Raw genomic sequence first — 115343 nt, forward strand, 5'->3', positions numbered from 1 at the left:
GTCGCGGGTTCGAGTCCCGTCCGCTCCGCCAACATTTCGATAAGCCCTAACAGCAATGTTAGGGCTTTTTCGTATCTAGAATTTATCTATTTCAATCGTTGCGGCCGTCCCGTCTAACAGCATCCCTGCTTAACAGCCCAGCTCGGCATCCATGCCTCTCGTTCATGAGCTCATCGCTGCGCGATATTTCACCCGCCATCATAAAGATGAAAGCCTCTACAGCAATGTAGAGGCTTTTTTCGTTGTGGAAAAATTAACATTATTGGTGATATCTCAAGCTGTTATTCGTTCAATTGTCCAAATTTTGTCCCGTCTATTACTGTTTTTCTGATTGAATATTAACCTTCTTTCGCTTGATAAATACTCTGCCCCACAAGGTTTCACCTGTTTCTTGTTATTTTTAGCTGCTTAATAGGGCTTATTTTGATGTGTTTATTGTTAAGTAAATACTTAAATTCCAAGAATGATTGAAATTGAATTATTTGCCCCAAGATAGTCTTAAGTGCTGCAGTTTTGTAGCGTCCATCACTGAGGTCAATGCCATGCTTTATGATTTAACGGTTGTACAATTTAGCAAGATGCTGAAAAATTTAAGCGTTATTCTTGAAAAGGGCGAATGCTTCGCAAACCTCAAGAAAGTCGATATGGCGGTGCTATTAAACTCACGTTTAGCGCCGGATCAATTTAACCTTATTCGCCAAGTTCAGATTGCCTGCGATACTGCCAAAATTGGCGTGGCACGTTTGACCGATAACTTAGATACAGTGCCAAAGCACGACGATAGCGAAACGACTTTAACTGAATTACAAGCTCGTATTAGCTCTGTATTAGATTACTTAGCGACGTTCAAAGCGGATGATTTTGCTAATGCGGCCACGATCCATGTCTCACAACCGCGTTGGGAAGGAAAATATCTTACGGGTTATGAGTTTGCTATTGAGCATGCGATTCCGAACATTTACTTCCATGTAACAACAGCCTACGCGATTTTGCGCCACAACGGTGTTGAAATTGGCAAGAAAGATTACCTTGGCGCTATGCCATATAAGTCGTAAATCTAGGCTAGATGTAGTACTGTTGCGCAGCCTAATTGTTGCGCAGCAGCGCTTTGCCGCTTGAGCTTACCAACCTTTCTGCATTACCACCTGTTCTTTCTCAACCTATGTTATGCCGCTTTGTCGCTGGAAATTTAGGGCTCGTTAGGGTTCTGTTACGCCGATGAAGTCAATCAATACTCAGTTTTTCATTTCGACCTTACGTCTCGATTATTTTTATCCTTTTAGCATGTGATTTAATTTTGTTGGCTTAGGTAAATGATATGGGCCGTAAGTTTATGAGTCGCCAAATTATCTATTACTTAAATAGTGAATGGCGAATTGACTCATTATAAAGATGACCTGTTTGTTCGTTTTGAGCAGGGATTTACTGGAAGAGCCTATTTAAGGTTCTAATTAAAGGAGTTAGCTATGTCTATCGAATCTCAAGCCGTCGAGAGTCCAACGGATGCAACGACAACTAAGAGCAAGAAAGCAAAAAAAGCCGCCATTACTAGTGGTTTGCGCCTCAAAGACAAGTTGACCCAAGACACTCGCCGCCGAATTGAAATTCTGCACGAGCAACGCCAACTATCCAATCGTTTCGGCGTGGATATAGAAATTGACTAAAGCCATTGGCTTGTCGCTAAGTATTGGATATCACATCTAGATATTTAGCCAGCATGTACAGCTTCACGACGCCCGTCGTGGGGCTTGCTCACTCTCCTTAAACATTCACTTCTTAAATTCATATTCCATTATCGTGACCATCTCGCCCATATAATCTTCCCGTGAAATCTTTGACCAACCAAGCGTTTGATAAAATTCTGCTTTGTCTGCGGTAAACAAATAGATTTTTTGTAATCCGAGTGCTTTGGCATAATCAACGACGGCATTGACTAATAATTTCCCTAAGCCTTTATTTCGATAGTGTGCATTAACATACACATTGGCCAGCCAAGGGCTTAAGTCGGTTCGGGTATCCATATCTGCTGCGGTTAATGAGGAGGAGCCCATGACTTGGTTAGCTTCTTCACAGATAAACATCTTAGGAATAGCGGCGTCAGAGAGGTACTCGCTCATCTGCTCAATGAGTGTGGTGACTGTGGCGTCCGCGGAACTTAAATGTGCCCATTCTTGATGATGCCATTGTGCCAGCTGTGGAATGTGCTGCGGGGCCGATTTTAGGTCGATAACTTTCATATAAATCTCTGACGTGTGTTATGCAAAGGGCTTAATGGTGCGACATAGTGGCACGAATACTTAAGTCCGTTCGCTGGTCTGAATGATGTGGTGGCAGGTTTGATTGAGCATGGTTTGGCTGAGTATACCGCTTAACTCGGGATCGGCAGAAATACGCTGGCTTCGAGTCCACCTTGTTTCGCGTGGCTAAAGCTAAGTTCGCCCTGATAACTGTCGACGATATCTTTGCAGATAGATAATCCTAAGCCATGGCCTTGGATGCTTTCATCTAGTCGAATGCCGCGCTCGATGATAATCGACAATGCGGCATCAGAGACGCCTTCGCCATCATCGCTGACTATGATCCCATAACCTGCGGTGGGAGCCGTTTGATGCACTATACGGATCTCAATGTTCTTGCGGCTATGTTTGCAGGCGTTATCCAGTAAATTACCTAAGAGTTCGAGTAAGTCATCCCTGTCAAATGGCATCACTAAGCCACTCGCGTAATGGCTATGAATAATGCGGTCTGGGTAGATACGCTGCATCACTTGAATCAGCGGCGCGAGATCGTCATCGAGCACGGTATAACGCCCCGGAGTGGACATGCCGACTATCTTAGTGCGCTTAAGCTCTCTCTCAATGATGTGGTGCAGGTTTACGAGCACCTTGCTGCCCTCACTCCTCTGTTCTGGTGGAAGGCTTTCTAGGTAGGACTGCAGTCCTTGTAGCGGACGTTTCATTTCGTGGGCTAAGTTACCCAAGGCATTACGGGAGCGTTGTACTCGCTGGCCCAATTGATTGACTAAACGATCTATCTCCTCAATCAGCGGGATGATTTCGCTCGGCATTTGGTCTGGATTGATTTCTTGCCCTTGGGTGCGCATCTGCCGTATGGCTTCGGGCATCTGCTCTAAGGGTTTAAAGCCGCGTTTCAGTAGCTGATACTGCGCCATTAATAGAATAACAATCGTGAGCAACACCGCCGCGCTGGCAAAGGCTAAAAATTGCACTTGGGTCTGTTCGAGCTCGCTGATGTCTTCTGTCACCCACAGGGTAACTAATTGATCATCTTTGATTACGGCCTGACTGAACATCAGCCAATGTTCTTTGCCGACAAACTCAGTGGCTTGCTGGTGCTCACCGGCGGTCAGTTTTGGCATGTTCACGTTATGGTCGAATAGGGAGCGTGAGCGCAGGGTTTGCTCGCCGATTTGAATTGCAAAATAATGCCCAGAATTAACCCTGTGGTACACATTGGGCAAGCGGTCGGTGGTGAGCGCCCAGGTGCCATCGGGATTGTTATTCAGGGCGGAGATCAGGCTGTCGGCATCGTGTTGCAATCGCGAGGCAACAAAATCTTGGGTTAATATTTGGATACCTTGGTACAGAAAATACAGTAACAGCACCATGGCAAAGGTGAGCGTGATCAGCAGATTGCGCGTCAGATAACCCTTGAGTGAATACACGCCTTTTACTCCTTGAGTCGATAACCTTGGCCGCGACGGGTTTCGATATAATCCTTGCCTAAGCGTTGGCGCAGGCGGTTGACGTACACTTCGATGACATTGCTGTCTTTGATTTGATCTTCTTCGTAAATGCGTTCACTGAGCTCTGACTTAGAGACGATTTTGCTGGGATTGACCATTAAATAATGCAGTAGGCGATATTCAATCTTAGTCAGCTCTATCACTTCACCGTCGACATTGGTGACGGCTTGTTTGTCGACATCGAGGGAGACGCCCGCATGTTGCAACACATTGTCGGCGCGGCCAAAGTGGCGGCGGATCAACACTTCGAGCCTTGCGAGTAGTTCTTCGATGTGAAAAGGCTTGCCGAGGTAATCATCGGCACCCGCCTTGAGGCCATCGACCCGTTCGTGCCACGCATCGCGAGCGGTGAGGATCAGCACTGGCATGGCTAAGCCTTTTTGTCGCCATTGGCCGAGGACTTGTAAACCGGGTTTGCCGGGTAAACCCAGATCGAGGATCACGGCTTCGAAGTTTTCTTCTTCGCCTAAAAATGCGCCGTCGATACCGTTATCGGCGTGTTCGACGGTATAACCCGCCTTGTTAAGGGCGGGAATGAGGCGCGCGACCAGATCGGTATCATCTTCAATCAATAGCAAACGCATCAGTCGACCTTTTCCTTTAGCCACTCGCCGGTTTTGGCGTCAATCTTGATTTCATACACTATGCCATCGTCACGAAGGATTTCGAGCTCGTAGATGATCCTTCCATGTTTTTGCTCGACTTCGAGATCGAGTAACCGTCCCTTTAGCCGTGATTCATAGCGTTGCATTATGGTGTCGAAGGGCAAAACCTTGCCCTCCTTAACCCACTCGACCACCTTGTTTGAAAGATCATCGTCGTGGGCATTGCAGCTGGGGCTGCTAATCATCCCAACGGCCAAAGCCAGGAATATTAACGGTATCTTCATCGAATATGCCCTTCTCTGCGAGGTTGTGACAATTGCTGCATTGACTGAATGAGCCGACTTTGGGGTTATCTTGCACCATACGTCTTGGGATCTCATCGTGTTTGCGAATAAAAAATGCCTGTTCTGTGATCTTCTGCGGCCCAGCGCCTGCAAGTAGTGGCGTGCTGTTTTTCATCACCTTACCATTTTGCGCCGCATGTTGAACCAGATATTCCTCAATTCTAGCAGTGACTTGAGGATCTAGGCTGGCGTTGTCCCCAAAGTGATTCTCAAGATTTGCGGTAATGGCGCGCCACTTGTCGGCGGGGAGTAAGTTCGCGGGGTAAGCCATGTGGCAGCTGCCACATTCTGCCGTATATTCCGCATTTTGTGGAATGGTGCGGCTAAGCCCGCGGCCATCGTCCGCATAGCCTGTGCTGGTTAAGGTTAGGCTGATACCGATAACACCAATGGCTAATGCCGCAGCTGTGAGTGATGAACCTAAGAACCAGCTAATAGGGTGTGCTTGTTTAGTCATGACATCTTCCTTTTTGTGCCGTTACCTTCTGTGGAAGGTATTCAAATTAATTGATCTAATTGAATGAGTTATAAGGTCGAAATTTAGTGGTTATTGCAGGCTTAACCAGAGTAAGGCATCGCCTTTTTCCTGCGGCGTGCAGTCGCGTTTAAAGGTCCAGTTACAGTTACGGGTAAACCATTTCTCGATTTTGGCTGAGTCGGTTAACCGATCTGCGGTAATCGACGGCGCCATAGGGTCAATGGATTTACGAGTGTTTTGGTGCATCCCCATGTCGGTGACTTTGGCGGTATGGCAACTGGCGCAGCTACGACCGTCCATGTCCTGTAGCCAAAGCTTTTGTCCTGCGGCGGCGGTAAAGGGTCCTGCGCCTTGGGCTTGATAGCTTTGCAGCTGCGTGCCAATGCGCTCAGCGCTAAGTGGCAGGCTTTGCACTTTACTGTTGGCGGCGCTAACGCTGAGGCTAGTCAGCAGCAAGGTTGAAATTGCGACAATGGCGAGACGACTTTTATTCGTGTGTCTGGTTAATCTGTTCATAGGGCATTCCTTTTGGGCTGGATGTCTTGTTGCTAAGCAAAATGGCTAATGGATTAATCTTCTTGTTCCACAGGGCGTTGTTTCTTGCCCGTGACCATGGCTCTGACTAAGTTTTCTTTGTGTAGCAGGCTGCTGACGATGACGCCGCCAACATGGATGACCACAAGGAACACGGTGAAGTTGGCAAAGAATTCATGGACTTCTTTTATGGCGCCTTCGGGCCAAGTGGCGAAAAAGCTTGTGGCTAATGGGCCGTGTCCGTCGGTGGCGTACAGTGCCATGCCTGAGAATCCCGTGATGGCGATGCTGGCAATCAAGGCCACTATCATCATTGCTCCAGCGGGGTTATGGCCTATGTAGTCTTTGGCTTTGCCTGTGATGAGCCCTTTGAGGTACACCAGCACTTCTTTAGGGCGAGTGATAAAGTTGCTAAAGCGCGCATTGTGGGTACCAATCACGCCCCACAGTAGACGAAACACCAGTAAAATTAAGATGCTGTAACCTGCGTAACTGTGGATGGTCATCCACTCGTCTTCGCCTTCAGTGAGGTAGGCTAAGGTGAAAAAGCCGACGAGTGACCAATGGAATATGCGGATCAACAGGTCCCAGACTTTGATGGTTTGCAGTGTGTTTGATGACATGGTGTGACGCTCCTAAGTTGGTTTAGGTGTAGGCTACTTAACCCAAACTTAAACCTCGCTTAAATTTTGAGGCGCGAACATTCATTGAGTTGATGGGGTTAAGTGGCGCGCTTGCCTGGGTGACGAGTCTTAAATGTCAACGAAAACTCGCTTGTTAACCTCTTGGTATTACGGTAGATTCTGCCACCTCAACCGAGTGAAGTTAGGGACTAACGTATCTATGTCTACCGCCGTTATTCGCGCTTTCATCAGCCGCAATCCGAGTCGTAAATCCTTTTTTATTTATGCCGTTTTATTATTTTTGACTGAAGTCTTAATCGCTTTATATGCGCCTGCGGGTTTTATTCGTGGTTTTGTGGGCGATGTATTGGTGGTGATCTTGCTGTTTTGCATGGCGCGCGTTGTCGTTCCTGTCACCCATCCGGTAGAAAATACCGCAGCAAAAAACACCGGCGATGGCATTAAGCGCTTATTTCAAACTCCTTGGCTGGCGTTTGCGGTATTGCTGTTTGCCTTTGCTATCGAGTTTGGCCAGTATTGGGGTTTAGTCGACAAGCTAGGCTTGGGCGGAAATCGCTTGGCGCGGATAGTGATAGGTAGCCATTTTGATCCACTCGATCTCGTGGCATATTTTGTCGGTTACTTGATCTTATTGGGCTGTTATTGGAAAAGCCGCCAGTCCTAGTGATTTGAATCCGCAAGAGCCACGCGACATGTGTGTTCGCGGACAGGCGAGATAAGTGGGGTAAGGGATGCAACCGATAACGGCATTTTCACTGCTAACAGCACGTACTAATGGACTTGAGCTTAATCCACTGAAAATGCCTTTGTATTTCAATGGCCAACATACTCATACCTTTATTGCTGGCTTAGTGATTGAAGGCCAATATCGCTGCGTTTTAACCAATAAAACCTCGGGGTATTTGATCATCACTTCTTTCGACTGTCCCTTCGAAGAATCAACCGAGTTTAGCCTGCTTGATGAAGCGTTTAAGCTCATTGCGACGACATCTTTGGCGCAAATGTATGATTCGTTTTTACTGCACTCACATTGGCCCATAGCCGATAACCGCTTGCGACTGCACTATTACGGTCAGTTTGTGCTGGATTTAGTCATTAGTGCGGGCAGCTTTTGGTTAACGGCACGGCCGAAACTTAAGCTGATTGAAGTTGTTAATCCCCAAAGCGATCCGCAAACGGCCGCCGCTATGGCCGAATTGGCTCAGCGTTTAGCGGCCATCGAAAAGTCTCTAATGTGGGACTAAAAATGGCGTCATCTGCTGATTTAACCATGCCATAAAGACTTGCAGGCGTTTAGATAAATGCCGCCTGTGGGGATACAGCAAGCTTACAGGCATAGGTGGCGCAGGGTAATTTGGCAGGATCTCGACCAACTCTCCAGTGTGTAAATACTTAGCCACTCCTATGCTGGGAACTTGAATTATTCCCAGCCCTGCCAAGCAGGCTGAGCTATAGGCATCGGCATTATTTACCGTAATCAATTGAGGCAGTTGGATAGTAAGGTTCCCTTGATGAGTGTGGGGATCTTGATATTCAAAGCCTGAGTCAGTGCCACCTAATGGGCTTACGTAGTGGACGAGTTTGTGGTTGTGTTGGGTCAAATCTTCAAGGCTTTCGGGTTTACCGTATTTGGCAATATAGGCTGGGCTGACACAGTTCAGCATCTTAAAATGCCCCAGTTTTTTCGCTATTAATCCTTCTTGCTGCACACTGCCGACCCTAATCACACAATCGAACCCTTCGGCAATGACATCCACCTTACGATCTGTGCTGCTTAGTTCAAGCTCGATGTGTGGGTATTGCTCAATAAATTCAGCCAGTTTAGGGAGCACTAAGTTGCGGGCAATGCCTGTCGACATATCGACTCTGAGCCGCCCAGATACTTGCTCGGCTTGCAGTTGGAACAGGCTTTCTAATTCTTGAAATTCCGCCAGTAAACTTTTACAGCGCTCATAACAACTCTGGCCATCTTGGGTTAAGCGTACCGTCCGCGTGGTGCGTTGCAACAAGCGCGCACCCAGAAATGTTTCGAACTGCGCCACCACATTCGACACATGGGTTTTCGATAGGCCTAAGCTGACGCTCGCTTGGGTAAAGCTTTGTAATTCAGCGACCCGCATAAAAATTTGCATGGCTTGCAGTCTATCTTGCACGGCAATTGTCCTTTATTGGTTAACAGTCTTAGCATTTATAGTGTGTTTATCTCGTTAATTGCAAGTAATAAGCTGTGTGCAGTTAATTAGGCCTCAAGGCTTAGGTTTCACTTCCTGCGACGATTATAAGGACTGACCATGAACACGACTCCAATTGCACTTATCACTGGCGCTAGCCGCGGTTTAGGTAAAAACACTGCCCTGAAATTAGCGGTGCAGGGGATAGATATGATCCTGACCTATCAAACGAATGCTGCAGCGGCCGCTGAAGTGGTTGCCGAGATTGAATGGCTGGGACGCAAAGCGGTAGCACTGCCGCTGGATGTGAGCGATAGCGGCTCATTTGCCGAGTTTGCCACCCAAGTTAGCACTGTATTAGCCCAGACTTGGCAGCGGGAGTCGTTTAACTATTTGATTAACAATGCTGGTATCGGGATTCATGTGCCTATGGCGGAAACCAGTATTGAACAGTTCGATACCTTGATGAACATCCACGTCAAAGGACCGTTCTTTTTGACTCAAACCTTATTGCCGCAGCTGATGGATGGGGGAAGCATTGTCAATATTTCCACCGGCTTGACGCGCTTTGCGATTCCCGGATTTGGCGCCTATGCCACTATGAAGGGTGCGGTCGAAACTATGACTAAGTATTGGGCAAAGGAGTTAGGCCCACGGGGTATTCGGGTCAATGTGCTTGCCCCTGGGGCGATTGAAACAGATTTTGGCGGCGGTGCTGTACGGGACAATGAACAGATGAATCAGTTTTTAGCGCAGCAAACTGCGTTAGGACGTGTGGGTTTACCGGATGATATCGGCGGCGCGATTAGTGCCTTGCTATCGCCTGCGGCTGCTTGGATTAATGCCCAGCGTATCGAAGCTTCAGGCGGTATGTTTCTTTAGGTTTTTTATAAGCATGTGATTTATTTATATGTGAGATAGAAATAAAGAAAGGGCGAATCGCCCTTTCTTATTTATGTGATTGCTGTGCAGCAATCACTGCGAATGCACCATCTTCAACAACGCTTAGCTGCAACCGCTAAAAACAACTGCTGTAGCAGGTTAGAGACGTCCTTTATAGCAAGCCTCTTAGATAAAACCATTCTTCACAAAGCTTCTTAGAAGAAACCCAGTGGATTCACATCGTAACTTACCAAGAGATTCTTAGTATTTTGATAATGGTTGAGCATCATCTTATGGGTTTCGCGGCCAATACCGGATTTTTTGTAACCACCAAAAGCAGCATGGGCAGGATAGGCGTGGTAACAGTTAATCCACACGCGGCCCGCTTGAATGCCGCGTCCCATACGTTGAGCCGTGTTCATGTCTCGCGTCCACACACCAGCGCCTAAGCCGTACTCAGTATCGTTAGCGATCGCTAAGGCTTCGGCTTCATCTTTGAAAGTGGTGACCGAAATCACAGGGCCGAAGATCTCCTCTTGGAAGATACGCATCTTATTGTGGCCTTTCATAATGGTTGGGCTGATGTAGTAGCCTTCGCTTTGGCCGCCATCGAGTTGGCAAAGTGTGCCGCCCAGTAGCACTTCTGCACCTTCAGCCTTACCTATGGCTAAGTAACTTAAGATCTTATCGAACTGTTCTTTGGAGGCTTGAGCACCCACTTGAGTGTCGGTATCTAAGGGATCGCCTTGCTTAATGGTTTGGGCGCGGGCGAGCACTTTCTCGATAAAGCGATCGAAAATCGATTCTTGGACTAGCACCCGTGACGGGCAGGTACAGACTTCACCTTGGTTAAAGAAGGCCAGTAACATGCCTTCGACGGCCTTATTTAAATATTCGTCTTCATGGTCCATCACATCGGCAAAAAACACGTTAGGCGATTTGCCGCCAAGCTCAACGGTCGATGGAATTAAGGATTCGGCGGCGCATTTTAAAATGTGATAGCCAATTTCTGTAGAGCCCGTAAACGCAAGCTTAGCAATGCGTTTGCTGGTGGCCAGAGCTTGTCCTGCTTCGGCGCCAAAGCCGTTGACTACGTTAAGAATGCCCGCGGGTAATAGGTCTTCAATCAGCTCGAGTAATACCAGAATCGATACCGGCGTTTGCTCCGCAGGCTTGAGTACCACACAGTTACCCGCCGCCAGCGCAGGAGCGATTTTCCATGCCGCCATCAAGAGCGGGAAGTTCCAAGGAATGATCTGGCCGACCACGCCTAAAGGTTCTGGGAAATGATAGCTGACTGTGTTGCCGTCGATATCGGCGGCGCTGCCTTCCTGTGCGCGGATGCAACCGGCAAAGTAGCGGAAGTGATCGACAAATAAGGGCAAGTCGGCGTTTAAGGTTTCACGCACCGCTTTACCGTTTTCCCAGGTTTCGGCGACGGCTAAATATTCGAGATTTTGTTCGACCCGATCGGCAATGCGCAGCAACAGGTTTGAGCGTTCGGTGACTGAAGTTTTACCCCATGCTTCTTTGGCTGCGTGGGCTGCATCTAACGCTAATTCAATATCTTGTGCATCGGATCGCGGGATTTGGCAAAAGTTTTGGCCATTCACGGGTGAGCGATTGTCGAAGTATTTGCCATTGACTGGGGCGACCCATTTACCGCCGATGAAGTTGGCGTATTTTTCTTTGAAGTTAACGATTGCGCCTGCGGTTCCGGGTTGAGCATAAATCATAGAATCATTCCTTCTTGTGGATGGCATGCTGGGCGTTGGCGCTTTTTACGCTCTGAGCTTCAGCAAGGGAGTCTTGTTGATGCATCTCTAATGGATGCCTTTTTATATATTTTTCGTTTTGCTTTAAGCCAATCCTATTGATTGGCTTAGTGTTCTCTTATGCAACACCAAAGGCTTGCATACTAAGGGTGCATCGCAAGGAGAGTGCCAAACTGGCAATAGTTGTACACTTGTTGCGCTAACAGTATGATGAAAAACTAATTTTGCAGATTTGAAACAGTGTGGGCACTCAGGGAGAGAGGTGTGTCCTGTGGTCACTTTATCATCGAACGGCACACTGCAACTGTGCCGAAACGGAACACAGCTCGGGGGAGCACGGCTATGGCAGTTAAACCGCATTTACCATCGACACAGGCGTGGTTGGCCGATTCGTGGCAGCGCAGCATTGGCGCTGGCTTGTCAGAATTTCAGTTACCCCAAGAGCTTAGGCTCGACGCCAGCGAACTAAAGCAGAAACATGAGCAATATCAAATGCTCATTGCATTAGTGCAATCCCATGCTTTGCCCTTGTTCAATCAGTTGATGGCGCATTCTAATAGCCGACTCTTGCTCTCCGATGCCGAGGGTTATGTGCTTAGGCACTGGGGCGTGAGCCGCTACTCCACAAAATTGGCGGACGTGGCTTTGGATATCGGGGTGAATTGGCTCGAACAGCACAAAGGCACCAATGCGATAGGGACGGCACTCACCGCCAAGCAAGCAGTATCTGTAGTGGGTGAGCAGCATTTTATTCGTCAGAATCGTTTTATGAGTTGCACCGCCTGCCCGATATTTTCTCCCCAAGGTGAGATGCTCGGGGTGATAGATATCACCAGTGAGCAGCAAAGACACACTCAGCAGACGCTGATGTTAGTGTCGAGCTTGGCGCAGCAGGTCGAGACCGCGCTCTTGTGTCACTTGCCCGATAGCCATTATCGAATCGATTTAGCGGCGCAGCCAAATTTACTGAATTCGGGTTGGCAGGGCATAGTGATTGCCGACAGCGATGGTCGCATTGTGGGTTGCAATCCCATGGCGAAACAATTGCTTAACCATGCTAAGGTCGGCGATGCCGTCGAGCAGTACTTAGGCGATAATTGGAGCCGTGCGGGTGGCTTTAATCAGCATTTAGACTTACATCTACAGACTCAGCCCTTAAATATTCCCAGCATCAAGAGTCGGGTAGCGACTAGCAATAAATCGCTTAATCAACTGGGTGTGCGGTTTCGCGATCCTCAACTTGAGCGCGCATGGCAACATGCCAATAAGGTGATCACCAAGCAAATTCCGCTGTTAGTGCTCGGTGAAACCGGCGTCGGTAAAGAGCAGTTTGTTAAAAAACTCCACGCCCAGAGCGCGCGTCGCACCGAGCCTTTAGTGGCGGTGAACTGCGCGGCATTGCCTGCCGAGTTAGTCGAATCTGAACTCTTTGGTTATCAGGCGGGTGCTTTTACTGGGGCGAACCGCACTGGATTTATCGGCAAGATTCGCCAAGCCCACGGCGGTTTTTTGTTTTTAGATGAAATTGGCGAAATGCCGCTGGCGGCCCAGAGTCGTTTACTTAGGGTATTGCAAGAGCGCGAAGTGGTGCCCGTTGGCAGTAATCAAAGTTTTAAAGTTGATATTCAAATCATTGCCGCTACTCATATGGATTTAGAGCAACAAGTGGCGCAGGGGCTGTTTCGGCAGGATTTATTCTATCGATTGAATGGTCTACAAGTACGTTTACCTGCGCTACGTGAGCGGCAGGATATCGAGCGCATTATCCATAAATTGCATCGTAAACATCGCATTGCGCCGCAGGCGATCTGCCCTGAGTTGTTAGGGCTGCTGATGCAACACGACTGGCCCGGCAATTTGCGCGAGCTCGATAATCTTATGCAAGTGGCTTGCTTGATGGCTGAAGGTGATGACACCTTAACTGGGCAGCATTTACCCGATTATCTTGCACAAAAATTAGCGTGCGAGCCGTTAAAAGTGGATCCGTTAAATGCACAGCTGTTAAACACACAGCTGTTAAATGAAGAGCAGCCATTAGGTGAAGAGGTTAAAACCGGTCAAAACTCTGCATCACATCCGCTGGCTGGCAAAGTTGTGAGTGGCAAAGTTACGAGTGGCAACACTGCGACGCTGCCAACTGCCACTGTGGTTCAATCGGATTCTCTCCACGAGGCGATTTATAGCAATGTGCTACAGGCATATCAAGCCTCTGATGGCAATGTGAGCCAATGCGCCAAGCGTTTGGGGATCAGCCGTAATGCCTTGTATCGACGATTAAAACAGATGGGACTTAAGGGTTAATGTTAGCTCGCGACGCTTGTCGCGAAGCTCAATCAATCCCCCAACTCTCGCTTATCACATCAATAACTTTCATCTTACTGCAGGCTAGAACTAATAGGATTTAGCCTGCAGCTCTTGCATCGTGACAAGTTAACCAGAGTAACGCTTTGCAGCAGGCGAGTTTGAAGCCATAAAGACATCATTTTTTGCCATCTTTTGCGCTCGATCACTCTGGGTCATTCTCTTTAATCTGTTTAGATCTCAGCGTTTACTATTAGCCATAAGTCTGCTTGTTAATCGCGTCTATGCCTTTTATGGTAACTTTTTGAATATCGTTTAATACGATTTTCATGGCCTTCGGAGAGCAATTTATGTTTGATGCCTTACTACTGACGCAAGAAGATAAACGCACGTTTGCTCAAGTTTCACAGATCACAGAAGCTGATTTACCAGAAGGGGAAGTCTTAGTTGAGGTTGCCTATTCCTCGCTGAATTATAAAGATGGTTTAGCTGTGACGGGTACGGGCAAAATCATTCGCCAGTTTCCTATGGTGCCAGGCATTGATTTTGCGGGCGTAGTGCGCGAATCGACCGATGCAAGATACCAAGTCGGCGATCAGGTGATTTTGACCGGCTGGGGCGTAGGCGAAAATCACTGGGGTGGTATGACGCAAAAAGCGCGGGTTAAAGCCGACTGGCTGGTGCCCATGCCGCAAGGTTGTGATGCCGCTAAAGCCATGATGATAGGCACGGCTGGGCTTACGGCGATGTTGTGCGTGCAAGCGCTGCAGCAGGCTGGGATAACACCGCAAAGTGGGGATATTTTGGTCACAGGTGCTAGTGGTGGTGTGGGGTCGGTGGCGGTGACTTTGCTCGCCAATGCTGGCTATCGTGTGGTCGCTTGCAGTGGTCGGGTTGAACAGAATGCGCCTTTACTGCGGGAGCTTGGCGCCGCAGAAGTGATTGATCGCAGTGAGCTTGAACAAGATGCTAAGCCGCTTGAGGCGCAGCGCTGGGCGGGTGTGGTCGATACCGTTGGCAACAAGATCCTCGCTAAAGCATTGGCGCAAATGCAATACGGTGGCGCCGCCGCTATTTGTGGTTTAGCGGGCGGTTTTGCATTACCCACAACCGTTATGCCGTTTATTTTACGGGGTGTGAGTTTACTGGGAATCGACTCTGTGTCTTGTCCATTTGAGAAACGAAAAGCCGCGTGGGAAGCTGTGATTAAAGCACTACCTGCACATTTCTATCAGCAAGCTTGCCAGCAGATCTCATTGGCAGAGATTCCTGATTTCGCGAATAAAATTATCCAAGGCCAAGTCACAGGGCGTGTATTAGTCAAGCTGTAATCTAGCTTCTTATACTTTAAAACGATGGTAATACTGAGGTGTTGCCATCTACGACTATGCCATCCGTTTTACCAAGTTTACTTGTCTTCATATTGGCTATTTCGGCAGTGTGATCGTCACTTCGAGTCCAGTTGGTACACGGTTCTCGGCTTTAATCTTACCTTTGTGGGCGGTAATCGCCGCTTCAGTGATTGCCAGTCCAAGTCCCCAGCCGCCGCTCTCTCTCTGTCTTGCCGAGTCTGGGCGGTAGAAAGGTTTAAAGATGGCATCGAGTTCAGCGGCATCTATGCCTGGACCATCGTCTTTTATTGTAATTTGTACTTGATCAGCAGTCGCACTCGCCTGCAGGTGAATGTCGCTTGCGGCATAACGAATTGCATTACGCAGCAGATTTTCAATCGCGCGGGAAAGTGATTTAGGAAAGTGCGCTAGCTCAATTTCTTCATCGATATCGATAGTAATGCTTTTACCTTGCTGTTCGGCTTCAAATTCCGCATCGTCCAATACTTGGCTCAGGGATTCGGCCAAGCCTAAATGCACCTTGGTTTCGTTAGTGCTGAGCTTGACCCGCGAGAGTTCTAACAATTCACTGATAAGCTTTTCGAGTTGCTCTGCTTCATAACCTATGCGTTCCGTTTCGGCGGTTTGTTGACCTTTTTTACGGGCGAGGGCGAGGGATAATTGCAGTCGCGTCAATGGGGTACGTAGTTCATGGGAAATATCCCCCATGAGTCGCTGCTGATTATTCACCATAGCTTCGATGGAGTCGGCCATGCTGTTAAAAGCCGTGGCGAGCTGACCAATTTCGTCGTTGCGTTGAGTGGTGGACTTATCGACACGGTTACTTAAGTCGCCTTCAGCGAGGGCATTGGCACTCTTTTTAAGTGAATTTAATGCCTTACCTAGATGCCAAGCGAGCAGGCCACATAATAGTCCCGACAGGAAAATCGCTAGGCTTAAAGTTAATAACTTATTTTCGGCGAAGAAGAAAAACCAAGGCCGCGGATGGTTATCCGGCAGCCGGCCGTAGAGTGAATACGTCTCGGCGCCCAGATTGAATTGAAAGGGGCCAAACACCAACTCATCTTTAAACTGATGGCTAATAGGTTGTTTTTCTTCATCTGCCATCAACATAAAGCTGCGCACACCGCGACTCACTCTGTGGGTGTTGACGACTTGGCCTTGGCTGTTGACGAGATAAACCCGTAGCGGCTTGCCTTCCATGTCTCTGTGCCTTTCCCAGCGACGAAGAAAGTCGGATTCCAGTAAGGCAGGATTTTCTTGAATGCGCTGCGCTATGGTCGATAGGACTTTTTCAAGGTGAGGTGGCAGCGGCGCACGGTCGTGACTCTGCTGCAGCAATGGCAACAGACCGACCAAGGCAATGATCAGCGAGCTGCAGAGCCAGAATCCGAGCAATAACTTGATAAATAAACGATTAGGCACAGTCGATACCGCCGTTATGGAAGCCAAATATAACCTTTGCCACGGATGGTTTTCACCCTTGGCCGCCCATCGCTACGCTCGGGGAGTTTTTTACGTAGATTCGATAAATGCATGTCTAAGCTGCGATCGAAGGGCATGAGTTTTTTGCCGAGCACTTTCTCGTTTAACTCTTCCTTATTCATCAACTCTCCCGCGTGCAGCGCTAGGGTGTGCAGCAGAGTGAATTCTGTGCCTGTGAGTATGATCAACTGCTCGTTACAGTAAGCCTCTTGGCGCGATGGGTCTAAGCGTAAATCGCCAAATTCTTGGGCGGGTGCGGCATGGATTTCTTGGGTTGTTAAGTTCGAGCGACGAATAATGGCGCGGATACGGGCGATTAATTCTCTGTCATTAAAAGGCTTTGGCAGATAATCATCGGCGCCGATTTCAAGCCCAACTACGCGATCGATTTCATCGCCGCGAGCTGTCAGCATTAATACTGGCGTTTGCTTGTGTTGGCGCAGTGCACGCAGGACTTCGAAGCCATTCAATTTAGGCAGCATGACATCGAGTAAGATCAGATCGTAATCCGCACTCAGTGCCAGATCTAAACCCTGTTTACCGTCGTAGGCCAAGGTTAATTGAAACCCTTCTAACTCGAGCAGTTGCCCTAGTAGCTCCGATAAACCCAGATCGTCATCGATTAATAATATCCGACTCATACTGTTCCTTAATCTCTGTAATGTGGCCTTGCGTGCCCGTTTACACAGGCACTTTTAGCGCTTTGGCTGAGTATACCTGTTTTGATGTCAATTGCTGTGTAGCAATGTAAGCCAAAGTAAAGAATAGAGAATCAGCCGTTTGCTGTTGCAACTTTACAGTGATTTACTCAGGCAACGTCCTCACTTACATATAGGGGTTTAGACTGGAAGGGTCGAAAGTGATTCGGCTTAAAAGGGTCGTCACTGTGTCTTATTACTTGCAATATTAAAGTTGAACCACTGAGGTTAACACTATGAAAACATTATCACCTTTGAAAGCGAGCCTGTTTGCAATTCTAGCGAGTTCTGCGGTTTTCGCGACGACAGTCAATGCTGAACCTATGGACGGTGGCTGTGATTTCTCCCGTTCTGAATTCCATAAAGGCGACCGCATGATGGGCGATCGTATGGAACATGGCGGCCGACATATGGATCAGGGCGGTATGCATCGTATGTTTGAAGGGCTGGATTTAACTGATGCTCAAAGAGCTGACATCAAAAAGCTATTCGCCGATCAGAAAGCTGCGCGAGCCGATAGCCGCCCAACGAAAGAACAGCGTTTGGCCCATCACACTGAGATGCAGACTTTGATGACGGCACCTAATTTTGATGAAGTACAAGCCAAGGCACTGATGAGCGCGCAGCAAGAACAGCGTCAAGCTCAAGCTATTGAACGCATGAAGTTACATAATCAAATATACAATCTGTTGACGCCAGAACAGCAAGCTAAGTTTAAAGCGCGATTTGAAGCACAAGCTGGTAAAGAACCTCGCGGTTAAGTGTCTTAGCTGATATACAATAGGGTCATAGCTTCCCAAGATAGATCCCTTTATGACTCAGACTTCCCAATACGATTTTTGGGTCAAACTGGCTAGCCGCGCTTCCGTGGCTACCGCTTTGATCCTTATTCTTATCAAGATGTTCGCTTGGCTTTATTCCGGCTCTGCCAGTATGTTGGCATCTTTGACGGATTCCTTTGCCGACGCACTCGCTTCCATCATCAACTTTATTGCAATTCGTTACGCGCTTGTGCCGCCGGATCATGACCACAGATATGGCCATGGTAAGGCTGAGCCGTTAGCGTCTTTAGCGCAATCCGCTTTTATTATGGGCTCCGCCTTCTTATTGCTTTTTTATGGTGGCGAGCGGTTATTAACGCCCGTTCCCGTCGAAAATGCCACCATAGGAGTGGTGGTTTCTGTCATCGCGATTATTATGACTTTAGCTTTAGTGACGTTGCAAAAACGCGCATTAGCGGCGACAAAAAGCACTGTGGTCGAAGCTGATTCACTGCATTACAAGTCAGACTTATTTCTTAATGGTGCGGTACTGTTAGCGCTTGTCCTATCCCAATATGGTTGGTGGTGGGCTGACGGTTTGTTTGCAGTAATGATTGCATTCTATATTGGTCATCAAGCCTTTGGCTTGGGCTATCGCTCAATTCAAGCCTTGTTAGACCGAGAGTTAGACGAAGAAACTCGCCAGCAAATCACGCAAATCGCGATGGAAGATCCACGGGTACAAGGGCTGCATGACTTACGTACTCGTCAGGCTGGCAAAACCGTTTTTATCCAATTCCATTTAGAGCTTGATGGCAATCTGAGTTTGAATGAAGCCCACAGTATTGCCGATACGACAGGGATAAAGGTCAAGGCCGCCTTTGAAGATGCCGAGGTGATTATTCACCAAGACCCAGTCAAATCTGAAGTCAACGAAACATAAAGTAAGGGCAAGCGATGGCATGGATGCAGAAGCAAGGTCACAGATGGGATCATTCCACTCGATTGATATGTCGCTATCAGAGGCTATCGACTCGCTTTGAGTTGATAGTCGAATCTGAGATTCGTGATGTTAGCGTTCCAGCAGATGCGGAAATTACGGTTTCAACTCAAGCGCAGTCCTCGAGAGTGAATCAAGCAGATAGTACAGTCACTCCTGTGATAGCGGTGGCTTGGAGTCAGTTAGTCCTGCGTAAACATCTTTATTACCTACCGCAGAAAATTGATTTCGAAATATCTAACCAAACTTATCGAGTCCATATCTGGCCATTATTCCTTTGGCGCACCCGTATTACTTGCGTGGTGACTGGCAGAGTTGTCGTATCCGAATGTTTGGATGTGAGAAGGCGTCGTTCCCTCATCCGTTGGCTATATGCCAGTTTTATAGGATTGTTGCGGGTGCTAAGTTAACATCGTTAATTGTTTCAATTTAAACAGTATACTTACAGTAAATATGGTTTTGCTACATAACGAATAACTAAGATTTCCATTTTTCGACTCAAGCTGAATCAATGCTGTATGGTTTGTATTTTGATAATTTAAACCATGACACTTCTTAATTGCTTATTGTAATATCCGCGCTGTCTAATACTTACGTTAAATCATTAGGGAAATATGATGAACAAGTTATCAATTGTTGCTATCTCTTTACTATCAGCATTCGCGGCTACTCAAGTATCTGCTGCAACCGACACTACTGGATTTTATGTGGGTGGCGCATTAAATAGAGTCACAGCTGATGCTTTTGATGGTTCAGAAACCGGTACTGGTGTGGGCGTATACGGTGGCTATAACTTCAATGAGTGGTTTGGTTTAGAAGCTAACCTGTTCGCCACTGGCGACTTAGGCGATAAGGATGTTGATATTAGTGCTGGCGCATTAAGCTTCACACCTAAATTTACTGCACAAATCAATGATATTTTCTCTGCCTATGCCAAAGTGGGTATCGCATCTATGGCTGTGAATGTTGATGGCTATGGTTACGATGAAGACTTTACTGGTTTTGGTTGGACTTACGGTGTAGGCGTTAATGCCGCCGTAACAGAACACTTAAATATCCGTGTAAGCTATGATGTCACTACGGGCGATTTAGATGCAGACCGTAGCTATTTAGGATTAAAAGATATAGACACCGATATTAAGCAATTCGCTGTAGGTGTGCATTATCAATTCTAATTTCTTTATATTTGGCATATTTAATTAATGCCAATGAAAATGAAATGAATTTCAAATAAAAAGGGATATGAAAATATCCCTTTTTATAGTTATTATGTCCCGTCCTGAAATACGTTGACATAAAGAGGACTTCTTTATGACAACATCAAGTAACTCAAGCCGTAAGCGTACTCAACGCGATTACACCTTAGCTTTTAAATTAGGCATTGTTGAACGTGTTGAAAAAGGCGAAATGACTTACAAGCAAGCGCAGACTCGTTTTGGCATTCAGGGTAAAACAACGGTACTCGTCTGGCTGAGAAAGCATGGTAAACTCGATTGGTCGAAACCCTTTCAGCATCCCCTTATGCCTCATTCAAAAGAAACCCCAGCCGAAACTATCAAGCGCCTTGAGCGTGAGTTAGCCGAAGCGAAGCTGCGTAACCAAATTCTCAATGGTATGGTCGATATCATGGACAATGAATACGGAGCCGGCCTCAGAAAAAAGTACTTATCCGGTATCTCTGGCAAGCCAAAACCCAAAGCAAAATAAACCTTGCCGTTGCGTGTCGCGCCGTCGGTATTTCACGGCAAGGTATTTATCAGGCTGTCGCCCGAATGGCGAGCCGAAGCGCTGAGCTATCGGTCATCAAAGACTGGGTCTAATATTGGCGTAACTATATGCCACGATTGGGGACGCGTAAGCTCTATACTTTGATACAGCCTAAGCTGGTTGAACATGATATCAAACTCGGGCGAGACGGGTTCTTTACCTACTTGAGAAGTGAAGGCTTGCTAGGGTCTGTTGATCTTTGCTGTGCAAATGTTGCTCAGCAATACATCGGCAGCCACATTAACATAAACGCCAGTGACACCATACTGGCGTAATTTCTTGCTAGCTTGTCATATCTTGTTGATATTGCTCGATAGTGTTTAATTCTTCCAAAAGCATTCTCCACTAAATGTCGATACCGATATAAGCACCAATCGACTCTTTCTTGAGGTGTATTCTTATAGCGGCGCCTTGGAATAACAGATTTCCCGCCTTTATTTGCGATAAGTTCACGAAAAGCATCACTGTCATAACCTTTATCTGCAATGACGGTATCAACCTGCTTCAGGTGCTCAATTAAGCTGGGGGCGTGTGTAATATCGTGTTTTTGGCCTTCTGATAATTCGAAATAAATCGGTAATCCTCCGCTGTCGACGGCTAAGTGAATTTTGGTTGAATTACCGCCTCGACTTTTACCAATACTCTCATTATTTAGCGTCGCTGCACCTGCACTGTGCTGGTGAGCCCGCACTATCGAGCCATCAATAAAGACCCATTCTATATCAGCAAGGTTGGCTAAGGCCTTGAATAAATGTGCTAGAACGCCTTTTTTAGACCATAAATGAAACCGTCTAAAGACCGTGCTCCAATGACCGAACTCTTTAGGTAAATCTCGCCAAGGGATACCTGTTCTAAGGCGGTAAAGAATACCTTCGAATGTTTGTCTATGTTCAGGTTTGTCATAAACACGGCCTGTGCTTTTCATTAAATGAAATAGCTTTTCCCAGCGTGCATCGGTTAGCATAAGTCTTGGCATGGTTTGAGGTTATGGTTACTTTTGGCGAAGCAAATTATAACGTCTTGCCATGCTGTCTAAAAATCACTCTCGAAAGATCAACAGACCCAGTTAAGCCCAAGAGAAGTTTCACAAAAACGACATTCAGCAAGCATTGGATGAAGAAGCATCCCAACCTGCTGAAGGAAGAGGGACTACACGATGCCGAGCATGTACTGGTCAGCGATATCACTTATCTCGAATCAGACCAAGGCGTGCACTATTTGTCACTAGTGACCGATGCCGCGACACGTAAGATAGTCGGTCATCACTTGAGTTCGGACATGAAAGCAGAAAGCGTAGTGAAAGCACTGAAAATGGCGGTCAAAGATAAGCGCTATAGCGCTAATGCGGTCCATCACTCAGACCGAGGCTCGCAATACTGCTCAGCCGTTTATCAAGATGAACTGCAGGCCAACCATATTCAGCCGTCGATGACAGACGGTTATGATTGCTATCAAAATGCGTTAGCAGAACGAGTAAACGGGATCCTGAAGCAGGAGTTTTTACTCTACCGGTGTAAAACGCTGGAAGAGTTGAAGAGACTTGTTAGAGAATCGATAGCGATATACAACGAAATGAGACCGCACCTGAGTTTGGATATGGAAACACCCAATCAGGTGCATAATAGAAAAGGCCAGCTACTGGAGCTGGCCTAGAAACTGTCAACCTATCTTAGGACGGGACATTATTAATATCTCTGTATTTCTGTATCTCTGTATCGCTATAACGAGTAATAACGTTATTTTATTTACTCAATCCATCGACAGCTCTTTGAGTTTTCGCGTTAAGGTATTTCGTCCCCAGCCTAAACGTTTCGCCGCTTCTTGTTTATGGCCTTGAGTATGGCGCAGTGCAGTTTCTAGCAGTATGCGTTCGAAAGCGGGTTGTACCTCAGTTAATAGATCGCTGTTTCCTTCCGAGAGTTTTTGATCTATCCACTCAGTCAGTGCCGATTGCCAATCTTGGCTGCCTTTCGCCGTGTGGGTGACACTCACAGGATCTTTCAGTAATTCTGGCGGTAAGTCTTGGGGTAAAATTTCTTGCCCCGATGCCATAACGGTTAACCAGCGGCAGGTGTTTTCGAGTTGTCTGACATTACCGGGCCAAGGTAATTGGGATAGTTTTACCGCGGTTTCCTTGGTCATGATCTTAGTTTCCACGCCAATTTCCTTTGCTGCCGAGGCGAGGAAATGGGTGGCGAGTTGGGGAATGTCCTCCCGTCTTTGTGAAAGTGGCGGCAAGTGCACGCGGATCACGTTGAGGCGATGGAATAAGTCTTCCCTAAAGCCGCCTTTTTGCACTAATAATTCAAGATCTTGGTGGGTCGCCGCTATGATACGCACATCCACTTGCACTGCATTATGACCACCGACGCGATAGAACTGACCGTCGGCAAGCACTCTGAGTAATCGTGTTTGTACATCTAGCGGCATGTCGCCGATTTCATCTAAAAAGAGCGTGCCGCCGTTAGCTTGTTCGAAGCGACCTTGGCGCACATTGGCTGCGCCAGTGAAGGCACCTTTTTCGTGGCCGAATAGCTCAGATTCGATCAAATCCTTAGGGATCGCAGCCATGTTCAGCGCGATAAATGGCTTATCTTTACGTGGGCTGTGTTTGTGTAATGCACCCGCCACGAGTTCTTTACCTGTCCCAGATTGGCCATTGATTAGCACGCTGATGGATGATCGTGAAAGCCTGCCTATGGCGCGAAACACTTCCTGCATCGCTGGCGCTTCACCTATGATTTCGGGTGTTTTGACTTGGGCTTCCTGCGCGGGTGCTGGGCTCTGTTCAGTGGCATGGGTGAGTGCGCGCTCGACCAGAGAGATCGCCTCATCGATGTCGAAGGGTTTAGGCAGATACTCAAATGCGCCCGCTTGATAGGCACTGACGGCGCTGTCTAAGTCTGAGTGCGCCGTCATAATGATCACGGGAATATGGGGATAATGTACTTGCAATCGTTCGAGCAGGCTTAACCCGTCTGTGCCTGGCATACGTATGTCCGACACTATCACGTGCGGTTGCGATATTTCTAAGGCCTGCCACAGGGATTCGGCGGCGGCAAAGCTGGCGGTACTGAGCTTGGCACCTTGAAGTGCCTTTTCGAGTACCCAACGTATCGAGCTGTCATCGTCGAGGATCCACACTTGTTCACTAATTCGCATCTTGCTTCCTCATACGGTATGGGTAGGTACTGTCGAAATTATTTAGCGCCTAAAATCGGTAATGAAATGATGAATTCGGTGTGCCCAGCGCTGGAGAGGCAATCGATTCTTCCCGAGTGTAAACGGGCAATATTATGGGCAATTGAGAGGCCTAAACCTGAACCTTGCTCACGACCTGTCACCATTGGATAAAATAATGTGTCCATTAGCTCGGGCGGTATACCGGGGCCGTTGTCGATAATCGATAGGGTTAACACTAGCTTGTGACGCTGTGAACCTATGGTGACTTGGTGTTGAGTGCGAGTGCGGATCAAAATCTCGCCACCGGTATGCTCAAGCGCCTGCACCGCATTTTGTAAAATGTTGAGCACGGCTTGCTGCATTTGGTCTGGGTCCATCTCGATATCGGGAATGGATGGGTCGTAATCCCGTTTGAGCTGTATGTTAGCGGGCAGCGCCATTTCAACTAATTTATAGACCTTTTGCACCACTTGATGGATGTTGTGCAGACTGTGCTGTGTTGGCCTTTGGGGGCCGAGCAGGCGATCCACTAAATTACGCAGCCGATCGGCTTGCTCTATGATGAGGGTAGTGAATTCCTTTAGCGCCGGATCATCCAGCTCCCGCGATAACAATTGCGCCGCACCGCGCAGGCCGCCTAAAGGATTTTTGATTTCATGGGCTAAGTTGCGCACCAGAAACTGCGCCGCTTGCTGCTGGGCATCTTGACTCAGCTGCTGATGAATGCGTCTTTGTTGATCGACTTGGCGCAGTTCGAGCAGGCTGAGTTCAGCCTCGTCATCGAGGGGAATAAGGGTTAAATCAACGGTATGGTGCTGACCATCGAGCGTGACTAGGGCCGCCGTATTGACCGTTAAACCTTGGCCAGCTTTTACCGCATCCCTCAATAACTGGGCTTCGACACCGAGGATTTGATAATGCTCAGGCAAAGCTTGTTCTACGAGTCTATGGCTGCCAACACCTAATAATTGCTCTGCTGCTGCGTTGGCATAACAAGGCTTAAGATCCTTATCTATGACAAGTACAGCGGTAACTAAATGATTGAGCAGTGTCTCTTTATCCATCGACCGTTCCTAGAAATAGGGTTGCACCACTATGGTGCACCAATCTGGTGCAAGCTGCAACTTGTCTTCATCAAACGGTTTAGTCTGGGGCGGTTAATCTAACTCTATGTATTTAAAGTTCTTATACTAACTCTAACTATACAAATAGCGACATTAACGCTTAGCTGCTTGATGAAGAAATATCTTTCTTGGTGAACTTGATGCAAAGACTTTGCCGTTTTGAGTCAAAGCGTCAACGACTAAGGTATGTTCACCTCGGTCGATGTTTTTGAGTTTGAAGGTACCGCCAATTTGCGGTTGACCGACGGGGGTGCCATCGAGTTTTAGGAGCATTAAATACTGGCTTTTTAGCTCAGGGGTGATAGTCGCAACGACGTCGAAATCACCATTATTATCTCTGACGGTTTCTTCTTCTGCTGGGGAAGTGATATTAACTTTATATTGAATAGATTCAATTGCTTGGTTTGCGTTATTTGAGTCTATTTTGGGCAGAGGAAGGGCAATTTGATTTAAGGTCTTCTCTTTTAGCTCAACGACTTGGGCATTGGGCTGCGGCTCATCTGAGTAATGGACTTTACCATCTTTATCGACCCATTTATAAACCGTCGCTTGCGCTAACATGCTAAATAGCACTAAGCCGATGAGTGTGAGTGAACGCATGCTAAAGTCCCTGTAGCCTTGAGATAGAGTTAATCAAGATTAGTCTCTTTTACATCAAAAATCATGGTGTTTGTTATGCGGCGTCGCCATATGGAAGGCGCAAAGCGCGACAGGAAAGGGGAGCTAGAAACCGGACTGGGTTGAACGAACTGAAGTTCGGGCACACTAATGTGCCCGAACTCGAGTTGTAAATTACACGCTTGCGTCGAGTTGTTTCTCGATCTCACTCGCTTTAACCCAAGCGGCATGTTGGGATAATTGAGTGGCATAGCGTTGAATGTGTTCGAATTTTTCGAGGTCGCCACTGTTAGCCAGTAGCTCCACCACGAAGGACATCATGATATCCGCACCTGTGAGCTTGTCTGCAACCAGATAGGTTTTACCGGCCAACATATCATTGAAATAGTGGCTTATCTTACTGACTTCTATCGCGGCATAACCTTCAAGGAAGTTGGTTTTACAGCCGTCCTTTTGCACGAACATACGCAGTAACAAAGGTAGCATGGCTGAGCTTTCGGCAAAGTGTAACCATTGCAGATAATCGACGTAGTCAGCGCTGTATCTTGCTGGCGCTAAGGTGTCTGCCGCATATTTTTCAACCAGATACTCAGTGATCGCGCCTGACTCGGCAATCACTTGACCGTCCATTTCGATAACGGGTGATTTGCCTAACGGATGAATTTGCTTGAGTTCGGGTGGCGCGAGAAAAGTCTGACTATCACGCTGATAACTCTTAATTTGATAAGGTTGACCGAGTTCTTCTAGCAACCAGATGATACGTTTAGAGCGTGATTTATTGAGATGGTGCAAGGTGATCATTGGCTTCCCTTTCGACTGTGAGAGTACATTTTTAGCTATCGCACCATTATGGTGCGATAGCTATTTCTACCGCATTTAGCACACTCGAGCTTGTCATTATTCACTTCAAGCTAAGTGTGTCGCGTCATTTATCGCTTAGCCTCTGGCGTTCAGTTGCGCGACTATGGCCTGAGCAACGGCTTCGGATGATCCTGGGTTTTGACCTGTGATCAAATGGCCATCTGCGACAACAAAGCTTGTCCAATCATCACCTTTGACATAAGTGCCGCCGTTTTTCTGTAGCATGTCTTCGACTAAAAATGGCACGATATGAGTAAGTTGCACGGCTTCTTCTTCAGAATTACTGAAACCGGTAACGCGCTTGCCGCTGACCAATGGCTTACCATCACTGGCTTTAGGGTGCAGCAGTGCCGCAGGCGCATGACATACTAGCCCTAGGGGTTTATTCGCTTGATAGAACTGTTCAATCAAGGCAATAGAATGTTGATCTTCGGCAAGATCCCACAGTGGGCCGTGGCCGCCTGGATAGAAAACCGCATCATAATCAGCTGCGTTAATTTCACTTAAGCGAGTGGTATTTGCTAGCAGTGCTTGTGCCTCAGGATCTTTGCTAAAGCGCGCAGTGGCTTCGGTTTGAAAGTCTGGCTCATCACTTTTTGGATCGAGCGGTGGTTGACCGCCCAATGGCGAGGCTAAGGTAATGTCAAAACCTTTATCTTTAAACTCATAAAAAGGTGAGGCGAATTCTTCGAGCCAAAAGCCGGTTTTTAAACCTGTGTCGCCAAGTTTATCGTGTGACGTAAGTACCATTAATATATTCATTTTCATACCTTTACCTAAGTTGCTCACATCAATACGTGTGAGCTTTGGGTTTAGTTCATTTGACGTTATAGGGCTAAGGTCAAAATGTCACGGCTCATTGCTGGGTTAATGTTGCCATGTTCGCCGAGTGCCACCATGCCGTGCAGTTCAAGCTGTTTCACTACGGTATCAACGTGGCTGGCATCGAGATCATAGGCAGATAAATGTGTCGGTATGCCCATGGCTTCGAAGAAAGCCTTAGTTTTTGCAATAGCGGCATCGATGCGCTCGTCATCGGTACCTGTGTTGATGTGCCACACTCGGTCTGCGTACTGGAGTAACTTTTCGCGCTTAGCCTCTTTGGTACATTGCAGCAGGGCAGGCAATACGATTGCCAATGTACGCGCATGGTCGATGTCGTAAAGCGCAGTCAGTTCATGGCCTATCATGTGGGTTGCCCAATCGTGCGGAACGCCTACGCCAATCGTGCCGTTGAGTGCCATAGTGGCGACCCACATTAAGTTAGCGCGAATGTCGTAGTCTTCGGGTTGAGCCAATACCTGTGGACCAAGCTCAATCAAGGTTTGTAACAGACCTTCGGCAAATCTGTCCTGTACGGCGGCGTTGACTGGGTAAGTGAGGTATTGCTCTGTGATATGCACAAAAGCATCGACGACACCGTTGGCCACTTGGCGCTCTGGCAGAGTGAAGGTTTTCGTCGGATCGAGTATTGAGAATTGTGGATAAACTAAGTCATTACGGAATGGCAGCTTAGCTTGCAGTGATTTACGGGTCACTACGCTGGCGTTGTTCATTTCTGAACCCGTCGCAGGCAAGGTTAATACTGAGCCAAAAGGCATAGCTTGAGTTACTTTTGCGCCCCAACTAGTGAGAATGTCCCAAGGTTCACCTTCGAATACTGCTGCAGCGGCAACAAATTTAGTGCCATCGATAACAGAGCCACCACCCACTGCAAGGAGGAAGTCGATCTTCTGTTCGCGCACTTGGGCGACGGCTTTCATTAAGGTTTCATAGGTTGGGTTTGGCTCAATGCCATCGAACTCGACGATGAAACGATTGCCCAATGATTGTTTAACTTCATCTAGCGTGCCGGTTTTTCTGGCGCTGCTGCCGCCAAATAGGATCATGACTTTAGCATCGCTCGGTACTAAAGCATCAATTTCGGCGATAGTGTCTTTACCAAAACGGATACGGGTTGGGTTGTAATAGTTAAAATTTAGCATGGATGATTTATCCCTTATTACTTTAAGTGAGCTACTTTAAATTAGCAGTGTTAAATGCGCTGCGTTAATTAATCGCTCGTTAAATTAGTAGACCAGTCGTCTAATTCTGGGGCGTGAAAATGTATTCTTTAAAAATCTAGGCTGACTGATATCAGCAAATATCGGTCTTGAATCGGTATTAAGTTAAAGGGCCGTTTTAGGCGTTAAAATAGCTTTAGTCGTCACGAGCGCACGTTCGAGTGCCGCGGGGCTGTGGCCTAACTTGTTCATTAAGCTGGCACCTAACCACATGTGATACAACATTTCAGCGGTCGATTGCGGATCTTGCTCGGCGATTGAACTGTCGTTTATGCCAACTTGAACACAAGTGGTTAACCTGTCTATGATGCCGGCGGAACCTTTAAGTAAGGCAACTCGCATGGCTTCGGATAAATCGGCCACTTCAGCACTGAGTTTCACGACGAGGCATTTTTGATCTACGCAGCCATCAGCTTGTACGTGCAACCATTGTTGCCAGTACTGCATCAAGCGTTGATAGCCCGTCAGTGTTGAGTTATTGAATAATGCGTCTAAATCTAACTGATATTTCTCAAAATAATCAGTTATGAGCGCTTCACCAAATTGTTCTTTGGATTTGAAGTAATGATAAAACGAGCCTTTAGGCACTTCGGCGGCCTGCAGCAGTAGCGATAAGCCGACGCTGGAGAAGCCTTTTCGTACGATCAGCTTATAGCCGATGTCGAGAATGTGCTGGCGAGTGGATTGAGTTTCAATTTTCATGTGGTCTAGGATAAATCAAAATAGACCGGTCGTCTAGTGTTGTTTTTATCGGCGATATCAACATGCCCGATTTAGTCTTCTTTAAGTCGCGAGGTTTAAACTGTCTTGGGTCTGCCTAATAAAGCTATCAAATTGATAAAAAGCCAGACGGATAAAGTATGCAGAGGGTGAAATTGTGGCAAGGAGAAATGGTTCGGTAGGACAAAATACCCACAGTGTTGAGATAAACCGTCACTGTGAGCATTAGATTCATAATTGATATTGAAACTTTTACTCAATCAAGATGATTACAGGTAGCTGCAACAGTACTCTGCAATGGCTGTGTTACGAATTTTAAAGCTGACATTTGCAGCCAGTTCAAACTGAGTTCCTTCGCTAAATTCTTGCCAAGTGGTCGTTTCTGGTAGTAACACCTCAAAACGGCCGCTAATCACTTCCATGATTTCGCCTTGAGAGGTCGAGAACTCATACTCTCCTGGCTGCACTACGCCTAAGGTTTGCTTACTGCCATCGGCAAAAAATACGCTACGACTGGCAACTTTACCATTAAAGTAAATATTAGCTTTTTTAGATACAGACACTTGCTCGAGTAAACTCATTATTAATCCTCTATAAATTGGCTTGGCATGAATTTATATGCATATTTAATAAATTTCAATGCATCATTTGTCGTGTGGATATGCGTACTGAATATAAGGTGATGCTAACGTTCGGTTTATAAAGTGTTTTCCACTATATCATTTTGTTTGAAATGGTCGGTATGGCTTGGCTGTCATTTAAAGTTATTAATCATTTTTCTATTTAAAAATAGTTGGTTGGCAGCATTTTGGTGAACTTTTGATGAAAATAGTCTGCGTCGCTTTGTTTAGCTGAGATTCTTCTCCTATAGTTTTAGGGCAGATTTAATTTTGCAAAAAGTGAATGAATGGAATTAGAAGCGCGACAAGGAGTCTCACCATGGGTTTTACTCGTAAAATTCAGCTGATCAGTTTATTGATTGTCCTATTACCCCTCATATTTGCTACCGCGATAGTGACTTACATTGCTCGGGATGAGTTATTTGCTGAGGCTCAGTCTCGTTTAGTGGCGGTGCGCGAGATCAAGCAGCGACAGATTGTCGGTATGTTTCAGGACTTTTCAGATAACCTGCAGGCTGTCAGTGCGGTGATCGCCAGCCAAAAAAGCCTCGATACTATCTCCGACCTTGATGAGACCTTAAAGTCGTTAAATAAGTCTTTAGGTTTCTATGATCTGTTCATCATTCGGGATGACGGCACTGTGTTTTACACCGCCGCGAAGGAGTCTGATTTCGGCACAAATCTTCGCACTGGGCCTTATCATGATTCGGGATTAGCGCAGTTATTCAATAAGGCTTTGGGGTCTACTGGTACTGTATTACTGCAAGACTTCTCCGCATACGCTCCTTCAAATGGCCAACCGGCAGCATTTATTGGTCAGTCGATTCAATTCAATCAGCAAAGATTGGTGGTGGCGGCCCAAGTATCAATTGACCGCATCAACCGAGTTATGCAGATCCGCGAAGGTATGGGGCAAAGTGGTGAGACCTATTTAATAGGTCCTAATAATCGCATGCGTTCCGATTCTTTTCTTGACCCGAACAATCGCACTGTGACCGCTTCCTTCGCTGGAACGGTTGCCCAGAATGGTGTCGACACACTTGCGGTGAAAGAGGCGCTGGCGGGTAAGACTGGTGTGATGCAAGTGAATGATTACAATCATAATCCGGTGTTATCTGCCTATTCTCCCGTTGTTGAACTTGGCTTACGTTGGGGCTTGATGGCTGAAATTGATGTGAGCGAAATCGCTGCGCCTGCCTATAGAATGCTATTTATCGGCTTATTTGTTTGCGTGGCGGCCTTAGTGCTGGCATTCGCTGCTGCTAAGTTAGTCACAGGATTTGTGTTGAAGCCACTCGGCGGTGAGCCTGAGGACATGTGCAATTTGACCAGCATGATCGCCTCTGGGGATCTCACCCATAATCTGCCCCATGTTCAAACGGATAATCATCTGATGAGCTGGTTGGCCCGGATGCAAACAAAGCTCAAAGAAATCATTAGTCAGCTGGTGGGCGTTGGACATGAACTCGAATCCGCCGCTGAACAAAATTCTGCCGCTATGACCCAAGCCGATTGCAGTATTCAGATGCAGGCGAAAGAAACCGATATGTTAGCAACCGCAGTCGAAGAAATGAGTTATGCCGCCGCGGAAATCAGCACGAATACGCTTAAATCCTCTGATGAAGTCTCTGCCTGTACTCATTCGAGTGAAATTCTTTCGCAAAATTTAGCCAGCACACGTAAAAGCTTGAAAGTGACCTTGAGCAGTTTTGCGACCATACATCAGCAAGTGGGCAGCCTTGAGGCCGACAGTCAGAAAATCGGTTCGGTATTGGCTGTGATTAATGCCATAGCCGAACAAACGAATCTGCTGTCACTTAATGCGGCGATTGAAGCGGCGAGAGCTGGTGAACATGGTCGTGGCTTTGCCGTAGTTGCCGATGAGGTGCGCCAGTTAGCGGTTAAGGTTCAGTTGGCTACTCAGGATATTGGTCAAGTGTTAAAAGGCATTCAGCAGCAGTCTGGCGTGTTGGCGCTGCATAGTGTGACTTGTACTACTGAAGCCTCTAAAACAGCAGAAGATGCCGATGGCATGCAAGCCGCAGTGGATGACATCGCTTTACGTTTAGAAACCTTAAAGGCATTAATGATCCAAACCGCCACCGCCGCGGAGGAGCAAACAACGGTTTCGGCAACGATTGCACAGGGGATTGCGGGCTTGAGCGTGGCGGCGGAAGAAAATAGCGCGGCGATCAGCCAAGTGGCAGCGAGTACGCGCAGTTTGTTAGGGTTAGCAAATCAGCTTGGTTTAACAACGGCACAGTTTAAGGTGTAGGTATTTGCGCTGTATTTGCCGTGTTCAACTTTAGTTGATGCTGCAAAGATGACTGAGCTTGATGTTACACATCCGCCAGAAATGGATTTCTGGCGGATATTTTTATTGAGACTTCAGCGGTTTATTCCATGAGAGAGCATTAACGCTTACGCCAAATTGTCATTTCGGAGATGGAATGTTGGAATTTACGTTTTGTCTCGCGGATGACGAAGGGAATCTCCTTCACTGCGACCAGCTCAAATTGGCCGATCAAGGTTTCGGTCAAGCCATCTAAGGTGGTGAAGTTCTCTCCTTTGACTTTAACACCACCGAGCCATTTATCCTTCGGCGTATAATCCTCCAGCCAAGTGTACGGCGAAGCAATAACAAGGTATCCACCTTGATTAATCCGCTGGGCAATACTGGTTAAAAAGTGCTTAGGATCGTTCAGTCTGTCAATAAGGTTTGAGGCATAAACCAAGTCATAACCTGTGTAGATCGGCTTTAAATTACAGGCATCACCCTGCATAAAGTTGACTTTTTTCGCCTCAAGGCCATATCCAAGCTTAGCCAGACTCGCACTCTTAAATTCCTGTAAATCGCCTTCGGTACGTATGGTGTAACGTTTTTCACCTTGTTCAGTTAGGGCATAGGCCTGTTGAATAAAGCGTGCCGAAAAGTCAATACCATCAACATGATCAAACACTTTTGCCAGTTCAAAACTCGCTCGACCTACGGAGCAGCCGATGTCGAGGGCTTTGGCGGTATGGGTGAGTTGAATTTCACTGAGTGCTTGCTGCACGCCATTGACACAGAAGTTAGCAACCCCGAAATATTCGGCGCCATAGTGGAATTCAAGGTATTGGGAAATCAGTTCATCAGTTTCGTACACATTGACCTCGGCCATTTGGGCGGGATTTTGCGTGGATTCCACATAGCGGAAGCCAGCGTGTTGATAAAAATGTCGACGAAACGCATAGCGTGACGAAGCAATGGCTTCATTACCTGTGGAGATCCACGAGCCACCTTTGATGAGATTATGCTTACCATCGAAGGTTGGAGTAGAAAAATCATCGTAGAGTGGATGCACGGCAAAACCGTTAAAACCGTCGATTGCGGTTTCTGTCCATTGCCAAACATTACCGACAATATCGAAAAAGCCATTATGTTCGAAGCGATTCACTGGGCAAGAAGAGGCGTAATAAGCCAAAGCAATATTGCCCGGCACTTCGTGCCAATCGGGCGCATCGGCGGGCACATTCTCGCGTAAGATGTACCATTCGGCTTCCGTCAGTAGGCGAATGTTGCTTTGATTTTGCTCGGTTTTCCAATTGCAGAATGCCTTAGCTTCGAGTTGATTCACTTCTACAGGCCAGTTTAATGGCAGCGGGATTTCTTCCGCTAAGTTACGTTGCCACCATTTATCTTGTTTTAAGCGCCAAAAGCGCGGCATTTGAGCTTGGGTGTAAGCGAGCCAAGCTTGGCCTTCTTCATTCCAAAATTGGGGTGAGCGATAGCCGCCAGCTTCGACGAATGCGAGGTACTCTTGATTCGAGACTAAGAATTTAGAGGCCTTAAAGTCGGCAACATTAAAGATTTTATGGCCGTATTCGTTATCCCAGCCGTAGGTTTCATCTTGTTCAGTTTTACCTAAGGTCACTTTTTGCCCTTTTACTGCCAGTAAACTGTTGGCTTCGGCGACGGTGAAGTCTTGGCACGCAGCCCAGAGGCTGTTGGGGGCGACATGTTCCAGCGGTAACTGACGGATGATAACCGATGAGGTTTCTAAGTGAATACGCTCGTGTTCAACGCCCATCAAAATGATCCAAGCTGGGCTGTCTTGAGTGATCGGCAGCGTTAGAGGCATTTCATCAATCACGCGATTGACGACAGCATTAACTTGTTGGCGATAGCTGCGCACTTCTGTCACGTTCGGCCATGGGTAATGTTGCTCGTTCAGATCGTCCCAAGACATCTCATCGACACCAATGGCAAACATGGATTCGAAGTTATCGTTTACCCGTTCGTCGAGAAATTTGCCGAGTTTGAGTTTGTTGATATAGAAAGTGGCCGTATGGCCAAAATAAAAGATCAACGGATGGCGCAGCGGCTCAGCTTTGAGGTAATAGGCGCTATCTTCTTGGATCAAATCAAACAGTGACTCGTACAGAGCCCATGTCTGATTAAAGTACTGCTTAAGCTCTTGACGCTTTCCTGCCTCAGTTTCACCAATTAGCTTAAGGGTTTGAGGGGGTTGCGTTATGGGCTTATCCATAGGCAAGTAAACTCCGTATTTATCGGCCTGCGGTGCAAGCATGGGAATATGAATCTATCGTGTGTGACTCTATACGCGATTACTGGGCTCAGGATCACTTTGTCAGCTTAATGTGTCGATTTGAGGCAAAGTGTTTTACAAACTAACAGAAACACGAATTGAGTCCAACATCAGCCACTGGCACTAAAACATCTCAGACATGACCTTTGGAGTTAAGATTATCTTACAAAGGAAGTGAGCACGGCGTTTCGTGTGCCATCCTTTTTAGGATTAAAATTATTTTATCCCTGAAGAGTATTTTCTCTGTCGGGGTTAAGGCAGAATGATCCCGTCCGTAAAATTATTATGCAGGATATAACGGGATGACAATTAACGCATTATGGATACCCGCCTGGTACGAACTTGATCAATCGATCGTAGTGGGTGTGACTGAGGAGTTTGTCTTTCATAAGACTGTCGCAAACGAGGCGTTAACGTTTTACAGCGGTGCAAAGGGGAGCGATGCCGTTAAGGCAATGGGAACCATTTCGGCCATTAAACATAATGTCTTGGGGGACATTGAAAGTGTCGATGCACAGGGGCTCGATTATACGCTGGTATTGCAAGATGGACGGCGTTTGTTAGTCAATGCTGAGGAAAATCCAGGATTGATTTATGAGTGGGTTGATGACAGTTGGCAGCCGTCAGATATGGTCATCACAGATTGGACGTTGGCAGTACAATTTGCGTCTTTATCACCATTGACGCCAATAAAGTAATTGAAGATTTATGGTTAAGTGACTAAATAGGTAAGTGCAGTTAGCGCTCGGGATCCGACGTTGACTGCACTTTTACTAGTTCTGCAAGTTGTTGGTATTCTTTTTTAATTTCTGTGACATATACATCGTGAAAATCCAGCTCATTAAACTCATCAAGGCAGAGCTGGTAACGGCGTAGCTGCTCAGCTTTTTCTTCAGCGGTATCCCATCTTTCCATTAGCATAGCGTTTGATTCCATTCATAAATTTAATTCCTTATTCACTTCACATATTTTAACGACAGTTATTGCTATTTAACTGAGCTGGTTGGAAGTTTGTTGTATGCATTTATGCTGTTGGGTGTTATGCAATATAAAAATTTATTTTAAACAGAGGGTTGAGGTGGAATAGTTGGTTTTACCGTATGGTGATGGACTTTTTTCCTTATCTTATTCGGGACAAATGCTTACACAGGCGTCAGCCATAGCCTGATGGTGCTGCTATCTTGATGATTGGATTGTACCAGTGAGCATTTTGCTCTAGATTGATATTTCTTTGTTTTCATCTTCTGGCCTTGAGTCTTTTTTGCCCTTTGGAGCAGCGTAATGGCGAATATTTTGTTAGTTGCCAATCTCAACTGTGATCGGATTTTACTGCTTGATAAACCTTTAAAAACAGGTGGGCGTTTCCATTATCAAGATGGTGGACAAAGGCTCGGTGGCGGCGGGGCAAATACCGGATTAGGTTTAGTTTGGGCAGGGCATAGCGTCGCATTGGTGAGTCAAGTTGGCCGTGATGACATGGGAGATTGGCTCATTGCAGAAGCCAGCACTCAAGGACTCGATTGCCGTTTAGTGCAGCGCCGAGCTGGTAACACTTGCGAAATGCTACTCGTGATGACGCCAGATGGTGAACGGACGATTATTCGGCCACAAAGACCCATATTTGAGTTATCAGTGCCGCCGAAATGGCAACCATGGGACGCGCTGTATTTTAATACTTCCGCTGAGGGTTCGGTCAGTTGGGCAAAGACAGCCTTGGAGCATTGCCTTGTGGTCGCGCAATTAGCCAAAGATGACAGGCAGAGACCTTGTCATATTTTACTGGCATCAATGAGTGATATCCAAGGGCGTTGTGATGGCGCCTCTTGGGAATATGGCAAAAGCATTGGCGGTGAGTGTCTGCGTTACTTTATTGTCACCGATGGCATCAATGGGGCTAAGGTTTACACGCACGATCAAGTGCAGCATGTCGCTGCTATCCCTGCCACTGTTGTTGATACCACAGGCGCTGGTGATGCCTATGCGGCGGGACTTATCCATAGTCTATGCACTGGTCAGTCGATTACCGAGGCGATGGCTGAAGGCGCTGTTTGGGCTGCATTTGCGGTTGCAACCGATAGTTCTATTCCGGGTGAGGCACTGAAACAGTATTTAGAGGCCAAGCAAATAGCATGATAAATCTGCGGATGAGCAGTTTGAGTCATCTTTCTGTCATACGGTCTTGCTAGAGTATGTCTTGTGGCGCATAGCTCTTGTCCCTTAACGTTTTCTTGTGCTTTTCTCCCATTTATTGGTTAGTATGTTTTTTGCCTCGTTTCCCCAACGAGGCATTTTTTTGCTCAAAATAAAGTTATTCCATCGCAGAACATTCATAAAGCTGAAATGTTGTGCGGCCATGGCGCAATTGCGTTAACATTTATTCAACTAAAATAGTTATCGTGACATTAAAATAATAAGCCACTCAAGGTGTTCTGTAGTCTTTGGAGTTGAGAATGGGCAATAACGCTTGGAATGATAAGAATAAATTTATTTGGCTGCTCTCTGTTTTGCTTTTAGTCGCCTTCTTAGTGACCAGTGGTATCAGTTATAAGGTGGCCCATGACTCACTGAGTCAACAAATCGAGAGTAATACCCTCCCGCTCACAAGTGACAATATTTACTCAGAAATTCAACAGGACCTGCTGCGACCTATCTTTATTTCATCCTTGATGGCGCAGGATACTTTTGTTCGCGATTGGACATTAAGCCACGAGCAAGAGCCAGAAAAACTGATCCGTTACCTTAAGGAAATCCAAGAGAAATACGATACAGTTACCAGTTTTTTTGTGTCAGAGAAAAGTCGGCATTATTACCACTCCACGGGCATTTTAAAACAAATCCAAGATGTTGAGCCCGATGATGCTTGGTACTTTCGAGTGCGCTCTTTACCCGAATCTGAGCATTATGAGGTCAATATTGATGCTGATACGGCGGACCGCAGTAAAACAACCGTATTCGTAAACTATAAAGTTTTTGATTTTGAAGGCAAATTTATAGGCATTACCGGTGTGGGTTTGGCGGTTGAAAAGGTTAAGTCCCTCATCGAGCTTTATCAAAAACGTTATAACCGTCGAGTGTTCTTTACCGATCGGCAGGGCAATGTCACTTTGCATGGCGATGAATATGATGGTGCGGATTCGCTGCAAACCAGTCCAGGGCTTGAAAATTTAGCGACGCGTATTTTAACCAGTCCAAGTGCGGCTTTTAGCTACCAGAGAAATGGTAAAACCGTTTATCTCAACAGCCGACTAGTCCCTGAGTTTAAGTGGTACTTGATTGTTGAGCAGGAAGATGCGCCTCAGGAGCGGGAGTTACTGAATACTTTTTGGGGCAACTTGGGCTTAAGCCTAATGGTGACCCTAGGGATTTTATTTATCTCCAACATGACCTTAGGTCGTTATCAGCGCAAATTAGAAGTAATGGCGTCTACCGATAAGCTTACTGGCGCCGCTAACCGTCAGGTATTTGATGAGTACTTTAGGCAGGCGTTAGATAAGGCTAAGTTGGCACAATCGCCGATTTCAATACTCTTGCTGGATATTGACCACTTTAAAAAAGTGAACGACAGCTATGGGCATGGGATTGGTGACTTAGTATTAAAAACCATGACGAATATGTTGCGTGGCGCGCTGCAGCAACAGGATATTTTATGTCGTTGGGGCGGCGAGGAGTTCTTGATTTTACTTCCGGGGATGGATTTAACCCGAGCGGCAGAACTGGCTGAACAGATCCGTGAGCTTATTTTTCAGCGGGAAATTAAAGTGAATGGATTACATATTTCTATTACTGCCAGTATTGGCGTCGCCGAGCATCAGGCGCAAGAGCCTGCAGAAGATCTGATCAAGCGTGCCGATCTGGCCTTGTATCAGGCTAAGGAAGCCGGTCGAAATCAAGTAGTGTTGAATCATTCATAGATTCAGCCCCGTGCCTATTGGTGGCAAGATGTCGCCTACTTTTATGAGTTATTGAGCGAGTTGATTGTGTTACTGGCGTATCGCGGTTTACACTCTGGCGGTAATGCGAGATGGGTTATGGATGGGGGGGTACAGATGTCAAAGTTGTTGATCAATAAGTTATCTGGATTGTATTTAGGGACGCATCTGCAGGCAATGGCAGGTGTCGCCACAGGTATTGATGGCAAGCAAGCTGCTCAACAACTGCTAGTACATGTTAGCCATGTCGAAGGGGACGCACAGGCCGATCCTAAACACCATGGCGGACTCGATCGCGTGTTACATCATTTTCCCCGCGAGCATTACGGCCAATATCGGCGTTGGGATTTAATTACTCAACTCGAAGATGCGCCCAGCATGGGAGAGAACATCAGTACCGTTGGGCTGAACGAAACCCAAGTTAATATTGGTGATATCTTACAAATTGGCGCCGTAACAGTGCAGGTCACTCAGCCGCGTTCACCTTGCTTTAAGTTGAATCTGCAATTTGGGCACAAAGAATTTGCCCTCGCTATGCAGCAGAGCCAATTATGTGGTTGGTTTTATCGAGTATTAACGCCTGGGATTATTCAGTTAAACGATAAGATTGAACTGGTTGAGCGCCGTACGGACATTAGTGTCGCCGAGGCTATGGCACTCTATTTTTCGCCAACGTTTAATGCCAGCGGCTATGATCGTTTAGTTTGCTGCGAGGGATTAGCGCAGAGTTGGGTGAATAGCCTACAACGCCGCTTAGCATCACAGACAGTAGAAGATTGGCAAATGCGCTTATATGGGCCGAGCGGTAAATAAGTATTTATATCCATAATGATAAAACAGGGATGACCTTATGATTGAACCCGTTACAAAAAGTGATAAAGATTTTGGCTTGTTGGTATACGCCTCAAGCTTTGTTGGATACTTAGTGCCGCTGGGCTCGATTCTTGGTCCTTTGATTATCTGGCTGATGAAGCGTGAAGAGTCCGCATTTGTCGATCAATGTGGCCGTAGTTGTTTGAACTTTAAATTGAGTCTGCTGATTTATGTAATCATCAGTGGCGTACTCGCTTTGGTCGGGATAGGTTTCATCTTTCTAGCCATACTCGGCATATTCGATTTGGTGTGCACTGTGCTGGCGATTATTAAGGCCAGTGAGGGTAAGGTATATAAATATCCATTAACGATTAAATTTATTGCTATGGATTAATCGCCTCTTTGAGTTAAAGAAAAACGCCTTAGATGTTTCCATCTAAGGCGTTTTTTTATGGTGTAAGTTTAAGGTGTTACACCTTAAACTTGGCCACTAAGGTATCTAAGCGGTGTGACAATTGATTCAAGGCTAAACTCGCCTGTGCTGCCGCTTGTGCAGTATTGGCTGTACGCTGAGTAATATCGTTGATTTCTGTGACGTTACGGTTGATGTCCTCCACAACTGTGGATTGTTCTTCCGTTGCCGCAGCAACTTGGATGTTCATGTCGCTGATAAGACCAATGCGATCGCTAATACCAATCAACGATTTGCTGGCTTCATCGACGGCCACAACACCTTCATGGGAGCGAGTACGACTCTGGGCCATCGCATTCACTGCGCGGCTGGCTTCCGATTGCAACTTGTCGATCATGCCTTGTACTTCATTGGTCGATGCTGCGGTACGTGATGCTAAGTTACGTACTTCATCGGCGACGACAGCAAAACCGCGTCCAGCTTCACCGGCACGTGCCGCTTCAATTGCCGCGTTGAGGGCTAACAAGTTTGTCTGTTCAGAGATAGCGCGGATCACATCTAAAATCCCACCAATGGATTTAGTGTGGGTCGCGAGGGACTCAATCACTTCACCCACTTGGCCAACGTCTTTTGACAATTGGTTAATGGTATCGCGGGCACGGGTTACCACAACTTGGCCGCTGCTGGCTTCAGTATCTGCATCTCTGGCGGCAACCGCTGCTTGGGCTGCATTGCTGGCGATTTCATTAACCGTCGCGCCCATTTCATTAATGGCTGTTACCACCATCATAGTGCGATCTTTCTGTTCGTGGCTGTCTTCTAAAGTTTGCTGTGCCTGATTCGACACATCCTTAGCGGAGAAACCGAGCTGTTCGCTGGTTTGCGCCACTTCGATGACCGAATCTTGGATCTTGCTGATAAAGCTGTTAAATCCCTTAGCGAGTTGCGCAATCTCATCTTCACCATTGACAGGTAAGCGTTGGCGTAAGTCACCTTCACCTTCGCCTATGTCGCGGAACATAGCGGCAACTTGGGCGATTGGACGACTCACAGAACCTGCAACAACGATAGCGAGGACGATAAAGCCCGCTGCAATCAACAGTGTCCAGATTAAGATCTGATAAGCCGCTTCGGTTAATAGCGCAAACACTTCGGCTTCTGGCACTTGTGCCACTAAGTACCAATCCATAGACGCGATATAACTACTGGCAACCAGCATGTTTTCGCCATTGATCTTGGTATTGATCAGATTGAAATCACCGCGGTTTAGTAAGGCGCTTGAGTTCGCATCTTTGTATAAGTTGCTTAGGTTGCTTTTACCAATTTGGCTCGTATCTGGGTGGAGTTTTACTTCACCTTTGGCATCCACTAAGTAAACAAATCCCGTTTCTTCAATCTTAAACGAGCTCAGCAAGCGCACCATATCATCGAGTGATTTAGCGAGCCCGACTAAGCCGCGACCATTGGGTTGCTGGTAGTTGATGAAGAGTTTGACTTCGCCGTTGGCTTCAGTGAATACGTTTAACATACGTTCTTGGCCACTGTCGCGGTAACCAAAAAACCAGCCATCCTGCGCAGGGGTGAGCACGCGCAAAAATCCATCCTGAGTGTAATAGGCGGCAGTTTGTCTGTCGGCGTAGGAGGCTTGCGCTAGCTTATATTGACGCGTGATGTCTTTCAGTTGGGCAACCACTTGGCTTTCTTGGGCCTGTGGTCTGCCGTCTTCGAGCCATTGCAGTAACATGCGGCTGCTGGCCAATTGCTCTGCAGCATTCATTAAAGTGGAGATGTCGAGATCGATCTTATTGCGGATCTGCATCATCAAACTCGGCAGTTCCGAACCTAACATCCGTTGTTGTACGACATTTTTAGCGCTACGTTGGCTTAATACGCCGACGAGTATGGTCGACAGCAGTACTGCAAATGTCACTGTTAGCAGAATTTTCTGCTTAATGGTGAGGTTATTAAATATCATAAATATCAATATGCCTGTGTTGGACTGTTTTGCGTTATCGGTCAACGCACTCTTGTACGGTAAAAGATTATCGGACAGGAATGTGAAAAGTTAACCTTAGTCTAGGCCGAATGCTGAATAAAACAGCGTATAAAACATTTATTTGGCCTAACCCGTTGGTCTTGCAGTAGATCTAATTATGTAGAGTATAGATGGAAATGGGATGGTGATTGAAAACGAACTCTTTTTTGTGTGGCAATTGTGGCTAATGTCGTAGCTAAGGGCAAGCAAAAAAAGTGAGATATTTGTGTCAAAGGTGAAAAAAAGGCGCTCTATTGAGCGCCGTTATTAACATTTGTTGGCAACTAATTACATGTTGGGATAGTTAGGACCACCACCGCCTTCCGGCGTAACCCAAGTGATGTTTTGGCTAGGATCTTTAATATCGCAGGTTTTGCAGTGAATGCAGTTTTGCGCATTGATTACAAATTTAGGCTGACCCGCCTCTTCGACAATTTCATACACACCAGCTGGACAGTAACGTTGTGCCGGCTCATTAAACTGAGTCAGGTTGATGCCCAGTGGAATGCTGCTGTCTTTAAGACGTAAATGGCAGGGCTGATCTTCTTCATGATAAGTGCTCGACAGATACACAGAGGACAGTTTGTCGAAGCTGAGCTTGCCATCGGGTTTTGGGTAATCAATCTTGCTGTAAGCGCTCACGGAGGCCATTTGCGCATAGTCTGGGTGTTCATCACGCAGTGTGATAGGGAACTTTCCGCCAAACCAGTTTTGATCTATGTAATTGAAGGCGCCGCCTAAATAGGTACCAAACTTATGCATCGCAGGGCCAAAGTTGCGCGATTTGTGCAGTTCTTCATGCAGCCAACTTTCTTCGATATGAGTTTGGTAACAGTCGAGATCTTTACCGCCTTCTACACCCGCCATCATGGCTTTGCCTAAGGTTTCTGCCGCAACGATACCGCTCTTCATCGCAGTGTGAGTACCTTTGATTTTCGCGAAATTCAAAGTCCCAGCGTTACAGCCGATGATCAGGCCGCCGGGGAAGCTCATCTTAGGAAGCGAGTTCAAGCCGCCTTTAGTAATCGCACGGGCGCCGTAACTGAGGCGTTCGCCGCCGGTTAAATACTTAGCAATCACAGGGTGGGTTTTATAGCGCTGGAATTCGTCAAATGGACTCAGATGCGGATTTTTGTAGTTCAAATCGATAATGAGGCCGACAGCAATCTGGTTGTCTTCCATGTGATAAAGGAAGCCGCCGCCCGATGCGCCCTCAGTTAATGGCCAGCCACCTGTGTGCACCACTTTGCCTTGCTCGTGTTGCTCAGCGGGGACTTTCCAAATTTCTTTGAAGCCTAAGCCGTAATGCTGGGGTGTTTTACCATTATCTAAATGGTATTTTTCGATCAGTTGCTTGCCTAAGTGGCCGCGGCAACCCTCGGAGAAAACAGTATATTTAGCGTGCAGTTCCATGCCGGGCATAAAGCTGTCTTTAGGCTCACCATCGGCGCCTACTCCCATATCGCCAATCAAAATACCTTTAACGCTGTTATCGACGTTAAATAGCAATTCACTGGCGGCAAAGCCGGGGAATATTTCGACACCCAGTTCTTCGGCGCGATTGGCAAGCCAGCGGGATAGATTACCGACACTGATAATAAAATTGCCGTCGTTGTGCATGGTTTTTGGCACAAAGGCATTAGGCATCACTCGGCCGTCAGTGGCGGAGCTGAGCAGGTAGATTTCGTCGTGGGTGACAGCGGTTTTCACTGGAGCGTCTTTCTCACGCCAGTCGCTGAACAGCTCGTCTAGCACTTTTGGCTCGAACACTGCGCCTGACAGAATATGCGCGCCCACTTCTGAGCCTTTTTCGACCACACAGACGGTAATTTCTTTACCTGAATCCTGTGATATTTGCATTAATCGACATGCGGTGGCCAAGCCTGCTGGACCTGCGCCGACGATAACAACATCGAATTCCATTGATTCGCGTTCCATCAGTTCACCTCTTCCTTCACGTTTCCCCGATTTTTATCGAGTGTTGTAGTTTGTAAACGGGCGTTTTATTGCTTGTACCACCTTACCTGAAAATAAGATAAGGTCACAGTGGATTAAGCGGCTGTTTAGTCTAATTCAGTACAAATCTTTAGGTGAGGACTGTCACAGATTATTCACGCTAGCGTGAACTAGGTTAATAAATACCTGTTTAGGGGTATAGCTAGTGAGTACTTTCGGCCTATAATCACCGGTGACGGTTCTCCGAGCTTGCCTACCTAAGTCGAAAGATATGGAGGTGTAGCCGTGGTAATAATGCCACCGGGGTGGGATAAGAAATGCTCTCACCTCCCACACTTGGAAAGGTGATCATGTCTCAATTACAAGACAGCTTTGGTCGAAAATTTCACTATTTGCGGATGTCAGTCACTGACGTTTGTAACTTCAAATGCAGTTATTGCCTCCCCGACGGTTATCATCCTGACGGTAAGCCAAAATTTTTATCTCTCAATGAGATAGCAAACTTAGTCTCTGCATTTAGCCAAGTCGGCACCCAAAAAATCCGCATTACAGGCGGTGAACCCACCCTGCGTAAAGACTTTACCGACATCATCCGTGTCGTCGCCGATAACCCGCGCATTCACACCATAGCGACAACCACTAATGGCTATAGACTCGAAAAGCATGCCAAAGAATGGTTCGATGCGGGCTTGCGTCGTATCAATGTGTCTGTGGATAGCTTAGATCCTAAAATGTTTTACCAAATCACTGGCGAGAATAAATTCGACGAAGTGATGCGGGGGATCGATGCTGCCTTGTCGGCGGGTTTTGAGCGCGTAAAAATCAATGCCGTCCTGCTTAAAGGTTTAAACGATAAAGATTTACCGCGCTTTTTGCATTGGATTAAAAACACCCCAATCGATTTACGTTTCATCGAGTTAATGGAAACGGGCCTAGGCCGTGAGTATTTTGAAGCACATCATCTAGCTGGCGCCGACATTAAAGCGCAGTTACTGGCGGATGGTTGGCAATTAGATACGCCGAGCGCCGATGATGGTCCAGCGCAAAACTTTAGCCGCAGTGATTATCAAGGCCGTATTGGTTTGATTATGCCCTATGCGACTAACTTCTGTGCCAGCTGTAATCGCCTGCGCGTATCGGCGAAGGGCAAGTTGCACTTGTGCCTCTTTACCGAATCCGGTGTCGATTTGCGTGATCTGCTGCAGCATTCTAGCCAACAAGCGGAATTAATTGAGCGTTTGCACGGTCAATTAGCCCAGAAGAAAGCCACCCATTACTTGCATCAAGGCATTACCGGTGTCACTCAGCATCTCGCCTCTATTGGTGGCTAGCCCGTATTTAGGTTCTTCATCAGCGCCGATTTAGCGCGAGTATAAGCCCAATTTCCCTTGCACTTTGTTTTGTCCTCAAACGAAAGGATCGCTCCAATGAGCAATGTATTTACCCATATTAATGCCGATGGCAACGCCCATATGGTCGATGTCACCGAAAAAGCCGTTACCGAGCGCGAAGCCCGAGCCGAAGCGTTTATCGAGATGGCGAGCACGACACTCGAGATGATCATGAGTGGCAGCCACCACAAGGGTGATGTGTTTGCCACTGCACGTATTGCGGGCATTCAAGCCGCGAAAAAAACCTCAGATCTTATCCCTTTATGCCATCCACTGATGCTGACTAAAGTTGAAGTCGATTTAGAGGCGCAGCCTGAACATAACCGCGTGCGTATCACCAGTCTGTGTAAATTATCCGGCAAAACAGGCGTAGAGATGGAAGCCTTAACTGCGGCCTCAGTGGCAGCATTAACTATCTACGATATGTGCAAAGCCGTGCAAAAAGATATGGTGATCTCCCAAGTTCGTTTGCTAGAAAAACGCGGCGGCAAGTCGGGACATTTTAAGGTTTAGCCTCACAGAATAGGCTTTAGCCACTCGGCAGATTAGCAAGTGAGCGAAGCTGTCCAAGCTTAAGTCTGACGCGCTATTAGTGAGTTAAGCGGATCAAAAACGAGAGAAGATTATGATTAACGTGTTGTTTTTTGCTCAAGTTCGAGAATTATTGGGCACAGCTAAATTAAGCCTAGAGGCGAGCGAGCAGACACAAACCGCCGAAGCGTTACGTGCGACGCTGGCGGCTACCGACGATAAATGGGCTAAAGTATTAACCTCAGACAAATTGCTGGTGGCGGTAAATCAGACCATCAGTCAATGGGATACGCCTGTAAACGATGGTGATGAAGTCGCCTTTTTTCCACCCGTTACCGGAGGTTAATATGCGTTTATTACCCGCAGTTCGAGTGCAAGAAGTCGATTTTAGTGTGACCGACGAATATCGGCAGTTAGCTCAAGATGATAGCGATGGTGCCGTAGTCACTTTTGTCGGTAAAGTGCGTGATTTTAATGATGGCGCCGCGGTGACTGACTTAACCTTAGAGCACTATCCGGGCATGACCGAAGCCGTGCTAGAGCAAATCGTTGTCGAGGCGCGCAGTCGCTGGCCACTGAACAAGGTCACTGTGATTCACCGCGTGGGCACTATGGCCTTAGGTGAGCAAATTGTGTTTATCGGGGTAACCAGCGCCCATCGCAAAGCTGCCTTTGCGGCCTGTGAATTCTTAATCGACTTTTTAAAAACTAAAGCGCCATTCTGGAAATTAGAAGCGGGCGAGCAAGGTAAAAGCTGGGTTGAGGCGAAAGATGCCGATGAACAAGCGGCCAAACTGTGGCAACACAAAGATTAGTTGCAGCAAAAATACGTGCAGTGGCAAGGCAGCTTGCTAGCTCAAAATAAACGCGAACACGGCACTGAGGTGACCCAATGCAGAGTTTGACCCGTTTCTTTCACTCCCTTGGTTTTGTATTACTGTTTTGCTTAGCCGTTGTACCATCGACCAGTCGCGCAGTGGATAATGCGCCGATTCCTGCCATCGCCGCGGCGGCTAATATCAAGTTTGCCTTGGATGACATTGTTAAAAACTTCACCGCAGAAACGGGTCTCAAAGTACGGGTCTCTTATGGTTCATCGGGAAATTTTGTCGCGCAAATTCAACACGGTGCGCCGTTCGAAATGCTGCTGAGCGCCGATGAGCGTTATATTGCCGAGCTAAACAAAGTCGGTTTTACCCAAGGCGAGGGCGTGCAGTATGCCGTTGGCCGTTTAGCCTTAGTCGCCCCTAAAAATTCACCGCTCGCACTAGATATCGAACTCAATGGCCTAAAAGCATTACTGGCAGCGGGTCAGCTAGAGCGTTTTGCGATCGCTAATCCTGACCATGCTCCCTACGGCGAACGCGCCCGTGAGTTATTGAAAAAACTCGGGTTATGGGATGAGCTGCAAACTAAGTTGATCTTAGGCGAAAACGCCTCCCAAGCGGCACAGTTTGCGATCAGCGGCTCGACTCAAGGCGGCATTATTCCTTTATCACTGGCGATTGCGCCGCAGTTTCAGGCCCTCGGTCATTATTTAGCTCTGCCCTCAGATCTCCATGGTCCGCTGAATCAACGTATGGCGTTAATGCCTAAGGCTAGCTCAACCGCCGAGCGTTTCTACCAATATCTACAGTCAGACGCTGCCCGCGCCGTATTCACTCAATACGGTTTTGGTTTGCCGGTAAGTTAAGGATTCCAATGGATTGGCAGGCGCTGTGGTTATCGGTCAAACTCAGCAGCATCACAGTATTGGTGCTGATCCCCCTTGCTATACTCGCGGGGCGAGCTTTGGCCTATCGTCAATTTGTCGGCAAATCTTGGGTCGAGGCATTGATAATGGTGCCCTTAGTGCTACCGCCGACCGTGATTGGCTATTACTTGCTGGTGGGGCTCGGTAGTCAGAGTTGGCTCGGACAATGGATAGAGCAACTGACGGGCCAGCAGCTCGTGTTTCATTTTTCAGGTCTGGTTATCGCTTCTGTGTTCGTCAATATCCCTTTCGCGGTGCAGCCAATCCAGCGGGCCTTTGAAGCTGTGCCGAATGATGTCCGCGATGCCGCAGCTTGTTGTGGCATGAGCCGACTTAAAATATTGCTTAAGATTGAATTGCCTATGGTGTGGCCGGGTGTGCTAACCGCGCTGGTGTTGTGTTTCTCCCATGTGCTCGGCGAGTTTGGCGTTGTGTTGATGATGGGCGGCAATATCGCTGGCGAGACTAAGACAATTTCTATTTCTATCTACGACAGTGTGCAAGCCTTCGATTTTAATGCCGCAGGCACTATGTCATTAGTGTTATTACTGTTTGCGGTAACGGCTTTGGCGCTCACTACCAGTTTGTCACGGCGTTTAGGAGGTCAGCGTGGCGCAAATCATCGCTGATCTGCAGTGTCAGATCCAAAACCATAAACACATTAAACTCAACGCTGATTTTCGTTGTAAAGCTGGCGAAGTGCTCGCTGTGGTGGGGCCGTCTGGCGGAGGGAAAACGACCTTGCTGCGGATGATCGCTGGGTTAAATCATCCCGATACGGGACAAATCCATTTTGGCGAACGGCCTTGGTTTGATGATAAAGCGCGCATCGCCTTAAGCCCGCAGCAACGCCATATCGGTTATATGCCGCAGCATTTTGGCTTATTTCCGAATCTCACCGCCTTAGAAAATGTAGTCGCTGGACTTGACCATATCCCTAAATCGGAGCGCATTGTTCGCGCGAAAGATTGGCTTGAGCGGGTCAATCTACAAGGTTTACCCGATAGATTGCCGGCGCATTTATCTGGCGGTCAGCGCCAGCGTGTTGCGCTTGCCCGAGCACTTGCCCGCGAACCTTCAGTGTTATTACTCGATGAGCCTTTTTCGGCAGTTGATCGGGAAACCCGCGAGCGTTTATATCTCGAACTGGCGCGCCTCAAAGAGCAGTTACTCTGCCCAGTGATCATGGTTACCCATGACTTAAATGAAGCTTTGTTGCTGGCTGATTCGATGATTTTGATCAGCCAAGGGAAGATGCTACAGCAGGGCGCACCTTTCGAAGTGTTGTCGCGGCCGCGCAATGAAGCTGTGGCGCGGCAGATGGGGCTAAGGAATATTTTCGACGGTGAAGTAGTATTTCAAGACAGCACAAAAGACCTCACTTGGCTTAAGTTTGGCGAGCAGTTGATCGCCTGCGACTATGGCACAGACCGCACCGTTGGCAGCAAAGTGCGTTGGGTGATCCCCAACCAAGGCATTCGCTTTAACTCGATATCTAACGGACGTTTATGCCGCAGTTTTAATAAGTTAGATGTCACTATCGACGCTATGCTGGTGATGGGGGAATTGGTCCGGCTTATCTGCTATATCACAGGTACTCAGTTACAACTTAACACCGAAGTCTCGCTGCATTTTGCCCAAAAGCTTGCACTCACGAAAGGAATGCAAACCACAGTAGCACTCAAATCCGAACAAATTCATATTTTGGAATAATGAGATATCGCACTCTAATGACGTTTTTTACCCAGTAATCCAATCCAAAATGTTCCTTCCAACAGCATGCCTAAGATGATAAATGCCGTTGCGCTTGTGGCGCTGCCATAGGCGTAGGCGCTTAATGCTGCGACGAGTAGCAAGCTCAAGCTTATCCATCGTGTGACTGGTTTCATATTCGCTCCGATTAAAAATGCCATTACTTGACGCTTGGTTATCAGACTGACTTTAGTTGAGTGCGGTCTATTTGCCAATCGTACTTTTTGACGACACAGATGCACTAAAATACCCGCTAAAATTCAATCAGCTTGATTTTAAATGGCTAAATTATGGTTTTTCACTGGAAATGTCATACTTCAAAATCCCCAGATGATCAAAGCTTAATCTTGTTTCCATCGGTGTTTCAGCTGGTATTAGGTAGACTTAACACATTAGCCACAAAATGATTGAGTGTTTGGCTTAAAAGCTAATAACTTAGGTGCTGTTGAAAGGGAATTTTCGTTCCATTTATGACCAAACCTGAGTTAAGGCTAACGCAGTGTGATGCTATATCCAGTGGTAGATTATGGGAGATTGGCTTGGAATCGCGCACAGGGACAATTGGTCCCATCGACTTCTAACTGATTGTCTCATAAGATACAAACTTAGCTGATTTATATGGAGGAGCCATGAGACTATGGTTGCTAGGATTCATGTTGGTATCTGGCGTCGCAACAGCGGCTCAGAGCATGTATTCGATGTTTGCGGGTGGAGACTATGTACCGCCGCTGAGCGTTATGCAGCAGATCGAAAAAGGGTTCTCCGGCGTGATTGCCGAATTTAATATGGAAGAGCAAGAGGGTGAATTAGTCTACCAATTTGAGTTGATTAATCCCTTGGCCAATTCTATAACGCGGTTTGAATATCGTGCCCGCGATGGTAAGTTGCTGAAACAAAAGGCGAGTAAAGTAAGCGCGGATGATCTCGGTGAGGTTGAGGCGACACGTTTGATCGCGGCAAAAGATCAAACATTTTCAGGCTTAATCGCTAAGGCCACTAAAGATCACAAAGCCTTCTTAACCGAGGCAAAGTTAGATCACGACTTAGGTATCAGTTATTTAGAGCTTAAGCTGCTGGACGATACGGGTAAGTTTAAATTGGCTTTTGATGTCGAAAATTTACGCCCGTTACCTTTACTCAAGTGGGATTGAAACATCTAAGTCAATCGAGTGCTCAAACGAGTATTTAGGATTGAGGAGCGCAACATACAGATGAAAATACTTTTAGTTGAAGATGATGCGACGACGATTGATTACATCGTCAAAGGATTTCTTGAGCAGGGCCACAATATCGAAACGGCGAGCGATGGCCACCAAGGTCTGTCACTCGCCACGAGTAGTCAGTACGATCTCGTGATCCTCGACCGCATGTTACCCCAGCTCGATGGCTTAAAATTATTGGCCGCCTTAAGGGCAACGGGCAATCAAACCCCAGTGCTGATTTTATCTGCCTTAGCGCACGTTGATGAGCGAGTGAAAGGCCTGCGCGCGGGCGGCGACGACTATATGACTAAGCCGTTTGCCTTTTCTGAGTTATTAGTGCGCGCCGAAAAACTCATGCACCGTGGTCAATCTGTGCCGGTCACCACAGATCTCGTTGTCGGTGGTTTGAAGATGGAGTTACTGACCCGTAATGTGACCTTAGACGGGCAAGAGTTGATGCTGCAGCCAAAAGAGTTTCAGTTACTTAAGTATCTGATGGAACATGCGAATCAAGTGATTAGCCGCACCTTATTGTTCGAAGCAGTGTGGGATTATCACTTCGACCCGCGCACGAACGTTATCGATGTGCATATCGCAAAATTACGCCGTAAATTTGAAGAGTTAGGCCATGGCGAGCTTATCGAAACCGTGAGGGGAGCGGGTTATCGCTTACGACAAAGGCATTAAGCCTTACCAAAGCAGCGCCTGGCGCATCACAATCGTCTTTTCGACCTTAGTGACAGTGATCATTGGGGCGCTGCTATTTGCCCTCTATCGACAGTTGATCATCGAGCAACAGTATCAAGTGACTCAATATTTAGAGTCAGAGACCCAACGTTATCAGCAACTTGCCCTAACGGTTGACCGCCGTAGTTTTGCCGCTCAAATCCGCGCCGCCGATCCACAAACCGCTCTGATCGCTTGGCGTAATAGCTACGATATGGTCGGTGCCTTGAGCTTTATGCCCGAAGGCATGCCCATGCTGCCGCAAACGCGGGATTTCCCCATCTTAACCGGTGGTCCAGATAAGCTGCATATTCTTACCGGTGGGCTAGTGATGACCCGCTACGGCCCAGTGTTAATTGCGACCCGTACCGATAACTTAGCGACGTTAATCGATAAGTTTATCAGCGCTGCGGCGACTGCAGTGATGCTTACAATAGTGTTGACCTTAGCGCTCGGCTATCTGTTTTCTAAGGCGATTTTACGTCGATTAGTGCAATACAACCGCTTGAGTGAACAGATTGAACGCGGCCACTATGACACCCGCTTACCCTTGAGTTGGCGTCAGGATGAGTTTGATATGTTGGCGCTGCAGTTTAATAATGTGCTGGATATCCTCGAAAATAACCTGATGGCAGTGCGCGGCGCGACCGATAATATCGCCCATGATTTACGTACTCCACTGTCACATATCCGCATTGGTCTTGAAGAACTGGCGAGTAAACCCAGCGATGAGATTAGCGAAGGTTGCGCGATTTTGACCGAAGAGCTCGACCATTGTTTAGCGACATTTGATGCCATGTTGTCGCTCACGCGTATCGAAGAAGGTCAGCAGACGCTCGATTTACAGGAGTTAAGCCTAGCGCAACTGTGTACCGATTTGTTGGACATGGCCGATGCAGTGGCAGAATCCAATGAGCAAACCTTGAGTTTGTCGCTGTTGGCTGACCATAAGGTATTTGGGGATAAATACTTATTATTCCAAGCTTTATATAATCTCGTCGATAACGCGATGAAGTATTCTGGCCAAGGTGCGCGGATTGAAATTATCCAGTCAGGCCCGCAAATTCAGATCTGCGATAATGGCCCAGGTATTCCCGACGACAGTAAAGAAAGAGTGTTCGAACGCTTAGTGCGCCTCGACCCCAGCCGGCATTTACAGGGTACAGGTTTAGGATTATCTATGGTCAAAGCGATTCTCTCACGGCACAATGCCAAAATTAATCTCACGGATAATCATCCCGGCTTAGTGGTCACTATTAAGTTTTAAGTCGATGATCCGCATTACAGCGTCGAGAACTCCATGTATCGAATCATAGCCGATGAGGCTGATTTTATTGTTATTTCCAAATCAGCCAAAGTGCATTTCCACAGTCAGGACGGAACAGCGGGCGTGGTGGCGCAGGCTGAGCAAGATCTGGGGATTAAGCTTTTTGCAGTGCATAGATTAGACACGCCCACGTCCGGTCTGTTGATTTTGGCGAAGAGCGCGGTCGCCGCTAAGCAATTTACTGAGCTATTTACCGCCCATAAAGTGCAGAAATATTATCTCGCCCTCGCTAAAGGCAAGCCGAAGAAGAAGCAAGGCTGGGTGATTGGTGACATGGCAAAGTCGCGGCGTAGCATGTTTAAACTGCTGCGCACTAAAGAGAATCCAGCTATTACGCAGTTTTTTTCATTAAGTGTCAGTGAGGGATTGCGTTTATATTTACTTAAACCCCATTCGGGTAAAACCCATCAATTAAGAGTCGCCTTGGCAAGCTTAGGTGTGCCGATTTTAGGCGATGATTTATACGGTGGCATGGCGGCGGATCGTTGTTATCTGCATGCCTACTGTCTGCATTTTCGCTATGGTGATGAAGCGACTGGCTGGCGTGATTACGCGTATAGGGATGTGCCGACTCAAGGTGAACATTTTGCCGCTGAAGGTGTGATTGAGGCGCTGGTTGAATGGCGTGAACCCGACACTTTGGCTTGGCCGGCAAAAGGGGATTAATACTGGTCGCGTTATTTTTGCGTAAGGCTAGCAAGCTTGGCAAATACGGTCTCGGCCTTCGGATTTGGCGCGGTACATGGCTTGGTCCGCTTGAATAAGTAGCTTGTCGGGCTGGCATCCTTGATAGATAGTGGCGTAACCTAAGCTAGCATGGATTTTTATCGTAACGCCTTGCCAGATAAATGAATTGTCCTTGAGTACTTGATGCAATTTTTCGGCAACGGCTCTGGCGGCGGGTGCATCGGTCGCGGGCAAAATCACCAGAAACTCCTCACCACCGTGGCGACATAGGGCATCATTTTCTCGTAATACCGATCCAAATAGTCTCGCCGCCGTCAGCAGGGCGAGATCACCCGCATCGTGACCGTATTGATCGTTAATCTCTTTAAAATGGTCAAGATCCAATAAAATCATACTGTAAGGCACACTATCCCTTAGCCAGCGTTGATGGATATTGTTGAGAAACTTATGCATAGCCCGCCGATTCCACAGGCCTGTGAGTTGATCCCGCTCCGCTAACATACGAATTTTGCTGACGAGTCGCGTCATGGCATTACCTATCATCACAATATTGATCAATAGGGTTAGAAATACATAAAACCACAGCACAGGTATGGCTTCGTGCGTGTGCATGGCGATAAACATCGGACTTTCTTCTGGGGAAAGCAGGGCGATAAAGATGCGAATGATAAAAATACCCACCATAGCGACTAAAGGCATGACCATAGCGATGGCGACTCGATTCCCCGTATCGCGTTTAATGGCCTGATAGTTATCCCGCGTTAGCATGGTAAAAATCAGCGCGGCGCAGGCGGAGAAAACAACGGCTAAAGTACGTTCTGAGCTGAAGTTGGGGGGAACCGGGAGCATCACACTGGCCGTGATTGCCAAGAGAAAAAGATCGGATTTAACGCTGGGGCTCAGCCTGAAAAGTGCCTTAGTACCCCAGCGTAATAGGATGAATCCAAACAAAATCGCCATATCGGAGCAGAACCAAAAAAGGTAACTGGAGGCTTCGGAGCGTTGGCTGTTGAGTATGATGCCAAGGAGGACGAACAAGTTCGCCAGAGAAAAGCGCATACTGGCCCGAGTGGCAATTTGTAAGGGTTTAGCAATGAGTCCCCATGCCACGGCTGCGGTGCTGGCCAGTAGGCAAATAAATTTGATGAGTAATAGGGCTTGGGGATCAAATATCATTCTTTTACTTCATATTTTTCTTTAACTATAGATGCTTTTAGGCATTTTCGGTTGAAGTTTATAGGATATCTTAATCTGTATTTATCGGCAGGAGGTGGGCTGTATCCTCTTTTGAATTCATGGCGATATTAAGTGCCTTTATTTAGAGAATAACTTGGGTTATTTGCTGTCTTGTAAGCTAAAATGTTTGCAAATTCTGAGTCTTCCTGCGAAGTTAGACCCTGTTGATTCGCCTACAATCTCCGTTTTAAGGATGCCCTGTTATGGATACAAATAAATTACTCTTAGTCATTATTGCGATTCTATTGCCTCCTGTTGCCGTATTTTTGAAGGCAGGAGCGGGTAAAGATCTGCTGATAAACATAGTGTTGTGTTTACTGTTCTGGTTCCCCGGTTTATTACATGCACTCTGGGTCGTGACCAAGGCATAATTTGCTTTCTTCCACACAATAAAAAAGCGCAATTTAATTGCGCTTTTTTATACTTCAAAATGAGACTTTCACCTAGAAAGGCAAGGTGTAGCCTATTGTCGCAGTACGTCCCATACCTTTGAAATAACGATCATTTGTACCCATGGTTTGTGAGTAATAATTGAAATAATCCTTATTAAACAGGTTTTGCAGACCTAAGCTCAGGGTGCCAGTGTAAAGCGGCATAGAGAAGGAAGCATCGACTGTGGTATAGCCATCAAATTCCGCATACTTGTTGCCCGCGGCATTTTTAAAGTCGCGGTCCATGTAGTAGTTGGCTTGAACGCGGGTCGACATGTCATTATCGAAGTTATGGGTCCAGAACAGGTTGATACGGTTGGGCGAAATATTTGCGCCATCGAGATCGGTATCGACTTTGTTATCACCATTTGAATCGTATTCGCCCTGTTGAATGGCGATGTTCATGCCAAGATCATCATTGCTGGTGAGGTAGGCGGTAACATTGGCTTCGATACCCTCGATCACGCTTTTTTCCCGCTTCACGTCGTAGAAACCATCGCCATTTAAGGCTAAACGTGAGCCAAAATCAGTGGCCGAACGATAATATGCAAACTTAGCGCTTAAGTATTTACCTTGATAATCGGCACCAACTTCGACGTTATCTGTGACGATCGGCGTGAGTGCCAATGAGTCATCTATGCTGGGATTGTCGCCGGGAAAGCTTTTACCATCACGCAGAATACGGCCGATATCCGGCATACCAAAACCTTGGTTATAGCTGGTATAAACGCGAATGTCTGGGGTGATTTTGTAGGAGATACCGACGTTGAATAAGGTTTCATCGAAGGTGGCCGAACCGCCTGCAATTTGCTTGTTGCCCGCACCCCATAGGGTTTTGTAGTCATCGACACTCAACTCGGCATGTTCGTAACGAACACCAGTCGATAAGGTTAGATTTTCAATTAAATCATAATCTAACTGCAAGTATGGCGCGACGTTGTCATAGGTGCTTTCCGGAACCCACGAAAAACCCGTTTTCACTAAATCTTGCTCTGTGGTATCGCGGAAAAGGTCGACACCGTAGGCCGCATCAATCCCTGAACCCGCAATATCTTTAGCAATCAATGAGCTTTTTAAACCCCATTTAACAGAAGCATTACGCGATTGCTCGTAGTATAAGCTTTCGCCTTTACTGCCGACACCGCACTGGATCACTTGGTCGCTACCTTCGAAGGATGGATCGTAGAAACTGTCGAAACAGCCGCCACCATAAACCGCTTTAAAATCTTGATTAAAGAGTTGTAGGTTAAGTTGTTGGCCACCAATGTTGGCGTGGGTGTAAGTCAAACTGGTGGTGGTCACTTGATTGTTGGCCGCTTCCCATGGCTGAGTTTCTTTAACTGCGCCCGTGGGCACGCCATTGGGCTTGTCGCCTGCGACTGGCATCCAATCGCCATTGTTGTCTGCGGTGTAATGGTTAACCATTAGTTCAAGGCGCGACTCGTCGAAGTTGTGGCCAAGCTTAATGAAGAAGTCGGTGCTTTGGCTGTCCATCGACTCGCCTTGAGTCGTATCCACACCTACGACGTTATGGTTGGCATCATAATAGACGCCATTATTGCGGTAGCTAACCGAACCTATCATGTCGATAAATTCTGACTCGCCAGAAAACGCATAGCTGGCACCAAAGCTTAAACCGTTAGATTTCATAGAATCAGGAACTGTCACATCGAAACTTGCAACCTGTTCGCTGTCGCCCGTCGGTTTTTTAGTGATGTAATTGATGATGCCGCCTTGGGCACCAAGACCGTGCATTGCATTGGCACCGTGAATGATTTCGATACGCTCAATCATGGCTGGATCTATGGTTTGACCCGAGCGACCCCCACTGCGAAGTGGGTTTGATTGCGGTACGCCGTCGATCATGATCAGCGGCGGGCGACCACGCAGGGTTTCGCCTGTGTTACTCATCTTCTGGCGGCTTGGCGAAAAGCTCGGGGCCAAGTTACCGATAATGGTTGATAAATCTTTAGTGGTGCGGAACTGTTCTTCTAACTGGGCGCGGTCGATGATAGTGACGGTATTGGGAATTGAGCTGGGGGATTTATCCATCCGACTCGCGGTGACAGTGATTTTTTCTATGTCTTGATTTTTGTTGTTTGAACTGCTGTCGGGGGCATCTTGAGCCGCTGCGGATTGGCTTAGCGCTGCAAATACGGCTAAAGCAACAAACGAGGTTTTGAATGTCATATAACTTCCTGCTAAGGGCGAATGAGTTTGCTACACCGGCTCCTTTGGCATAAGTCCATATTCCATTAAACGGCATTACAAATGATAACGATTTTTATTCTGTCGCGATTTTAGGGGAGGAATAACGGCTTGTCTAGTCGTGTCATACAGGAAATTGCACGATTTGGCGGCAGTATTGATAAATTGCGACACAGCACTCGGTATAGAGATTTAACCCCAAGGGTTACCTAGTGCGAGTTCATATCTGTAAGACATGACCTTACTTAGCGTTTAGCATGGCTTTCGCGATCTGATGGTTTGGTCGCAGGCTTGATGACTTGGGACTTATTGCTTTCGATTGTCTGGCGTGCAGGTGGAAGGCTATAATCGCGCCCCTTTATTCCGTATCCGCATTGGTGCCTTGATGAACCGCAAAAAGAAGATAAACCAAACCTTGAAGAGCAAGGCGAAAAAGGCCAATGCCAAACTGCAATCGAGCAATAAACCTAAATACATTGCGAAGGCGGATAGGGAAGCATTAGCTGCAGAGGCCGATAGCGAGTAGCATGTTGTGGCAGTTAACTCTGTGACTCTTGATAGCGAGTCTGCAGAATCATAAGTCTCCGTTCATTTCTTCGTATAATCTGCCGGCCATGCTGACATTCATTGAGTCTGCCGACATGGCGAGTTGCTGAATCTTCATTTGTAGTTGATATTGTCGCGAAGCCGCTATGTTACTCATCACCTAAGTCTTAGTATGTTTCTAAGTAGCTGATGGGATTTTGATAAAAGGCCTTTTTATATCCTTGGGTTGAAGTATCTATCAGCCAAGGTTTAGGCAATAAGCTCAAAATGGAATAATGCAAATGTGGCGGTTTACCTTGAGCATTACCTGTATCGCCGACAGTGCCCAGCGTTTCACCTTGGTAGGCAATTAATCCCGTGGCTGATTCAATTTGTGCTAAATGGGCAAAATAATGAATTTGCCATTTAGGACCTAGACCAACGACCACATTACCTCCTTTAAAGAAGTCGCCTCGATAGAAGATCAGCATAGGCGTTGGCGCAATCACGGCGGTGTTTTTGGCGGCGAAAATATCTATCCCCTTATGTACGCCCGATGGGCCCCAAGGTTCATACCAAAAGGTTTGGCTGTTCCAATCTTTACTGCTGGCGCCTTTGACTGGGATCACCGGTGACTCAGGGATCAGATAGCCGCCAAGTAGCAGTAACGATAGTGCTAATCCAACATATGTTAACTTCATTTTTTATCCTGCATTAAGCCTTAGTGTTTCTCTCAAGCTCTAATGAAAATCACTGAATTCCTGCCAATTTACGGGGTACTGCAAGCGCTCAGCTGCTGAAAGTGACAGCCAATAGGGGCGCCAAAAATAGTTACACCAAAAATCGATATTCCCTTGAAGACTGCCGAGTGTATCGGGATCGACATCGGGAAAGCTTTCCCAAGGGTGAGGTAAAGTCGATTTCAACGCAATCAGTTGTTCTAATAGTGCTTTGTCGTTGGTGATTAAACTGACGCAGATCCCCGAAAAATCGGCATATTGGTTGAGCTGCAAGCTGGTCGCTTGGCTCGGATGGGTTATCAGGCCATTAAAGCTGGCGGCATGTTCGGGTAATGCTGTAAAACCTGCATTGCAGATTAACCTATCTAAGGTTTGCTTGCCTTCTAAGGTCAGTAAGCCGTGAACTTGATAGGCATAAATATCGGCCTGCACTATTGGTGTCACTAGCGGATAGGCTTGGTTTGTCGGCAAGTCGATGTCGGGCATTTGCGCTGGATGAAAAATGGCGGCTAAGTCAGCTTGCCGCCCTAGTGGGCTGTTGCCATGAAAGGCGCGATGAAGGTGTTTCTTAAGCCAAGTGAGCACAGACATGAGCGCGACCATATAAGGTGAATGTTAATTGATCATGGCGCTTCTAAAGATTCAAATCACTAATCTACTTCTGGCACCTGCGATTTTACTCATCTGCATACGGCCAGCTTGAAGCATTAATACCGTTAATTCAGTTGGATATTAAAAATGACAAGGCAAGCGATTTTATGCCTGTAACTAAGCTGTCGTCTAGGGTTTAGCGTTAGCAGGAAGAAGCTTAATACTTAAGTTGTGAGCTTTTGAGCGCTGGCAAATGGGAATCTGTCGAATGGTAAACCGCAGTGGCTCTCCAGTCTTGGAGAACCACTTATTCAATGTTCTTAGTAAGAGTGCCTATAAAAATTCAGATAAGCGTGCTGATAAGAGTTCAGCTTAGAATTTATCTGAACTCATACGCGCCGGAATGATTTCAAACTCGGTTCTGTCTTTGGGTAAATAGGCTTTCCACCAAGCGTGATTCAAAGCTGGGCTATGGGCTAATTCACTCAGGTTGATCCCTTGACCAAATTCCGGCGTAAGCAGCGGCACGTCATAGGCCTTGGCGGCTACGGCTATGCGTTCCAATGGCTCGTACCAACTATGTAGCGCGAGATCGAAGCTGCTGTTATGTATCGGAATTAAGTGTCGTCCCCGCAGATCTAAATGCGCCCGCAGTGATTGCTCTGGCTGCATGTGGATATCTGCCCACATCTCATCGTAGGTACCTGTTTCTATTAAGGTTAAATCGAAAGGCCCAAGTCTGTCGCCAATCTTTTTAAAGCCGTCGAAGTAACCGGAATCACCGCTGAAAAACAGTTTTAGTTCAGGGGACTGAATAACCCAAGATGCCCACAGGGTTTGGTTTTTGTCCGTGATACCACGGCCCGAAAAGTGCTGTGCCGGCGTCGCGGTAAAACTCAGACCCGCATGTTGGGTTTCTTGCCACCAATCGAGCGCGACTATCTTGCTGGCAGGCACGCCCCACGCGAGCAAATGTTTATCTACGCCCAGTGGCACGATAAATTTTTGCGTGCGCTCGGCGAGGGCTAAAATGCTGTGTTTATCTAAATGATCATAATGATCGTGGGACAAAATAATCCCTGCGAGCACTGGAATATTATCGAGTTCGATCGGCAACTCGTGGAATCGTTTTGGCCCAAACATTTGGCTTGGCGAGGCGCGTTTCGAAAACACAGGATCGGTTAACCAATATTGACCGTTGAGTTGTAACAGCACTGTTGAATGGCTGATTTTATACAGCATAGGTGTCGCATCGGCCGTTGGGTTTAGCTGCATTTTTTGGATCAGTAATGGCTGGTTTGGGCTCTTATCTGGAATACTTTCAGTCATGTAACGCCATAAAATAGAAAGTAAATTACCTTCACCACTGTGGGTATTGGGAGCTTCATTGCTGAATTTGTCACCCTCAACATGGGCCGAAGTCTTAGTGTTTACGTCAGTATTTGTTTGAGTGGCCATGATAAAGCTCCCGAGTCGTAGTAAGGTCAAGACAATCTTAAATCGCGTTTACAACATTAAAAAAAGTAAACTACACAGTGTAGTTTACATGCGGCGGTGTAAAAGTAAACTGGATAGTGTAAAATGTCGACAAATGATTTTTATGGCGTAGGAAAACATGGCAGACAAACCCATTAAATTGACAAACTCTCAGCAGAAACGTGTGGCGATTCTGCGTGCCTCGCGGGAAGAGTTTATGGTCAATGGCTTTGTGGGTGCCAGTATGGACAGGATCGCCCAGCGGGCTAATGTTTCTAAACGTACTGTGTATAACCATTTTCCGAGCAAGGAAGTGCTGTTTGATACCACAACCACAGAGTTGTGGGCGCGGACGAAAGAAGCGGCGACCTTAGTTTACAATCCGGCGAAGAGTCTTGAAGATCAGTTGCAGCAAATTGCGCATCGATGCTGGGCATTGTATCAGCAGCCTGAGTTTCTCGATGTGGCGCGGGTGGTGATGGCAGAGTTTATTCGCTCGCCTATCCAAGCGACTGAAGCGATGGAGAAGCTCGCGAAGCAAGAAGGTGGACTCGAAGCTTGGCTTGCCGGAGCGGTTGAGCACAAGGCGCTGAATATCGACGATATTGCAATGGCATCAACTCAGTTTTGGGGGATGTTTAAGGCGTTTGCATTCTGGCCTAAGCTGTTCCATATGAAAAATAATGATGAGCACCAGCAAGCGATTATCGACGCCAATATCAAGATGTTTTTGGCCATGTATCGCGCTTAAACTTAGTGTTCCATGCTATTCAACATAAAGGCCGCATCTGCGGCCTTTGTTATTTATGTAATACAGACTAGAGCAAGGCTGTCGCCAGTAGATAACCGACGGTCGATGCGGTACTCACGCCGATAAAACCTGGAATAATAAAGCTGTGGTTAATAATGAACTTACCTATTTTAGTTGTACCTGAACGGTCAAAGCCGATACAGGCCAGATCGCTTGGATAAGTAGGTAGCACAAAATACCCGTAGCTTGCAGGGAGGAAAGCGATCAAGAGTTTTGGATCGACTCCTAAGGCGAGACCCATAGGCGCAATGGCAGTCAGCGCCGCTGCTTGGCTATTAACAAGCTTAGAGATGAGGAACAGCACTAAGGCATAGGTCCAAGGCTGGCTTTGCACCACGTGGGACAGGTTTTCCTTAAGCACATCCATATGGCTGATGAAGAAAGTATCACTCATCCACGCCACACCAAATACTGAGAAAATCGCCACCATGCCCGCTTTAAAGACGGGGCCATTAGAGATGTTTGTCGGTTTGACTTTGCAGGTCATCAGGATAAATGCCCCCGCAATTAACATCATCATCTGGATGACTAAGTTCATCGATAATAAGGTCGTTTTCCCTTTAACTTCAAAGGCAGGGCGCAGTTCACTAAAGGAACCTAACAGCACCACAGCTGCAATAGCCGCAAAGAAAATCCCCGTTGCCCAGTAAGCTTCCTTAGGAAAACGTTGGTTTAGCAGGGTTTCGCTCTTGTCATAGATAAAAGCTCTTTGGACAGGATCTTGAATCCGCTCTTGGAACTCTTCGTCTTTATCTAAATCTTTACCGCGACGTAGACTCCAAAGTGCGGCGGCCATCACACCGCAAAGCGATGCAGGTACTGATACCATTAAAATTTCGAGCAGATTGTAGGCGCGGCCCACACCTTGCTGCGATGCGAGAATCGACACCATAGACACAACCGCTACCGACACGGGCGAAGCACAAATTGCCATTTGCGAGGCGACGGATGCCACAGCCATTGGGCGTTCTGGGCGAATATTTTTCTTCAGCGCGATATCGGAAATAATCGGGAACATGGTGTAAACCACATGGCCCGTACCGCAAAGAAAGGTCAGCGTCCAAGTGGTCAGCGGCGCCAGAATGGTGATGTATTGTGGATGGCGGCGCAGTAGGCGCTCAGCAAACTGCATCATCACATCCAAACCGCCTGCGGTTTGTAATACGGCCGCACAGCCGATCACCGCAAGAATCGTTAGCATAACTTGTACTGGCGGTTGTCCCGGCGCTAAACCGAAGACAAATATCAGTAAAAACAAACCTATGCCGCTGATGAGGCCGAGTCCCATACCGCCGTAGCGGGTACCGAGTAGTAGGCAACTAAGCACTACTATAAATTCCATTAAAATCATCCGATTTACCTCTGCGGAATCTACCGCTTAGCGATTTGTTGAGTGATGAGTGTTTTCAGGGACATTCTGCGGAGGAAAAGCGTTTGAAAAATTGCGCTGGCGCATGGTGTAAATAAAAAATGGCATGAGATTTTTCGGAAATTTGACCTAGCGCTAGAAACACGTAGCGATAAGTTGCATTCTGGTTAACGAGTTTTACGGAATGGGCTAAGACTTTGAGCTCGCTCCGTTTACAAGAACGATAACAATACTCAAGGATAAGCCCGTGAAACCAGCCACCTTTAATACCGAAGCCTTCGATGATTGGATCCGCAGTCGCTTTGTAGAGCTCAACTCAGAGCTAGAACAGCTTTACTACCAACAAACGGATCGGGCCAATGTGCTTGATATCGGCGCAGAAGCTAAGTTGGCGCTGGAGAGTGAAGGGCGAGAGTTGATTAAGGCCTTGCTCGATGAGGGCAATACCGACGAAGGGTTCGACAGTGCTTTTGATTTACTCGGCAATGTGGGCCTGTATATGGCGGCCTGTCGGCGCCATGAAATTACTGAGCCTTCGCGGGAAACCACATCGCCATTAGCCGAAGCCTCCGCGCTTGCCATGCACATCGGCGCTTCAATAGGCGTCACGCCGCGCTTTGCTACCGCACATTTAACTACGCACAATCGTGCCCACAATGGCATTTATAAGCGCTTTACCGATCTTCCTGCTGAAAAGCTGTTTGTGGATTACAACACTAAGGGCATTTTGGCCTATAAACGCGCCGCAGATGCCCTATTGAAGATCCAGCCTTTGGGTATTTCCCATCCCATCAGTCACGATTTATTGCGAGTCGCCAAACAGGCACTGCAGGATGTGATTGAGTCGAATACTCAATTATTCAATCGATTAGATACGGATCGTTTCTTTTACTGTGTTCGCCCTTACTACAAACCGTATCGGGTGGGCTCGGTCATTTATCGCGGCGCTAACGCTGGGGATTTTGCGGGGATTAATGTGATCGATTTAACGCTAGGTCTTTGTTTTGCCAATGAAGCTTCCTACTCGCAAATGCTGGTGGACAAATTTTTATACATGATGCCAGAGGATCAGCAAATATTGCGTGAGTGCATGCGTCGACCGAATTTGATGGATGATTTCCTGCAGGCAAAAGACAGTGCGAACCAAACTTGGTATCAAGAAAATTTGCGACTCTTTATCGAAGTCTGCGAATTACATGGCGAGACTGCGATTCAGCACCATAATGAGTTAGTGACTAAATATATTGCCGAGCCTTCGACAAGTATGGAGCAGCAGCATTTAGCTAAGGTTACCGCCAGTGGTCCGCCACTGCATGTGTTACTCGGTTCATTGGAGCGACTCAGAGATAGGCGCGCCGCCGTTCAGCGCAGTGATATTCGGACGCGTTATTATGAGATTAAAAAATTAAAAGAGAGTTTGAGATAACACTATGTTTGAAGACTTTAAAAAGGACTTTTACCTCGCGGGTCCAGGATATCTATTGAACCATTCCGTCGGTCGACCGTTAAAATCGACCGAACAGGTCTTCAAAGAAGCCTTTTTTGCGCCTTGGCAGGAATCGGGGCGCGAGCCTTGGGGTCAGTGGCTGAGTGTGATTGATGATTTTACCTTTGCCTTATCCAAACTGTTTAACGGCCACCAAAAGGACTTTTGCCCTCAGGTTAATCTCTCCAGTGCACTGACTAAAATCGTTATGTCACTCGACCGATTAAATCGCGAACACGCCGTTGTGTTGATGAGTGAGATTGATTTCCCCAGCATGGGTTTCGCCCTTAAAAAAGCGCTGCCAGCTAGCTGCGAAGTGCGTTTTATTCCTAAGGGACTCGATGTCACTGACCCTAATGTGTGGGACGCGCATATCAGTCGCGATGTGGATCTGGTGTTTGTCAGCCATGCTTACTCGAATACGGGGCAGCAGGCGCCATTAGCCAATATTTTCACCATAGCCCGTGAGCGAGGCTGTTTGAGCTTAGTGGATGTAGCGCAATCGGCAGGGATTATTCCGCTGGATCTCGCGCGCCTACAACCTGACTTTTTAATCGGGTCGAGTGTGAAATGGCTCTGCGGCGGCCCTGGTGCCGCCTATCTTTGGGTTAATCCCGCTATATTGGAGAGTTGCCAGCCAAAGGATGTGGGGTGGTTTAGCCACGAGAATCCGTTCGAGTTCGATATCCATGATTTTCGTTACCAGCATTCCGCAATGCGCTTCTGGGGTGGAACGCCATCAATCGCGCCTTATGCCATTGCCGCCCACAGCATTCATTACCTTGCAGGTCTAGGCATCCCCTTGCTGCGTAAATGTAATCAGCAGTTAATTGATGCCGTGGCGCAAGAGCTCGAACATGAGTTTGTATCGCCACGGGATGTTGAAAAACGCAGCGGTACGCTGATTTTGCAGTTTGGTGAGCAACAACATCAAATCATGACGGCATTAGCGAACGCTAACATCAGCGTCGATGCTCGCAGCCTGGGGATCCGTATTTCGCCGCATATCTACAACAATATGTCCGATATCAAGCTGTTACTGGACGTGATAAAAGCCAATCGGTAGCCAATTGATAAGAGCTCTGTGGATAAATAGCTATGCCCAAACCTGAGTGTTTGGGCATTTTTTTAGAGTCGTTTGCGATTTAGCCGCTCGATGATCTGACAGGCGTTCAAGTCGTGTACCACGTTAATGACCGTCGATGGCGCATCGGTAATCGCCCCTATCACCACTAAAATTGGTATGGTTTCCATTGGCAAGCCTAAGGTCGTGACGATAAAAATCTCTCCGAGGAAAGCGCCGCCCGGCACGCCGCCTATGATAAAGGCCGATAGAACCGAAATCAGTATGGTCACCATAAACACATCGACGGTGAAATCTAATCCGAGTAACGAGTAGATAAACACGATTTTTAGGGCTGTGATGATTGAGGCGCCGCCCTTATTTAAATTGACCAATAATGGCAGGCTGATGTCGGCGATTTCGGGTTTAATGCCCATCTTCAGCGCGGTTCTCAAGGTGACTGGTAGGGTGGCGAGTGATGATGTGGTGCCCAGTGCGGTCACTGCGGGTTCGAGGGCGAAGCGCCAGAATTGTTTAACCCCTTGAGTGCCACCGCCAAGCCAAGCGTAAAAGGTAGAACCCACGGTTAGATAAATAAAACAGGCGACCATAAATAGGCCAACGGCGCGGGCAAAGGTGACAACGAGCTGGGGATCTTGGCTTGCCATTGTCGAGGCGAAATAGGCACCGAGTCCCACGGGCGCTGCCACCATAATGATCGAGACTATCTTCATGATGACGGTATTAAAACTGTCGAGTAATGCCGAGACTTTTCTGCCATCTTCCCCCGATTGACCTATCGCAATCCCCGCAATAACCGACATGATGATCAGGGCTAAGATATTGGATTTTGATAATAAACCTGAAAAGTCATTGGTGGTCAGCAGGCCGACAAAATCCATCGTCCCCGCAGTATCGCTGATGGTTTGATTGAGATCTAAGGTAACACCTTGGGCGGGGTCGAAAAATAAGGCCAGCCCGATAATGCCAACGGCGGGGATAATCGCCATCACAATCGACACCGCCATGATTGACACTAACAGAGCGCCGAGTTTCTTCAAATCCGTCATGCGAGCAATGGAGGAGGTCACGCTAATGGCGACCAGCGGTACGATAATCATAAACAACAGGTTTAGAAAAATTTGCCCTAAAGGTTTGAGCTTGAGCGCCAGTTCTGGCAACCCGACACCGAGCACGCCGCCCAGTAACAACGCGGTGAGCAGCACGATGGAATCTTTATAAGGTTTTATCTTTTGCCACATAGGTAAACGCCTATTGTTATTTTTATGAATAAGATGCGCCCAAGTGATCAGGATTAATCGTGCTGCATGGACATTATCAAGCTAGCGATTGCACTGAGTGAGTGCAAGGTGTGATTGATTTTAAATCGAAAAGGTTTGAAATCTAGACGTGATGGATTTTGATTTTTTATGATTAATGGATTTGGCTTTATAGCTAGTCAAAGCTTCATCTATAAAAAAGCCCCGACAAGTCGGGGCTTTAAACATCTTAAGCCAGTGGCTTACAGGCTGTAGTACATTTCAAACTCAAGTGGGTGAGTTGTACGTGCTACGCGCTCAGCTTCTGCTGTTTTCAGTACGATATAAGATTGGATGAAATCTTCACTGAACACGCCGCCTTTAGTCAGGAACTCATGGTCAGCTTGCAGGTTTTCAAGGGCGTTTTCTAATGACGTTGCCACTTGTGGGATTTCAGCCGCTTCTTCTGGAGGCAGATCGTACAGATCTTTGTCCATCGCTTCACCTGGGTGGATCTTGTTTTGGATACCGTCAAGACCGGCCATCAGCAGCGCTGCGAAACCTAAGTATGGGTTTGCATGTGGATCAGGGAAACGCGCTTCGATTCGACGGCCTTTAGGGCTTGGTACCACTGGAATACGGATTGATGCAGAGCGGTTACGGGCAGAGTAGGCCAACATAACAGGTGCTTCAAAGTGTGGCACTAAACGCTTGTAAGAGTTAGTGCTTGGGTTAGTGAAAGCGTTCAGCGCGCGAGCGTGCTTGATGATACCACCTATGTAGTACAGAGCTGTTTCACTTAAACCCGCGTATTTGTCGCCAGCGAACAAGTTAACACCGTCTTTCGCCAGAGATTGGTGAACGTGCATGCCGCTACCGTTGTCGCCAACGATGGGTTTAGGCATGAAAGTCGCCGTCTTACCGTAAGCGTGTGCCATGTTGTGCACTACGTACTTCAGAATTTGGATTTCATCCGCTTTCTTAGTTAACGTGTTGAAGCGAGTTGCGATTTCGTTTTGACCCGCAGTCGCCACTTCGTGGTGATGCGCTTCAACCACTTGACCCATTTCTTCAAGCACTAAACACATAGCGCTACGTAGGTCTTGTGATGAGTCAACCGGTGCAACTGGGAAGTAACCGCCTTTAGTGAATGGACGGTGACCTGTGTTGCCGCCTTCGTAGCTAGTGCCTGAGTTCCAAGCCGCTTCTTTAGCGTCGATCTTAACGAAACAACCTGACATGTCAGTACCGAAACGGACATCATCAAATAGGAAGAATTCTGGTTCTGGGCCAATCAAAACAGTATCAGCGATACCAGTAGAGATTAGGTAAGCTTCTGCTTTTTTAGCAATTGAACGTGGGTCACGGTCATAACCCGTCATAGTACCTGGTTCAAGAATGTCACAACGGATCAGCGCTGTGGTTTCTTCGGTGAAAGGATCCAGTACGAATGTCGTTGGATCTGGCATCAGTACCATGTCTGATTCGTTAATGCCCTTCCAACCTGCGATAGAAGAACCGTCAAACATTTTGCCGTCTTCGAAGAAATCAGCATCTACCTGATGAGAAGGAATAGATACGTGCTGCTCTTTACCTTTAGTGTCGGTAAAACGTAAATCAACGAACTTAACTTCTAATTCTTCAAGTTGCTTTAAAACTGATTCAACTGACATTCTCAAGCCTCCGGTAGGGTAAAGGGATGCCCCTTCTATAATCTTTTAACTCAAGTGATTTATCTTGAGCCAAACTTACAAGCGATAAAGCGATATCCATGCCAATAATTTAACTAGCTGATTAACATGGTTTAAAATCTTTTCTGCACTTAATTGGATTCGTGTTTGCACCACTATGGTGCTTTTGGCTGTGGCATTTTGGTGCATCAATCCATTTTGGTGCGCACTGAATTGATTCATGCAAACCTAGGCTTGGATCCAAAGTAATAACATGCACTGCTTATGTGGCAGTGAGATGGCAGTGACGCCTTGGCTTACATTAGTCGCATAAGGACAGCAGCACTGAATCTCGCACATCTTTTCAGCACAGAACTGGACTATTTCTCTGGGCTGTTTCGCCGCCGCAAAATTGTCATAAAACCACGCTAGTCTGTCCAACTATGCCACGCATTCTCAATCCAATAGTGGTTTATTATCATATTATTAGGAAAGAGTTCGTTCTCATGTGCGAAATGTCTTTGCTGTTCACAGACCAAGTGAATCAATGATGCGTAATAAAGGTATAGCGTGACAATGAAGTGAGTCTTAAAGACATTCAGTTTTCGCGGTCATAAACGCCAATATGAATGCTCAGTTAAATGTACGCTAGAATTTATTGCTGTTTCTCGGCGAGATGATTTCATCGCGGTGACATCAATTTTAATTGATGTTTAAATCAGCAGAAATGGTTTGCGTCTAGAGTATGAAAAATAGCAAATTCAGCTGCTTAACTCTGATTTTCCCTACGAATATGGCAATTGAACAGTGCTTTAACTGTGGCGGTAGAGGATTTCACTCAATGGAATATTGGCAGGAATTACCCAAGGATTGGCGGATTGTTTTATAAGTGTTCAAAAATAATCCTGTGCGCCAAGGCCGCTCTGGAGTAGAATGGCACGCTTTTTATTGTGGCGGATCGAGCTAGATCGCCATAACGAATTACTGAAATATCCCTATTTTTGTTTGATGGTAAGAGGTTTATCCGTGCTAGAGAATTTACGTAACATCGCCATTATTGCACACGTTGACCATGGCAAAACGACCCTGGTAGACAAGTTGCTGTCACAGTCAGGCACCCTTGCAACCCGAGGAGAAGCCACTGAGCGGGTGATGGACTCCAACGATCTTGAAAAGGAACGTGGGATCACGATTCTGGCAAAGAATACTGCCATCAAGTGGAACGACTACCGTATTAACATCGTTGATACCCCAGGCCACGCCGATTTCGGTGGTGAGGTTGAGCGTGTTCTGTCTATGGTTGACTCAGTATTATTGCTGGTTGATGCCGTTGACGGTCCAATGCCACAAACTCGCTTCGTAACAAAGAAAGCGTTTGCTCAAGGCTTAAAGCCAATCGTTGTTATCAACAAGATTGACCGTCCAGGTGCACGCCCAGATTGGGTTATCGACCAAGTATTCGACCTGTTCGACAACTTAGGCGCAACCGACGAGCAGTTAGATTTCCCAATCGTTTACGCTTCTGCGTTAAACGGTTTTGCAACTTTAGATCCGGATGTAGCGAGCGATGATATGACGCCGTTGTTCCAAACTATCGTTGAAAAAGTATCTTTCCCAGATGCTGACGCCGAAGGTTCGTTCCAGATGCAAATTTCGCAAATCGACTACAACTCATACGTGGGTGTTATCGGTATCGGCCGCATCAAGCGTGGTAGCGTTAAAACTAACCAACAAGTGACCATTATTGGCGCTGATGGCAAAACTCGTAACGGTAAAATGGGCCAAGTATTAGGTTACATGGGTCTAGACCGTACTGAAGTTGAAATTGCTAACGCGGGCGACATCGTTGCTATCACAGGTTTAGGCGAGCTGAAAATTTCTGACACTATCTGTGCCGTTGGCGCAGTAGAAGCAATGCCTGCTTTGACTGTTGATGAACCCACTCTGACTATGACTTTCCAAGTTAACACTTCACCTTTTGCTGGTAAAGAAGGTAAGTATGTGACTTCACGTAACATTCTGGAACGTCTGCAAACAGAATTAGTCCACAACGTGGCACTGCGTGTTGAAGAAACAGAAAGTCCAGATCGCTTCCGCGTATCTGGTCGTGGTGAATTGCATTTATCAATCCTGATTGAAAACATGCGTCGTGAAGGTTACGAGTTAGCCGTATCACGTCCAGAAGTAATTCTGAAAACCATCGACGGTGAACTGTGTGAACCATACGAGACGTTGACTGTTGACGTTGAAGAAGAAGATCAAGGCACAGTGATCGAGAAGTTAGGTACCCGTAAAGCTGAAATGAAAGACATGCAGCTTGATGGTAAAGGTCGTGTACGTATCGACTTCATCATCCCAAGCCGTGGTTTAATCGGTTTCCAAACTGAATTCTTAACTGCGACTTCTGGTACAGGTCTAATCTACCACTCGTTCGACCATTACGGTCCACACAAAGGTGGCGATATCGGTCAACGCGCTAACGGCGTATTGATCTCTAACGCTACTGGTAAGGCTCTGACCTTCGCACTGTTCGGTCTACAAGATCGCGGTCGTCTCTTTATCGGTCATGCCGCTGAAGTATACGAAGGCCAAGTAGTTGGTATCCACGCTCGCTCAAACGATCTGACAGTTAACTGTCTGAAAGGTAAGCAGCTGACCAACATGCGTGCTTCTGGTACTGACGAAGCTCAAGTACTGACTACGCCAATTACCATGACACTTGAGCAAGCGCTTGAGTTCATCGATGATGACGAATTAGTTGAAGTAACGCCTAAGAACATTCGTGTTCGTAAGAAACACTTGACTGAAAACGATCGTAAGCGCTTTAACCGCGCTTAATGATCGTCTGACTCGCCTTTAAGGTGAGTCAATCGGTTTAAAAAGCCCTGCATAGGAAACTATGTGGGGCTTTTTGTTGGGAGTTATTTGGTCATTGGCATATCGATACTTTGCGCTATGGAGCTGATGTGGAGTTTTATTCGTTATATCGCTAAAAGCTTAGTTCTTGCTGCATATATTCTCTGTGGCACGTTGGGCTCTGCTCAACGTTGTAACTCTGTTGTTCTGCAATGAGAAAATAGGGTATGCCGGCGATTAGTTAAAAATGCTGAATCTTGAGATCCTGTATTACTCCTCATCCATCACCCGTATGCAATTGCGGCCTGCTGATTTTGCACGGTAAAGCGCGGCATCGGCTTGGCGAACTAACTCTAAATGGCTTTGTTGGTTTGAGGGTTGCAAATAAGCGACTCCTGCACTGACGGTCACAATACTAAGGTCGGTATTCGCGTGTGGAATGGCAATGGCTTGGATCAACTGATGAATATGCTGCGCTGTGTCGAGTACCGTTTGTTTGTCGATATTGGGTAACAGAATGACAAATTCTTCACCGCCGTAGCGAGCCACGAGTTCGCCGGCCCTGCGGCCCGATTGGGATAAAGTACTGGCCAGTTGTTTAAGGCAATCATCGCCGGCGAGGTGGCCATAGTGATCGTTAAATTGTTTGAAGTGGTCAATATCGAGCATGATGAGGGCCAGTGAGGAATTGCTCCTTTGTCCTCGGCTCCACTCCGTTTGTAACATCATGTCAAATAGGCGGCGGTTGCCGATATTGGTTAAACCATCGGTATTGCTGAGTATTTCGAGTTGCCTATTGGCTTCTGCCAGCTCACAGGTTCGTGCCTTGATCATGGATTCAAGCTCGACATTACGCTCTTCTAATCGCGCTATCGGGTAAATCTCTCCCTTGTGGGCTAAGCCGTAGGGGATGGATATGCCACTGTGGGCAATCATCCAGTCTTTGTGTTCTAGACGAAATATCAACACTAGCCGTGCCGTTTCGCGGGAAAACATGGGATTAGGGATGGGTAAGTGGATATGGAAAAAGGCAGTCACAACCACTAGGTTGTCGGCAAGATCTTGTATGGAGAGATCTAACATTTCGATGTGGATCCGCTCAGGCACTTGTGCAAAGTCCTGCCGAGTGATCCGCACCCATTCTTTCCTGTCGGTGACAAGCTGGTCACTACTGCCAGCATAGCCGCTAAAATTCTCACTAAAGCGGTGGGTTAGCCTGTCATCGCGGGAGGAATACATCTCAATATATTCGTCAAATAACGAACGGATCAGCTGCTGTCGGTCGGGTCGCATAGGCTAGCTCCATGTTAGGGAACATAAAACCACTTTTCTAGTATCCGTATAGGGAATAGTATCTGCGATAAAATCGAGTGGTTGCCTGATTGTAGTCAATGTTATGACTTATATATTAAAAATACTGCAGATAGTGATGTAAGTCATTATCTGCAGTGTGCTTTTTTGGGGATTAGCTAATGCCCAACTCTATCTATCACTTGGATCAGTTCCATGCGGATATTGTCGGGTGTTTGGCTATGCCAGAAACCCGCTAAGTAAGCGCCCAGCGGCAGAATAAATAATGCGATTAGCACTAATGCCAGCAATCCCTTGTGGCCGAGTCTGTGGCCGGATTTAAGTCCTAGGCCAAGGGCGGCAGATTTTGGACAAGCGGCGACGCAGCGCATACAGGCTTGGCATTCGTCACTGCGAACCGTGGTTTTGGTATGCACTATGATGTTTGCTGGGCAGGCGCGGCTGCACTTGTCGCATTTCATTCCTTTTGCTTCGATAAGGCAGTGCTGTGTATCGCGGCGGATTTTTAAGGGACTCGCAAAACTTAAGATCCCGAGCATGGCACCATAGGGGCACAAGTAACGGCAGAATCCCTGACGGCGCCATGCGGCTAAGGCAAGGATCAGCGTAAATACTAATAAAGTAATTAGACTAGGTGTTAGGAAAAACAGTGCCATCTTCAAGTCGGCAATCTTATGGTAATTGCCATCGAGATAATTAGGAATCGATTGCGCTGGCATACCAATCACTATGTAACAGAGGCCAAGTAGCAATAGATACTTGAGCATACGCAGTGGCCAATCGAGCCAAGCGGGTGGTGTTAGTTCTGATTTAATAAAGCGTTTTCTAAAGGCATACAGATATTCCCCTGCCAAACCTAATGGGCAAGCCCAACCACAAAATGCTCGCTTGCAGAGTAATCCTGTGAGTAACACCGCAGCTAACATCACCGCCGCCGCAGGATGGGTTTGATCCCATAAATTCAGGCTGACAATAGCCTTAAGCTCAATGCCGCCAGCAATCGGCAGGAAAGCATCGACCACATCGGGGCGCATGAGCCAAGGTGTGATCCCTTGCTTAAGCAGTATGGTGTTGATTGTGTATTGCACGGCAACCAGCAAAAGCGATAGCGCTAAGACATGCTGAGTGCCTTCCCGCAGGGTGTTTATCTTAATCTCACCCTTGAAGGAATCTGGCGCAAATTTATGCCCCAATAATGCCAACGGCAACGCAATAATCAGTCCGAGCGCCAATGGCCAGTAAAGGCTAATCGCGACGGCGCCGACGCTGAGTAACAGTGTGGCGGCAGCGCCCCATTTCTGGCCGCTCCAATAGCTGAGGGAGGCGAGATACATGAGTGCCAACATCAGGGTGAGTGATTCGATAAAAGTCATAGTGATGAATACAGCGAATGAGTAACGAGTACAGTGTCTGAGTGATGAACTGATGATAAGTTTTTGAGTACTAAGTGAAATTGTGCGACAGGTCTAAGATTGGTGCTATCAATCCACTAAAGCGCGCCATAGCTCACAAAGCCAAGTGTTTTGGGCTTGCACAAAAAAAGAAGGGATTGCAGGGAGGCGAGATGAGCAACGTTACGACTCATCGACAAGTGAAAGGGAAGTATGGAAGCCTAGATGTCTATATACCCAAATGATCTAATATTCCTGTTTGATATATCAAATAGTTATTGATTCGTTATCCATTACCTTATAAAGGCATAGAATCCGACTCAAATCATGCGTTGAATTGGAGTCATTGATGGAACAATTACCGATATTGAATTTAAGCGATTGGCATGCGGGTGGGCAAAGTCGTCACGCCTTCATTACTAAACTTGCCGATGCAGCTAGAAGGATAGGTTTTTTCTATTTAACTGGCCATGGCATTGAGCTCGCGAGACAGCAGCAAGTACTTCAGTTAGCTAGGGATTTCTTTGCGCTCCCTCTCGCCGATAAGCTCGCGGTGAAAATGACGAACACGCCTCATTTTCGTGGTTATACCCGTTTACAAGGTGAATTGACCTTAGGGAAGCCGGATTTGCGTGAGCAATTTGACATAATGCAAGAGGAAATCGCTAATCCTCCGCGTTCGGATGTGCCCAAATGGTCGCAATTACAAGGACCTAACCAATGGCCGTCCCAATTACCGCAGATGAAAACGATTTTATTGGAATGGCAACAGGACTTAGCCGATACCAGTGTTACGCTATTGAAGGCGCTCGCTGTCGCATTAGAGCAATCAGAGACCGCATTCGATGCCACGATTGATGCTGGCCCATATCAACACATGAAGCTTATCCGTTATCCAAGTGCGAATGGACAGGTTTCTGGTCAAGGGGTGGGAGCGCACAAAGATCCTGGCTACCTCACCTTAGTGCTGCAAGATAAGCAATCGGGTTTAGAAGTTCAGACTGACGAAGGTTGGTTAAGCATACCGCCCTTGGAGGGCGCCTTTGTTGTTAACATAGGTGAGTTACTTGAGTTAGCCTCTAATGGGTATTTAAAAGCCACTTATCACAGGGTCACTAGCCCACCTGCTGGAGTTGAGCGCTACTCTTGCGCCTTTTTTATGGCGGCACAGTTGAACGCTACGGTTCCCTTATTACCCTTGCCTGAGTATTTGGCACGCCAAGCCCAAGGGCCTGCAAGCGATCCATTAAATCCACTCTTTCACCAAGTTGGCCAAAACGTATTAAAAGGGCGTTTACGCTCACATCCTGATGTTGCGAAAGCGCATTACGCCTCATTTGCCAATGCTATTTAATTGTTATTAGGATCTATTATGCAGTTTAAAACCAAATTACTTCACACCCATCATACCGCTGAAAACTCAACGGGTGCGCTCACAACACCTATCTATCAAAGTAGCACTTTTGCCTATGGCAGTGCCGAAGATGGTCGAGCGCGTTTTGCCGGTGAACAGCCGGGGTTTATCTACAGTCGTATGGCGAACCCCACTGTACAGGCACTCGAACACCAATTGGCCCAGCTAGAGGGTGCTGATGACGCGCTCGTTGTTGCGAGTGGTATGGCGGCAATCAGCAGTATTTTCTATGCCTTGGCCAGTCAAGGTGATGAGATCGCATTTATCGATCCTGTATATGGTGGTACTGCGGCATTTCTAATCCAAACGCTGACCCGCGCGGGCATTACAGTGCGCCGTTATCAAGATGACGACCATTTATTGTCTGAGATAAGCCCAGAGACAAAAATTATCTTATTTGAGCCTATTACCAATCCGACGTTAAAAGTCAGTGATTATCGTAAGGTAAAGCTCGCCGCTGAGCGGGTTGGGGCAATCACCATTTGTGATAATACGTTTTTAACGCCGTATTTATTCAAACCGCTGGAACATGGCATAGATATCGTGATGCACAGTGCCACTAAATATTTAAGTGGGCATGGTGATTTAATCGCAGGTGTGGTCGCGGGCCGTAAAGCATTAATGCAGCCAATTCGCACCATAGCACTTAAGCATATTGGGGCTGCTATTGGGCCACAGGAAGCCTATTTACTGCAGCGCGGTTTACGTACTTTAGCGTTGCGAATGGATGCCCATCTTGCGGGAGCCGCTAAAGTCGCTGCTTTTTTAGCATCACATCCGAACGTCGCAAAAGTCTATTATCCAGGGCTTTCACAGGACCCAGGGCATCAAGTTTTGAGTGAAACGATAAATGCCTTTGGCGGTATGGTGAGTATTGAGCTTGAAGGCGGGTTTAGCCGAGCGGCGCAGTTTTTAGATAATTTAAACCTATTTACTCAAGCGGTCAGTTTAGGCGATCTAGAAAGCTTAGCTTGCCACCCAGCAAGTACCACGCATGCGGCAATGGATGTCGCGAGCAGGCTAGCGTCTGGGGTGAATGATAACTTGATCAGACTGAGTATTGGCGTTGAAGATCCTCAAGATTTAATCGCCGATCTTGAACAAGCATTAGCGATATAAGACGGATAATTTGAATCCGGCCTGTAGCTAAGATCGTGTGTACAACTCGCGGTAGATTTTTCCTGCGGGATAATTTGATGAATGGTCAATCACTTAGTGTGATGTGCAATGTCAGCAACTCACTAACAATGACTCATATTAAGCGGCGATGAGTTAGCCCAAGCTGTTAGTTCTGTTTTCTTTAATTGAAACTAACAGCTTGCGCCTCGAATGAGTCAATTGTATTCAAGCTAACTTTTTGATTTTTCGAGTGACTCGATAAATTTGTTCGACTCGTTAATCGATTTGTTCATCTCTTTAATCAGGCCCGAAATATCGGTTTGCAGGCTGGCAAATTCGCCTTTGATCGCACCAATGGCTTGGGCGTTCAAGTTATGCTTGAGATACAGCATGTTGTCTTTCATGGCGGTGAGGATGGGCGGCATTTTTGATTCGGCGCGGTGCATGCTTTTGATCAATTGTTCGTAGGCGCGGCGGGTTTCTTTGAGCTTAGCTTCACTGTTACGGCGCAGGCTGGCTTTGCTGATCTCGCCAATTTCATCTTGCCACTCATCGAATAACGCTTCGGCTACATCTTCGACTTTTTTGATGCGGTTGCTGACGTTATCTGCGGCGCTTTGGGCCGACTCGTATTCATCCTTAGCCTTGTTATAGGCTTTTTCTAGGTTGCCGCCATCGTGGTTGAGCAGGGCTTGCATCTCTTCGAGGGCCGAGCTGAACTCTTTTTGGGCGTCCTCTTGGGATTCTTTCGCGTCTTTAACTCTGTCGACCATAATATCGCGTTTATGGTAACCGACCTTTTCCATCGCGCCGTAATAGGCACTTTGGCAACCACTGAGCAGGAGGCTTGCGGCAATCAGGCCTGAAGTTATCAGTCTTTTCATTGGGTATTCCGTCACTGAGTGAATTGAAATTAATCGGCCTTAAATCGGGCCGCATCGATAATGCTCCACAGATGAAAGATAGCACCTATTACTGCGGGCACAATTAGCCACCAGAGGGCATAACCCACCACTGTGATAATGAAAAATAACAGTGCGGCCATAATGCGGCCTTGTAATAGTTGGCCTAACCCAGGGAAAAATAGGCTAGCAATAGCGGAAATAACGTTACCCGCAGATCCTTGTTGAGACATCAATTCACTCCTTAGACTTGTAAATTAAGTGTTTATTGTACGAAGATAACGAGTCTATACCAACAGAATCAAGAGAAACCCGTGACTAAGAAGATAGAACTGGCACAAATTCGCGTCTTATTCCTCGGGATCTGGCACTTCCTGCTGCATTTAAGGCGGCGTTTAGTGGAAGATCAGATCAATATCCGCGCCGGACATTTGGCCTATGTCACGCTATTGTCACTCGTGCCTATGGTGGCCGTGACTATGTCTATGCTGTCGGCTTTTCCGGTGTTTAAGGGCATACGTGGGCAGATAGAAGGCTTTGTTTACGAAAACTTTTTACCCGCTGCTGGCGACACAGTGCAAGTGTATATCAATGAATTTGTGGGCAATGCGTCTAAGGGCACAGCCGTGGGGATCGCGGCTTTAGTGGTGGTTGCCATTATGCTGATTTCCGCCATCGACAAATCACTCAATAACATTTGGCGCACTAAAGAGAAGCGTTCCGTGGTGGTCGCATTTTCAATGTATTGGATGGTGCTAACGTTAGGGCCGGTATTGGTCGGGGCGAGTTTGGTCGCATCCTCCTATGTGATTTCACTAAAGGTGTTTGAAGCTGAAGCTTTATCGGGCATGTTGCCGATTTTTATTGCGCGCTTGCCCATGTTGTTTTCAGTTGCCGCATTCCTGCTGTTATACATGGTGGTGCCGAATCAGAAGGTGAAGTTTTTACATGCGTTATTGGGGGCGATTGTGGCCGCGCTCTTATTTGAGTTAGGTAAAAAAGGCTTTGCCTTGTACGTGACTCAGTTTCCAAGTTATGAAGCCATCTACGGCGCGCTCGCGACGATCCCCATAGTGTTTGTCTGGGTGTATTTATCGTGGATGATAGTGTTGCTCGGCGCGGAAATTACCGCGGCTATGCCAGAATATTTAGATTATGAATCGAGCTCAGATGACGAAACGGCCCTGAATGCCAAGCCATTAGCAGATGCCAGCCTAGGTGATTCGTCGTCAGTATTAACGTCGGCAGAGGTGACGGCACTCAAGGCCGTGGCGAAATCGGAATGACATCCCTAAACGGTTAAGCAATGGCGATAACACTTAATGCCTGAATCCTTTCCCCCTTTTATCCGCCGCGACTGGTTTAGCGTTGGCAATGGTCAGCAATTACATCTGGCACAATACGGAAATCCTCAAGGTATCCCGCTGTTATATTTGCACGGTGGTCCGGGAGCGGGTTGTGATATCGGTGATTTAGCCTTATTTAATGGCGAACAATATTGGATTTTGCTGTTAGATCAACGAGGTTCTGGACAATCCTTGCCCTTTGGCGATTTAGCCCATAATCATCTTAATGGTTTGATCTGCGATATGGAGGCGATTCGCCTCGCGTTAAGTATTGAGCGCTGGTGTTTAGCGGGCGGCTCCTTTGGGGCCACCTTAGGCTTAATTTACAGCGGATTATTTCCCGAACGGGTGATAGCACAAGTGCTGTGGGCGTTATTTATTCCGTCTAAAGAAGGCATCAATTGGCTCTATGGCGCTGACGGCGCGGCAAAATTGCAACCTGCGGCTTATCGACTCTTCAGTGGCAATACGCCTGTTGCGCCATCGCTGACTGAACTGCTGGATTCGTACCATCAAGGTTTGGCATCGGCCGATGAAAACCTGCGGCACCATTTTGCGCGGCGTTGGGTTCAGTGGGAGCTAAAGCTCGCGGGGGCGAGATTGGTGTTGCCAAGACAGTTACCCGACCCAGTATTAGCGTTAGCGGATATTGAATTGCACTTTGCTCGGCATGATTACTTCAATGCCATGAGTGTGTTGCAACGCGTGACGCCTAGGGTGAAGGCGCGTAGTGTGTTATTGCAAGGAATGCAGGATGCGATTTGCCCAGCGGCGCTATTGCGCGATTTTGTGGCTGGGCTAGAGCATGCTATTACGATTCAATCTGTTGCCGACGGCGGACATATGCTCAATAGCGAGTCGTTGTTTTTGGCGGTCACAGCAGAAATCCATGCTATGTGGTCGTGGATACATCAAAGGGAAATACAATGAAAACATTGCTCATCAGTGCCAGTTTACTCGGATTAACTGCCTGTGCCGCCACGGCGCCCTCGCAAACCAGCGCGATTGACCCAGTGGTGGCTCAGGAGACCGTGAGTGCACCTGTCGCGCCCAAAGTCGTTGAACTGGGTGGATTGACCAATGAAGCTGCCGCTGAGCGCTTGTATCAAGCGTTGATTAACGCTAACTACTTGGCCACCAAGGTTGCGCCGACGAAAGTTGCGGTGCAGTTTGGCGACAACCAGTTTTTGCTTGAGCCGAGTATTAATTCTGCGGGCATTGACCGTATTTTAATGAATCGTTTCTATGCCGTGCATCCGCAATTACAGGCTAGCCAAGAGCTGCCTGTGGTGATTGGCACTTTGAATCAAAAGCTTAATTTTGCCAAGTTCGTGTTGCTGGACCAAGGCGCTGTGATCCAAATACAAGGCACAGTCACCTTTGCCGACCGTGTTGAAATCGAAGAGTTACGTCGCTTTATGTTATGGACCAATGGCGGTTTGGCACAAGTCGCGCAATCCCTGCCAGATGGCATCGATCAATATATTCGTCCTATCCCGCTCATGCAGCAAATGGTTCCCGTTAAGCCTTAATCTAAAAAGGAAAAGTTGTGATTGCGTTAATTCAAAGAGTGAGCCGCGCCAGTGTGGTTGTCGATAATCAAACCATAGGTGCAATCGATAAGGGCCTGTTGGTTCTGCTGGGCGTCGAGCAGCAGGATACCCGCGAGAAGATGGAAAAACTGGCAACTAAAGTGATGAGTTATCGCGTGTTTTCCGATGAAAATGGCAAGATGAATCTCAACCTAGAGCAAGTCGGTGGCTCTTTGTTAGTGGTGTCGCAATTTACCTTGGCCGCCGATACGGGCCGTGGCTTGAGACCTAGTTTTTCGGGCGCCGGTACGCCGGATCAAGCCTTGGCACTGTATGAAGAGTTTGTCGCATTTTGCCGCGCTAAGGGTGTGACCACAGAAACCGGACAATTCGGCGCTGATATGCAAGTGTCCTTAGTCAATGATGGCCCTGTGACTTTTAATCTGCAGGTGTAGCTTCTTATCGCGCGAGTGATTGCGTTAGTTATTGTGCTAGCTATTACGTTAGCTATTACATTAGTCATCGCGTGGTTTTTCTGGGGGATAGAGTGTTGAACTTATTCGGTGTTAGCTGTGAAGAGGGTTGTATCGAGGTAAATGCACATGGATGAATTACTACTTACTCAATTACTCACTCAATTACGCCAGACGTGGCACAGTACTATTCCTGTTAGTGAATTTATGCAGATTGCGCCACTCGATTACTGTGAAGGTGAATTTCGAGTCACTGCGCCGATAGCGCCCAATATTAATCTGCATCAGACCATGTTTGCCGGCAGCATTTATACCTTGATGACCTTAACTGGCTGGGGCTCTGTGTGGCTGAACCAGCAGTTAGCTGGCGTTGCGGGTGACATTGTGCTCGCCGATGCCCATATTCGTTATCTCGCCCCAGTGAGTTGTGATCCTGTGGTAACAGTGCAATGGCCAACTGTGGATCTCAGCCCGTTGCAAAGGGGGCGCAGAGTTAAAGTGAAGTTAGCTGTGCAATTGTATTGTGATGCTAAGCTTTGTGCGGTATTCGAAGGTCTGTATGTCAGTGCGCCGAAAGCGAGTTAATTTATAGCACGTCGCAACAACCTATAACCTTTCTAAAAAATCGAAGTGAATCTCAAATTTTATCCACTTTATTTCTTTTTTATGGGCGAATATACTAGCGTCATAGAGTTGAGATATTCCATCTGACTCTGAGTCATTTACCTATTTTCGGAGCAGATTATGTCTAAAGTCTTAATTTTAAAATCAAGCATTCTTGGCGGTTATTCACAATCTGCCGTGTTAATTGACCACTTAGCTAGCCACTGGGAAACCCAAGGCGCCGCTATCACAGTACGTGATTTAGGCGGTAAAGACGTGCTGCCTATGGTAGACGGTGAAATCGCTTCTGGTTTACGTGGTGGTGCAGAATTGTCGGCACGTCAGCAAGAAATGCTCGCATTATCAGATACCTTAGTTGCTGAATTAAAAGCGAACGACACTATTGTTATCGCAGCGCCTATGTATAACTTCACTATTCCGGCTCAACTTAAAAACTGGATTGATTTCATTGCCCGCGCTGGTGTGACTTTTACTTACACTGAAACGGGTCCAAAAGGATTAGTGGAAGGTAAACGCGCTGTGTTAGTGACGACCCGTGGCGGCGCTCACAAAGATGGCCCAACGGATCACGTTGTACCTTACTTGAAAACGGTTTTAGGCTTTATTGGTATCACTAATGTTGAAGTGGTTTACGCCGAAGCGCTGAACATGGGTCCTGAAGCACACGACAAAGGCATGAGCGAAGCGAAACACAGCATCGATCAGCTGAAGGCTTAATTGGCCCATTGATTAGCTGAGTCATTTGATTTAGCTGAATAAATAATGCCAGCCGTTAATGGGCTGGCATTTTTGTATGTTTATTTAAGCTAAGCACGCTTGGCTTAAGTGGTTAGGTTTGAGCTACTAGGTTTAAGTCGCAGACTTAGCCGTTTATTCGCAAAGGCTGCAGCCTTTAGCAAGGGCGCTAGTCTCAACATAACGCACCTTAGTGCTGGCTTGGTCGCGGTTACGACTGATGCTAAAGCGTGCAGGGCGGTCAGTTTCATGCGGCTTTTCAGCAGGGTTAACCTGTGCGGCTTCAAACTGCAACGCTTTGGCATGATTCGTTTTATGCATACATCACCTCGCAGATATCTAAACTATCACTACATACAGATTGTTGCCGAACAACCAAGGTTTAAATTAGCTCGGTTGGCAGCAGACTAAATCTTTGAGCGAACCGCCATTCACCACGCAGCCAAAACCATTGGCCTTGAGGATATCGCAGCCTTTTTGCGCTCGAATACCCGCGCCACAGTAGAGCACGAAGGGATGCTGTTTATTGTCTACTTGATGCAACCATTGGTCGAGTGTTGGCAATGGCACATTAATGGCTTGGGGCAAATGACCGGAGGCAAATTCCTCTGGTGAACGCACATCAATCACCCGTGCGCCTTGCTCAATCAATTGCCAACACTTTTCGCCCGATTGACTGCCGGATAACTTAGCCAGTAAAGATTGAAACATAGCATTGCTCCTACCATTAGAAAATTTTCAATAAGTTTATTCTAATGAATTGGTGAGTGCAAGCGTTGCAGATTATCGGTAGTAATGGTTTGGTCTTTGGCCGTGCAAGATCCCGAACTCTGCATTACTGGCGTTAGATAAGCTGCTACAAGCTAGATTCACAGCCTCGTTGATAGTGAATGATGTCGTGGAAGACCACAGCTTGGTCGTTGAGATTGCGATAGCCATGGGGTTTGTCGGCCGCAAATCGCACCGCTTCACCTTGCTTTAGCGTTTGCCACTGTCCATCGACTAACACTTCCATCGTGCCGCTTAATACAATGACATGTTCAGTGACGCCAGCTTCATGGGGCTCAGAAAGCCGCTCATAGTTTGGCAGTAGAGTGAGTTCAAACATCTCAAAACCAAAGCGGTCTTCAAAGGGAAACAGTGACGCAACTAACATGCCGTCGGTGGCGGGTTGTTGGCGTAATTCGTCGGGTTTACGGAATACTGCGCCTTGGCTCTGGGGCGTGGGCTCGAGAAAGGTCGAAAGCGAGATATTGAATCCACTGGCAATTTTCCACAGCGTCGCAATGGTTGGGCTAGATTCGCCGCGCTCGATTTGTCCTATCATGGCCTTGCTGACGCCCGTCTCTTGAGCGGCTTTATCTAAACTCCATCCTTTTTGGTTACGAAGTGCTTTGAGTGTGGTGGCGAGATAGCTGTTTATCGTCTGCACAATGGCCCCATCATTTTTATGAAAATTTAGTTTGTACGTTATAACGCACAGGTGCTATCTTGTCCATCTCGTACGTTATAGCGCACGAAGGCGATCTTGTTCATTTGATAAGTGATAGCGCACAACGTGGTGGCGACATCAATTGCAGAGAAAGGGAGTGGATATGTGGCGAGATGCATGGAGTTTGTCAAAAATATCAGCGGGTTTTATTGCAGTATTAGTGGGTTATAGCAGCTCAGCTGTGATTATCTTTCAAGCGGCGGAGGCCGTGGGGGCGACACCTGCACAGATTAGTTCATGGCTGTGGGCTTTAGGTGTGGGCATGGGCGTGACCAGCATAGGGTTATCGCTTTACTACAAGAATCCTATTCTAACGGCTTGGTCGACAGCGGGCGCGGCGCTGATGGTGACCAGCCTAGCGGGATTGAGCGTCAACCAAGCCATAGGCGCGTTTCTGGTGAGTTCGATTTTAATTACCCTTTGTGGGGTGGCGGGCTGGATGGATAAACTTATTCGCATCATGCCGCAGTCAGTCGCTTCAGCCATGTTGGCGGGGATCCTGCTGCAATTTGGCCTAGGGCTATTTCAGGCTATGCAAACCCAGCTGAGCCTCATATTGATCATGCTGTTGGTGTTTGTCGTGGTTAAACCTTTTGCGCCGCGCTACATCATCTTGCTGATCTTGCTGGTGGGCATCGGCATGAGCTTTCAATTAGATTTACTCAAGTTAGATGCCGTTCAGTTGCAACTGGCGATGCCGGTATGGACCATGCCTGAGTTTTCGCTGGCGAGTGTGATTGGCGTGGCGTTACCGCTGTTTGTGGTCACTATGGCCTCGCAAAATATGCCGGGCGTTGCTGCGCTGCACGGTAATGGCTACAGGCCGCCTATTTCACCTTTGATCACGAGCACAGGGCTAATCGGGGTAATTCTGGCGCCCTTTGGCGGTTTTGCCTTTAACTTATCCGCCATCACAGCGGCTATTTGCATGGGTAAAGAAGCTGACCCGAATCCCGCGACCCGTTACTGGGCGGCAGTGTGGGGCGGCGTATTTTACTTTATCACTGGGTTACTCGGCGCCACTGTGGTTGGTCTGTTTTCCGCTTTCCCGAAGGAATTAGTACTGGCCATCGCCGGATTAGCGCTGCTTGGCACTATCGCCAATAGCCTGACTGCCGCATTAGCTAAAACCGAAGATCGCGAAGTAGCGGTGATCACTTTCTTGGTCACGGCATCAGGTTTTAGTGTGCTGGGTATCGGCAGCGCATTTTGGGGACTGTTGCTTGGGTTTATTATCCATTGGTGGAACGGGCACAGAACTGCAGCTGTGGTGAAGCGAGCGAATACTAACTGCAGCAAAGCGCCTTAGAGATGAATTTCAAGGACTAAGGCGCATATTTTTTAGATTTTCTTTGTCATAAACACGCTATTGGGGTCGAGTTGGTAGCCGTCGAAGGGGCCACAGATTTCAAAACCAAATTTGCTGTATAGCATACGTGCAGGGTTGAAGAAGTCCATCGAACCTGTCTCTAGACTCAGACGTTTGACGCCAGCGCTTTTGGCATCGTTAATCAAGTGCTGCAATATTTTAGATGCTATACCTTGCTGTTTATAGGGCGCGGCGGTGCGCATGGATTTGATCTCGGCGTGCTCGGCATCTAACCATTTTAGTGCACCGCAGCCCGCTAAATTATTGCCATCCCACAGGGTCCAAAAGCGAATATTGGGTTGACGCAGGCCATCAAGATCTAATGCGTGAACGCTTTCAGGCGGTGAAGTTGCTCGCATATCCTCGAGGTGTTCTTTCAGCAATGCCGCTATCTCTGGCCCTTTAAGGTCATCTAAGGTGATTTTCATAGTAACTTTCATCGTGGCTTTCATGGTGAGTCTCATGGCAGTTCGGTGCTCCCTATTATTGTGGCTTATCCATAATGGCTGCATCGCTTTATTATCTGTTTGCCAATGCGCCGCTGTGGATAAGCAAATCCTAAGCCACAAAATGTTAATCAAAGCAAAAGTCGTGGGGCTTCACCCCCCTGCTTTTTGATCATGAGTCGACCAAGGAGGATTGCTCGTCCTATCCTTTTTGCTTGTATTTTTACAAGCTGCCATGACGCCCAACGGAGTTGAAAGCCTCTTGTTTTATATTTTTTCCAAAGGGTTGGCCTCACTCTGAACAATATCTATGTTTAACGGCCTCTTCGCCTTCCGTAACTCTCGTTTATCAACTTAGATTTCACAGTGTCGTGAGTGATTACCATCGCAAGCCTGTATAGGCAATTTCAGCAAACGCTAAGGCCAACAGTAATTTAAAAAGTGATCCAAATGGATATAAAAATGGCCGAGGATAAGCTCGGCCATGATTTGTTCTATTCAGCGTAAAACGGGCTGGTTTAGTAGAATTTCTTCAGGTAGCTAGCCGCGTATTTTTGCAGTTTTCGGTTCGAACTTGTGGTCGCAATATTCTCAATCACATCGCGGTAATCGGCATTGCCTGAACTGGCTAGGGCTTTTGCCATGTTGGCATAGGTATCGATGGCGAGTTTGTCATCAGCCATTAAGCGCGGCGTTTTCAATTCGTTACTGAGTACGGCTAGGATAAAGTCATCGTACTGACGATCATCCATAATGCGTTTAGCCGCTAGGCGCATTAACTCTAAATCATCGCTGCGTAGGGCATTGGCAAAGGCATTATTTTGCTGACTTTGGTCGGCAGCATATTGGCTTTTATCCCCAAGAATTGTATTCCACTTTTTATATTGCGCTAGGTTTTCATTGGCTTGAGATGCGTATTTTTTGAGTTTTTTGTGATAGTTGCCATTTACAATGCTGTTGATGGTTTCGCTATATTTGTCGTTACCCGAATAGGCTAAGCCTTTGACTAACCAAGCACTGTAGTCGATGGCATTTTTTTCAGTCGCTTGGGGTAAAGAGGCAAGCAGTTTAGCTTCGAGCACGTCGTATATCGCAGGATCGGATAAGCCTGCAAGGCTTAAGGATTCGATGGCTTGCTTCTGCTTATATTCGTTGTCGCCCTTAAAGACTTCTTGGTAGGTTTCTACCGTGTATTCTTTGGCAAACAGTGGCGCGGTTAATAAACTGATGCTCAGCAGCATCCCTGCAAACAGTGGTTTCATTGCTATGTCCTTATGTGGGTTTTAGGTGTTATCTGGTCCAGCGTTTAAAAATCAGCGAGGTATTAATGCCGCCAAAGGCGAAATTATTACTCATCACATAATCTGTGTCGATCGGGCGCAGTTCGTTACGGATATAGTCCAAATCGGCGCACTGTGGGTCGATATTCTCAAGATTGAGTGTTGGCGCAAACCAGCCCGCATTCATCATCTCAATACTCACCCAAGCTTCTAACGCACCGCATGCGCCTAATGTGTGGCCCGTGTAGCTTTTAAGGGATGAAATTGGCGTCTCCGCGCCAAACACTGCTTGAGTCGCGTGACTCTCAGCAATGTCACCACGGTCGGTTGCTGTGCCGTGGGCGTTCACATAACCTATGGCGCTAGGCTCAAGCTGCGCATCTTTGAGGGCTAATCTGATGGCGATTTCCATGGTCTGCGCATTCGGTTGGGTGACGTGTTGACCGTCGGAATTTGTGCCAAAACCGACTAACTCAGCATAAATTTTTGCGCCACGCGCCTTGGCGTGTTCGAGCTCTTCGAGCACCAGCGTACAGGCACCTTCGCCAATGACGAGGCCATCACGATCCGCATCAAAGGGGCGCGGCGTGAGTTCGGGCGTCGAGTTTTTAGTGCTGGTGGCAAACAGGGTATCGAACACGACGGCTTCGGTGGGGCAAAGTTCTTCGCCGCCGCCCGCCAACATTAAGGTTTGCTGACCGTATTTGATAGCTTCATAGGCGTAACCTATGCCTTGGCTACCCGAAGTGCACGCGCTGCTGGTGGTGTGAATTCGGCCCTTTAAGCCGAAGAATACGCCGACGTTCACCGCTGTGGTGTGCGCCATCATGCGGATATAGCTAGTTGCGGTGATGCCCGACATATCGCCCGTTTTCAGCATATCGCCAAAGGCGGTAATAGGATCGGTACTGCCAGTGGATGAACCGTAGGCGATGCCCATTTCACCCGAGGATACGATAGGGTCATCCAACAACCCCGCATCAAGTAAAGCCAGTTCACTGGCGCGGGTTGCCATAATGGAAACCTTGCCCATGGAACGAATTTTCTTGCGCGAATAATGGCTTGGCACTTCAAAGTCAGTAATGGGCGCGGCTAAACGGGTGTTGAGGCCATCGTATCTATCCCAGTCATTCATAGTGACGACGCAGTTTTTCTGCGCCTTAAGGCTCGCCGCAATGGTCGGCCAATCATGGCCTAGGGCGGTAATACCACCAACACCTGTGATGACCACTCGTTTACCCAAGCGTGTTTGATTTGTCGCCTCGCTCATTTAGATCATGCCTCCATTGACCGATATTACTTGGCGAGTGATATAGGCGGCATCGTCAGACATTAAAAATGCGGCTAAGGCTGCGATTTCATTGGGTTTACCCATACGGCGCATCGGCACTAATTGCTCGACCATGTCCTTAGGAATATCGGCCACCATGTCGGTTTCTATCAAGCCGGGGGCGATACAGTTGACGGTAATTTTGCGTTTTGCCAGCTCTAATGACAATGCCTTAGTCGCGCCGATAATGCCCGCTTTGGAGGCGCTGTAATTCACTTGGCCACGGTTGCCCGCGATCCCAGATACCGAGGCTAAGGTGATGATACGTCCACCTTTTCGGCCTTGTACCATAGGCATCACGCAGGGATGGATCACATTATAAAAGCCGTCTAAGTTAGTGTGGATGACGCTGTCCCACTCGCTTTCTGTCATGGCGGGAAAGGCGGTATCGCGGTTGATACCGGCATTGAGGATCACGCCGTAATAGGCACCATTGGCCTCGATATCGGCTTCGATGGCGGCTTTGACTGTCGCGCGGTCGGCAACATCAAATTTCAGCAGGCTCACATTGACCCCAAGCGCGCGGATTTGCGTGGCAGTGTCATCGGCAGCCGTTTGGTTGCTGTGGTAATGCAGGGCGATATCGAAGCCTGCTTGCGCCAGTTTGAGGGCAATGGCTTTACCTATGCCGCGGCTCGAACCGGTAACTAATACTCTGTTATTCATCTATTTTCTCCACCCCATTTTATCTTTAGGAGTCGGTATGGGGTTTCATGTATTTATGGTAAAAAGCTGCTTGCTAAGGCGTTTAATCTAACGCTTTTATCGACAGGCTAATTCAGTTTGCTGCGATTGCATGGTCTCAGCATGGCCTCGATATTAGTTTCTAAGTCAGTGTCCAAGGCTTCTATTGCCCGCGTCTTGATTTCCATCAAGGTAGGCTTGCGTGTCTTGAGGTTGGAACACATTCACATTCGCTGTGGCGACTAAGATTTTCTCTTGATCGCTTCCGGCTTCGGGCAGCAGATAAATCTGGCAATCGAATACCGCTAATCCCGACTCCTCTTGATAGAGGCGGTTTACCTGGATGCGATAGGTGCGCCCGAGTTCATATTGCTTGGCATGTAGCGCTAATTTGCGCGACCCCAACAGAAAACCAACGCGGATTTTATCATTGCGCAGCTTAGCTTCTACTCCGGCCAGTGCGGCAATACTTTGGGCCATATATTCGATACCCACATAATTGGGTACGGCTTGATGTTTATCGTCGAAATAGGGGCTTTGGGTTGTGATCGTGACTTCGGTAACTAAGGTATCACGTTGATAAGAGATGATCTTATCGACCAAGATCATCGGCGCCCTGTGGGGGATGAAATCGGCAATATCCTGCTCGGCAAAGGGTAAATTGAATTGAATAAAGGGCATCATTTTAGGCCTCGTTACGGCAAAAAATCAGGCTGGCATTGCTGCCGCCAAAGGCAAAGGAATTACTCATCACATAATTAAGTGCGCCTTTTGCGGCGACTTGATGGCGTTCGACTAAGGCAATGGACGGATCCTGTGGATCGACTTGTCCGTCCCATTGATGGGGCGGCAGGGCTTGGCCGTGATTATGTGCCGAAAGCAATAAATAGCAGAAGGCGGCTTCGATTGCGCCAGCGGCACCTAAGGTATGGCCGACTAAGGGTTTGGTCGAGCTGCAGGGCGGGGTGTTGACGCCAAAGACTTCAACCACAGCGCGGCTTTCCATCGCATCATTTTTGGGTGTCGCTGTGCCGTGTAAGTTAATGTAACCAATATCTTGTGCCGCAATATTTGCATCTTGCAAAGCCGCTTGCATGGCGGTGATTGCGCCAGCGCCTTCGGGATGAGGTGCGGAAATATGATGGGCATCGCTCGACTCGCCAATGCCAGCCAGCATCACATCGGACTCGCCCGCCGTCAGCACGAATAAGGCCGCGCCTTCGCCAATATTAATGCCATCACGGTTGATACTAAAGGGATTGCAGTGGCCTTTGGACACAGATTCCAAAGCATTAAAACCATTGACTGTGAGTTGGCACAAACTATCGACACCGCCAACAATCACCATGTCACAGAGGTTAGCGCTGAGTAAACGTTTGGCACTGGCAAAGACTTTGGCGCTGGAGGAACAGGCGGTTGAAATCGTGTAGCAAGGGCCATCTAGCTCAAAATATTGGCGCAAAAAGTCACTAGTGCTGCCGAGCTCCTGCTGGAAATAGTGGTAATCCGCCGGAAAGTGGCCGTGTTGATTGCGATAGCTCAGGGCCGCTTCACCTTTAGAAATCCCCGAGGTGCTTGTGCCTAGCACTACCCCAATGCGGGCATGGCCAAAATCCCGTTTCGCTTGTTCAATCGTGGCGGCAATTTGCTGCGCCGCGCATAGGAGTAACTGGTTATTGCGGCAATCGAACTGAATGAGTTTTGCAGGAATCGCCGGTAGCGCAGCCGTTACTGGCGCAACTAAGGTTGGGTGCTCGAACAGGAGTGTGTCACTGCGCTGCATCGCGCTGGTATCGCCCGCGATCAGGCGGTCTAAAACCTGCTGGGGATCTTGCCCTAACGGGGTACACAATCCAATCTGTGTAATGGCTACTCTGTTCATCATAGCGTATCGTTTTTTTACCATGGCACAGTGAAGTGCGGGTGTTAAAAGGTTAAATAGGTTCGATTTCTAGCTCAAACTTGGCCTGCGGCATAGTTAAGCTGATGTGGGCTTGCCATAGGGCATCGCCGACATTTTGTTGATAACGGATTTGCACCACATGGGTTTGCAGGGCGCTTTTACTGATCAAGGTATCTTGGCTATAGATCTGGCGACATGGGATTGTATTCATTCGGGTATCGACAAGCGTGTCGCTCTGATTTCCCCCAACCGTATCGCAAAGACCAGTCACTAAATGGCCACCTTCCAAATGGGCGCGAATACTCTGCTCAGGCCAATAGATCAGTTGCATCATCGCCATTAAATACTCGGCTTTAAAATTGTCGCCCAGCAGCACACTTTGCTCACTGCTGAGTGTATTCCCATCATAAACTAAGGTAAACAAAGCCTGTCCGAGTGGCGCTAAACCCACGAGCGTCATGCGCTCGCCCTCTAATTCCAATTGAGTGAGCAGTTCGTGGGACTCTTTGCCCACTTTAATACTGACTTTTTGGCTAAAGGACTGGGGTGAAGATACGCCAGTATTGCTGTCGGTTTGCTGACTCGCCATGATGGCGGGCTTAGTTGTAGACTCAGTCGCGGGCTGTATCCTAGGATGAGTCAACGGCTTATCGGTCGCTGGAGCAAAGTCATGGGGCAGTGGAGCCAAACAATAACGCATATCCTTAGTGAGCCCGACACAGGTCTGCCTGAACAGCAGTTCACTACAGCCCGTCAGCCCAAGGCTTGCGAGCAGCAGGGCGGCGATCACTGGCCATTTAGCGTTAAGGTTTAGCGGCATGCGGTTAGACCTCTGCGAATGCTGGAGTGGCGGCTGGGTTTCGGCACAGTTCGACTATCATGTTAAGGCGGCGCTCCGAGTCTTTAACAAAGGGGTTATTCGTATCCCAAGCATAGCCAGCCAGAATAGAACAAATCATCTGCTTGATACGCTCGTTCGGTTCTTCATAGAAGATCACGTCCTGAAAGCGGCCATCATACCAAGCTTGCACATAGGTACGAAAGGCATTCACGCCCTGCATCAAAGGTGTTGAGTAATCGGCTTGCCAGTCAACCGTTTCGCCATTGAGTTGTTTCGTCAGGCATTTTGCTGCCATAGACGCCGATTGCATGGCGATAGTCACACCGGAGGAAAATACCGGGTCGAGGAACTCGCCCGCATTACCCAATAGCGCGAACTTGTCGGTCGCAAGGCGTGACACATTGGCGGAATAACCTTTGAGCGTGGCGCATTCCTGTACCACTTTAGCATTTGCCAGCAGGGCTTTAAGCCCAGGTTCTTCATTGACTATGCTCATCAATTGTTGCTCAAGCGAACCTTGTAAACGCTCCAGTAATTGCGGCTCAGCCACCACGCCGAGCGAACAACGGCCATTGCTAAAGGGAATAAGCCAATACCAAATGTCCTTATGTTCAGGGTGGACACTGATCAAAATCTTATTACGATCGAAGTTAGGATCGCTGATGTTGTCTTCCACATGCGTAAAGATGGCGCTGCGCGGAGGCAGGCAAGACGGACTTTCTAAGTTGAGCAAGCGGGGTAACACGCGACCAAAACCGCTGGCGTCGAGCACATATTGGGCATTGATTTGATAAAGCTCGCCCTGTTCATTACGCACTGTTAAGCGTGGGTTCTCGGTTAAATCTATCGCCTCGACCGTTTCGCCGTAGCGAATGTCGACCCCTTGGCTTTGGGCCGTATCGGCTAACAGTTTATCGAAACTAGCGCGCTGCACTTGAAACGTGGTGCCCGGCCCAGGAGTAAATTTATCGGTAAAATCGAAGGTGGTGTAAGTCCCATTGCGACGAAAGGCGGCGCCATTTTTATGTTGGAATCCAGCGGCATTGAGCGCATCTAACATGCCCGCTTCTTCGATAAACTGCATGCAGCAGGGCAGTAAACTTTCGCCGATGGAGAAGCGAGGAAAATGCTGTTTCTCTAACACAAGCACGCGCTTGCCTTGCTGGTGTAGCAGGCTGGCAGCGATGGCGCCCGAAGGCCCTGCGCCGATAATGGCCACATCGACATCAAGTGAATTTGGTATAGCTGATAAATCGTGAACCTGTGTAGACATGTAAAATACGTTCCTTGTAGTCATCAGGACTTTTTTGTCGTTAGAAGCTGATTGGTGGTTAAAGCCAGTGTTGTGGTCAAAATCAACGGCGAAAGTAAAAAGGTAAACCCTATGCCCAGCGACAGGGTTAAACCAAAGTAGTGAATCGCTTGGGTCTGGCTAAAGGCAAGTAAACCAAAGGCCAATAGGGTCGAGCAGGCGGACATAAACACCGCCATCATCACTGCCTTGCCGTGGTTCTGGGCTGAGGCAAAAAACAAGCTATAGTCTATCCCAATCCCGAAAACTAAAATGAGCGCGAGTGCATGGAACAGACTCAGTGGTGAGCCCGTTAAGCCTAAGGTTGCGAGCGTGAGCAAGGCCGCAAGGGCTGGCACGGCAACCACAACCGCCGCCTTTTTAAAGCCGAAATTCAGGCTAAACAACAAGAGTGCGATGCCAAGTGCAAGGGCTAACAGCTTTAGGGTTAACAGTCGATAATGTCCCATGACGGCGGAGATATCCGCGACTTTATCGATAAGCTGCACGCTTTCATCATGGGCAAAACGCGCCTTAAGGGCATCGATTTGCTGAATGCCGCCAAGGAGGACTATGGCTCCATAATCGGCACCCTGATCCGCACCCTGATCCGCGCCCTGATCTGCTCCATGATCAGCGCTCGCCCCATCATCATTTAGCGCGCCATTTCTGACTGGCCAGTTAGCCTCATTCGGCGCGAGCCACAGCGGCGCGAGTTGCTTGCCGGCCCCTAGCGTAAAGAATGCAGCAGGCGTGATGTACTCTGTTTTCGCGGCCAAATAGGCGGCTTGCAGTTCTGGCTTTAGATTTTCATCCAAACCAAGGCTTGTGAGCACAGTATCTATCTGAGTTTGATAGATTTTGCCCTGTAAGTGGTAAGCCGTGTCTTGTTTTTGATGGCTGGGCAGATAACGGCTGAGGCTGACATAGTTACCTAACTCTTGGTTTGTTATGGCGGCATTGAGCATGGGTGACACTCGCTCAAGCTGTTGCAGCAACGCTTCTTCGCTCGGTGCGCGCACCAATAAGAATTGATTGTCTGTGCCGCCACTGAGTAACTGGCGTAGCTGGTTTTCTGGCTCAGTCACGCTCGCAGGGCTTTGTTGCAAATGGCGAATATCGTCATCGACGGTTAACTTTGTTACGCCGCCAAGACACCAGACTAGTATCACCAAAGCAAACATGCCCATGCCTAACGGCGTGGTAAATCGTTTCGATAACTGAGTGATACAGGCAAGGTAAGTCCCTGCGAGCGCTAACGGGCGGGAGCCTGCGGGTAAACGACTGCCCGCTAACAGTGGATAGGCGAGAATGAGGGTGAGATAGGCCCCAAGTAAACCTGCGGCGCAGAAAATCGCGACTTGCTGCATGCCGGGAAACGGCGCTAAACCTATGCCGACATAAGCTAAAGCGCTGGTGATAAAGGCGAGTGTCACCGTTGGGAAGATATACGCTACCGTGGCCTTTGCGCTCCGCTCTGTATTGCTTAAGCGCTCGCAGTAAAAATGAAAACTATAGTCGATGGCAATGCCTATCAAGCTAGTGCCAAACACTAAGGTGAGTAAATGCAGCTCGCCAAATACACTTAAGGTAAAAGTCACGGCCAGCAACAGTCCGCTGGAAATAGTGACGATTGCTAGCAGTAGCGGCATCACTGAGCGAAACGCCAACCAAACTAAGGCTATCACCCCAAGTAAGGATGCTAGGCCGAGGATCGATATTTCACTCTTGGCCGTTTGCGTTGCCGCAATCGCGTGAAACAGGGCGCCAGCTTTGAGCACGGTAATATCTGGATAGCCTTCTTCAACCGCATCCAATCCTTGGGTTAATGCCGTCATCTGCGCTAATTGCGCATTGGGATTAAAAGCGCTTTCTCGCCCCTTTGCCATGACGACCGCGGCAACATTATCGCCTTGATTCGCGAGCAGTATCCCTTGGCTGGCCCTGACTTTTGAACTCGGTGCGAGGATGAGTAAATTGGCGGGGAATAACAGTAGTGGATCTTGGGCAAGCAAGTTGCTATTGGCGTAACTAAAGGCGTTGTAAAGCTGCGCTGTGGTCGCCTCAAGCAGACTTTCAATATTTTGGCTGGCTAACGCTTCAGCTTGCGGCGCTGTCAGTAATTTAAATCTGTGGGGGAAATAGAATTGCCCAAGCGCTTCGCCGAGCTGCATATCGGCGCTGCGGATATCGGTTAGCGCGCCTTGCTTACCCCTTGCAACAAGGTCAGCTTCAAGCTTTTGCATCAATAGCTTAGCCGCAGCGATTGCCGTGATTTCATCCTTGGCGACAAGCGCAATATAGACTTGGTCAGCGAGCGTGGCTTCAACTTGGTTAAGGGCGCGTTCGGTGAGTTTATCCTGCTGTAAATGCGGCAACATGGCCAGAATATCGCTCTGCACCCGTGCGCCGTTTTGCCAGAGTTGCAGCGTCCACAGACTTGCTGACAGCATCAATAGCAACCAAACGACGAGGCGCCACTTAGGGGAAGATTGCATTAGAGCTTGATTGGCGCGCGCGGCGAAGTTGGGGGCCATGGCTAAGGTTTGCCCGCCTCGAGCGCCAACGCATACTGCGCTAATTCGGTTTCGCTGAGTGTGCCTTGGGAAAGCGCACTAAAGTCGATGCGGGTCATATCCTGTGGTGTCACATTCGGCGCGGCGCTCAGTAGCACTAAGGATTGCAACACATCGCTCCCCTCTAACACCATATTGGCGATGGCTTTTTTCATTAAGGGATCTTTGGGCGTTAGGCCTAATTGCCATTGGCCGTCTGGGCTTAACTTTTCTGTGATGAGGAAGTGCAGCTCGAAGTTTTCGCTTAAACCGGAAATATCACCGCCGAGCATAGCGCGCACTAGGCTGGGCAATAAATCGCCCATAACGGCGGCGCTTGCCGAGGTGTCGGCCTTGCTGATCTGTACTCGACCTTGGCTATCGCGCTGGATCAGTTGCTTATCTTTTAAAATCAGCAGGGATTCGAAGGGCTTTATCTGCTGCCAAATCAGCCCTTGGGTTTGATCGAAGATAAACTGACCTTGGCTGATTAACGGCTTTTTGAGCACCTTTAACTGCCGAGATTGCACAAACTGACCTCTCACCGTTTCGCCCAAGTTAAGTTTTTGGCTTAAGGCGACAAGCTGCGCGGTATCCGCACTTTGGCTAAAGAGCGCTTGATAAGCACCGGGCGTGGCTAAGGTTTCAGCCTTGAGTGGCAGGCTTATCAAAGCAAAAGCTAAGTAGAGAAATAATGCACACTTCGCCAGTACAGGATTCTTCGCCAGTACTGAGTTCATTAGTCTTCCACCTTAGCGAGCAGGGTGGCGATTTTGTCACGGAACACCTCTGGGGTAACAAAGCACAATTCTTGGGTGCTCATATCGACCGCCGCTTGAATGGTATAACCCTTAGTGATGCGCGCACCGGTTTCGACATCGCGAATTTGATAATTGATCTTTAAGCGGTTTTCCCACTCAACTAACTCGGCGCGCACTGTGATTTTTTGCTCGAAGGTGCTGGCTTTGACGTACTTAATCTGCAAATCGATAATCGGCCACGCATAGTTAGATACTTGCATTTGGCGGTAGTTGTAGCCCAGTTCATCGAGCAGTTTACAGCGGGCTATTTCGAAATAACGCAGGTAATTGCCATGCCAAGTAATCCCCATAGAATCCACATCGTGGAAGGGGATTTGCATTTCCATATCGATAGTGAGCAATGATTTCATCGGCACACTTCCCATTCGCCCGCTTGGATTTTAGCAATGGTTTGGCGTAGCACGGCTTCAAGCGGCCTATCTTCAATTAAGGTTTCAAAATCGGCGCGCACTTGAGCGAGGGTTTTCGCCAATGAGGGTGTGAGCGAGGCTTCGTTCAGCTCATTCTGTGCGATACGCAGGCCAATACCTTGGGTCATGGCGAGCAAGGCTGCTGCCGCGACTTGTTCGGTCAATTGCAGCACGCGCATACAGTCGCGGGCGGCGATAGTGCCCATGCTCACCTTGTCTTGGTTGTGGCATTCGGTCGAGCGTGAGAACACGCTGGCCGGCATAGTGTGTTTGAGCGCTTCTGCCGTCCAAGCCGACACGCCAATTTGTACCGCTTTAAAACCATGATTAATCGCGCGGCGTGGACCGGTTGAGCCGGATAGGTTCGCAGGTAAGCCATTGTTAAACTTAGGGTCCATCACTAGCGCCATTTGGCGGTCGATAAGATCGGCTAAGTTGGCCACAGTATTTTTCAGTGAATCCATCGCAAAGGCGATATGGCCGCCGTAGAAATGGCCACCGTGGAGAATATGCTCGCCTTCGCCGTCGACAATCGGGTTGTCGTTGGCGCTGTTGACTTCGGTTTCGATAAACTGACGCATAAACGGCAGGGCATCCTGCAACACGCCGATAATGTGCGGTGCGCAGCGGATGGAATATCTGTCCTGCAGGCGATCAGAATTACGTGGATGTTCGTGGTGATTCAAATCTTCACGGATCCAAGTGGCGATTTGGTTTTGCCCCGGATGCGGTTTGGCGGCAAATAAGATTTCATCAAAATGGTTCGAGTTGCCTTTTAGCGTTAACGAGGCCATGGCGGTAATGCGACTACTCAAGCGAGCAAGATATTGTGCGCGATCAAAGGCTAAGCAGGCTAAAGCTGTCATCACAGCCGTGCCGTTCATCAGGGCCAAGCCTTCTTTTGGACGCAGTACGTGCGGGATGATGTTGAGCTTAGCGTACACATCTTGAGTCGCTTGGCGCTCACCTTGGTAAATCACTTCGCGCTCACCGACTAACACGGCGGCTAAATACGACAACGGCGTTAAATCCCCGCTGGCGCCGACCGAACCTTCCTCTGGGATGACTGGCACTATGTTGAGATTGAGCAAGGTTTCGATGCGCTTTAATAGCTCATAGGTCACGCCAGATTTGCCAATGGCTAAGGAGTTTAAACGGCAAGCCATCACAGCGCGGGCCTGCATTATGCTTAAGGTCTCGCCTAGACCGCAGCCGTGGAAGCGGGTTAAATGCAGTGGCAATTCGTGGACCAGATCTAAGCTCACATTGACTGTGCAAGAGTCGCCATAACCTGTGGTTACGCCATAGACCACGCCTTCTTCGTGCAGTAGGCTATCGATAAAACGCGCACCTTTTTGGATATATTCTTGATATTCCGCATCGTCACAGAGCTTGACTGGCGCGCCTTTGGCGACGGCAACCACTTGTTCTAAGGTAAGAAATTTACGGCCGAACTCAACAGTCTGTAGATCTGATTGACTCTCGGAGTCGGCTGCTTTGGTGTGGCTCATGAATGCTGTGTCCTGTCTGTCTTATGATCCTGAACTGGGATCGGCGATGATGCTGAAGTTGTCGGTAACGGATTAGGCTGTACTAAATGCGATGGGGTGCGTTGTAGCTCGCTGTCTTTGCGCCAAAAATCGAAGAAGTTAAACCATTGCAAAGGCTCGCGTCTGGCAAAGTATTCTAAACGTTCGCTGTAGCGGTTCACGGCCTGCTGTAATCTGTCCATTCTGCCCGCTCTTGGGCCTTTCAGTGTTTCGGCGAAGCGTTCTAAATGCACCCGATAACGCCCTTGTTCCCGCAGGCAAAACATTAAAAACACTGGGCAATCGAGTAAGCCCGCCAAAATAAACGGCCCTTGTGGAAACGCGGCATCTTGGCCCATAAACGGCGCATACATGACGCGGCCTTGGGTATTCGATGAGGTTCTATCCCCCGCAATCACCACCAGTTCACCGTCCTCAATTTTTTGCTGTAACAGCATAGACGTTGCAGGATTCAGCTCGGTCACTTGAATAAGATTGAGCGTGCTATCTGGGTTTAACTGTTTGAGTACCTTATTGAAGTTTTCCGCATGGCTAGTTAGCACCATGACATTCACTTTCACTTTGCGCTGGTGGATTGAAATGGCGCGGCAAAGTTCTAAATTACCCAGGTGCGACACTAATAACACCGCGCCTTTGCCGCTTTCGAGCTGGTCGGCCAGCACTTGGCGGTCGGGGAAATCCACTTGGCTTAATTGAATACGATCGCACCAGGCATCGATTCTATCGAGTGCGGCATTGCCAAAGGCTAAAAAGTGATTCAGGCTATCGCGCCAGCCTACAGGCTGATTGAGCTTAGGATGTTGCGGCTCAAGTATTTGCACACGGCGCAGAAAATCTAATGAGGCTTCACGGGTGACTTTGCCTGTGAGGAAGAAATAGCAAATCACCGGATACATAATGGCGCGGCACAACCAATGGCCGCCAAAGCGATAGCTTTCGGCTAACAGTTTGATGCCCCAGTAACTGCCACGCTCTTTCATGCCAGACCAATGGGTGGCTGAAGTCGATGATGTTGCTGATGAGCAATGGGGAGTTTGTGCGGTTTGTTGCTGCGATTTACGCTTCAATAGCCAAGGCAGGCGTTTGAGCATGCCGAAAAATAACTTAGTGTGCAGCTTAGTGATGCGGACATTATCGGCCACAGCTTGAAAGTGACTGACGCCGCCTTCGGGATAAATCACCTTAGTCGGTTGGAATAGAATCTCCACCCCTTGCCAGTAGAGTTTAACCAGGATTTCGATATCAAAATCCATTCGCTCCGTTAAGGCTTGCTGGCACAGTAATCGCTCTGTGGCGGCCAGCGGATAAACGCGAAAGCCACACATAGAATCTTGAATATCAAAGCTTAAGGTTTCGACCCATACCCAAAAATGGGTTAGATAACGGCCATAGAGCCTGCCCTTAGGCACGGATTCATCGTACTCAGGCTTACCCGAAATCAACGCATCGGGTTTAGCTTGTGCCCTTGCTAACATAGCCGGAATATCAGCGAGATTATGTTGACCATCGGCATCGACCTGCAGCGCATGACTAAAGCCATCGCGGTAGGCACGGCGCAGCCCTGTCATCACGGCAGCACCTTTACCACGGTTGTAGGGATGCAGCAGCAGCGTCACCCAAGGATAGGTTTGGGCTAAGGATTGCAGCAGATAACGGGTTTCATCATTGCTGCCATCATCAATTAAATAACAGGGCAGATTAAATTGGGCGAGTTCGGCCAAGGTCTGGGCAATCGCGGCGCTGTGATTGTAATTGGGGATCACTAAGGCGAGCTTAATGGGCGCCGACTCAACAAGGTCGCTGGGTGGCGTTAACACTGGCTCGCTCCGTTATTGTTGACATCGGAAGACTTATTGACCAATGGCGAGCTATCAAAGGCGATACGGCCTGAAGCATAACGGTTTTCACCATCATTATAGGCGAAGGTGAGTTTTGCCTTAGCGGCATTATTGCTAATGCTTAAGGTGACTTCTTGGCCCGGCAGTATGAGTTGCTGAAACTTAAGCACTTCTAAGTTAGCGACCGCCTCTGAATAACCGAAATGTTGGCAGCCTAAACGCACCGCCCAATCTAATTGCGTCACGCCCGGCAACACGGCTTGTTCGGGGAAATGGCCGTTAAAATACTCAAGGTCGGCCGCCACTAACAGACGTAATTCAATGTTATCAATGCCGATATCGGAATGCAGGATCGGCGGTAAACTCGATTTAATCATGATCAAATAACTCGACTAACTGGGCAGTGACACGCTTACCCTGAGTGTTAAGCGGTAAAATATCGGGATAACGCCAGCGGCGTGGCAGCGTGACGCGCTCAAATTGGGTCAGTAAATGTGCTTTTAGGGCATTGTTAATACTGAGTTTGCCCTGTTCTTGCAGCACGTTTTTACCGAGTTCTGACAAGGTCACCACTGCGCCAAGTTGGGATTTAAACTGTGGTAGCACTACCAGAGCGGCTTGCTCAACGAAGGCGTGGCTGCACATGAGGGTTTCCATTTGCGCGAGCGACAGGCGTTTCTCTTCAATCTTAACGATGCGATCGAGTCGGCCTTTGAGCCTAAATTGACCATTTTCGGTTGGTTCTATTTTATCTTCGCAGCGCAGCCATTCATCGTCGGCCAAATAGGGCGATTTCAGCAGCAGGGCGCCGTCGCTAGGATCTTGATCTATTGAGATGCGGTCAAACACTTGCCAAGGTTCATCGGCCTCATGCTGACGGCGATAGGCGATGCCGCCGGTTTCGGTGCTACCAAAAATTTCGATGGGCAGGTGACCATAGCACTGGTTGACGCCTTTGGCCGCGACAAAACTTAATGGACCGCCAGAGCTAAAAACTAAGCTCGGTGAGCGCAGTTGCCGCTCGTGCTCTAGCGCTTTAGGCAGGCGTGATAACTGGGCTGGGCTACTGATCAAACATAGGTTTGGCAGCAAGGCAGTGTAATAACTTAGGGTTTCTGGATATTCAATCTGCTCGCTTAAAAACGGTCGACTGGCGGCGAGCGGCCACAAAATTTTGAATAACAGACCGTAAATATGCTGGTGGGAAACCGTGGATACTACGCTGCAATGGGGCAAATGCTCGGCAAAAGTATGTTCGAGCACAGACACTTCGATATCTAACTGTTCAAGTGTTTTACGGATCGCCTTAGGTTCGCCGCTGCTGCCAGAGGTAAAGAGCACTAACTCACCGATAGCCTCGCTCGCGGGCCAAGGTTTGTTGGGCAGGCTCAGCTCCTTTTTCAGCAGCACAAAAGCTTGGCATTCGCACAAAGGCTTGTCTGACAATATGCCATCAAACTGGTGCGTTAACTCGCTCAAGGTGCCGGTTTGGGTGTTGGGAGGCAGGATAATTTCTTTGCCCGCTAACAGCGCGGCACATAATCCGACGGCAAACAGATCGCTGGTATCACTCGCGAGCAGCCATTTTTTCTCGGGCGCGGCGAGCAGTTGCTCGTAAAAATACGCCACCTGATTGGTAAATAATGCACCTGTGACTATGTCGTGGTGATTAAAGCTGATCAGTTGTTGGGCAAATGGCCCTTGGGTTAACCAGTTTTTGAGTAGCTGTGTCATGTTTTCTTCAACCAAAAGCTGCGATATAACCATTCCCCACCGAGGAGCAGTCCCATGAGTACGTATGCAATCAAACCGTTATACAAGGTCCAGGTTGCTAAGCTAGTAAAGCCAGCGGTATAAGCCGCCATCGAGCCATTTAAGATAAATAAGCCGCACCAAAGTAGGGTGACTTTTTTAAGATACGGAATGGCTTCATCCGGTAAATCGGGTTCTTTCAAGCGTGCTAAACGCTCTATCATGCATGGGCCAGTGTGCAGTGAATAACTGAACAGAGCCAGCATAGTCAGATTTATCACTACTGGGTAATACAAAAGCCAGTCGCTGCGCTTGGCAAGATAACTGCCTGCCGTAAGCACAATCCCCACCAACAGGGGCAATACTAGCGTCTTAACCTTTTGCTTTTGTAGCATTAACCGCACAATTAGCAATACACACAGCACGAGCGCTATGGTGCCAGCAGGCAAATAATTCAGCCCGAAATACACGGCAACCGGATAGGCCAGCAATGTGAGGGCTGTTAAGACTTGTAGCAAGGCGCGCATTAGTCTTTAACTAAACCTTCGATGGCATTCACCACATCGTTGACTGTGCGAACTGATTTAAATTCATCGGGTTGGATCTTTTTACCCGTCAGTTGCTGCAGCTTGATCACTAAGTCGACGGCATCAATACTGTCGAGATCGAGCTCTTCATACAGGTTGGCCTCAGGCGTAATCGCCTCGGCCTCAATTTCGAATTCGTCCACTAAAATAGTGGTCAGCATAGCGAGGATTTGTTCACGACTTTGCATATTCCTCTCCTATGGACGCTGTGATTCGATAAAGCTAGCTAAGCTGGCAACACTGTGAAAATGGGCCTTAGTGGCATCCGAATTAGCCTCGATTTTGACATCAAATTTTTTCTTGATGGCTAAGCCGAGTTCGAGGGCGTCGATAGAATCTAAGCCTAGACCTTCGCCAAAGAGCGGCGCATCGGTTTCAATATCATCAATACTGACGTCTTCAAGATCGAGACAGTCGATGATTAACTGCTTTATTTCATTGTTTAAGTTCATAATTATTTTCGAGTTGTTGTTTATAGTAGTGTTCAAGATCCCGCGTCAGCTGCCGGGCCATTTTTGCATGCTCACCTAAAGCCGCTTGGTACTTTTGGTAAGAAACTGTTGCGCCGATTTCAACGGCCATCCCCATGGTTTGCCTTGGGATCTCATACCAAGGTTGCTCCTTTGTCAAACCACGGACATTGGTACGCAGCACCACAGGTAAAATATCTGCTTCGGCCCTTAAGGCAATGTTGGCGGCGCCGCGGGCAAAGTCGTTAATGGTCGCGCCGACAACCGTGCGTGTGCCCTCGGGGAAGATAATTAAATTGGTGCCCCTCGCGAGCACTTCGCGGCAATCCTCTAGCATAAGTTCGGCGCCGCGATTGGGAATATAACCCGCGCAGGACACGACACCACGCAAAAACGGATTACGCCATAAACCTTGTTTGACTATGCAGCCCGCATTGGGCATGAGGCTTATCAACACGACCACATCCACTAAACTGGGATGATTGGCGATAACGATAACGCCTCTGGCGTCGTGCAGTTGTTGTGCTCTGTGGGTGCTGACGTGGATCACGCCCGCCCAAGTGAGCATGGCGACAAAACCCTTGAACATTAGATGCACGGCCTTTTGGACTCGAATAATTCGCGCCTCGGGTGTACCTGGCCAAAAACGTAGCAAAGGTAAAATGGTCAAGGAGCTTAATAAGCCACCTAAGCCAAAGGCGATATAACAACTCACGCCGCCTAGCCAACGTGGCACATAATTCAGCCCAGCGCGGCGAGTTTCCGGCAAGGTAAAAGCGGCATTGTGCATTGAATCTTCATAATCCTTGGCGGCGTCATGGCTGTGGGCTGTATTAAACATGCTCTAGCTTCCAATGCCATTGGGATAAGCAGCCTGAAATATTTTGCGCTGTCGCGAGGGCATGGAGCAAGGCGCCATAGGTCAAAGGATTTAATGCGCTTGACTCAGAGATGCGGCTCACTGTGAGCTTGACCGAAGCGGGCGCATCGAAGGGCGCGAGCTGTAGACCTAGGGCCAAAGGTAATTCAAATTCTTGGGTAAACTCATCGTACACAGGTGGCACAGGATCATCACCGAAGACTAACAGCAAGGGCTCTGGCGACTTGTGTAACTGGGCGAAGGCTTCAACCATAGCTTGTGACAGGGTTTCGGTACCTGCCGCAACTGAGGTCGACGGCGCGGTATTGGCCGCCACTATGCCAAAAATGCCGCTGGCGGTGTTGTGCACCGACTGACTAAACCCTAAGGGCGATAAGGGCTGTTTGGCGATAATGTCTTCGAGCAGTCCGATAGTGCGCTGCAACTCTCCGTGGCGCGAGGCAAAAATAGAGCGGCAGTTCGCCGGCATATCGCACTGAAAACTCACTTCTAACATCATCTTAGTTAAGCGACTAAAACGGCGGCGTTGCATGGCGGGAACGTGTTTAAGTGCGGGAGCGGTCGTATCAGACTGTGGTGTGTCGAGATTTAATTCAGCCGAATTTTTGCACCAAGTTTGCCAACTTTGCGGGTGCTGATATTGGGGGGCCCAAGCGCCCCAAGAGAGAATGCTGAATGTTAGTTGCACTACTTTGCCTCGACACTAAATTTAAGCTGTCTTAGTTATCCCTAACTAAGTTAGAACATTGATGGATTGTCATACCATAGTGAGGTGTAAACGCGTTTGATGAATGACGATGACGCTAGGAATGCCCTCTACAGCGGGGCCATTCTACACTATGCCCCGCGTTTTTATGAAGCCATTTGCATTATGTGGGTTAACGTAATGGGATCAAGTGCTGTAATTTTCAGCGGTTAGATCGAATTTCTGTAACAAATATCGCAATAGCAGTCTCATTCGATAGGCTTTTTTATCCAAGCGATTTGCGCTCAAAATGAAAAAAGGCGCACTGAGCGCCTTTTGTCTTAACCACGGCAAGGTTTTACTGCGCCAGTTGGTTCTCGAGTTTGCGTAGGGCTGCTTTTAGCTTGCGGGTATTTTCTGGACCCATACGGATCAGCAGTTTTTGCGCGCTAGGTAGTGCCTCTAAGTTAGGGTCAACAAATTGATAGTTAACGCTAATAGAGCTCAGCTCAATCGGATCTTCAATGATAGGCGCCGCGAGCAGTATTTTAATCGCTTGCAGCATTCTGTCGTTGAATTTTGCGTTGCTGTAGCCGAGTTCGGTAAAGGCTTCCTCTAGCATAGGCGTCATTTGCTTATAGGTGACCATTAACGTCTGTTCGTCCATTTTGGCAATCGAGTCAACATAGGCATCGTATCTGTGGAAACCCTCAGGATTTAAATACACTTTGTTGGTGATTTCAGAAACCGAGAAATTCTTCTCTGGGCCTTTGAGTGGACTCACTTTACGGGTCAATTCGCCCTGAGCTAAGTTATCGACAAACACCACAAATTGGCGTGCGAGATCTTGCTGCACTAATGCAGAACCCAGCACATTGTTATCGATAATGGCGAGGGCTTTTTGTTGTACGAATGCATCACTTTCAGCCAGCGCGGGTACAGGTTCAGCAACCACTTCAGGCTCAGTTACCGCAGGGGCTTCTGTGCTGTTGGTGTTTGCTTCTGTAACAGCAGGCGTCGTTTCAGTAGTTTCTGGCTCTGGCGCACTTTCGAGCGTCATTGGCTCAGATGGCGGTGTTTCAGGCAATACAATTGGCGCGTTAGGGATGAGTTTAGGTGAATCTGAGTCACCGCTATAGTAATAATATCCTCCGGCAGAAAGTAGCACGACCAGCACTATCGCAAAAAGCGCAAAGCGATTACTGCTAGAAGAAGTCTCTTGAGGTGTTATTCTATCATCTTGATTAACTTGCATTTTACATCCTTCGCTTGAGTGTCAAGGTAACTTGGTGAATACATGCAGCTAACATTAAAGTGCAAGAGCGGACCATTGGAATGCCGCTGGTTCATTTTGCAAGTTTCCATGCGCTTGTCTATAGCGCTTAGCTGAACATAAACAATTTATTTTGAGTATCGAGGCAGATGTCACTCCTCGGCCTTTACCCTTTACTGCCTAAGCCTGCACATAGTGCTGCTTGTGCCCGAGCCAACGTAAGATTATCGCATCGACTTTTTCGGGGGCCTGCGCCATCACATGATTTGCCAGTTTTTGAATGTGCGGGATCAAAGCTTGATCGCGCACCAGATCGGCAATTTTCAGCTCGGCCAGTCCCGTTTGCTTAGTGCCAAGCACTTCACCGGGGCCACGAATTTCTAAATCTTTCTGCGCTATGATGAAACCGTCATTACTTTGCCTGAGTACACTCAGTCTTTGGGTGGCGGTATGGCTCAATGGCGCCTTGTAGAGTAACACACAATGGCTTGCGATGGCGCCTCGACCGACTCGTCCGCGCAGTTGGTGTAGTTGTGCCAAACCTAAACGTTCAGGGTTTTCAATGATCATCAGGCTGGAATTAGGCACATCGACGCCGACTTCAATCACGGTTGTTGCCACCAGTAAATGAATTATGCCCGCCTTAAAATCGGCCATAATTTGCTGTTTTTCGGCACTCTTCAACCTGCCATGCACGAGGCCGATATTGAGCTCGGGCAGGGCGAGGCGCAGTTCTTCGGCCGTGTCTTCGGCGGCTTGGCATTCGAGCACTTCGGATTCTTCAATCAGAGTGCACACCCAGTAGGCCTGACGTTTATCTGTGATGACGGCGTTACGTACCCGTTCAAGTACTTCGTTGCGGCGTGAATCGGCAATCGCCACTGTGGTCACAGGTGTCCGTCCCGGCGGCAGTTCATCGATAATGGATGTGTCGAGATCTGCATAGGCCGTCATCGCCAGCGTGCGCGGGATCGGCGTTGCCGTCATGATCAATTGATGCGGGTGGAACCCTTGGCTCACGCCCTTTTCCCGTAGGCCTAAGCGTTGGTGTACGCCGAATCTGTGCTGCTCATCTATGATAATTAACGCGAGTTTGCTAAAGACCACATGCTGCTGGAAGATAGCATGGGTACCAATCACCATCTGGGCGGCGCCGGATTCTATGTCCGCAAGGGATTGAGCTCTGACCTTGCCTTTGAGTTTACCCGCTAGCCAACCGACTTTAAGGCCGAGTGGCTCAAACCAAGCGGCAAAGTTAGTTGCATGTTGCTCGGCCAATAGCTCGGTTGGCGCCATCATGGCAACTTGATAGCCGTTTTCAATCGCTTGAAGAGCCGCCATCGCCGCGACTAAGGTTTTACCTGAACCAACATCTCCTTGTACTAAGCGCATCATAGGGTGCGGTTTTTCTAAATCTTTGCCTATATCGGCCACCACTCTTTGCTGGGCGCCCGTGGGCTTAAAAGGCAAAGCGGCGAGGAAGGGATTGAGCAATTGCCCCGTGGCCTGCATGGTGACAGCAGCGTCTAAATTACTGCGCTGTCTTAGGCGTAACATGCTGAGATTGTGGGCGAGTAATTCTTCCTGCACGAGTCGCTGCTGGGCTGGGTGTTGGCCTAACTCTAAATCGAATTGAGATATCCCCGCAGGAGGCCGATGCAGCGTCTGCAGCGCTTGTTTAAGGCTAATGTTATTCGGTTGCAACTGCGGTGGCAGCAGCTCAGTTAAGCCGCCATCTTCCAGTAATACCAAAGCTTGCTCGGTCAGCTTGAGCCAACTTGCCTGTTTTAATCCCTCAGTTGTGGGATAAATCGGCGTTAGGGTATCACTCAGATGAACATCTTCACCGGGATACACGACTTTATATTCTGGATGCACTATCTCGGCTTGATGGCCGCCACGGCGCACTTCACCGTAGGCGCGGATCATCAAACCATTTTGCATGGCATTACGCTGGGCGACGGAAAAGTTAAAAAAGCGCAGGCTCAAGCTCCCCGTATCGTCACGCACATTGCAGACCAGCATACGTTTGCGGCCTTGGATGATTTGCGTCGATTGGATTTCAGCTTCTATGGTGCCGTAACTGCCGGGCATAAGGGCGGCAATCGGATAGATTTGGGTTCTGTCTTCGTAGCGCAGGGGTAAGTGAAACAGCAGATCTTGTACTGTTGTGATGCCGAGCTTTGCGAGTTTCTCCGCGACCTTTTTGGCGACGCCTTTGAGGTCGGTGATCGGAACAAGATCCAATTGCTGCAAGTCGTTAGCACTCAATCACTGTGAATTTATACATATATTAACAGAGAATAAGCGTAAGGCAATCTCAAGCAGAATGAGGGACTTATTTGCCAGCATAACTAACGTCAGTTTGCGGCCCTTAGGTTTCGGCTAAGGCCGCAAAAATTGTCGATATGAACGAAAGAGCGGTTAACCGTTAATCTGATTACAACCAGCCCTTTTGTTTGGCGATGCGTGCTGCATCGATTCGGTTGCTAGCATTGAGTTTAGCTATGGCTTCGGAGAGGTAGTTACGCACTGTGCCTTCGGCGATAAAAAGGGTTTCGGCGATGTCGGCGGTGGATTTGCCTTCACTGGCGAGGCGTAGGGCGCGGCGCTCTTTATCGTTGAGTGGGTCAACGTCACCAATTGCCATCATGGCCAGTTCAGGATCGATCACTCGTTTTCCCGCCATAACTTGTTGAATTGCGTTGACTAAGGTTTCTGAGGGCGCATCTTTTAGCAGAAAACCGCCGACACCGGCTTCGATGGCGCGTTTGATATAGCCCGCGCGGCCGAAGGTGGTAATCACCACGACCTTAGTTTGACTATGTTGATCCTTTAACCAAGCTGCCAGTTCTAGGCCTGTGCGGCCGGGCATTTCGATGTCGGTTAGCAAGAGATCAAAGCTTTGCTGTTTGAGTAGGCCTAGGGCCTCGTCGCCGTCACTCGCTTGGGTGATATTAAAGCCTCCCGCAAGCGTGAGGAGTGCGGCGAGCGCGCCCCGCACCATGGCTTGGTCTTCCGCCAATAAAATCTTCATTAATCTGTTGCTCCCTGCAAAGGTAAACTGACGGTAAATGCATATCCCTGTTCGAGATTATAGCTCAAGCTGCCGCCTAAGCTGTCAAGACGTTCGCGTATCCCCGTGAGGCCATTGCCTTCAGCGATAGGTTTACTTGGACCGTTATCTTTGACCTCAACGACTAGCCTATCTGGTTGCTGAATAAAGTCGATAATACATTGACTTGCGCCGCTATGGCGTAAAATATTATTCACCAGCTCAGTGACAATTAATCCCAGCTGGCTCTCCATTCTGGCGGGCAGTTTAGGGATATTGCCTGTCAGCTCGACACTGACTCCTTTTTCCCTCAATAGTTTACACAGTTGTGTCACGCTATCCGCGAGACCCTTATGTTTGTAGTCAGATACGGTGTGACGAATTTGGCTGAGGCTCTCACGGGCAATTTGGCCGAGTTCATTAAGCTGGATTGTGGCCAGTTGGTATTGCTGTTTTGCCAGCAGTTTTTCGGCCAGTTCCGCTTTAAGCGCAATCGAAGACAAGCTGTGGCCCATGATGTCGTGTAGATCGCGGGCAATACGTTCTCGCTCAACCATAGCCGCTAAGGTACTAATTTCTTGCGTGCTTTGCTGTTCTTTCAATTTATGTTGATGACGCCTGCGTTCGGCTACGCCAAACATGCCTACACCGAGCACTAATCCTGAGCCGTAAAGCGGAAAGTAGTAACTGTTAAAGTCGTAAATCTCATTGAGGGCAAACAACAGGCCGATTAAGGCGGCAATAGCCAACAGAAAGGTTCTGAGAGGATAAAAAAAGCCAATGAAAAAAGCGGCAAAGGTGAATAACGAGATAGATCCCGGGTTGATTGGGGTAATTGCTGTGGCGATGGCCACCATCATCAGAATGGGGCGATAGGCGCTATTCTGATTGCACTTATAGGCCCAAAAATAACTGGCAATAAAAGGAATCAGCACGGTAAAGCTAAGGGCGATTTTCCATGCTGGATACGCATTGATGGCAAGCGGAATAAGATAAAACACTAAGTTTATCAAATACACCCAAGCGAGTTTTCGTTCGAGCTGAAGATGCGTGCTGATCATAATGCCTCTGTGAAACTGTGTTGATTGTTAATCGTTAATCATTGAATGCCCGAAGGTGGCATCTGTGTTTATTTATTCTGTTTAGGGATTGGCGCTGGGGTCAGCGCCATCAGTCCCTGTTAACAACTTGGTCTAGTTTGCACTTAATTGCTGATTTTTTTGAAGCAAAAATTTTGCCCAACCGTAATCGGCTTGCACTTTGATCGCCTGTTGCCAATCTTCACTCGCGCCTTGGCTATCGCCTAATTCCTGTTTAGCGAGTCCGCGCCAGGTATAAGCTTCGGCTTCACCCCAACAAATGTCGTCGCAAGGTTGGGCGAATCTTTCTATGGCCGTGGTGGCGAGCGTCTTAGCATTTTGCATGCTGCCGCCAAACATAGCAGGCGTGTTGTAGGCGGCGATGGCTTTAACCAAGGCGACCCGTGGATTTTGGGGTTCTAACTGCTCGGCGTTGGCAATGGCTTTGGCAGATTTCATCCCGAGAGCTGCGCCTTTGCTATTGTCTAAGGCGATTTGCATGCCATAAACCGACGATAACAGCGCGAGGGATTCCGCGTCAGCTTGGCTGGTGTCTAAGGCTTCTAATGCAGTTTGCGCATTAGTCAGTGCACTGCTGGCGAGGACTTTTTGTCCTATGACATTGGCGCTAATGGCTAAGCGATAGTTCGCATAGGCTTTATCGTAATCTTGGGTGCTGGCACTCAGTTGTTGCAGCTGCGCTAGGTTCATCGAGTTTGAGGCCGCATCTATGCTGGTGATATTGGCATTAGAGGGCGACGCTGCAAACGCGTGGCTGCTGATAAGCGCTAAGCTTGAGACGATTAATAATGTTTTCATGGTATTTCCTTATTGAGTAAATTTCCCCGTGTTTGGGTACGGACTCATTATCAGAAATTCGACAGGAGAAATGCAGACACAAAGGTCATGGCTTTCGCATGACAAATGTCATCAGTTTAAGGGTGTTAAATTTGTCTTTTTTTAAAAGTGCGAAACCCAGATAGCAAAACACCGGAGAGGCTCCGGTGTTTTAAGTGGATATTACCGCTGAGTGTTATACCAAAGCTTGAGCGCTCGCTTGGTTAATCAGGTAACCCATATAACCTAAATAGGTCAGTAGTAGCACAGAACCTTCGCGGCGGCCGATGCGTAATCCCGTCCATGCAAAAGGCAGAATCACTATGGCTAAGGCTAACATCACCATAAAGTCGAAGGGTTGGAAACCGAGTGACGACACTGGATGCACTATGGCGGTAACGCCTAAAATACCCAAAATATTAAACAGGTTAGAGCCCACAACGTTGCCGATAGCGATATCGCTTTGACCTTTTAGTGCCGCAATTACTGAGGTCACTAACTCTGGCATACTGGTGCCAATCGCCACGATCGTTAAGCCGATAATGACTTCACTCACGCCGAAGGTTTTCGCTAAATCTACCGCGCCGTTCACAAATAGAATACCGCCGCCAACTAACATGCTAATGCCGACTAGGATGAACAGGCCAGAAAGCAGTGGGTTATTCGGGCCCGCTTCAATCTCTTCTTCATTCTTGCTGTTTTTCGAGCTGATATAGCTAAAGGTTAAATATCCGAACAGTAGAGACAGCAGTACCACACCGTCAATAAGGCTGAGTTCGCCGTCTAACAAGAGTCCCCAGAACAGCATAGAAGCCAAGATCATCAAAGGGATATCGCGCTTCACCACTTGGGATTGCACTTGGATAGGGCGGATTAGCGCTGTGATCGCTAAGATCAAACCTATGTTGGCAATGTTAGAGCCGATAACGTTACCTAAGGCGATACCACTGTTTCCGGCGAGGGCAGATTTGACACTTACAGCCAGTTCTGGTGCGCTAGTACCAAAGGCAACAATAGTTAAGCCTATGATAAGTGGCGTAATACCTAAGCGTAGGGCGATAGCACTCGCGCCACGCACTAGGGCTTCGGCGCCTAAGGTTAAAATAATAAAACCGCCAATAATCGAGAGTGTAATGAGCATCACGGGACTTTGTTAAACCTATATTGAATGGGAAAGTACAAGGGAATCATCCCTTAGCCGACTGGCGCACATGATACGTGGTTTTATCGAAATTTGACAGAATATGTCATAAAAAAGCACGCCGAGGCGTGCTTGATTTGTGCCGATAACCATATTGGCCATCTCTCTTTTTAGTCGAGTTATTTTTGCGTTAACTCATCTTCCCAGCGAACTTGCGCGCCACGAATGCCATCAACTCGTTCGCTAAAGGCTTTTTCAAGCACATGGCGTTTGATCTTAAGCGTCGGCGTCAGTACATCGTTCTCAATCGTCCAAGGATCGTTAACTACGATAATGGCATCGACGTGTTCGTGTGATTCTAAGTGCGGATTCACGCTATCGAGTGTCGCCTTGAGTGAAGCGCGGACTTCTTCGCGGGCTTGCAAACTAGCGCCTTCGGATAATTGCACTAATGCGACCGGATGCGGCAGACCAGAGCCAATCACGCAGATCAGTTCAACATGCGGGTCCTGCGCCAATTTACGTTCGATAGGCACGGGCGCGACATATTTTCCCTTGGCGGTTTTGAAGTTGTCCTTCACTCGGCCGGTAATGGTCACGCAACCATCGGCATCAATAGAGCATAAATCGCCAGTGTGGAAGAAACCATCGGCGTCGAAGGCTGCCGCAGTGGCTTCGGGCTGTAGATAATAAGCCGTCATCAACCCTGGACTCTTAAGCAGTAGCTCACCATCTTCCCCTTGGCGGATCTGACAATCCTCAACCGGGCGACCTACTGTGCCAATTTTACGGGCATCGAAGGGGTAGTTGATAATCGAGTAGGCACAGTTTTCTGTCATACCCCAAGCTTCACAGATATTCAGACCAATGCTGTGATACCAGTGGATCAGCGACGGCGGGATCGGCGCAGAGCCAGAGCCGAGCAAACGACAATGGTTCAAACCTAAGCCTTTATGGATTTTGTGCTTCACTAAGCTGCTGATTAACGGGATCTTCAGCAATAGATTCAGTTTACTAACACCAATTTTGTCTATGATGTTTTTCTGGAACAGGCTCCACAAACGCGGCACTGAGAAGAATACCGTCGGTTTTGCCCTTTGCACGTCGGCGACGAAGGAGTCGAGACTCTCGACGAAGGCGACCACGCTGCCGGAATAGAAGGATGAACCTTCAATCGCGACGCGCTCTGTGATGTGCGCTAAAGGTAAATAGGATAACAATCTGTCATTGCCGTTGGTGCGTAAATCACGCACTACCGCTTGGCAGGTCCAGCCATAGCTAGCGAAGGTTTGAATCGCGCCCTTAGGTTGACCCGTTGAGCCAGAGGTATAGATAAGTGTCATCACTTGATCAGGCGTCGGTAGCGGGGCATCAACTAGGGGATAACCTAGTTTAAGTAATTGTTCCCATTGATATTGGGCTGGCATTGTATCGTAGGGCATAGCAAGGCGTAGCAGCTCGCCGCCGACACCGGCTTCTTGGTCGGCCCAATGGTCGAGCTTACCGAGGAAAATGGCTTTTGCACCGCTGTGTTGCAGCACATAGCGAATAGTATCTGTGTTGGCCGTTGGGTAAATCGGCACGCTGACATAGCCGCCGTGCATTAACGCAAGGTCGGTGATAAACCATTCGGCGCAGTTTTTAGAGAGTACGGCAATCTTATCACCGCGCTCTAGGCCTAGATGCTGTAAGGCACCGGCCAGTTGCTGAACTTTTTCTTGAACTTCGGCCCAAGTAAAATCAAGGAATTGACCCTTGATAGGTTGGCGTAAATAGACTTGATCCCCCTGAGTCTTAGCCCAGTGCGCCAGCATTTCAATTGGCGTCTTAATCGCTGTATCCATTGGCAATTCCCTGTTCTTTATTGTTATTTTGGCTGCACCCAGTATGGCGAGTTTTGTGAGCCCGCGCAAATAGTTTACAGGATTGTAAAATATGAGAATGGAGCCCAAAGCCTACAAGCTGAGTATGAAAATAAGATGAAGAGAATAGTAAGCGGAAAGAGGAGGGTGGCGGCAACAAAAAAGGCGCCGCAGCGCCTTTTCGTTGGTTGAAGGGGAATGCTTGAGCTTACAGCTCCATCATGCCATCCATTTCAACTTGAGAATCCTTCGGCAATTGCTTCACGCCGATAGCTGCACGGGCAGGGTATGGCTGGCTGAAGTAGCGGCTCATGATTTCATTCACTTTTGCAAAGTGGCTTAAATCAATCAGGAAGATGTTGAGCTTAACGATATCGTTGATTGAACCGCCCGCAGCAGTACAAACTGCCGTTAGGTTTTCAAATACTTGCACCACTTGAGCTTCAAAATCATCGCTGACAATTTGCATTGTGCTTGGCACAAGCGGAATTTGGCCGGATAAATACACTGTGCTGCCGACTTTGACGGCCTGTGAATAAGTGCCGATGGCCGCAGGGGCGTTTTCGGTCGCTATAATGATTTTTTCTGCCATGACGCTCTCTCTAATGTTGAGTTAATTAACGATTACGGGACGTACGCAGCACTTCGGGCAGTACCCTAATTCGGCGCATCACGTTGGCTAAATGGATCCTGTCTTTCACCGAAATCCGCAGGTTGATCAAATACACGCGGCCATCTCGTTCCTCTGTACTGAGGTTGTGAATGTTCGAGCCTTCGGCGGCAATGATCGAGGTGATCTTCGCCAGTGCGCCTTGGTGGTTAACGATTTCCACCCTCAGGTTAGCTTGGTAATCAACGCCTTCAACATTATCCCATTGCACAGGAATATACTTGTCAGGCTCGCCTTGATAACCACGAATGTTGGCGCAGTTTTCCATGTGCACCACTAAGCCCTTACCTTGGCTCACGTGGGCAATCACGGCATCACCAGGAATTGGGCGGCAACAGTTGGCGAAGGTAACGAGCATGCCTTCGGCGCCACGGATTGGCATCATGTGGCCGTCGCGGCTTTCTTGATTCTCAAGATTATCGCCAATCAAACGCTGGGCGATAACGATGCTCATGGCATTGCCAAGGCCGATGTCGGCGAGCAGTGAATCGAGCGTGGTATGTTTAGTATCGCGAATGACTTTTTCAATCTGCTCAGGCGGAATACTGTCGAGCTTAGTCTTGCCGAGCGCATGGTTGAGCAAGCGGCGACCGAGCGCAATCGCGTCATCACCCTTAAGGCTTTTCAGCACTTGGCGGATTTTGGCGCGGGCCTTACCGGTTACCACAAAGTTCAGCCAAGCGGCATTCGGACGCGCGCCTTTGGCGGTAATGATTTCAACAGTTTGGCCTGAAATTAACGGCTGGCTGAGCGGATACGCTTGGCGGTTAACGCGGGCACCGACGCAAGTATTACCCACATCTGTATGCACTTCGTAGGCAAAGTCTACCGCGGTGGCATTCACGGGTAATTCCAGAATGCGACCTTCAGGGGTGAACACATAAATCTCTTCTGGGAAGAGTTCCGTCTTCACGTTTTCAACGAATTCGAATGAGGTGCTGGCGCTTTGTTGTAATTCCAACAAGCTTTGCATCCACTTACGGGCACGCACTTGAGTCGTCGTGCCTTGGCCTGTTTGCGCACCGCCTTTGTAGGCCCAGTGTGCAGCGACCCCTTTGTCAGCCATCTGGTCCATATCTTCGGTACGAATTTGGATCTCAACGGGCACGCCGTGTGGACCAAATAAAGAGGTATGGAGAGACTGATAACCGTTGGCTTTAGGGATAGCGATATAATCTTTGAAACGGCCGGGACGAGGTTTGTACAGTCCGTGCATGGCGCCGAGTACGCGATAACAAGTGTCGATGGAATCGACTATCACCCTAAAGGCGTAGATATCCATCACTTCTTGGAATTGCAGCTCTTTACTCTGCATCTTGTTATAGATGGAGTAGAGATTTTTCTCGCGACCTTTAACTTTTCCCGGAATACCCGCATCGTTTAAGCGCGTATAAACAGCGGCTTCAATGCCTTGGATCAATTCTTTGCGATTGCCACGGGCAGCTTTAACGACTTCTTTAAGCACCCGATATCGCATGGGGTAATACGCTTGGAAACCTAAGTCTTCTAACTCTGTCTTGATGTTATGGATACCGAGACGGTTAGCGATGGGCGCATAGATTTCTAAGGTTTCGCGGGCGATACGGCGACGTTTGTCGGGACGCAGGGCGCCTAAGGTACGCATATTGTGGGTTCTATCGGCAAGCTTGATGAGGATAACACGGATATCCTGCGTCATCGCCATCATCATTTTACGGAAGTTTTCAGCCTGAGCTTCTTTCTTGTCGCGAAATTTTAGCTTATCGAGTTTTGACACGCCTTCGACGAGCTCGGCCACCGCGACACCGAATAGTTCGGCTAAATCGTCTTTGGTGACATG

The 115343-nt window shown here is 47.9% G+C and carries 112 protein-coding genes, 2 pseudogenes and 1 riboswitch (1 of these 115 running past the window's edge); of the genes and pseudogenes, 45 read left to right on the top strand and 69 right to left on the bottom strand.

Annotated elements, in window-relative coordinates:
• The first annotated feature begins 542 nt into the window (after positions 1-542).
• Both BM607_RS18065 and BM607_RS18070 read left to right on the top strand, forming a co-directional pair.
• Positions 543-1055, top strand: coding sequence for a DUF1993 domain-containing protein (locus BM607_RS18065; protein WP_006079714.1), 513 nt, complete (start codon positions 543-545; stop codon positions 1053-1055).
• Positions 1056-1466: 411 nt separating this feature from the next.
• The gene (locus BM607_RS18070; RefSeq protein WP_006079715.1) at positions 1467-1664 is read left to right on the top strand and encodes a hypothetical protein; all 198 of its coding nucleotides are present in this window, start codon (positions 1467-1469) and stop codon (positions 1662-1664) included.
• 105 nt (positions 1665-1769) lie between these two features.
• Here BM607_RS18070 and BM607_RS18075 read toward each other — a convergent pair whose 3' ends face one another.
• The 7 genes from BM607_RS18075 to BM607_RS18105 form a co-directional block, all read right to left on the bottom strand.
• Positions 1770-2237 carry a GNAT family N-acetyltransferase gene (locus tag BM607_RS18075; protein ID WP_071940502.1) on the bottom strand — a complete coding sequence of 156 codons (468 nt, stop codon included), beginning with the start codon at positions 2235-2237 and terminating at the stop codon, positions 1770-1772.
• Positions 2238-2368: 131 nt separating this feature from the next.
• Positions 2369-3685, bottom strand: coding sequence for a sensor histidine kinase (locus BM607_RS18080; protein WP_071940501.1), 1317 nt, complete (start codon positions 3683-3685; stop codon positions 2369-2371).
• 5 nt (positions 3686-3690) lie between these two features.
• The gene (locus BM607_RS18085; protein WP_006079718.1) at positions 3691-4350 is read right to left on the bottom strand and encodes a response regulator transcription factor; all 660 of its coding nucleotides are present in this window, start codon (positions 4348-4350) and stop codon (positions 3691-3693) included.
• Complete coding sequence (locus BM607_RS18090; protein WP_012196525.1) at positions 4350-4616, bottom strand: PepSY domain-containing protein; 267 nt, start codon at positions 4614-4616, stop codon at positions 4350-4352. The genes BM607_RS18085 and BM607_RS18090 overlap by 1 nt, the downstream gene beginning before the upstream one ends.
• On the bottom strand, positions 4609-5172 hold the full coding sequence (locus tag BM607_RS18095) for a diheme cytochrome c (RefSeq protein WP_071940500.1): 564 nt from the start codon (positions 5170-5172) through the stop codon (positions 4609-4611). The genes BM607_RS18090 and BM607_RS18095 overlap by 8 nt, the downstream gene beginning before the upstream one ends.
• Positions 5173-5262: 90 nt before the next feature.
• On the bottom strand, positions 5263-5709 hold the full coding sequence (locus BM607_RS18100; protein WP_011845504.1) for a DUF1924 domain-containing protein: 447 nt from the start codon (positions 5707-5709) through the stop codon (positions 5263-5265).
• Positions 5710-5762: 53 nt separating this feature from the next.
• Entirely contained in the window at positions 5763-6350 is a 588-nt protein-coding gene (locus BM607_RS18105) for a cytochrome b/b6 domain-containing protein (RefSeq protein WP_011845505.1), read from the bottom strand.
• Positions 6351-6570: 220 nt separating this feature from the next.
• Between BM607_RS18105 and BM607_RS18110 the strand changes: the two genes are divergently transcribed.
• Both BM607_RS18110 and BM607_RS18115 read left to right on the top strand, forming a co-directional pair.
• The gene (locus BM607_RS18110) at positions 6571-7035 is read left to right on the top strand and encodes a DUF2809 domain-containing protein (RefSeq protein WP_006086501.1); all 465 of its coding nucleotides are present in this window, start codon (positions 6571-6573) and stop codon (positions 7033-7035) included.
• Positions 7036-7102: 67 nt separating this feature from the next.
• Positions 7103-7615: a hypothetical protein gene (locus tag BM607_RS18115; protein WP_071940499.1), complete on the top strand. Its 513-nt coding sequence runs from the start codon at positions 7103-7105 to the stop codon at positions 7613-7615.
• On the opposite strand, the gene BM607_RS18120 is transcribed toward BM607_RS18115, so the two are convergent.
• The gene (locus BM607_RS18120) at positions 7601-8524 is read right to left on the bottom strand and encodes a LysR family transcriptional regulator (RefSeq protein WP_071940498.1); all 924 of its coding nucleotides are present in this window, start codon (positions 8522-8524) and stop codon (positions 7601-7603) included. The genes BM607_RS18115 and BM607_RS18120 overlap by 15 nt on opposite strands.
• A gap of 138 nt (positions 8525-8662) precedes the next feature.
• On the opposite strand from BM607_RS18120, the gene BM607_RS18125 reads away from it, so the two are divergent.
• Positions 8663-9424: an SDR family oxidoreductase gene (locus BM607_RS18125; RefSeq protein WP_071940497.1), complete on the top strand. Its 762-nt coding sequence runs from the start codon at positions 8663-8665 to the stop codon at positions 9422-9424.
• A gap of 215 nt (positions 9425-9639) precedes the next feature.
• On the opposite strand, the gene BM607_RS18130 is transcribed toward BM607_RS18125, so the two are convergent.
• Entirely contained in the window at positions 9640-11160 is a 1521-nt protein-coding gene (locus BM607_RS18130) for an aldehyde dehydrogenase family protein (protein WP_006079725.1), read from the bottom strand.
• Between the two features lie 381 nt (positions 11161-11541).
• On the opposite strand from BM607_RS18130, the gene BM607_RS18135 reads away from it, so the two are divergent.
• Positions 11542-13500 carry a sigma-54-dependent Fis family transcriptional regulator gene (locus BM607_RS18135; protein WP_071940496.1) on the top strand — a complete coding sequence of 653 codons (1959 nt, stop codon included), beginning with the start codon at positions 11542-11544 and terminating at the stop codon, positions 13498-13500.
• Positions 13501-13850: 350 nt separating this feature from the next.
• On the top strand, positions 13851-14831 hold the full coding sequence (locus BM607_RS18140; protein WP_071940495.1) for an MDR family oxidoreductase: 981 nt from the start codon (positions 13851-13853) through the stop codon (positions 14829-14831).
• Between the two features lie 96 nt (positions 14832-14927).
• Here the strand turns inward: BM607_RS18140 and BM607_RS18145 are convergent, their stop codons facing one another.
• Entirely contained in the window at positions 14928-16277 is a 1350-nt protein-coding gene (locus BM607_RS18145; protein WP_087486583.1) for an ATP-binding protein, read from the bottom strand.
• 14 nt (positions 16278-16291) lie between these two features.
• Positions 16292-16978 (bottom strand): response regulator, encoded by a 687-nt coding sequence (locus BM607_RS18150; protein WP_006079731.1) that lies wholly within the window; start codon positions 16976-16978, stop codon positions 16292-16294.
• A 293-nt stretch (positions 16979-17271) separates the two neighbouring features.
• Here BM607_RS18150 and BM607_RS18155 point away from each other — a divergent pair, with 293 nt between their 5' ends.
• The 5 genes and pseudogenes from BM607_RS18155 to BM607_RS18175 all read left to right on the top strand — a co-directional run.
• Positions 17272-17796, top strand: a complete 525-nt coding sequence (locus BM607_RS18155; RefSeq protein ID WP_071940493.1) for a Spy/CpxP family protein refolding chaperone — start codon at positions 17272-17274, stop codon at positions 17794-17796.
• 52 nt (positions 17797-17848) lie between these two features.
• The gene (locus tag BM607_RS18160) at positions 17849-18739 is read left to right on the top strand and encodes a cation diffusion facilitator family transporter (RefSeq protein ID WP_011845522.1); all 891 of its coding nucleotides are present in this window, start codon (positions 17849-17851) and stop codon (positions 18737-18739) included.
• Between the two features lie 14 nt (positions 18740-18753).
• Entirely contained in the window at positions 18754-19206 is a 453-nt protein-coding gene (locus tag BM607_RS22300; protein WP_071940492.1) for a hypothetical protein, read from the top strand.
• Between the two features lie 207 nt (positions 19207-19413).
• Positions 19414-19971: a porin family protein gene (locus BM607_RS18170; protein ID WP_071940491.1), complete on the top strand. Its 558-nt coding sequence runs from the start codon at positions 19414-19416 to the stop codon at positions 19969-19971.
• Positions 19972-20107: 136 nt separating this feature from the next.
• Positions 20108-20748 (top strand): annotated as a pseudogene (locus BM607_RS18175) (IS3-like element ISSba4 family transposase); the annotation flags it as partial.
• A 32-nt stretch (positions 20749-20780) separates the two neighbouring features.
• Here the strand turns inward: BM607_RS18175 and BM607_RS18180 are convergent.
• Positions 20781-21539, bottom strand: coding sequence for an IS5-like element ISSod6 family transposase (locus tag BM607_RS18180; RefSeq protein ID WP_087486575.1), 759 nt, complete (start codon positions 21537-21539; stop codon positions 20781-20783).
• 89 nt (positions 21540-21628) lie between these two features.
• On the opposite strand from BM607_RS18180, the pseudogene BM607_RS18185 reads away from it, so the two are divergent.
• A pseudogene (locus BM607_RS18185) lies at positions 21629-22216 on the top strand (IS3 family transposase); the annotation flags it as partial.
• 96 nt (positions 22217-22312) lie between these two features.
• On the opposite strand, the gene glnG reads toward BM607_RS18185, so the two are convergent.
• The 8 genes from glnG to BM607_RS18225 form a co-directional block, all read right to left on the bottom strand.
• On the bottom strand, positions 22313-23725 hold the full coding sequence (gene glnG / locus BM607_RS18190) for a nitrogen regulation protein NR(I) (RefSeq protein ID WP_006079736.1): 1413 nt from the start codon (positions 23723-23725) through the stop codon (positions 22313-22315).
• 38 nt (positions 23726-23763) lie between these two features.
• Positions 23764-24810 (bottom strand): nitrogen regulation protein NR(II), encoded by a 1047-nt coding sequence (gene glnL / locus BM607_RS18195; protein ID WP_071940490.1) that lies wholly within the window; start codon positions 24808-24810, stop codon positions 23764-23766.
• A 153-nt stretch (positions 24811-24963) separates the two neighbouring features.
• Complete coding sequence (locus BM607_RS18200) at positions 24964-25470, bottom strand: DUF4124 domain-containing protein (RefSeq protein WP_071940489.1); 507 nt, start codon at positions 25468-25470, stop codon at positions 24964-24966.
• A 192-nt stretch (positions 25471-25662) separates the two neighbouring features.
• The gene (locus BM607_RS18205; RefSeq protein WP_071940488.1) at positions 25663-26289 is read right to left on the bottom strand and encodes a glutathione S-transferase; all 627 of its coding nucleotides are present in this window, start codon (positions 26287-26289) and stop codon (positions 25663-25665) included.
• Positions 26290-26424: 135 nt separating this feature from the next.
• A complete protein-coding gene (locus BM607_RS18210) occupies positions 26425-27117 on the bottom strand; it encodes a type 1 glutamine amidotransferase domain-containing protein (RefSeq protein WP_063884940.1) in 693 nt (230 codons plus the stop codon).
• 59 nt (positions 27118-27176) lie between these two features.
• Positions 27177-28334, bottom strand: coding sequence for an iron-containing alcohol dehydrogenase (locus BM607_RS18215; protein WP_071940487.1), 1158 nt, complete (start codon positions 28332-28334; stop codon positions 27177-27179).
• A gap of 183 nt (positions 28335-28517) precedes the next feature.
• Positions 28518-29114: a TetR/AcrR family transcriptional regulator gene (locus BM607_RS18220; protein WP_071940486.1), complete on the bottom strand. Its 597-nt coding sequence runs from the start codon at positions 29112-29114 to the stop codon at positions 28518-28520.
• A 287-nt stretch (positions 29115-29401) separates the two neighbouring features.
• Positions 29402-29713 carry a pyrimidine/purine nucleoside phosphorylase gene (locus BM607_RS18225; RefSeq protein WP_071940485.1) on the bottom strand — a complete coding sequence of 104 codons (312 nt, stop codon included), beginning with the start codon at positions 29711-29713 and terminating at the stop codon, positions 29402-29404.
• Between the two features lie 358 nt (positions 29714-30071).
• On the opposite strand from BM607_RS18225, the gene BM607_RS18230 reads away from it, so the two are divergent.
• Positions 30072-32027, top strand: a complete 1956-nt coding sequence (locus BM607_RS18230) for a methyl-accepting chemotaxis protein (protein WP_006086534.1) — start codon at positions 30072-30074, stop codon at positions 32025-32027.
• Positions 32028-32166: 139 nt separating this feature from the next.
• Here BM607_RS18230 and ovoA read toward each other — a convergent pair whose 3' ends face one another.
• Complete coding sequence (ovoA, locus tag BM607_RS18235; protein ID WP_071940484.1) at positions 32167-34281, bottom strand: 5-histidylcysteine sulfoxide synthase; 2115 nt, start codon at positions 34279-34281, stop codon at positions 32167-32169.
• 362 nt (positions 34282-34643) lie between these two features.
• Here ovoA and BM607_RS18240 point away from each other — a divergent pair, with 362 nt between their 5' ends.
• Positions 34644-35039, top strand: coding sequence for a hypothetical protein (locus BM607_RS18240; protein WP_071940483.1), 396 nt, complete (start codon positions 34644-34646; stop codon positions 35037-35039).
• Between the two features lie 40 nt (positions 35040-35079).
• On the opposite strand, the gene BM607_RS18245 is transcribed toward BM607_RS18240, so the two are convergent.
• Complete coding sequence (locus BM607_RS18245; protein WP_071940509.1) at positions 35080-35262, bottom strand: hypothetical protein; 183 nt, start codon at positions 35260-35262, stop codon at positions 35080-35082.
• Positions 35263-35622: 360 nt separating this feature from the next.
• On the opposite strand from BM607_RS18245, the gene BM607_RS18250 reads away from it, so the two are divergent.
• The 4 genes from BM607_RS18250 (at position 35623) to BM607_RS18265 (ending at position 39477) form a co-directional block, all read left to right on the top strand.
• Positions 35623-36474, top strand: a complete 852-nt coding sequence (locus BM607_RS18250; RefSeq protein WP_071940482.1) for a PfkB family carbohydrate kinase — start codon at positions 35623-35625, stop codon at positions 36472-36474.
• A 317-nt stretch (positions 36475-36791) separates the two neighbouring features.
• Positions 36792-38252, top strand: coding sequence for a sensor domain-containing diguanylate cyclase (locus BM607_RS18255; protein WP_071940481.1), 1461 nt, complete (start codon positions 36792-36794; stop codon positions 38250-38252).
• A gap of 135 nt (positions 38253-38387) precedes the next feature.
• The gene (locus BM607_RS18260) at positions 38388-39083 is read left to right on the top strand and encodes an MOSC domain-containing protein (RefSeq protein ID WP_071940508.1); all 696 of its coding nucleotides are present in this window, start codon (positions 38388-38390) and stop codon (positions 39081-39083) included.
• Positions 39084-39120: 37 nt separating this feature from the next.
• Positions 39121-39477, top strand: a complete 357-nt coding sequence (locus BM607_RS18265) for a DUF4870 domain-containing protein (RefSeq protein ID WP_006079751.1) — start codon at positions 39121-39123, stop codon at positions 39475-39477.
• 76 nt (positions 39478-39553) lie between these two features.
• On the opposite strand, the gene BM607_RS18270 is transcribed toward BM607_RS18265, so the two are convergent.
• A complete protein-coding gene (locus BM607_RS18270; protein WP_071940480.1) occupies positions 39554-41470 on the bottom strand; it encodes a methyl-accepting chemotaxis protein in 1917 nt (638 codons plus the stop codon).
• Positions 41471-41818: 348 nt separating this feature from the next.
• Positions 41819-43468 (bottom strand): electron transfer flavoprotein-ubiquinone oxidoreductase, encoded by a 1650-nt coding sequence (locus tag BM607_RS18275; RefSeq protein ID WP_006079753.1) that lies wholly within the window; start codon positions 43466-43468, stop codon positions 41819-41821.
• Positions 43469-43715: 247 nt separating this feature from the next.
• Positions 43716-43849, top strand: a riboswitch (molybdenum cofactor riboswitch).
• On the opposite strand from BM607_RS18275, the gene moaA reads away from it, so the two are divergent.
• The 7 genes from moaA to BM607_RS18310 all read left to right on the top strand — a co-directional run bounded on the left by moaA (position 43837) and on the right by BM607_RS18310 (position 48874).
• The gene (moaA, locus tag BM607_RS18280; protein WP_041408291.1) at positions 43837-44817 is read left to right on the top strand and encodes a GTP 3',8-cyclase MoaA; all 981 of its coding nucleotides are present in this window, start codon (positions 43837-43839) and stop codon (positions 44815-44817) included. (Overlaps the previous riboswitch by 13 nt.)
• A 96-nt stretch (positions 44818-44913) precedes the next feature.
• A complete protein-coding gene (gene moaC, locus BM607_RS18285; protein WP_006079755.1) occupies positions 44914-45390 on the top strand; it encodes a cyclic pyranopterin monophosphate synthase MoaC in 477 nt (158 codons plus the stop codon).
• A 112-nt stretch (positions 45391-45502) separates the two neighbouring features.
• Positions 45503-45754, top strand: coding sequence for a molybdopterin synthase sulfur carrier subunit (moaD, locus tag BM607_RS18290; RefSeq protein WP_006079756.1), 252 nt, complete (start codon positions 45503-45505; stop codon positions 45752-45754).
• A gap of 1 nt (position 45755) precedes the next feature.
• The gene (gene moaE / locus BM607_RS18295; protein ID WP_006079757.1) at positions 45756-46223 is read left to right on the top strand and encodes a molybdopterin synthase catalytic subunit MoaE; all 468 of its coding nucleotides are present in this window, start codon (positions 45756-45758) and stop codon (positions 46221-46223) included.
• Positions 46224-46300: 77 nt separating this feature from the next.
• Positions 46301-47101, top strand: a complete 801-nt coding sequence (gene modA, locus BM607_RS18300) for a molybdate ABC transporter substrate-binding protein (RefSeq protein ID WP_071940479.1) — start codon at positions 46301-46303, stop codon at positions 47099-47101.
• An 8-nt stretch (positions 47102-47109) separates the two neighbouring features.
• Complete coding sequence (gene modB, locus BM607_RS18305) at positions 47110-47790, top strand: molybdate ABC transporter permease subunit (protein WP_011845539.1); 681 nt, start codon at positions 47110-47112, stop codon at positions 47788-47790.
• Complete coding sequence (locus BM607_RS18310) at positions 47771-48874, top strand: ABC transporter ATP-binding protein (RefSeq protein ID WP_071940478.1); 1104 nt, start codon at positions 47771-47773, stop codon at positions 48872-48874. Before modB ends, BM607_RS18310 begins: the two co-directional genes overlap by 20 nt.
• A gap of 14 nt (positions 48875-48888) precedes the next feature.
• On the opposite strand, the gene BM607_RS18315 is transcribed toward BM607_RS18310, so the two are convergent.
• Complete coding sequence (locus BM607_RS18315) at positions 48889-49050, bottom strand: hypothetical protein (RefSeq protein ID WP_087486576.1); 162 nt, start codon at positions 49048-49050, stop codon at positions 48889-48891.
• Positions 49051-49542: 492 nt separating this feature from the next.
• Between BM607_RS18315 and BM607_RS18320 the strand changes: the two genes are divergently transcribed.
• Genes BM607_RS18320 through BM607_RS18335 form a run of 4 tightly spaced genes read left to right on the top strand, consistent with a single transcriptional unit; the run spans position 49543 to position 52834 of the window.
• Positions 49543-50064 carry a hypothetical protein gene (locus BM607_RS18320; RefSeq protein WP_006079762.1) on the top strand — a complete coding sequence of 174 codons (522 nt, stop codon included), beginning with the start codon at positions 49543-49545 and terminating at the stop codon, positions 50062-50064.
• Positions 50065-50124: 60 nt separating this feature from the next.
• Complete coding sequence (locus tag BM607_RS18325; RefSeq protein WP_006079763.1) at positions 50125-50802, top strand: response regulator transcription factor; 678 nt, start codon at positions 50125-50127, stop codon at positions 50800-50802.
• 49 nt (positions 50803-50851) lie between these two features.
• Positions 50852-52108 carry a HAMP domain-containing histidine kinase gene (locus tag BM607_RS18330; protein ID WP_063884952.1) on the top strand — a complete coding sequence of 419 codons (1257 nt, stop codon included), beginning with the start codon at positions 50852-50854 and terminating at the stop codon, positions 52106-52108.
• 33 nt (positions 52109-52141) lie between these two features.
• Positions 52142-52834: a TIGR01621 family pseudouridine synthase gene (locus tag BM607_RS18335; protein WP_071940477.1), complete on the top strand. Its 693-nt coding sequence runs from the start codon at positions 52142-52144 to the stop codon at positions 52832-52834.
• Positions 52835-52861: 27 nt separating this feature from the next.
• On the opposite strand, the gene BM607_RS18340 is transcribed toward BM607_RS18335, so the two are convergent.
• Positions 52862-54031: a GGDEF domain-containing protein gene (locus tag BM607_RS18340; RefSeq protein WP_071940476.1), complete on the bottom strand. Its 1170-nt coding sequence runs from the start codon at positions 54029-54031 to the stop codon at positions 52862-52864.
• Positions 54032-54294: 263 nt separating this feature from the next.
• On the opposite strand from BM607_RS18340, the gene BM607_RS18345 reads away from it, so the two are divergent.
• Positions 54295-54462, top strand: coding sequence for a YqaE/Pmp3 family membrane protein (locus tag BM607_RS18345; protein ID WP_006079767.1), 168 nt, complete (start codon positions 54295-54297; stop codon positions 54460-54462).
• A 72-nt stretch (positions 54463-54534) separates the two neighbouring features.
• On the opposite strand, the gene BM607_RS18350 is transcribed toward BM607_RS18345, so the two are convergent.
• Positions 54535-56712, bottom strand: coding sequence for a TonB-dependent receptor (locus tag BM607_RS18350; RefSeq protein ID WP_071940475.1), 2178 nt, complete (start codon positions 56710-56712; stop codon positions 54535-54537).
• Between the two features lie 337 nt (positions 56713-57049).
• On the opposite strand from BM607_RS18350, the gene BM607_RS18355 reads away from it, so the two are divergent.
• Complete coding sequence (locus BM607_RS18355) at positions 57050-57256, top strand: DUF2986 domain-containing protein (RefSeq protein WP_081248478.1); 207 nt, start codon at positions 57050-57052, stop codon at positions 57254-57256.
• A gap of 187 nt (positions 57257-57443) precedes the next feature.
• Here BM607_RS18355 and BM607_RS18360 read toward each other — a convergent pair whose 3' ends face one another.
• The 3 genes from BM607_RS18360 to BM607_RS18370 form a co-directional block, all read right to left on the bottom strand.
• Positions 57444-57956: a M23 family metallopeptidase gene (locus BM607_RS18360; RefSeq protein ID WP_071940474.1), complete on the bottom strand. Its 513-nt coding sequence runs from the start codon at positions 57954-57956 to the stop codon at positions 57444-57446.
• 39 nt (positions 57957-57995) lie between these two features.
• Positions 57996-58598 carry a hypothetical protein gene (locus BM607_RS18365; RefSeq protein ID WP_071940473.1) on the bottom strand — a complete coding sequence of 201 codons (603 nt, stop codon included), beginning with the start codon at positions 58596-58598 and terminating at the stop codon, positions 57996-57998.
• 360 nt (positions 58599-58958) lie between these two features.
• Positions 58959-60044: an MBL fold metallo-hydrolase gene (locus BM607_RS18370; RefSeq protein ID WP_071940472.1), complete on the bottom strand. Its 1086-nt coding sequence runs from the start codon at positions 60042-60044 to the stop codon at positions 58959-58961.
• 157 nt (positions 60045-60201) lie between these two features.
• Here BM607_RS18370 and BM607_RS18375 point away from each other — a divergent pair, with 157 nt between their 5' ends.
• Positions 60202-60813: a TetR/AcrR family transcriptional regulator gene (locus tag BM607_RS18375; protein ID WP_071940471.1), complete on the top strand. Its 612-nt coding sequence runs from the start codon at positions 60202-60204 to the stop codon at positions 60811-60813.
• 67 nt (positions 60814-60880) lie between these two features.
• Here the strand turns inward: BM607_RS18375 and BM607_RS18380 are convergent, their stop codons facing one another.
• The gene (locus BM607_RS18380; protein WP_071940470.1) at positions 60881-62224 is read right to left on the bottom strand and encodes an anaerobic C4-dicarboxylate transporter; all 1344 of its coding nucleotides are present in this window, start codon (positions 62222-62224) and stop codon (positions 60881-60883) included.
• A gap of 265 nt (positions 62225-62489) precedes the next feature.
• Here BM607_RS18380 and BM607_RS18385 point away from each other — a divergent pair, with 265 nt between their 5' ends.
• Both BM607_RS18385 and BM607_RS18390 read left to right on the top strand, forming a co-directional pair.
• On the top strand, positions 62490-63668 hold the full coding sequence (locus tag BM607_RS18385) for a monodechloroaminopyrrolnitrin synthase PrnB family protein (protein WP_071940469.1): 1179 nt from the start codon (positions 62490-62492) through the stop codon (positions 63666-63668).
• Between the two features lie 4 nt (positions 63669-63672).
• Positions 63673-64794, top strand: a complete 1122-nt coding sequence (locus BM607_RS18390; protein WP_071940468.1) for an aminotransferase class V-fold PLP-dependent enzyme — start codon at positions 63673-63675, stop codon at positions 64792-64794.
• A 62-nt stretch (positions 64795-64856) separates the two neighbouring features.
• Here the strand turns inward: BM607_RS18390 and BM607_RS18395 are convergent, their stop codons facing one another.
• Positions 64857-66053 (bottom strand): dicarboxylate/amino acid:cation symporter, encoded by a 1197-nt coding sequence (locus BM607_RS18395; protein WP_087486577.1) that lies wholly within the window; start codon positions 66051-66053, stop codon positions 64857-64859.
• A 260-nt stretch (positions 66054-66313) separates the two neighbouring features.
• On the bottom strand, positions 66314-67723 hold the full coding sequence (gene glnA, locus BM607_RS18400) for a glutamate--ammonia ligase (protein WP_006079778.1): 1410 nt from the start codon (positions 67721-67723) through the stop codon (positions 66314-66316).
• A gap of 1023 nt (positions 67724-68746) precedes the next feature.
• Here glnA and typA point away from each other — a divergent pair.
• Positions 68747-70558, top strand: coding sequence for a translational GTPase TypA (gene typA / locus BM607_RS18405; protein WP_071940506.1), 1812 nt, complete (start codon positions 68747-68749; stop codon positions 70556-70558).
• Between the two features lie 288 nt (positions 70559-70846).
• Here typA and BM607_RS18410 read toward each other — a convergent pair whose 3' ends face one another.
• Together BM607_RS18410 and BM607_RS18415 are read right to left on the bottom strand one after the other, a co-directional pair.
• Complete coding sequence (locus BM607_RS18410) at positions 70847-71869, bottom strand: diguanylate cyclase (protein WP_071940467.1); 1023 nt, start codon at positions 71867-71869, stop codon at positions 70847-70849.
• 176 nt (positions 71870-72045) lie between these two features.
• Complete coding sequence (locus tag BM607_RS18415) at positions 72046-73260, bottom strand: 4Fe-4S binding protein (RefSeq protein ID WP_071940466.1); 1215 nt, start codon at positions 73258-73260, stop codon at positions 72046-72048.
• Between the two features lie 367 nt (positions 73261-73627).
• Between BM607_RS18415 and BM607_RS18425 the strand changes: the two genes are divergently transcribed.
• Together BM607_RS18425 and BM607_RS18430 are read left to right on the top strand one after the other, a co-directional pair.
• Positions 73628-74632, top strand: coding sequence for a 2-oxoglutarate and iron-dependent oxygenase domain-containing protein (locus BM607_RS18425; protein WP_071940464.1), 1005 nt, complete (start codon positions 73628-73630; stop codon positions 74630-74632).
• Between the two features lie 18 nt (positions 74633-74650).
• A complete protein-coding gene (locus BM607_RS18430; RefSeq protein ID WP_006086582.1) occupies positions 74651-75811 on the top strand; it encodes a PLP-dependent aspartate aminotransferase family protein in 1161 nt (386 codons plus the stop codon).
• A gap of 230 nt (positions 75812-76041) precedes the next feature.
• On the opposite strand, the gene BM607_RS18435 is transcribed toward BM607_RS18430, so the two are convergent.
• Complete coding sequence (locus BM607_RS18435) at positions 76042-76695, bottom strand: DUF2959 domain-containing protein (protein WP_006079785.1); 654 nt, start codon at positions 76693-76695, stop codon at positions 76042-76044.
• 29 nt (positions 76696-76724) lie between these two features.
• On the bottom strand, positions 76725-76946 hold the full coding sequence (locus tag BM607_RS18440) for a hypothetical protein (RefSeq protein ID WP_006079786.1): 222 nt from the start codon (positions 76944-76946) through the stop codon (positions 76725-76727).
• A gap of 81 nt (positions 76947-77027) precedes the next feature.
• Here BM607_RS18440 and BM607_RS18445 point away from each other — a divergent pair, with 81 nt between their 5' ends.
• The 6 genes from BM607_RS18445 to azoR all read left to right on the top strand — a co-directional run bounded on the left by BM607_RS18445 (position 77028) and on the right by azoR (position 81405).
• The gene (locus BM607_RS18445; protein ID WP_071940463.1) at positions 77028-77999 is read left to right on the top strand and encodes a virulence factor BrkB family protein; all 972 of its coding nucleotides are present in this window, start codon (positions 77028-77030) and stop codon (positions 77997-77999) included.
• A gap of 36 nt (positions 78000-78035) precedes the next feature.
• The gene (locus BM607_RS18450) at positions 78036-78989 is read left to right on the top strand and encodes an alpha/beta fold hydrolase (protein ID WP_071940462.1); all 954 of its coding nucleotides are present in this window, start codon (positions 78036-78038) and stop codon (positions 78987-78989) included.
• On the top strand, positions 78986-79591 hold the full coding sequence (locus BM607_RS18455; protein WP_071940461.1) for a hypothetical protein: 606 nt from the start codon (positions 78986-78988) through the stop codon (positions 79589-79591). The genes BM607_RS18450 and BM607_RS18455 overlap by 4 nt, the downstream gene beginning before the upstream one ends.
• Positions 79592-79608: 17 nt before the next feature.
• Positions 79609-80046, top strand: a complete 438-nt coding sequence (gene dtd / locus BM607_RS18460; protein ID WP_011982175.1) for a D-aminoacyl-tRNA deacylase — start codon at positions 79609-79611, stop codon at positions 80044-80046.
• Between the two features lie 147 nt (positions 80047-80193).
• Entirely contained in the window at positions 80194-80649 is a 456-nt protein-coding gene (locus BM607_RS18465; protein WP_071940460.1) for a thioesterase domain-containing protein, read from the top strand.
• A 159-nt stretch (positions 80650-80808) separates the two neighbouring features.
• On the top strand, positions 80809-81405 hold the full coding sequence (gene azoR / locus BM607_RS18470) for an FMN-dependent NADH-azoreductase (RefSeq protein ID WP_006079792.1): 597 nt from the start codon (positions 80809-80811) through the stop codon (positions 81403-81405).
• Positions 81406-81558: 153 nt separating this feature from the next.
• On the opposite strand, the gene BM607_RS18475 is transcribed toward azoR, so the two are convergent.
• The 3 genes from BM607_RS18475 to BM607_RS18485 all read right to left on the bottom strand — a co-directional run bounded on the left by BM607_RS18475 (position 81559) and on the right by BM607_RS18485 (position 82855).
• A complete protein-coding gene (locus BM607_RS18475; protein WP_071940459.1) occupies positions 81559-81744 on the bottom strand; it encodes a hypothetical protein in 186 nt (61 codons plus the stop codon).
• A 66-nt stretch (positions 81745-81810) separates the two neighbouring features.
• A complete protein-coding gene (locus tag BM607_RS18480) occupies positions 81811-82134 on the bottom strand; it encodes a rhodanese-like domain-containing protein (protein WP_011845563.1) in 324 nt (107 codons plus the stop codon).
• Positions 82135-82279: 145 nt separating this feature from the next.
• Positions 82280-82855 carry an XRE family transcriptional regulator gene (locus tag BM607_RS18485; RefSeq protein WP_071940458.1) on the bottom strand — a complete coding sequence of 192 codons (576 nt, stop codon included), beginning with the start codon at positions 82853-82855 and terminating at the stop codon, positions 82280-82282.
• 163 nt (positions 82856-83018) lie between these two features.
• On the opposite strand from BM607_RS18485, the gene BM607_RS18490 reads away from it, so the two are divergent.
• Positions 83019-84224: a benzoate/H(+) symporter BenE family transporter gene (locus tag BM607_RS18490; protein WP_071940457.1), complete on the top strand. Its 1206-nt coding sequence runs from the start codon at positions 83019-83021 to the stop codon at positions 84222-84224.
• A 32-nt stretch (positions 84225-84256) separates the two neighbouring features.
• On the opposite strand, the gene BM607_RS18495 is transcribed toward BM607_RS18490, so the two are convergent.
• The 29 genes from BM607_RS18495 to spoT all read right to left on the bottom strand — a co-directional run.
• The gene (locus tag BM607_RS18495) at positions 84257-84736 is read right to left on the bottom strand and encodes a GNAT family N-acetyltransferase (protein WP_087486584.1); all 480 of its coding nucleotides are present in this window, start codon (positions 84734-84736) and stop codon (positions 84257-84259) included.
• A 512-nt stretch (positions 84737-85248) separates the two neighbouring features.
• Positions 85249-85992, bottom strand: coding sequence for a hypothetical protein (locus BM607_RS18500; RefSeq protein ID WP_071940456.1), 744 nt, complete (start codon positions 85990-85992; stop codon positions 85249-85251).
• Positions 85993-86020: 28 nt separating this feature from the next.
• Positions 86021-87280, bottom strand: coding sequence for a beta-ketoacyl-ACP synthase (locus tag BM607_RS18505; protein ID WP_071940455.1), 1260 nt, complete (start codon positions 87278-87280; stop codon positions 86021-86023).
• A complete protein-coding gene (locus BM607_RS18510) occupies positions 87281-88006 on the bottom strand; it encodes a 3-ketoacyl-ACP reductase FabG2 (RefSeq protein WP_011845569.1) in 726 nt (241 codons plus the stop codon).
• A 165-nt stretch (positions 88007-88171) separates the two neighbouring features.
• Positions 88172-88705 carry a hotdog family protein gene (locus tag BM607_RS18515; RefSeq protein WP_071940504.1) on the bottom strand — a complete coding sequence of 178 codons (534 nt, stop codon included), beginning with the start codon at positions 88703-88705 and terminating at the stop codon, positions 88172-88174.
• Positions 88706-88709: 4 nt separating this feature from the next.
• On the bottom strand, positions 88710-89909 hold the full coding sequence (locus BM607_RS18520; RefSeq protein WP_087486578.1) for a beta-ketoacyl-[acyl-carrier-protein] synthase family protein: 1200 nt from the start codon (positions 89907-89909) through the stop codon (positions 88710-88712).
• 49 nt (positions 89910-89958) lie between these two features.
• Positions 89959-90747: a DUF3261 domain-containing protein gene (locus BM607_RS18525; protein WP_011982187.1), complete on the bottom strand. Its 789-nt coding sequence runs from the start codon at positions 90745-90747 to the stop codon at positions 89959-89961.
• Between the two features lie 4 nt (positions 90748-90751).
• On the bottom strand, positions 90752-92041 hold the full coding sequence (locus BM607_RS18530) for an NAD(P)/FAD-dependent oxidoreductase (protein ID WP_071940453.1): 1290 nt from the start codon (positions 92039-92041) through the stop codon (positions 90752-90754).
• A 23-nt stretch (positions 92042-92064) separates the two neighbouring features.
• Positions 92065-94596 carry an MMPL family transporter gene (locus tag BM607_RS18535; RefSeq protein WP_071940452.1) on the bottom strand — a complete coding sequence of 844 codons (2532 nt, stop codon included), beginning with the start codon at positions 94594-94596 and terminating at the stop codon, positions 92065-92067.
• A 2-nt stretch (positions 94597-94598) separates the two neighbouring features.
• Positions 94599-95354 carry an outer membrane lipoprotein carrier protein LolA gene (locus BM607_RS18540; protein WP_071940451.1) on the bottom strand — a complete coding sequence of 252 codons (756 nt, stop codon included), beginning with the start codon at positions 95352-95354 and terminating at the stop codon, positions 94599-94601.
• Positions 95354-95785, bottom strand: a complete 432-nt coding sequence (locus BM607_RS18545; protein ID WP_071940450.1) for an acyl-CoA thioesterase — start codon at positions 95783-95785, stop codon at positions 95354-95356. Before BM607_RS18545 ends, BM607_RS18540 begins: the two co-directional genes overlap by 1 nt.
• Positions 95782-97356: an aromatic amino acid ammonia-lyase gene (locus BM607_RS18550; RefSeq protein WP_071940449.1), complete on the bottom strand. Its 1575-nt coding sequence runs from the start codon at positions 97354-97356 to the stop codon at positions 95782-95784. The genes BM607_RS18545 and BM607_RS18550 overlap by 4 nt, the downstream gene beginning before the upstream one ends.
• Entirely contained in the window at positions 97353-99212 is a 1860-nt protein-coding gene (locus BM607_RS18555; RefSeq protein ID WP_071940448.1) for a glycosyltransferase family 2 protein, read from the bottom strand. Before BM607_RS18555 ends, BM607_RS18550 begins: the two co-directional genes overlap by 4 nt.
• Positions 99206-99610: a thioester dehydrase gene (locus BM607_RS18560; protein ID WP_071940447.1), complete on the bottom strand. Its 405-nt coding sequence runs from the start codon at positions 99608-99610 to the stop codon at positions 99206-99208. The genes BM607_RS18555 and BM607_RS18560 overlap by 7 nt, the downstream gene beginning before the upstream one ends.
• Positions 99603-100967: an AMP-binding protein gene (locus BM607_RS18565; protein ID WP_071940446.1), complete on the bottom strand. Its 1365-nt coding sequence runs from the start codon at positions 100965-100967 to the stop codon at positions 99603-99605. Before BM607_RS18565 ends, BM607_RS18560 begins: the two co-directional genes overlap by 8 nt.
• Entirely contained in the window at positions 100964-101512 is a 549-nt protein-coding gene (locus BM607_RS18570) for a hypothetical protein (RefSeq protein ID WP_071940445.1), read from the bottom strand. Before BM607_RS18570 ends, BM607_RS18565 begins: the two co-directional genes overlap by 4 nt.
• Positions 101512-101760 carry an acyl carrier protein gene (locus tag BM607_RS18575; RefSeq protein WP_071940444.1) on the bottom strand — a complete coding sequence of 83 codons (249 nt, stop codon included), beginning with the start codon at positions 101758-101760 and terminating at the stop codon, positions 101512-101514. Before BM607_RS18575 ends, BM607_RS18570 begins: the two co-directional genes overlap by 1 nt.
• 9 nt (positions 101761-101769) lie before the next feature.
• A complete protein-coding gene (locus BM607_RS18580; RefSeq protein WP_006079824.1) occupies positions 101770-102024 on the bottom strand; it encodes a phosphopantetheine-binding protein in 255 nt (84 codons plus the stop codon).
• Complete coding sequence (locus BM607_RS18585) at positions 102008-102883, bottom strand: lysophospholipid acyltransferase family protein (protein ID WP_012196557.1); 876 nt, start codon at positions 102881-102883, stop codon at positions 102008-102010. The genes BM607_RS18580 and BM607_RS18585 overlap by 17 nt, the downstream gene beginning before the upstream one ends.
• Complete coding sequence (locus tag BM607_RS18590; RefSeq protein WP_071940443.1) at positions 102876-103610, bottom strand: beta-ketoacyl synthase chain length factor; 735 nt, start codon at positions 103608-103610, stop codon at positions 102876-102878. Before BM607_RS18590 ends, BM607_RS18585 begins: the two co-directional genes overlap by 8 nt.
• Before the next feature lie 355 nt (positions 103611-103965).
• On the bottom strand, positions 103966-104862 hold the full coding sequence (locus BM607_RS18595; RefSeq protein WP_071940442.1) for a DUF3014 domain-containing protein: 897 nt from the start codon (positions 104860-104862) through the stop codon (positions 103966-103968).
• A gap of 198 nt (positions 104863-105060) precedes the next feature.
• Complete coding sequence (gene recG / locus BM607_RS18600; RefSeq protein ID WP_014620564.1) at positions 105061-107136, bottom strand: ATP-dependent DNA helicase RecG; 2076 nt, start codon at positions 107134-107136, stop codon at positions 105061-105063.
• 184 nt (positions 107137-107320) lie between these two features.
• A complete protein-coding gene (locus BM607_RS18605) occupies positions 107321-107917 on the bottom strand; it encodes a response regulator transcription factor (RefSeq protein WP_006079831.1) in 597 nt (198 codons plus the stop codon).
• Positions 107917-108996, bottom strand: a complete 1080-nt coding sequence (locus BM607_RS18610; protein WP_071940441.1) for a sensor histidine kinase — start codon at positions 108994-108996, stop codon at positions 107917-107919. The genes BM607_RS18605 and BM607_RS18610 overlap by 1 nt, the downstream gene beginning before the upstream one ends.
• Positions 108997-109128: 132 nt before the next feature.
• Positions 109129-109833 (bottom strand): hypothetical protein, encoded by a 705-nt coding sequence (locus BM607_RS18615; protein WP_071940440.1) that lies wholly within the window; start codon positions 109831-109833, stop codon positions 109129-109131.
• A gap of 214 nt (positions 109834-110047) precedes the next feature.
• The gene (locus BM607_RS18620; protein WP_071940439.1) at positions 110048-110992 is read right to left on the bottom strand and encodes a calcium/sodium antiporter; all 945 of its coding nucleotides are present in this window, start codon (positions 110990-110992) and stop codon (positions 110048-110050) included.
• A 179-nt stretch (positions 110993-111171) separates the two neighbouring features.
• The gene (locus BM607_RS18625; RefSeq protein ID WP_071940438.1) at positions 111172-112836 is read right to left on the bottom strand and encodes an AMP-binding protein; all 1665 of its coding nucleotides are present in this window, start codon (positions 112834-112836) and stop codon (positions 111172-111174) included.
• A 226-nt stretch (positions 112837-113062) separates the two neighbouring features.
• Positions 113063-113446: a RidA family protein gene (locus tag BM607_RS18630; protein ID WP_071940437.1), complete on the bottom strand. Its 384-nt coding sequence runs from the start codon at positions 113444-113446 to the stop codon at positions 113063-113065.
• A gap of 25 nt (positions 113447-113471) precedes the next feature.
• A protein-coding gene (gene spoT, locus BM607_RS18635) for a bifunctional GTP diphosphokinase/guanosine-3',5'-bis pyrophosphate 3'-pyrophosphohydrolase (protein ID WP_006079840.1) crosses the window boundary here: on the bottom strand, positions 113472-115343 show its 3' portion. The gene runs 234 nt beyond the window's last position; the window shows 1872 of its 2106 coding nt (coding positions 235-2106); the start codon falls outside the window, past its right edge; its stop codon occupies positions 113472-113474.

Origin of the sequence: Shewanella sp. SACH (genome assembly GCF_001887095.2) — a bacterium.
GTDB lineage: Bacteria > Pseudomonadota > Gammaproteobacteria > Enterobacterales > Shewanellaceae > Shewanella > Shewanella baltica.

Excerpts from the sequence above, each read along its gene's own strand:
- BM607_RS18595 (WP_071940442.1), bottom strand. The coding sequence starts at position 104,862 with ATGCAAGTTAATCAAGATGATAGAATAACACCTCAAGAGACTTCTTCT.
- BM607_RS18540 (WP_071940451.1), bottom strand. The coding sequence starts at position 95,354 with ATGAACTCAGTACTGGCGAAGAATCCTGTACTGGCGAAGTGTGCATTA.
- BM607_RS18210 (WP_063884940.1), bottom strand. The coding sequence starts at position 27,117 with ATGAAAATGAATATATTAATGGTACTTACGTCACACGATAAACTTGGC.
- BM607_RS18245 (WP_071940509.1), bottom strand. The coding sequence starts at position 35,262 with ATGCTAATGGAAAGATGGGATACCGCTGAAGAAAAAGCTGAGCAGCTA.
- BM607_RS18500 (WP_071940456.1), bottom strand. The coding sequence starts at position 85,992 with ATGAAACCACTGTTTGCAGGGATGCTGCTGAGCATCAGTTTATTAACC.
- BM607_RS18085 (WP_006079718.1), bottom strand. The coding sequence starts at position 4,350 with ATGCGTTTGCTATTGATTGAAGATGATACCGATCTGGTCGCGCGCCTC.
- BM607_RS18270 (WP_071940480.1), bottom strand. The coding sequence starts at position 41,470 with ATGATATTTAATAACCTCACCATTAAGCAGAAAATTCTGCTAACAGTG.
- BM607_RS18380 (WP_071940470.1), bottom strand. The coding sequence starts at position 62,224 with ATGATTTTAATGGAATTTATAGTAGTGCTTAGTTGCCTACTACTCGGT.
- moaA (WP_041408291.1), top strand. The coding sequence starts at position 43,837 with ATGTCTCAATTACAAGACAGCTTTGGTCGAAAATTTCACTATTTGCGG.
- BM607_RS18265 (WP_006079751.1), top strand. The coding sequence starts at position 39,121 with ATGATTGAACCCGTTACAAAAAGTGATAAAGATTTTGGCTTGTTGGTA.
- BM607_RS18065 (WP_006079714.1), top strand. The coding sequence starts at position 543 with ATGCTTTATGATTTAACGGTTGTACAATTTAGCAAGATGCTGAAAAAT.
- BM607_RS18225 (WP_071940485.1), bottom strand. The coding sequence starts at position 29,713 with ATGAGTTTACTCGAGCAAGTGTCTGTATCTAAAAAAGCTAATATTTAC.
- BM607_RS18480 (WP_011845563.1), bottom strand. The coding sequence starts at position 82,134 with ATGTTTCAATCTTTACTGGCTAAGTTATCCGGCAGTCAATCGGGCGAA.
- BM607_RS18090 (WP_012196525.1), bottom strand. The coding sequence starts at position 4,616 with ATGATTAGCAGCCCCAGCTGCAATGCCCACGACGATGATCTTTCAAAC.
- BM607_RS18535 (WP_071940452.1), bottom strand. The coding sequence starts at position 94,596 with ATGGCCCCCAACTTCGCCGCGCGCGCCAATCAAGCTCTAATGCAATCT.
- BM607_RS18565 (WP_071940446.1), bottom strand. The coding sequence starts at position 100,967 with ATGACACAGCTACTCAAAAACTGGTTAACCCAAGGGCCATTTGCCCAA.
- BM607_RS18360 (WP_071940474.1), bottom strand. The coding sequence starts at position 57,956 with ATGAAGTTAACATATGTTGGATTAGCACTATCGTTACTGCTACTTGGC.
- BM607_RS18545 (WP_071940450.1), bottom strand. The coding sequence starts at position 95,785 with ATGAAATCATTGCTCACTATCGATATGGAAATGCAAATCCCCTTCCAC.
- BM607_RS18130 (WP_006079725.1), bottom strand. The coding sequence starts at position 11,160 with ATGATTTATGCTCAACCCGGAACCGCAGGCGCAATCGTTAACTTCAAA.
- moaC (WP_006079755.1), top strand. The coding sequence starts at position 44,914 with ATGAGCAATGTATTTACCCATATTAATGCCGATGGCAACGCCCATATG.
- BM607_RS18410 (WP_071940467.1), bottom strand. The coding sequence starts at position 71,869 with ATGCGACCCGACCGACAGCAGCTGATCCGTTCGTTATTTGACGAATAT.
- BM607_RS18205 (WP_071940488.1), bottom strand. The coding sequence starts at position 26,289 with ATGATCACCTTGCACCATCTCAATAAATCACGCTCTAAACGTATCATC.
- BM607_RS18450 (WP_071940462.1), top strand. The coding sequence starts at position 78,036 with ATGCCTGAATCCTTTCCCCCTTTTATCCGCCGCGACTGGTTTAGCGTT.
- BM607_RS18585 (WP_012196557.1), bottom strand. The coding sequence starts at position 102,883 with ATGTTTAATACAGCCCACAGCCATGACGCCGCCAAGGATTATGAAGAT.
- BM607_RS18320 (WP_006079762.1), top strand. The coding sequence starts at position 49,543 with ATGAGACTATGGTTGCTAGGATTCATGTTGGTATCTGGCGTCGCAACA.
- BM607_RS18155 (WP_071940493.1), top strand. The coding sequence starts at position 17,272 with ATGAAAACATTATCACCTTTGAAAGCGAGCCTGTTTGCAATTCTAGCG.
- BM607_RS18250 (WP_071940482.1), top strand. The coding sequence starts at position 35,623 with ATGGCGAATATTTTGTTAGTTGCCAATCTCAACTGTGATCGGATTTTA.
- BM607_RS18135 (WP_071940496.1), top strand. The coding sequence starts at position 11,542 with ATGGCAGTTAAACCGCATTTACCATCGACACAGGCGTGGTTGGCCGAT.
- glnL (WP_071940490.1), bottom strand. The coding sequence starts at position 24,810 with ATGGATAAAGAGACACTGCTCAATCATTTAGTTACCGCTGTACTTGTC.
- BM607_RS18275 (WP_006079753.1), bottom strand. The coding sequence starts at position 43,468 with ATGGAACGCGAATCAATGGAATTCGATGTTGTTATCGTCGGCGCAGGT.
- BM607_RS18440 (WP_006079786.1), bottom strand. The coding sequence starts at position 76,946 with ATGTCTCAACAAGGATCTGCGGGTAACGTTATTTCCGCTATTGCTAGC.
- BM607_RS18625 (WP_071940438.1), bottom strand. The coding sequence starts at position 112,836 with ATGGATACAGCGATTAAGACGCCAATTGAAATGCTGGCGCACTGGGCT.
- BM607_RS18325 (WP_006079763.1), top strand. The coding sequence starts at position 50,125 with ATGAAAATACTTTTAGTTGAAGATGATGCGACGACGATTGATTACATC.
- BM607_RS18580 (WP_006079824.1), bottom strand. The coding sequence starts at position 102,024 with ATGAACTTAAACAATGAAATAAAGCAGTTAATCATCGACTGTCTCGAT.
- moaE (WP_006079757.1), top strand. The coding sequence starts at position 45,756 with ATGCGTTTATTACCCGCAGTTCGAGTGCAAGAAGTCGATTTTAGTGTG.
- BM607_RS18570 (WP_071940445.1), bottom strand. The coding sequence starts at position 101,512 with ATGCGCGCCTTGCTACAAGTCTTAACAGCCCTCACATTGCTGGCCTAT.
- BM607_RS18525 (WP_011982187.1), bottom strand. The coding sequence starts at position 90,747 with ATGCCGCTAAACCTTAACGCTAAATGGCCAGTGATCGCCGCCCTGCTG.
- BM607_RS18510 (WP_011845569.1), bottom strand. The coding sequence starts at position 88,006 with ATGAATAACAGAGTATTAGTTACCGGTTCGAGCCGCGGCATAGGTAAA.
- BM607_RS18345 (WP_006079767.1), top strand. The coding sequence starts at position 54,295 with ATGGATACAAATAAATTACTCTTAGTCATTATTGCGATTCTATTGCCT.
- BM607_RS18180 (WP_087486575.1), bottom strand. The coding sequence starts at position 21,539 with ATGCCAAGACTTATGCTAACCGATGCACGCTGGGAAAAGCTATTTCAT.
- BM607_RS18490 (WP_071940457.1), top strand. The coding sequence starts at position 83,019 with ATGTGGCGAGATGCATGGAGTTTGTCAAAAATATCAGCGGGTTTTATT.
- BM607_RS18395 (WP_087486577.1), bottom strand. The coding sequence starts at position 66,053 with ATGTGGCAAAAGATAAAACCTTATAAAGATTCCATCGTGCTGCTCACC.
- BM607_RS18110 (WP_006086501.1), top strand. The coding sequence starts at position 6,571 with ATGTCTACCGCCGTTATTCGCGCTTTCATCAGCCGCAATCCGAGTCGT.
- BM607_RS18495 (WP_087486584.1), bottom strand. The coding sequence starts at position 84,736 with ATGAAAGCCACGATGAAAGTTACTATGAAAATCACCTTAGATGACCTT.
- BM607_RS18475 (WP_071940459.1), bottom strand. The coding sequence starts at position 81,744 with ATGCATAAAACGAATCATGCCAAAGCGTTGCAGTTTGAAGCCGCACAG.
- BM607_RS18415 (WP_071940466.1), bottom strand. The coding sequence starts at position 73,260 with ATGACTTTTATCGAATCACTCACCCTGATGTTGGCACTCATGTATCTC.
- BM607_RS18375 (WP_071940471.1), top strand. The coding sequence starts at position 60,202 with ATGGCAGACAAACCCATTAAATTGACAAACTCTCAGCAGAAACGTGTG.
- BM607_RS18335 (WP_071940477.1), top strand. The coding sequence starts at position 52,142 with ATGTATCGAATCATAGCCGATGAGGCTGATTTTATTGTTATTTCCAAA.
- BM607_RS18315 (WP_087486576.1), bottom strand. The coding sequence starts at position 49,050 with ATGAAACCAGTCACACGATGGATAAGCTTGAGCTTGCTACTCGTCGCA.
- BM607_RS18515 (WP_071940504.1), bottom strand. The coding sequence starts at position 88,705 with ATGCCCTTTATTCAATTCAATTTACCCTTTGCCGAGCAGGATATTGCC.
- azoR (WP_006079792.1), top strand. The coding sequence starts at position 80,809 with ATGTCTAAAGTCTTAATTTTAAAATCAAGCATTCTTGGCGGTTATTCA.
- BM607_RS18125 (WP_071940497.1), top strand. The coding sequence starts at position 8,663 with ATGAACACGACTCCAATTGCACTTATCACTGGCGCTAGCCGCGGTTTA.
- BM607_RS18230 (WP_006086534.1), top strand. The coding sequence starts at position 30,072 with ATGGGTTTTACTCGTAAAATTCAGCTGATCAGTTTATTGATTGTCCTA.
- BM607_RS18390 (WP_071940468.1), top strand. The coding sequence starts at position 63,673 with ATGTTTGAAGACTTTAAAAAGGACTTTTACCTCGCGGGTCCAGGATAT.
- BM607_RS18070 (WP_006079715.1), top strand. The coding sequence starts at position 1,467 with ATGTCTATCGAATCTCAAGCCGTCGAGAGTCCAACGGATGCAACGACA.
- BM607_RS18430 (WP_006086582.1), top strand. The coding sequence starts at position 74,651 with ATGCAGTTTAAAACCAAATTACTTCACACCCATCATACCGCTGAAAAC.
- BM607_RS18520 (WP_087486578.1), bottom strand. The coding sequence starts at position 89,909 with ATGATGAACAGAGTAGCCATTACACAGATTGGATTGTGTACCCCGTTA.
- BM607_RS18260 (WP_071940508.1), top strand. The coding sequence starts at position 38,388 with ATGTCAAAGTTGTTGATCAATAAGTTATCTGGATTGTATTTAGGGACG.
- BM607_RS18575 (WP_071940444.1), bottom strand. The coding sequence starts at position 101,760 with ATGCAAAGTCGTGAACAAATCCTCGCTATGCTGACCACTATTTTAGTG.
- BM607_RS18240 (WP_071940483.1), top strand. The coding sequence starts at position 34,644 with ATGACAATTAACGCATTATGGATACCCGCCTGGTACGAACTTGATCAA.
- BM607_RS18620 (WP_071940439.1), bottom strand. The coding sequence starts at position 110,992 with ATGCTCATTACACTCTCGATTATTGGCGGTTTTATTATTTTAACCTTA.
- BM607_RS18550 (WP_071940449.1), bottom strand. The coding sequence starts at position 97,356 with ATGAGCCACACCAAAGCAGCCGACTCCGAGAGTCAATCAGATCTACAG.
- BM607_RS18365 (WP_071940473.1), bottom strand. The coding sequence starts at position 58,598 with ATGGTCGCGCTCATGTCTGTGCTCACTTGGCTTAAGAAACACCTTCAT.
- BM607_RS18455 (WP_071940461.1), top strand. The coding sequence starts at position 78,986 with ATGAAAACATTGCTCATCAGTGCCAGTTTACTCGGATTAACTGCCTGT.
- BM607_RS18200 (WP_071940489.1), bottom strand. The coding sequence starts at position 25,470 with ATGCGTTCACTCACACTCATCGGCTTAGTGCTATTTAGCATGTTAGCG.
- BM607_RS18610 (WP_071940441.1), bottom strand. The coding sequence starts at position 108,996 with ATGATCAGCACGCATCTTCAGCTCGAACGAAAACTCGCTTGGGTGTAT.
- glnG (WP_006079736.1), bottom strand. The coding sequence starts at position 23,725 with ATGCGAATTAGTGAACAAGTGTGGATCCTCGACGATGACAGCTCGATA.
- moaD (WP_006079756.1), top strand. The coding sequence starts at position 45,503 with ATGATTAACGTGTTGTTTTTTGCTCAAGTTCGAGAATTATTGGGCACA.
- BM607_RS18370 (WP_071940472.1), bottom strand. The coding sequence starts at position 60,044 with ATGGCCACTCAAACAAATACTGACGTAAACACTAAGACTTCGGCCCAT.
- modB (WP_011845539.1), top strand. The coding sequence starts at position 47,110 with ATGGATTGGCAGGCGCTGTGGTTATCGGTCAAACTCAGCAGCATCACA.
- BM607_RS18220 (WP_071940486.1), bottom strand. The coding sequence starts at position 29,114 with ATGAAAATTGAAACTCAATCCACTCGCCAGCACATTCTCGACATCGGC.
- BM607_RS18340 (WP_071940476.1), bottom strand. The coding sequence starts at position 54,031 with ATGATATTTGATCCCCAAGCCCTATTACTCATCAAATTTATTTGCCTA.
- BM607_RS18170 (WP_071940491.1), top strand. The coding sequence starts at position 19,414 with ATGAACAAGTTATCAATTGTTGCTATCTCTTTACTATCAGCATTCGCG.
- BM607_RS18105 (WP_011845505.1), bottom strand. The coding sequence starts at position 6,350 with ATGTCATCAAACACACTGCAAACCATCAAAGTCTGGGACCTGTTGATC.
- BM607_RS18095 (WP_071940500.1), bottom strand. The coding sequence starts at position 5,172 with ATGACTAAACAAGCACACCCTATTAGCTGGTTCTTAGGTTCATCACTC.
- BM607_RS18605 (WP_006079831.1), bottom strand. The coding sequence starts at position 107,917 with ATGAAGATTTTATTGGCGGAAGACCAAGCCATGGTGCGGGGCGCGCTC.
- BM607_RS18215 (WP_071940487.1), bottom strand. The coding sequence starts at position 28,334 with ATGCTAAATTTTAACTATTACAACCCAACCCGTATCCGTTTTGGTAAA.
- BM607_RS18425 (WP_071940464.1), top strand. The coding sequence starts at position 73,628 with ATGGAACAATTACCGATATTGAATTTAAGCGATTGGCATGCGGGTGGG.
- BM607_RS18100 (WP_011845504.1), bottom strand. The coding sequence starts at position 5,709 with ATGAACAGATTAACCAGACACACGAATAAAAGTCGTCTCGCCATTGTC.
- BM607_RS18115 (WP_071940499.1), top strand. The coding sequence starts at position 7,103 with ATGCAACCGATAACGGCATTTTCACTGCTAACAGCACGTACTAATGGA.
- BM607_RS18465 (WP_071940460.1), top strand. The coding sequence starts at position 80,194 with ATGGATGAATTACTACTTACTCAATTACTCACTCAATTACGCCAGACG.
- BM607_RS22300 (WP_071940492.1), top strand. The coding sequence starts at position 18,754 with ATGGCATGGATGCAGAAGCAAGGTCACAGATGGGATCATTCCACTCGA.
- BM607_RS18615 (WP_071940440.1), bottom strand. The coding sequence starts at position 109,833 with ATGAAAACATTATTAATCGTCTCAAGCTTAGCGCTTATCAGCAGCCAC.
- BM607_RS18435 (WP_006079785.1), bottom strand. The coding sequence starts at position 76,695 with ATGAAAAGACTGATAACTTCAGGCCTGATTGCCGCAAGCCTCCTGCTC.
- BM607_RS18160 (WP_011845522.1), top strand. The coding sequence starts at position 17,849 with ATGACTCAGACTTCCCAATACGATTTTTGGGTCAAACTGGCTAGCCGC.
- BM607_RS18505 (WP_071940455.1), bottom strand. The coding sequence starts at position 87,280 with ATGAGCGAGGCGACAAATCAAACACGCTTGGGTAAACGAGTGGTCATC.
- BM607_RS18530 (WP_071940453.1), bottom strand. The coding sequence starts at position 92,041 with ATGTCTACACAGGTTCACGATTTATCAGCTATACCAAATTCACTTGAT.
- BM607_RS18255 (WP_071940481.1), top strand. The coding sequence starts at position 36,792 with ATGGGCAATAACGCTTGGAATGATAAGAATAAATTTATTTGGCTGCTC.
- glnA (WP_006079778.1), bottom strand. The coding sequence starts at position 67,723 with ATGTCAGTTGAATCAGTTTTAAAGCAACTTGAAGAATTAGAAGTTAAG.
- BM607_RS18350 (WP_071940475.1), bottom strand. The coding sequence starts at position 56,712 with ATGACATTCAAAACCTCGTTTGTTGCTTTAGCCGTATTTGCAGCGCTA.
- BM607_RS18150 (WP_006079731.1), bottom strand. The coding sequence starts at position 16,978 with ATGAGTCGGATATTATTAATCGATGACGATCTGGGTTTATCGGAGCTA.
- BM607_RS18560 (WP_071940447.1), bottom strand. The coding sequence starts at position 99,610 with ATGATTAAATCGAGTTTACCGCCGATCCTGCATTCCGATATCGGCATT.
- modA (WP_071940479.1), top strand. The coding sequence starts at position 46,301 with ATGCAGAGTTTGACCCGTTTCTTTCACTCCCTTGGTTTTGTATTACTG.
- BM607_RS18630 (WP_071940437.1), bottom strand. The coding sequence starts at position 113,446 with ATGGCAGAAAAAATCATTATAGCGACCGAAAACGCCCCTGCGGCCATC.
- ovoA (WP_071940484.1), bottom strand. The coding sequence starts at position 34,281 with ATGGATAAGCCCATAACGCAACCCCCTCAAACCCTTAAGCTAATTGGT.
- BM607_RS18140 (WP_071940495.1), top strand. The coding sequence starts at position 13,851 with ATGTTTGATGCCTTACTACTGACGCAAGAAGATAAACGCACGTTTGCT.
- BM607_RS18075 (WP_071940502.1), bottom strand. The coding sequence starts at position 2,237 with ATGAAAGTTATCGACCTAAAATCGGCCCCGCAGCACATTCCACAGCTG.